At 44.5% G+C, this 115,343-nt stretch carries 90 protein-coding genes, 2 tRNA genes and 1 other RNA gene (2 of these 93 cut by a window edge); 33 read left to right on the top strand and 60 right to left on the bottom strand.

Translation table 11 applies throughout. The features are described from left to right. A protein-coding gene (gene secA, locus ACQEXU_RS04895) for a preprotein translocase subunit SecA (protein ID WP_427009903.1) crosses the window boundary here: on the bottom strand, positions 1–140 show its 5' portion. 2,587 nt of this gene lie to the left of the window's left edge; 140 of the gene's 2,727 nt are visible here — the first part of the coding sequence; the start codon lies at positions 138–140; its stop codon lies beyond the left edge, outside the window. Between the two features lie 317 nt (positions 141–457). Between secA and ACQEXU_RS04890 the strand changes: the two genes are divergently transcribed. Then, positions 458–922: a DUF721 domain-containing protein gene (locus ACQEXU_RS04890; protein WP_427009902.1), complete on the top strand. Its 465-nt coding sequence runs from the start codon at positions 458–460 to the stop codon at positions 920–922. 43 nt (positions 923–965) lie between these two features. Here the strand turns inward: ACQEXU_RS04890 and lpxC are convergent, their stop codons facing one another. The 16 genes from lpxC to rsmI all read right to left on the bottom strand — a co-directional run bounded on the left by lpxC (position 966) and on the right by rsmI (position 19,036). After that, positions 966–1,883, bottom strand: a complete 918-nt coding sequence (lpxC, locus tag ACQEXU_RS04885; protein WP_427009901.1) for a UDP-3-O-acyl-N-acetylglucosamine deacetylase — start codon at positions 1,881–1,883, stop codon at positions 966–968. Positions 1,884–1,982: 99 nt separating this feature from the next. Further along, positions 1,983–3,209, bottom strand: coding sequence for a cell division protein FtsZ (gene ftsZ, locus ACQEXU_RS04880; protein ID WP_367987222.1), 1,227 nt, complete (start codon positions 3,207–3,209; stop codon positions 1,983–1,985). 30 nt (positions 3,210–3,239) lie between these two features. After that, the gene (gene ftsA / locus ACQEXU_RS04875) at positions 3,240–4,502 is read right to left on the bottom strand and encodes a cell division protein FtsA (protein WP_367987223.1); all 1,263 of its coding nucleotides are present in this window, start codon (positions 4,500–4,502) and stop codon (positions 3,240–3,242) included. Further along, on the bottom strand, positions 4,495–5,277 hold the full coding sequence (locus ACQEXU_RS04870; protein WP_367987224.1) for a cell division protein FtsQ/DivIB: 783 nt from the start codon (positions 5,275–5,277) through the stop codon (positions 4,495–4,497). The genes ftsA and ACQEXU_RS04870 overlap by 8 nt, the downstream gene beginning before the upstream one ends. A 182-nt stretch (positions 5,278–5,459) precedes the next feature. Further along, positions 5,460–6,920, bottom strand: a complete 1,461-nt coding sequence (gene murC, locus ACQEXU_RS04865; RefSeq protein WP_367987225.1) for a UDP-N-acetylmuramate--L-alanine ligase — start codon at positions 6,918–6,920, stop codon at positions 5,460–5,462. Positions 6,921–6,931: 11 nt separating this feature from the next. Next, complete coding sequence (murG, locus tag ACQEXU_RS04860; protein ID WP_427010076.1) at positions 6,932–7,972, bottom strand: undecaprenyldiphospho-muramoylpentapeptide beta-N-acetylglucosaminyltransferase; 1,041 nt, start codon at positions 7,970–7,972, stop codon at positions 6,932–6,934. A 7-nt stretch (positions 7,973–7,979) separates the two neighbouring features. Next, positions 7,980–9,179 (bottom strand): cell division protein FtsW, encoded by a 1,200-nt coding sequence (gene ftsW, locus ACQEXU_RS04855; protein ID WP_367987226.1) that lies wholly within the window; start codon positions 9,177–9,179, stop codon positions 7,980–7,982. Positions 9,180–9,198: 19 nt separating this feature from the next. Then, positions 9,199–10,515: a UDP-N-acetylmuramoyl-L-alanine--D-glutamate ligase gene (gene murD / locus ACQEXU_RS04850; RefSeq protein ID WP_427009900.1), complete on the bottom strand. Its 1,317-nt coding sequence runs from the start codon at positions 10,513–10,515 to the stop codon at positions 9,199–9,201. Between the two features lie 18 nt (positions 10,516–10,533). Further along, on the bottom strand, positions 10,534–11,616 hold the full coding sequence (gene mraY, locus ACQEXU_RS04845; protein WP_367987228.1) for a phospho-N-acetylmuramoyl-pentapeptide-transferase: 1,083 nt from the start codon (positions 11,614–11,616) through the stop codon (positions 10,534–10,536). Next, positions 11,613–12,971 carry a UDP-N-acetylmuramoyl-tripeptide--D-alanyl-D-alanine ligase gene (locus ACQEXU_RS04840; RefSeq protein ID WP_427009899.1) on the bottom strand — a complete coding sequence of 453 codons (1,359 nt, stop codon included), beginning with the start codon at positions 12,969–12,971 and terminating at the stop codon, positions 11,613–11,615. Before ACQEXU_RS04840 ends, mraY begins: the two co-directional genes overlap by 4 nt. After that, positions 12,968–14,446 carry a UDP-N-acetylmuramoyl-L-alanyl-D-glutamate--2,6-diaminopimelate ligase gene (gene murE / locus ACQEXU_RS04835; protein WP_427009898.1) on the bottom strand — a complete coding sequence of 493 codons (1,479 nt, stop codon included), beginning with the start codon at positions 14,444–14,446 and terminating at the stop codon, positions 12,968–12,970. Before murE ends, ACQEXU_RS04840 begins: the two co-directional genes overlap by 4 nt. Positions 14,447–14,458: 12 nt before the next feature. Next, a complete protein-coding gene (locus ACQEXU_RS04830; RefSeq protein ID WP_427009897.1) occupies positions 14,459–16,192 on the bottom strand; it encodes a penicillin-binding transpeptidase domain-containing protein in 1,734 nt (577 codons plus the stop codon). Beyond that, the gene (gene ftsL / locus ACQEXU_RS04825) at positions 16,189–16,506 is read right to left on the bottom strand and encodes a cell division protein FtsL (protein WP_427009896.1); all 318 of its coding nucleotides are present in this window, start codon (positions 16,504–16,506) and stop codon (positions 16,189–16,191) included. The genes ACQEXU_RS04830 and ftsL overlap by 4 nt, the downstream gene beginning before the upstream one ends. A 5-nt stretch (positions 16,507–16,511) precedes the next feature. After that, the gene (gene rsmH / locus ACQEXU_RS04820) at positions 16,512–17,462 is read right to left on the bottom strand and encodes a 16S rRNA (cytosine(1402)-N(4))-methyltransferase RsmH (RefSeq protein ID WP_427009895.1); all 951 of its coding nucleotides are present in this window, start codon (positions 17,460–17,462) and stop codon (positions 16,512–16,514) included. Positions 17,463–17,645: 183 nt separating this feature from the next. Continuing rightward, positions 17,646–18,041, bottom strand: an RNA gene (gene rnpB / locus ACQEXU_RS04815) — RNase P RNA component class A. Between the two features lie 131 nt (positions 18,042–18,172). After that, positions 18,173–19,036, bottom strand: coding sequence for a 16S rRNA (cytidine(1402)-2'-O)-methyltransferase (gene rsmI / locus ACQEXU_RS04810; protein ID WP_427009894.1), 864 nt, complete (start codon positions 19,034–19,036; stop codon positions 18,173–18,175). Positions 19,037–19,099: 63 nt separating this feature from the next. Here rsmI and ACQEXU_RS04805 point away from each other — a divergent pair, with 63 nt between their 5' ends. The 4 genes from ACQEXU_RS04805 to ACQEXU_RS04790 are packed head-to-tail and all read left to right on the top strand — an operon-like array spanning position 19,100 to position 22,434. Beyond that, complete coding sequence (locus ACQEXU_RS04805; protein WP_427009893.1) at positions 19,100–20,911, top strand: penicillin-binding protein activator; 1,812 nt, start codon at positions 19,100–19,102, stop codon at positions 20,909–20,911. Continuing rightward, positions 20,856–21,266, top strand: coding sequence for a YraN family protein (locus ACQEXU_RS04800; protein WP_427009892.1), 411 nt, complete (start codon positions 20,856–20,858; stop codon positions 21,264–21,266). The genes ACQEXU_RS04805 and ACQEXU_RS04800 overlap by 56 nt, the downstream gene beginning before the upstream one ends. 3 nt (positions 21,267–21,269) lie before the next feature. Then, positions 21,270–21,860: a phosphoheptose isomerase gene (locus ACQEXU_RS04795; protein WP_367987237.1), complete on the top strand. Its 591-nt coding sequence runs from the start codon at positions 21,270–21,272 to the stop codon at positions 21,858–21,860. Between the two features lie 4 nt (positions 21,861–21,864). Next, on the top strand, positions 21,865–22,434 hold the full coding sequence (locus tag ACQEXU_RS04790) for a BON domain-containing protein (protein WP_367987238.1): 570 nt from the start codon (positions 21,865–21,867) through the stop codon (positions 22,432–22,434). 50 nt (positions 22,435–22,484) lie between these two features. On the opposite strand, the gene sspB is transcribed toward ACQEXU_RS04790, so the two are convergent. The 8 genes from sspB to zapE form a co-directional block, all read right to left on the bottom strand. Continuing rightward, positions 22,485–22,970 (bottom strand): ClpXP protease specificity-enhancing factor, encoded by a 486-nt coding sequence (gene sspB / locus ACQEXU_RS04785; RefSeq protein ID WP_367987239.1) that lies wholly within the window; start codon positions 22,968–22,970, stop codon positions 22,485–22,487. Continuing rightward, positions 22,970–23,605, bottom strand: a complete 636-nt coding sequence (gene sspA / locus ACQEXU_RS04780; RefSeq protein WP_367987240.1) for a stringent starvation protein SspA — start codon at positions 23,603–23,605, stop codon at positions 22,970–22,972. Before sspA ends, sspB begins: the two co-directional genes overlap by 1 nt. 99 nt (positions 23,606–23,704) lie before the next feature. Continuing rightward, positions 23,705–24,442, bottom strand: a complete 738-nt coding sequence (locus ACQEXU_RS04775) for a cytochrome c1 (RefSeq protein ID WP_427009891.1) — start codon at positions 24,440–24,442, stop codon at positions 23,705–23,707. Continuing rightward, a complete protein-coding gene (locus ACQEXU_RS04770) occupies positions 24,439–25,704 on the bottom strand; it encodes a cytochrome b (protein ID WP_427009890.1) in 1,266 nt (421 codons plus the stop codon). Before ACQEXU_RS04770 ends, ACQEXU_RS04775 begins: the two co-directional genes overlap by 4 nt. Beyond that, positions 25,704–26,297 (bottom strand): ubiquinol-cytochrome c reductase iron-sulfur subunit, encoded by a 594-nt coding sequence (gene petA, locus ACQEXU_RS04765; RefSeq protein ID WP_427009889.1) that lies wholly within the window; start codon positions 26,295–26,297, stop codon positions 25,704–25,706. The genes ACQEXU_RS04770 and petA overlap by 1 nt, the downstream gene beginning before the upstream one ends. 341 nt (positions 26,298–26,638) lie before the next feature. Continuing rightward, positions 26,639–27,031 carry a 30S ribosomal protein S9 gene (rpsI, locus tag ACQEXU_RS04760; protein ID WP_005436094.1) on the bottom strand — a complete coding sequence of 131 codons (393 nt, stop codon included), beginning with the start codon at positions 27,029–27,031 and terminating at the stop codon, positions 26,639–26,641. 15 nt (positions 27,032–27,046) lie between these two features. Then, positions 27,047–27,475 (bottom strand): 50S ribosomal protein L13, encoded by a 429-nt coding sequence (gene rplM / locus ACQEXU_RS04755; protein ID WP_005372872.1) that lies wholly within the window; start codon positions 27,473–27,475, stop codon positions 27,047–27,049. A 234-nt stretch (positions 27,476–27,709) separates the two neighbouring features. Next, positions 27,710–28,819, bottom strand: coding sequence for a cell division protein ZapE (gene zapE / locus ACQEXU_RS04750; protein ID WP_427009888.1), 1,110 nt, complete (start codon positions 28,817–28,819; stop codon positions 27,710–27,712). Positions 28,820–28,977: 158 nt separating this feature from the next. On the opposite strand from zapE, the gene zapG reads away from it, so the two are divergent. The 3 genes from zapG to degS all read left to right on the top strand — a co-directional run bounded on the left by zapG (position 28,978) and on the right by degS (position 32,104). Then, complete coding sequence (zapG, locus tag ACQEXU_RS04745) at positions 28,978–29,427, top strand: Z-ring associated protein ZapG (RefSeq protein WP_367987245.1); 450 nt, start codon at positions 28,978–28,980, stop codon at positions 29,425–29,427. A 128-nt stretch (positions 29,428–29,555) separates the two neighbouring features. Continuing rightward, positions 29,556–30,923 (top strand): Do family serine endopeptidase, encoded by a 1,368-nt coding sequence (locus tag ACQEXU_RS04740; protein WP_427009887.1) that lies wholly within the window; start codon positions 29,556–29,558, stop codon positions 30,921–30,923. Between the two features lie 116 nt (positions 30,924–31,039). After that, positions 31,040–32,104 (top strand): outer membrane-stress sensor serine endopeptidase DegS, encoded by a 1,065-nt coding sequence (degS, locus tag ACQEXU_RS04735; RefSeq protein WP_367987247.1) that lies wholly within the window; start codon positions 31,040–31,042, stop codon positions 32,102–32,104. 36 nt (positions 32,105–32,140) lie between these two features. Here the strand turns inward: degS and parC are convergent, their stop codons facing one another. The 6 genes from parC to nudF all read right to left on the bottom strand — a co-directional run bounded on the left by parC (position 32,141) and on the right by nudF (position 39,097). Continuing rightward, positions 32,141–34,414, bottom strand: coding sequence for a DNA topoisomerase IV subunit A (parC, locus tag ACQEXU_RS04730; RefSeq protein WP_427009886.1), 2,274 nt, complete (start codon positions 34,412–34,414; stop codon positions 32,141–32,143). A gap of 3 nt (positions 34,415–34,417) precedes the next feature. Further along, the gene (gene parE / locus ACQEXU_RS04725; RefSeq protein WP_427009885.1) at positions 34,418–36,298 is read right to left on the bottom strand and encodes a DNA topoisomerase IV subunit B; all 1,881 of its coding nucleotides are present in this window, start codon (positions 36,296–36,298) and stop codon (positions 34,418–34,420) included. A gap of 277 nt (positions 36,299–36,575) precedes the next feature. Next, entirely contained in the window at positions 36,576–37,157 is a 582-nt protein-coding gene (gene yqiA, locus ACQEXU_RS04720; protein ID WP_427009884.1) for an esterase YqiA, read from the bottom strand. A 46-nt stretch (positions 37,158–37,203) separates the two neighbouring features. After that, positions 37,204–38,025: a 3',5'-cyclic-AMP phosphodiesterase gene (cpdA, locus tag ACQEXU_RS04715; protein ID WP_427009883.1), complete on the bottom strand. Its 822-nt coding sequence runs from the start codon at positions 38,023–38,025 to the stop codon at positions 37,204–37,206. A gap of 14 nt (positions 38,026–38,039) precedes the next feature. After that, positions 38,040–38,480, bottom strand: coding sequence for a DUF1249 family protein (locus ACQEXU_RS04710; RefSeq protein WP_427009882.1), 441 nt, complete (start codon positions 38,478–38,480; stop codon positions 38,040–38,042). Continuing rightward, entirely contained in the window at positions 38,468–39,097 is a 630-nt protein-coding gene (nudF, locus tag ACQEXU_RS04705; protein ID WP_427009881.1) for an ADP-ribose diphosphatase, read from the bottom strand. The genes ACQEXU_RS04710 and nudF overlap by 13 nt, the downstream gene beginning before the upstream one ends. 237 nt (positions 39,098–39,334) lie before the next feature. Between nudF and tolC the strand changes: the two genes are divergently transcribed. After that, positions 39,335–40,678 carry an outer membrane channel protein TolC gene (gene tolC, locus ACQEXU_RS04700; protein ID WP_427009880.1) on the top strand — a complete coding sequence of 448 codons (1,344 nt, stop codon included), beginning with the start codon at positions 39,335–39,337 and terminating at the stop codon, positions 40,676–40,678. Positions 40,679–40,757: 79 nt separating this feature from the next. On the opposite strand, the gene ACQEXU_RS04695 is transcribed toward tolC, so the two are convergent. The 4 genes from ACQEXU_RS04695 to ACQEXU_RS04680 all read right to left on the bottom strand — a co-directional run bounded on the left by ACQEXU_RS04695 (position 40,758) and on the right by ACQEXU_RS04680 (position 46,389). Further along, positions 40,758–41,204, bottom strand: coding sequence for a hypothetical protein (locus ACQEXU_RS04695; RefSeq protein WP_427009879.1), 447 nt, complete (start codon positions 41,202–41,204; stop codon positions 40,758–40,760). Between the two features lie 5 nt (positions 41,205–41,209). After that, complete coding sequence (arcB, locus tag ACQEXU_RS04690; protein WP_427009878.1) at positions 41,210–43,549, bottom strand: aerobic respiration two-component sensor histidine kinase ArcB; 2,340 nt, start codon at positions 43,547–43,549, stop codon at positions 41,210–41,212. Positions 43,550–43,630: 81 nt separating this feature from the next. Next, positions 43,631–45,376, bottom strand: coding sequence for a diguanylate cyclase domain-containing protein (locus ACQEXU_RS04685; protein ID WP_427009877.1), 1,746 nt, complete (start codon positions 45,374–45,376; stop codon positions 43,631–43,633). Between the two features lie 68 nt (positions 45,377–45,444). After that, positions 45,445–46,389: a TIGR01212 family radical SAM protein gene (locus ACQEXU_RS04680; RefSeq protein WP_427009876.1), complete on the bottom strand. Its 945-nt coding sequence runs from the start codon at positions 46,387–46,389 to the stop codon at positions 45,445–45,447. A gap of 551 nt (positions 46,390–46,940) precedes the next feature. On the opposite strand from ACQEXU_RS04680, the gene gltB (ACQEXU_RS04675) reads away from it, so the two are divergent. The 5 genes from gltB (ACQEXU_RS04675) (at position 46,941) to ACQEXU_RS04655 (ending at position 59,809) form a co-directional block, all read left to right on the top strand. Continuing rightward, positions 46,941–51,491 carry a glutamate synthase large subunit gene (gene gltB, locus ACQEXU_RS04675; protein WP_427009875.1) on the top strand — a complete coding sequence of 1,517 codons (4,551 nt, stop codon included), beginning with the start codon at positions 46,941–46,943 and terminating at the stop codon, positions 51,489–51,491. Beyond that, positions 51,491–52,960 carry a glutamate synthase subunit beta gene (locus tag ACQEXU_RS04670; protein ID WP_427009874.1) on the top strand — a complete coding sequence of 490 codons (1,470 nt, stop codon included), beginning with the start codon at positions 51,491–51,493 and terminating at the stop codon, positions 52,958–52,960. Before gltB (ACQEXU_RS04675) ends, ACQEXU_RS04670 begins: the two co-directional genes overlap by 1 nt. A gap of 432 nt (positions 52,961–53,392) precedes the next feature. Continuing rightward, positions 53,393–57,856, top strand: coding sequence for a glutamate synthase large subunit (gene gltB / locus ACQEXU_RS04665; protein WP_427009873.1), 4,464 nt, complete (start codon positions 53,393–53,395; stop codon positions 57,854–57,856). A gap of 20 nt (positions 57,857–57,876) precedes the next feature. Next, positions 57,877–59,289: an FAD-dependent oxidoreductase gene (locus tag ACQEXU_RS04660; protein ID WP_009697616.1), complete on the top strand. Its 1,413-nt coding sequence runs from the start codon at positions 57,877–57,879 to the stop codon at positions 59,287–59,289. A gap of 91 nt (positions 59,290–59,380) precedes the next feature. After that, entirely contained in the window at positions 59,381–59,809 is a 429-nt protein-coding gene (locus tag ACQEXU_RS04655) for a DUF1499 domain-containing protein (protein WP_427009872.1), read from the top strand. A 60-nt stretch (positions 59,810–59,869) separates the two neighbouring features. Here the strand turns inward: ACQEXU_RS04655 and truB are convergent, their stop codons facing one another. The 12 genes from truB to rlmE all read right to left on the bottom strand — a co-directional run bounded on the left by truB (position 59,870) and on the right by rlmE (position 72,046). Beyond that, positions 59,870–60,817, bottom strand: a complete 948-nt coding sequence (gene truB / locus ACQEXU_RS04650; protein WP_427009871.1) for a tRNA pseudouridine(55) synthase TruB — start codon at positions 60,815–60,817, stop codon at positions 59,870–59,872. Then, positions 60,817–61,224, bottom strand: coding sequence for a 30S ribosome-binding factor RbfA (gene rbfA, locus ACQEXU_RS04645; protein WP_367987265.1), 408 nt, complete (start codon positions 61,222–61,224; stop codon positions 60,817–60,819). Before rbfA ends, truB begins: the two co-directional genes overlap by 1 nt. A gap of 114 nt (positions 61,225–61,338) precedes the next feature. Next, complete coding sequence (infB, locus tag ACQEXU_RS04640; RefSeq protein ID WP_367987266.1) at positions 61,339–64,059, bottom strand: translation initiation factor IF-2; 2,721 nt, start codon at positions 64,057–64,059, stop codon at positions 61,339–61,341. Positions 64,060–64,082: 23 nt separating this feature from the next. Beyond that, positions 64,083–65,570, bottom strand: a complete 1,488-nt coding sequence (gene nusA, locus ACQEXU_RS04635) for a transcription termination factor NusA (RefSeq protein ID WP_367987267.1) — start codon at positions 65,568–65,570, stop codon at positions 64,083–64,085. Positions 65,571–65,594: 24 nt separating this feature from the next. Next, positions 65,595–66,050 carry a ribosome maturation factor RimP gene (gene rimP / locus ACQEXU_RS04630; RefSeq protein WP_427009870.1) on the bottom strand — a complete coding sequence of 152 codons (456 nt, stop codon included), beginning with the start codon at positions 66,048–66,050 and terminating at the stop codon, positions 65,595–65,597. A 203-nt stretch (positions 66,051–66,253) separates the two neighbouring features. After that, positions 66,254–66,330: transfer RNA gene (locus tag ACQEXU_RS04625), tRNA-Met, on the bottom strand. 56 nt (positions 66,331–66,386) lie between these two features. Beyond that, a tRNA-Leu gene (locus tag ACQEXU_RS04620) sits at positions 66,387–66,470 on the bottom strand. Positions 66,471–66,488: 18 nt separating this feature from the next. Further along, a complete protein-coding gene (gene secG / locus ACQEXU_RS04615) occupies positions 66,489–66,824 on the bottom strand; it encodes a preprotein translocase subunit SecG (protein WP_367987269.1) in 336 nt (111 codons plus the stop codon). Between the two features lie 255 nt (positions 66,825–67,079). Next, positions 67,080–68,420, bottom strand: coding sequence for a phosphoglucosamine mutase (gene glmM, locus ACQEXU_RS04610; protein WP_427009869.1), 1,341 nt, complete (start codon positions 68,418–68,420; stop codon positions 67,080–67,082). 26 nt (positions 68,421–68,446) lie between these two features. Beyond that, complete coding sequence (gene folP, locus ACQEXU_RS04605) at positions 68,447–69,277, bottom strand: dihydropteroate synthase (RefSeq protein ID WP_427009868.1); 831 nt, start codon at positions 69,275–69,277, stop codon at positions 68,447–68,449. A 66-nt stretch (positions 69,278–69,343) separates the two neighbouring features. Further along, positions 69,344–71,308, bottom strand: coding sequence for an ATP-dependent zinc metalloprotease FtsH (gene ftsH / locus ACQEXU_RS04600; protein ID WP_427009867.1), 1,965 nt, complete (start codon positions 71,306–71,308; stop codon positions 69,344–69,346). 108 nt (positions 71,309–71,416) lie between these two features. Further along, positions 71,417–72,046: a 23S rRNA (uridine(2552)-2'-O)-methyltransferase RlmE gene (gene rlmE, locus ACQEXU_RS04595; RefSeq protein WP_367987273.1), complete on the bottom strand. Its 630-nt coding sequence runs from the start codon at positions 72,044–72,046 to the stop codon at positions 71,417–71,419. A 139-nt stretch (positions 72,047–72,185) separates the two neighbouring features. On the opposite strand from rlmE, the gene yhbY reads away from it, so the two are divergent. Beyond that, entirely contained in the window at positions 72,186–72,482 is a 297-nt protein-coding gene (gene yhbY, locus ACQEXU_RS04590; RefSeq protein ID WP_367987274.1) for a ribosome assembly RNA-binding protein YhbY, read from the top strand. 61 nt (positions 72,483–72,543) lie between these two features. Here yhbY and greA read toward each other — a convergent pair whose 3' ends face one another. Next, entirely contained in the window at positions 72,544–73,017 is a 474-nt protein-coding gene (greA, locus tag ACQEXU_RS04585) for a transcription elongation factor GreA (protein ID WP_367987275.1), read from the bottom strand. Between the two features lie 554 nt (positions 73,018–73,571). Here greA and ACQEXU_RS04580 point away from each other — a divergent pair. Continuing rightward, entirely contained in the window at positions 73,572–74,585 is a 1,014-nt protein-coding gene (locus tag ACQEXU_RS04580; RefSeq protein WP_427009866.1) for a porin, read from the top strand. A 104-nt stretch (positions 74,586–74,689) separates the two neighbouring features. Further along, a complete protein-coding gene (gene dacB, locus ACQEXU_RS04575; RefSeq protein ID WP_427009865.1) occupies positions 74,690–76,117 on the top strand; it encodes a serine-type D-Ala-D-Ala carboxypeptidase in 1,428 nt (475 codons plus the stop codon). Here the strand turns inward: dacB and ACQEXU_RS04570 are convergent. Continuing rightward, entirely contained in the window at positions 76,096–76,941 is an 846-nt protein-coding gene (locus ACQEXU_RS04570; protein WP_427009864.1) for a magnesium transporter, read from the bottom strand. The two genes, dacB and ACQEXU_RS04570, sit on opposite strands and share 22 nt — an antisense overlap. Before the next feature lie 383 nt (positions 76,942–77,324). On the opposite strand from ACQEXU_RS04570, the gene ACQEXU_RS04565 reads away from it, so the two are divergent. Then, the gene (locus tag ACQEXU_RS04565) at positions 77,325–77,726 is read left to right on the top strand and encodes a YbaN family protein (RefSeq protein ID WP_367987279.1); all 402 of its coding nucleotides are present in this window, start codon (positions 77,325–77,327) and stop codon (positions 77,724–77,726) included. Between the two features lie 26 nt (positions 77,727–77,752). Here the strand turns inward: ACQEXU_RS04565 and tyrS are convergent, their stop codons facing one another. Continuing rightward, positions 77,753–78,940: a tyrosine--tRNA ligase gene (tyrS, locus tag ACQEXU_RS04560; RefSeq protein ID WP_427009863.1), complete on the bottom strand. Its 1,188-nt coding sequence runs from the start codon at positions 78,938–78,940 to the stop codon at positions 77,753–77,755. A 129-nt stretch (positions 78,941–79,069) separates the two neighbouring features. On the opposite strand from tyrS, the gene ACQEXU_RS04555 reads away from it, so the two are divergent. The 11 genes from ACQEXU_RS04555 (at position 79,070) to ACQEXU_RS04505 (ending at position 95,752) form a co-directional block, all read left to right on the top strand. Further along, positions 79,070–80,362, top strand: coding sequence for a peptidoglycan DD-metalloendopeptidase family protein (locus ACQEXU_RS04555; RefSeq protein ID WP_427009862.1), 1,293 nt, complete (start codon positions 79,070–79,072; stop codon positions 80,360–80,362). Between the two features lie 937 nt (positions 80,363–81,299). Further along, positions 81,300–82,982, top strand: coding sequence for an ABC transporter substrate-binding protein (locus ACQEXU_RS04550; protein ID WP_367987282.1), 1,683 nt, complete (start codon positions 81,300–81,302; stop codon positions 82,980–82,982). Between the two features lie 172 nt (positions 82,983–83,154). Further along, on the top strand, positions 83,155–84,141 hold the full coding sequence (locus tag ACQEXU_RS04545) for an ABC transporter permease (RefSeq protein ID WP_367987283.1): 987 nt from the start codon (positions 83,155–83,157) through the stop codon (positions 84,139–84,141). A 2-nt stretch (positions 84,142–84,143) separates the two neighbouring features. Next, positions 84,144–85,169 (top strand): ABC transporter permease, encoded by a 1,026-nt coding sequence (locus ACQEXU_RS04540; protein ID WP_367987284.1) that lies wholly within the window; start codon positions 84,144–84,146, stop codon positions 85,167–85,169. A gap of 2 nt (positions 85,170–85,171) precedes the next feature. Continuing rightward, positions 85,172–86,155 (top strand): ABC transporter ATP-binding protein, encoded by a 984-nt coding sequence (locus ACQEXU_RS04535; protein WP_367987285.1) that lies wholly within the window; start codon positions 85,172–85,174, stop codon positions 86,153–86,155. 33 nt (positions 86,156–86,188) lie between these two features. Continuing rightward, positions 86,189–87,181: an ABC transporter ATP-binding protein gene (locus ACQEXU_RS04530; protein WP_367987286.1), complete on the top strand. Its 993-nt coding sequence runs from the start codon at positions 86,189–86,191 to the stop codon at positions 87,179–87,181. 77 nt (positions 87,182–87,258) lie between these two features. Next, complete coding sequence (locus ACQEXU_RS04525) at positions 87,259–88,983, top strand: glycoside hydrolase family 9 protein (RefSeq protein ID WP_427009861.1); 1,725 nt, start codon at positions 87,259–87,261, stop codon at positions 88,981–88,983. 2 nt (positions 88,984–88,985) lie between these two features. Continuing rightward, positions 88,986–89,861, top strand: a complete 876-nt coding sequence (locus tag ACQEXU_RS04520) for a BadF/BadG/BcrA/BcrD ATPase family protein (RefSeq protein ID WP_427009860.1) — start codon at positions 88,986–88,988, stop codon at positions 89,859–89,861. A gap of 9 nt (positions 89,862–89,870) precedes the next feature. Further along, entirely contained in the window at positions 89,871–91,784 is a 1,914-nt protein-coding gene (locus ACQEXU_RS04515; protein WP_427009859.1) for a beta-N-acetylhexosaminidase, read from the top strand. A gap of 94 nt (positions 91,785–91,878) precedes the next feature. Beyond that, positions 91,879–94,284, top strand: a complete 2,406-nt coding sequence (locus tag ACQEXU_RS04510; protein ID WP_427009858.1) for a GH36-type glycosyl hydrolase domain-containing protein — start codon at positions 91,879–91,881, stop codon at positions 94,282–94,284. Positions 94,285–94,339: 55 nt separating this feature from the next. Then, entirely contained in the window at positions 94,340–95,752 is a 1,413-nt protein-coding gene (locus ACQEXU_RS04505) for a phosphoglucomutase/phosphomannomutase family protein (RefSeq protein WP_427009857.1), read from the top strand. Positions 95,753–95,831: 79 nt separating this feature from the next. Here ACQEXU_RS04505 and ACQEXU_RS04500 read toward each other — a convergent pair whose 3' ends face one another. From ACQEXU_RS04500 to hrpB, 10 genes are all read right to left on the bottom strand, one after another. After that, a complete protein-coding gene (locus ACQEXU_RS04500) occupies positions 95,832–96,860 on the bottom strand; it encodes an ABC transporter ATP-binding protein (RefSeq protein WP_427009856.1) in 1,029 nt (342 codons plus the stop codon). Then, on the bottom strand, positions 96,860–98,485 hold the full coding sequence (locus tag ACQEXU_RS04495) for an ABC transporter permease (RefSeq protein ID WP_427009855.1): 1,626 nt from the start codon (positions 98,483–98,485) through the stop codon (positions 96,860–96,862). The genes ACQEXU_RS04500 and ACQEXU_RS04495 overlap by 1 nt, the downstream gene beginning before the upstream one ends. A 98-nt stretch (positions 98,486–98,583) precedes the next feature. Next, a complete protein-coding gene (locus ACQEXU_RS04490; protein ID WP_427009854.1) occupies positions 98,584–99,597 on the bottom strand; it encodes a Fe(3+) ABC transporter substrate-binding protein in 1,014 nt (337 codons plus the stop codon). Positions 99,598–99,909: 312 nt separating this feature from the next. After that, on the bottom strand, positions 99,910–101,139 hold the full coding sequence (locus tag ACQEXU_RS04485) for an ammonium transporter (protein WP_427009853.1): 1,230 nt from the start codon (positions 101,137–101,139) through the stop codon (positions 99,910–99,912). Positions 101,140–101,167: 28 nt separating this feature from the next. Beyond that, positions 101,168–101,506 carry a P-II family nitrogen regulator gene (locus ACQEXU_RS04480; protein ID WP_367987296.1) on the bottom strand — a complete coding sequence of 113 codons (339 nt, stop codon included), beginning with the start codon at positions 101,504–101,506 and terminating at the stop codon, positions 101,168–101,170. 187 nt (positions 101,507–101,693) lie between these two features. Continuing rightward, complete coding sequence (locus tag ACQEXU_RS04475) at positions 101,694–102,065, bottom strand: YacL family protein (protein ID WP_427009852.1); 372 nt, start codon at positions 102,063–102,065, stop codon at positions 101,694–101,696. Between the two features lie 107 nt (positions 102,066–102,172). Further along, positions 102,173–104,761: a bifunctional aconitate hydratase 2/2-methylisocitrate dehydratase gene (acnB, locus tag ACQEXU_RS04470; protein ID WP_427009851.1), complete on the bottom strand. Its 2,589-nt coding sequence runs from the start codon at positions 104,759–104,761 to the stop codon at positions 102,173–102,175. 255 nt (positions 104,762–105,016) lie between these two features. Next, positions 105,017–107,308, bottom strand: a complete 2,292-nt coding sequence (locus tag ACQEXU_RS04465; protein WP_367987299.1) for a patatin-like phospholipase family protein — start codon at positions 107,306–107,308, stop codon at positions 105,017–105,019. Positions 107,309–107,338: 30 nt separating this feature from the next. After that, a complete protein-coding gene (mrcB, locus tag ACQEXU_RS04460) occupies positions 107,339–109,696 on the bottom strand; it encodes a penicillin-binding protein 1B (RefSeq protein ID WP_427009850.1) in 2,358 nt (785 codons plus the stop codon). Then, entirely contained in the window at positions 109,693–112,152 is a 2,460-nt protein-coding gene (gene hrpB, locus ACQEXU_RS04455) for an ATP-dependent helicase HrpB (protein ID WP_427009849.1), read from the bottom strand. The genes mrcB and hrpB overlap by 4 nt, the downstream gene beginning before the upstream one ends. Before the next feature lie 56 nt (positions 112,153–112,208). Between hrpB and sfsA the strand changes: the two genes are divergently transcribed. The 4 genes from sfsA to pcnB all read left to right on the top strand — a co-directional run. After that, positions 112,209–112,922: a DNA/RNA nuclease SfsA gene (sfsA, locus tag ACQEXU_RS04450; RefSeq protein ID WP_427009848.1), complete on the top strand. Its 714-nt coding sequence runs from the start codon at positions 112,209–112,211 to the stop codon at positions 112,920–112,922. Between the two features lie 139 nt (positions 112,923–113,061). Further along, complete coding sequence (gene dksA, locus ACQEXU_RS04445; RefSeq protein WP_427009847.1) at positions 113,062–113,508, top strand: RNA polymerase-binding protein DksA; 447 nt, start codon at positions 113,062–113,064, stop codon at positions 113,506–113,508. A gap of 84 nt (positions 113,509–113,592) precedes the next feature. Further along, the gene (gene gluQRS, locus ACQEXU_RS04440; RefSeq protein ID WP_427009846.1) at positions 113,593–114,483 is read left to right on the top strand and encodes a tRNA glutamyl-Q(34) synthetase GluQRS; all 891 of its coding nucleotides are present in this window, start codon (positions 113,593–113,595) and stop codon (positions 114,481–114,483) included. Positions 114,484–114,610: 127 nt separating this feature from the next. Continuing rightward, a protein-coding gene (pcnB, locus tag ACQEXU_RS04435) for a polynucleotide adenylyltransferase PcnB (protein ID WP_427009845.1) crosses the window boundary here: on the top strand, positions 114,611–115,343 show its 5' portion. 635 nt of this gene lie beyond the right edge of the window; 733 of the gene's 1,368 nt are visible here — the first part of the coding sequence; it begins with the start codon at positions 114,611–114,613; its stop codon lies beyond the right edge, outside the window.

Raw genomic sequence — 115,343 nt, 5'->3', positions numbered from 1 at the left:
GTTTTCGCTTTTAACTCTTCATCGGACAACGCTTCAAACGTCGGCTCATAATTATTAATTTCTTTAACGATTTTTCTTAGACGGCGCAATGTTCGGTCGTTGCGACTGCCAATTACCTTTGTCAGTAGCTTAGTTATCATTTGCTATGAATCTCTCTTTACTCAGATCGCTTACGATCTACTTCTATGCCTTCAGTCTCTACCAGTTTTAAACTAAGAATACTGAGATAAATCACTTACCACAGATATTGTGATGAAAACTGTTATTTTCAAGGGCAAATGTTTAAAGGTGGCCGTTAGTTTAAGGAATTTTCTTTCAAACAACCAATAGCAAACGTATTTGTTTGAACCACTTTTACTTTTTTCTCGCTTCTAGCCTCAATTTTATACAAATACAACGCTATTACGAGCCTATAACTTGGACTACAATGTGGGTATGTTTCAAGATGGGTTTATATATGAGAGATCACCGCCCAACTTTAGGGAATGATATTGTTTCAGGCTCTCAATTTGCCAAGCTGCAACAGCATGCTGAAGAGATTCTAGCAATCAATCTACTGTTAAATGAATTATTGCCACGTGGGACGGAGAAACATTGCCGAGCGGCAAATATTCGTGATGGGCAACTCATTATTGAGGTTGCTAGTGCTGCACTAAAAATGAAACTTAATTATGAAAGAATGCAGTTATTAAATCAGCTAAGAATGAAGGGATTTTCTAAACTGATCGCAATCGATATCCGGATAAACCCTGAACTCTACAAACAAGAGCAATATCCAAACAAGAAAGAGAAAACAAAGTCTAGGGAACCTATTTCAGAAAATGCGGCGGGCTACTTACGCTTAATTGCTGATTCCGCTTCACCTCGGGTAAAAAAGCGACTTGAAAGATTGGCCGATTTAGCCAAGAAAAAAAATCAATAAAAAAACCAGGCGCTATGCCTGGTTTTCTTTATCAAACTTATCGTTATGACAACACCATACTAGGGTCAGCAAAAGCAACTGGTGAACCTGCTTCTTCTTCAAACGTCGTCCACTCCCAAGCTTCTTGGTCCGCTAATACCGCTCGAAGTAATTGGTTATTCAAGCCGTGACCCGATTTATACGCGCGGAATTCACCGATAATTGGGTGACCACACATGTATAAATCACCGATTGCATCAAGCACTTTATGAGTCACAAACTCATTCTCAAAGCGTAAGCCTTCTTCATTTAGAATTCGGTAGTCATCAAGAACAATTGCACAATCAAAGCTACCACCTAAACATAGGTTTTGTGATTGTAAATATTCAATATCGCGCATAAAGCCAAACGTTCTTGCTCGAGAGATATCTTTGATAAATCCTTGAGATGAGAAGTCAAATCGCAAATGTTGTTCGTCACAATCAATCGCTGGGTGATTAAACTCAATTTCGAAATCCATTCTAAAACCGTTGAATGGCACAAACTCAGCCCATTTATCACCATCTTCAAAACGAACTGGCTTTTTAATTCGAATAAAGCGCTTAGCTGCATTTTGCTCTTCAATACCTGCTTGTTGCAGTAAGAAAACAAACGGACTAGCACTGCCATCCATGATTGGGATTTCTGGAGCATCTACTTCAATCACGGCATTGTCGATACCCATACCAGCTAGAGCTGCATTTAAGTGCTCTACAGTAGAGATACGGATTCCTTCATCATTCACGAGTGCTGTACAAAGCATCGTATCACGCACAGATTGAGGGTCTGCCGGAAAATCGACTGGCGGATTTACGTCGGTACGACGATAAACGATACCGGTGTTTGCAGCAGCAGGGCGAAGAGTTAGTGTCACTTTACGCCCAGAGTGGAGTCCCACACCAGTCGTTTTCACTATTTCTTTCAGAGTACGTTGTCTGATCATCTACTTGCCTCTTTGTAAACGCTACAAATTACGGTCGGTAATACTTACCGACCGAGAATCGTATCATAATTTTGAACAGTGTCAAATTATGGCGAAATATCAGTCTGCTTGACGACGTAAAAATGCGGGAATATCCAAATAACCGCTCTCTTTTTCTTGCTTCGGTGCAGCATTTTGATTAGTCGCTGTACCTGTAGCCGGAGAAGAAGGTTGCGTCGTCACTTGTGGTTTTTCCTGCAAAGGTTGTGCCGGTTTCTCTTCCACTTTTACTTGTGCAGCTTGCGGAATCGGTGTTTGCGTTTGTGCAGGCTGAGCAGCTGGTGCTACTTTTGCTTTTCCGCCCGCCACCAAAGTAATATCTGGTTTACGCTCATTACCAATGCCTGTAGCAACAACTGTTACGCGGATTTCATCCGCCATATCAGGATCTAGAGAAGTACCGATAACCACTGTAGCATTGTCAGATGCGAATGCTTTCACCGTATTACCTACAGTTTCAAACTCATCTAAGCGCATATCTAGACCAGCTGTAATATTCACAAGAACACCACGAGCTCCTGCAAGATCGATATCTTCTAGAAGTGGGCTAGAAATTGCCATTTCAGCAGCTTCTTCCGCACGGTCTTCACCTTTAGCAACCCCACTTCCCATCATCGCATGGCCCATTTCTGACATCACTGTTCTTACGTCAGCAAAGTCGACGTTGATCATGCCAGGGCGTGTGATTAGCTCTGCAATACCTTGCACTGCATTTTTAAGTACGTCATTCGCGCTAGCAAAAGCTTCTAGTAAGGTAATTCCGCGACCTAGCACCTTCAAAAGCTTTTCGTTAGGAATAGTAATTAGAGAGTCTACATGTTTAGACAGCTCTTCAATTCCTTGTTCAGCAAAAGCTAAACGCTTTTTACCTTCAAAGCTAAATGGCTTAGTCACAACAGCCACCGTCAAAACACCAAGTTCCTTAGCAACTTCTGCAATGACAGGAGCAGCTCCAGTACCAGTACCACCGCCCATACCAGCTGCGATAAATACCATATCGGCACCAGTTAGAACTTCTTTAATTCTATCTCTATCTTCTAGAGCAGCATCACGGCCAACTTGTGGGTTTGCACCTGCACCCAAACCTTTGGTGATATCGCCACCAATTTGAATAACTGTGTTAACGCTAGTCTTACGAAGTGCTTGTGCATCAGTATTAATGCTGATGAACTCCACGCCTTCAATGGATTCACGTACCATGTGCTCAACGGCGTTACCACCACCGCCACCAACTCCAACGACTTTAATTACCGCATCGTCAGACATTTCCATCATCGGTTCAAACATGTGTTATCTCCGTTTTTCCTGCTGCTCAGGTTAAAACTCTTTTTGAATCCAGTTACGCAAACGACCAAAAAAACTCGACATAGACTGACGCTTTGGTTCGTTATATTCGGTATCGTCATTAACTTGACTGTCTTTTGCGTAATGAAGCAAACCAACTGCCGTAGAATGATACGGCTCTTTAACATAATCGGTTAAGCCGCTTACCTCTAAAGGTTTACCAACTCTAACCTGGTTGCGGAAAACACGTTCCGCACATTCTACCAATCCTTCAATTTGAGACGCACCACCTGTGAGTACAACCCCTGCTGCAAGGTGATGTTTGATTCCATCTTCCCGCAACTTTTCTTGAACAGAATCGATAGTTTGGTTAACAAGTCCCATAAGTTCAGTGTAACGTGGCTCGATCACTTCTGACAGTGTCTGACGTTGTAAACTTCGTGATGGTCTTCCACCAACACTAGGTACATTAACCGTATCATCCTTGCTCACCAATTCACTCAGTGCACATCCGTACTTCACTTTAATTTCTTCAGCATCACTTACTGGTGTACCAAAAGCGAAGGCAATGTCACTGGTAACGGCATTTCCGGCGTATGAAAAAACTTCTGTGTGACGTAGAGCTCCACCAGTCCAAATCGCTACATCCATGGTACCTGCACCGATATCTACAACACAAACGCCTAACTCACGTTCATCCTCTGTTATCACTGCATTACTTGCAGCTAACCCAGAATAAACAAGTTGTTCTACTTTAAGACCGCAACGCTCTACAGCCTTAATAATGTTTCTTGCCATATCATTATGACAAGAAATGAGGTGTACGCTGACTTCCATGCGTACTCCTGATAAACCTAGCGGATTTTTAATCCCTTCTTGGTAGTCAATGGTAAATTCCTGAGGAATTACGTGCAGAATGCGCTGTTCATCACCAATTTTGATAGACTTTGCGGTGTGAATTGCACGATCCATATCGTCCTGAGACACTTCTTCATCAGAGACAGTTCCCATACCTTTCTCTATGCGGCTCGCAATATGGCGACCGGATAATGAAAGAAATACGTTACTAATACGGCACTCAGCCATTAGCTCCGCTTGATCAACGGCACGTTGAACCGATTTTACAACCGATTCTAGGTCATTTACGCCACCTTTATCCATGCCTCGAGATGGGCTCGTACCAGCACCAATAATATTAATTTGACCATCTGGTAGGACTTCACCTACCAGAGCAGATACGGTGGCAGTGCCTATATCAAGACCAACAATAATGTTGTCATCTGCGGTCTTAGTCATCTGATTTCTCTTGTTCTAATTCTTCTTTAGGGAACCAGCCTACTGCCGCCCCTGTATCATATCTGAGGTCTATGTAGCTTATCTTTTCAGTATCACTACCTAGTTTTCTATATAGCTCGACAAATCGTTCGATTCTTTCATCTAGAGACTCTTTGCCTAATTCAAGACGAATACCGTTATCCAATATAATTTGCCAAGCTCGCCGCTCGTTTAAAACCAACGACGTAATTTTAAGATTCAGTGCGCCAAATTTAGGTATGAGTTCTCGCCATACCGTCATCACGTTATGACTTGTACCTTCAGGGCCATACAATTTAACCCTGTCTCCCTCTAGTTGGCCAATGTCACCATCAAATACAACGCCTTTCTCGTTTAACATCGAGTTACCGTTCCAAATTGCTTCGGCGTGGTACTCGGTAAGAAAGATTTTAATTGTATCTGGCCACTGTTTTCGAATAGAAGCATGGGCGACCCAAGGAATGGACTGAACCGTTGTTTGAAGCACATTAATATCTTGAGACATAAAGGTGCCAACGTGTTCTAACCGTGCAAATGCCCGCTGGACATCTAACGCAGTTACATATTCCAAATTCCCCTGAAGCACTATCTTAGATAAAGGGAGACGCTGATCATCCCACATCCACGATAGTGTTGAGTAAAGAATGGAGCCAACCAACAACAAAACCACCAATAAAAAGCTTCCGCCAACAGCATGTTGCTTTACTAGTGGTGTATTGCGTAAACGACGGCTTTCATTAAGTACAGATTGAATCAAAGTCCGTTGTCCTTGCTAATTGCTCGCAATTCTCATCCCTATTTCTTTTCTTAATAGAGGCAAATGCACTTATTTCAACCTTCGGATTATACTGGGGTCAAGGAAAGTATCAAACATTGAAAGTGAGAAATCATCATTTAAACACAATAAATTAGTCAAAAATCAGAGTTCTCACACTTGCGTTATGCATCTAGCATGGCATCGATGTTCAATTCGAATGCGGCAAGCTGCTTCGCTACTTTGCCAACATCCCCTGCTCCTTGGGTTAGCACTAAGTCACCATCTTGTAAAACATTTGCCAGAACTGCAGGAAGCGACTTGCTGTCTGGTACAAAAATTGGGTCTAGCTTTCCTCTACTGCGAATAGTCCGACATAACGCTCGACCATCAGCTCCGGCAATAGGTGCCTCACCAGCAGCGTAAACATCAAGCATGATAAGTACATCGACTTGCTCAAGTACATTGGCAAAATCATCGTACAAATCACGCGTTCGACTGTATCGATGAGGCTGGAAGATCATAACCAAGCGTTTATCTTCCCAACCACTTCTGGCTGCATGAATTGTCACATCCACCTCTGTAGGATGATGACCATAATCATCCACTAACATGGCTTGCCCACGACCTGTTTCAAATTCACCTAAATGATCAAATCGGCGTCCAGTTCCCTGAGTTCCTGCCATTGCTGCAAGGATAGCTTCATCACTAATATCATCCTCAGTCGCGACAGCAATTGCTGCAGAGGCATTCAATGCATTATGGCGACCAGGTATGTTAAGCGTAATATCTAAATTCGCTTTACCTTCACGGACAACTGTAAACTTACCTTGCTGACCCTCTTGACGATAATTCTCAATACGAACATCTGCATCATCGGAGAAACCGTAGGTAATGACTTGACGACTAATACGTGGGATTAGGTTACGAACAACCTCATCATCAATACAAACAATCGCCTGACCGTAGAAAGGCAAGTTATGTAGAAAATCAACAAACGTTTGTTTTAACGTTTCAAAATCACCGCCATAAGTATCCATATGATCGGCTTCGATATTCGTTACGATGCTGACCATAGGTTGTAAATGTAAGAATGACGCATCACTCTCATCGGCTTCCGCAATCAAAATGCGGCTAGAACCTAAACGAGCATTGGTACCCGCACTTTTAACTAAACCACCATTAACAAAGGTAGGATCTAATCCTGCTTCAGAGTAAATCTGAGTCACTAACGCTGTTGTCGTCGTTTTGCCATGTGTACCTGCAACGGCAATACCATGACGGAAACGCATCAACTCAGCTAACATCTCAGCTCGGCGCACAACGGGAATACGTGCTTCTCGCGCTGCCATAATTTCCGGGTTCTCTTCATTAATAGCAGTAGAAACAACAACAACGCTCGCACGTTCAACATTTTCAGCCTGATGACCAATGAAAACTTGTGCACCTTTGCTGACTAAACGCTCTGTGACGGCATTTTCCGCGATATCAGAACCTGTGATCTGATATCCTTCATTTAATAAAACCTCGGCAATACCACTCATACCAGCACCGCCGATGCCAATAAAGTGAATGCATTTAACACGACGCATTTCTGGCACCATCGCGCGAATTTGAGCAAGATTTTGAGTATGTTGAACAGTCATAAAATTTCTCGTTATTTGGTCAGCGCTACGATGGCGTCAGCCACGACGTCGTCAGCGTTCAGTTTTGCAGCAGCTCGAGCTTTAATTGCCATCTCTAGCAATTCGTCACGTGTAAGGTTCTTAATTTGATTGGCCAGTTTGTCGACCGTTAGCTCTGGTTGCTCTATCATTTTTGCGGCGCCACATTCTACTAGGTGATCAGCATTTAGTGCTTGCTGCCTATCTTTGTGCATGAATGGAATAAAAATGGAACCAACTCCAGCTGCCGACGTTTCCGATACAGTTAGCGCCCCCGAGCGACAAACCAATAGATCAGCCCAGTGATAGGCTTCTGCAACATCATTAATGAACTCTGTTACCTCTGCATGCTCAAACCCAGCATTATGGTAAGCCTGCTCGACTTCATTTTGGTTATTTTTTCCTGCTTGATGACGAATTTGATAGTTTTCACCAAGTAATGCAGCAACTTCTGGCAGCGTTCGGTTAAGGATTTGAGCGCCTTGGCTTCCCCCCATCACCAAAATGCGAATCGCCCCATTTCTGTCAGACATACGAACCGTTGGGTCAGATATAGCAACGACATCTTCTCTTACTGGGTTACCGACGACCTCTGCATCGGTAAACGCCCCAGGAAATGCTTGAAAAACACGCTTAGCAATTTTCGCTAACCACTGATTTGTAAGGCCAGCAACCGCGTTTTGTTCATGCAGTACAACCGGAATACCTAAGGTCCAAGCAGCAATTCCCCCGGGACCACTGACGTACCCCCCCATACCTAACACTGCATCGGGCTGATAGTTTTTAAGATGTTTACGGGCCTGCAATACCGCGTTGATGATCTGAAACGGTGCTTTTAAAAGTCTGATCATCCCCATTCCTCTTAGGCCTTTGACTTGGATGAAATCTATGTCAATACCATGTTGAGGGACGAGTTGAGCTTCCATACGATCCGCTGTACCCAGCCAGCGAATTTGCCACCCTTGTTTTTGTAACTTTTTGGCTACAGCTAAGCCAGGAAAAACATGTCCTCCCGTACCACCAGCCATTACCATTAATTTTTTACTGTTTGTCATCTGTATCTATAGTTTGTAATTCTTTCTTAGAGTCGGCTATACGACACTCATGATCGATTCTCAGTAATATCGAAACAGCAACCGACATAATAATTAAGCTCGAGCCACCATAACTGATCAAAGGCAATGTTAAGCCTTTTGTAGGTACGATACCGGCTGCTGCCCCCACATTTACTAAGGTTTGGAAGGCAAACCAAATACCAATACCAAACGCTAGGTAGCCACCAAAAAGCTGTTGATGCTCAAAAGCCTTTCGACCAATTGCAATCGCCTTTAGCACTAGGCTGAAAATTAAAATAAGGACCAGCACAACACCAATAAAGCCCAGCTCTTCAGCTAGTACAGCAAAGACGAAGTCGGTATGCGCTTCAGGCAGATATTCCAATTTTTGAACGGAGTTACCTAAACCTTGGCCTAACCATTCCCCACGACCAAAAGCCATTAATGATTGTGTTAACTGGTAGCCGCTGCCAAATGGATCTTCCCATGGGTCCAAAAATGAAGTGACTCGGCGCATCCGATAGGGCTCAATTAAGATAAGGCCAACAACGGCTGCGATACCGACCACCATTAAAGCAAGAAACTGAGTGAGCTTTGCCCCTGCAATGAACAGCATTCCAAACAGGGTAACAAGCATTACGATCACTGTACCTAAATCCGGCTGAAGCAAAAGTAAGCTGGCTAGTGTACCGAATACCATGATGGGTTTAATGAAACCACCAAAAAAGGTAGCACGAACTTCATCATTTTTACGTACTAAATAACCGGACATAAAAATAAATAATGAAAGCTTAGCGACCTCTGCTGGTTGCAGGTTGAATAAGCCAAGTGGGATCCAACGTGATGCACCGTTAACAGATTTACCCGCAACAAGTACGACAACCAAAAGCCCAACAGACACAACAAGCAGTGCTGAACTGTATTGCATCCAGCGTTTCATTGGCACCTGCATGATGATGGCTGACGTAGAAATTGCTAAAACTAAAAAGATAGCGTGGCGGAACATGAAGTGAAATGGTTGGTCCGTCAAACGTGAACTAATAGGAAATGAAGCAGATGTCACCATGACGAGACCAGTTAGCATCAAACCAAGTGATATCCAGACTAACTGGCGATCAAATAATGCTTGAGGAGCTGGGCGTGTAAACCATCCTTTTACACCAGAGATGGAATTGTGAATCTGCATATTTCTGTATTCTTATCGGTTACGCATAGTGTTGGGCCAGTTGGGTAAATGCATCCCCTCGAGCCATAAAGTTGGCAAACTGATCGAAGCTAGCGCATGCTGGTGAAAGCATCACAATATCACTAGGCTTTAGCTCCGATGAAATAGCTTTGATGACTTGTTCCATCGTTTTAAATTGCTTCGCAGATGAATGCAAAGGCATAAAACGCTCACCATCACGACCAAAACAGCAAAGCTCTACATCTAACTCAGCTAACACAGGAGCAAGCTCAGAAAAATCTGCACCTTTACCATCACCACCAACCAACAAATACAACTTGCCGGAACAACGCAAGCCAGAAAGTGCTGCCAATGTACTTGCTACATTCGTCGCTTTAGAATCATTTACCCATTTTATACCGCGATTATCCGCAACCACTTGGCAACGATGTGTCAAACCGTTGTAAGATTTCAATGCATCCAAACCTTTGCGATAATCCACACCAGCTTGGCGAAGTAGCGCTAACACAACCAAAGCATTAGCGACATTGTGGCGCCCAACAAGACTCAAAGCGTCCGAGGTAAGGACAGGCGAGTCATGATCGCAAAGATATTCCACACCTTCAATTTCCTTAACCCCAAAGTCAGCACTCGTGGTTAAACCAAACGAAATCACCGGTCTTTTATCATCAGGATAAGTTGCTTGATCAGCTTGGTTAACAATGCAGCACTCAGCATGTTCAAAAATTCTTAGTTTGGCTTGACGGTAGTCTTCCATGCCATCATATCGGTCCATATGATCTTCTGAAAGATTAAGAAAAGCGGCTGCTTTCAATTTCAGGCTCGACGTTGTTTCAAGCTGAAAACTAGATAACTCAAGCACATACAGATCGGCTGATTGCTCCAGTAAATCCAATGCAGGAACACCAATATTTCCACCAACACCAACGCTCAAACCAGCCGCTTTGGCCGCGACTCCGGTCAGGTCCGTCACCGTACTCTTTCCATTCGAACCGGTAATCGCAATAACAGGTTTATCAACAGCCCATGCAAAAAGCTCAATATCTCCAATCACTGGAATACCAGCTTGGATAGCACGTTGAATCTCAGGAGTAGCGAGAGCAATACCGGGGTTCGCAACAATTAGATCAGCTTGTTGCAACCATTCCTGCTTCCACCCACCGCTGTGCAGTTCTACCTCGGTCGGCAATTGTTCTGCGCCTGGCGGCTGCGGGCGAGTATCAATTACTTTAATTGATAAACTGTGCGGTAATTTTGTTAAATGCTTAACGACAGAGAGCCCGGTAATACCGAGCCCTACAACAACAACCTTATTTATATTACGCCAATGTTCCATGCCTGTTATCTCTTTACCTTAGCGAACTTTTAAGGTAGCTAAGCCAACCAATACCAAAACGATTGATATGATCCAGAATCGAACGATAACACGTGGTTCAGGCCAACCTTTTAATTCATAGTGGTGGTGGATAGGTGCCATACGGAAAATTCGTTGACCGCGCAGCTTATATGAGCCGACTTGTAAAATAACCGATAAGGTTTCCATTACAAATACACCGCCCATGATCACCAAAACAAACTCCTGACGAACAAGCACTGCAATGGTACCTAGTGCACCACCAAGGGCAAGTGAGCCGACATCCCCCATGAAAACTTGCGCTGGGTATGTATTAAACCAAAGGAAGCCAAGTCCTGCCCCCACAATAGCGGTACACACCACCACCAGCTCTGAAGCATAAGGCACATAAGGAATATGCAAATATTCCGCGAAGTTCACGTTACCCGTTGCCCATGCGATTCCTGCAAAACCTGCAGAAACCAGCACTGTTGGCATAATCGCCAGCCCATCAAGGCCATCCGTAAGGTTAACTGCGTTACTGGTACCGACGATCACAAAGTAAGTCAGAACGATATACATCAATCCAAGTTGAGGCATCACTTCTTTAAAGAATGGAACCACTAACTGCGTTGCAGATGTATCTTTACCATGCGCGTACAAAGCAAAGGCTACAACGAGCGCGATCGCTGACTGCCAAAAATATTTCCATCGAGCAATCAAGCCATCTGTGTTTTTACGCACGACTTTACGGTAGTCGTCCACAAAGCCAACGGCACCGTAACCAGTGAGGACAAACAGAACAGCCCACACATAAGGGTTGGATAAATCTGTCCAAAGCAATATGGTAATAATGATCGATGCGAGGATCATGATCCCTCCCATCGTCGGCGTGCCTCGTTTGCTAAAATGCGATTCAGGGCCTTCGTTACGTACAACCTGACCGATTTGTAGCATTTGCAGACGCTTTATTAGACGAGGCCCCATCCAAAGAGAAAGTCCCAAAGCCGTCAAGACACTGACTATCGCTCGAAAAGACAAGTATTCGAATAAGCGAAAAAAAGAAAAGTATGGCTGTAGCAGCTCTGCAAGCCAAATGATCATGAATACATCTCCTTCAAAGCAGCAGCAACTTTACTCATACCGGCACTATTTGCACCTTTCACTAATAAAGTATTGGGCTCAATCCCTGGTTTTAACTGCTGCTTTATATAATCAATCATGCTGTCGTGAGTAGAAAAATGCATGCCGTGACATTCCGTGCTAATTGCTTTCGCATCCTCGCCGAAGGTCAAGACATACTCAAAATTAAATGGGGCTGCATGTTCTCCGACTTGACGGTGAAGTGCAAGACTTTCCTCACCCAACTCTGCCATATTTCCGAGAATAAGCCAGCGAGAGCCTTTAAAACCCGCGAGTAGATCAACTGCGGCCTTCATAGCCGGAACGCTCGCGTTATAGCTATCATCAATCAGTTTAATATTCGACTTAAGCTGTTCAACTTCCACTCGACCTTTCACTTTCACAAGATTCGCAAGGCCATGTTGGATCATAGGAAGCGTCGCTCCCAACTCAAGAGCAAGAGCCGCTGCAGCTAAGGCATTAGCAACATTATGCTGACCAACAATACTGAGCTGAATATTGGTATCCCCCTCAGGAGTATGCATCGTGAAATTGGCCTCTCCAATCTCATTTAACACAATGTGGCTAGCGTAAAAATCCGCTGTATTATTGGTTGAGGAAAAGGTTTTAACTGTCTTATCCGCTAACACTGAACACCAGTGTTCGCCGCCTTGACTATCTAAATTGACGATCGCCACTGCGCCAGCTTTCAAACCTTGGTAGATTTCACCTTTTGCTTGCTTAACGCCATCGATTGACCCAAATCCTTCCAAATGTGCTGCCGCCACATTATTGACCAATGCGACATCCGGTTTAACTAATTGAGTGGTGTAAGCAATTTCTCCGATGTGGTTTGCCCCTAGTTCAATAACTGCATATTCATCTTCAGGAGCAGAACGTAAAAGCGTTAACGGCACACCAATATCATTATTGAAATTTCCAGCAGTAAAAAGAACTTGGCCTTTTGCCGCCATAATACTAGCAACCATTTCTTTTACGGTTGTTTTACCGCAACTACCTGTTATCGCAACGGTTGGCGTATTACATTGGCTATGTACGTATGCAGCTAACTGCCCTAATGCCAACTTGCTATCTGCCACGACAACCTGCGATGTTGTGAAGGGTAAAGCTCTTTCCACTAACAAGGCACTTGCATGTGCCTCAACGGCTTGAATGGCAAAATCGTGCGCGTCAAAGCGTTCACCTTTCAGAGCAACAAATAATGCGCCAGCGGCAATCGTGCGCGTGTCTGTTGAAACAGCAATGATCTTCTGGTCATCACCAACAAGCTCACCATCCACGACCTTTGCAATTTCGCTTAATTGAAGAGAAATCATTGACCTAACCCCAACAGTTGTTGTGCCGATTCACGATCTGAATAGTGGATCGTTTCATGCGCCATAACTTGATAATCCTCGTGCCCTTTTCCAGCTAACAAGATGATGTCTTCAGCACTCGCATGTGCTAGCGCGAAGCGTAATGCGTCATAGCGACCATGCTCAACGGTTGCTCGCTCTGGCTCACGCAACCCTGAAAGCATATCTTGAATAATGGCTTGTGGAGATTCACTGCGAGGGTTGTCATCCGTAAGAATAACTTCATCACCGAGACGTTCTGCAATTTCCGCCATCATAGGCCGCTTACCGGTATCACGATCACCACCACAACCAAAGATAGTCCAAAGCTTTCCTTGGCAATGCACGCGCAACGCCATCAACGCTTTTTCTAATGCGTCCGGGGTATGAGCATAATCAACAACGACTTTGGCTTTCTCTTTTGTTTGGAAAAGCTCCATGCGTCCTAAAACAGGTTTTAGATATGGGGCGCTCTCCGTCAGTGCTTGTTTGCTAAAACCAAGCTGAAGTAGTGTTGCGAAGGCAAGCAATACATTACAGGCATTAAACTCACCAATAAGCGGTACTTGCATTTGTCCTTGACCACAGAGGCCGTCAAAACAAAGATCAATCCCAGCATCACTATAATGCACTTGAGTTGCCCAAATTCCTGTTTCTTTAGGAGTGAGAGAAACGGCCGTCACGTTTGGCAGCTTTTCAGCCCAACTAGCACCAATCGAGTCATCAATGTTGATCACGGCATGCTGACAATGATGTTCACTAAATAGTAGAAACTTGGCATCAGCATAATCTTCCATGGTGCCATGGTAATCCAAATGATCTCGGCTTAAATTAGTAAAGACTCCGACTTTAAACGGCACGGCTTTTACACGACCTTGAACTAAGCCATGAGAAGAAACCTCTAATGCCGTGTACTGAGCCCCTTGCTTTTCAAGCTCGTGAAGTGTGCGCATAACTTCAACAGCATTACCTGTCGTATTGGCCGCAGGTTTTAGCTCGTTAAGAAAGCCATTTCCAGTTGTCCCCATTACTGCCGCACGGCGGTGAAGCAACTCAAGCCATTGAGCAATAAGTTGAGTGATGGTGGTTTTACCATTTGTCCCTGTCACACCGATAAGCTGGTTGGATATGAGCGGATAACGCTTAGCGGCAAGGGTTGAAAGAAGCGTGTTCAGTTCTTGAATATAGATAACTGGGGTGCCATGTAACTCCGTAATATGACCGTGCGGCTGTAACTCGCAGGCTTCAGCAATCACGGCATTTGCCCCAGCAGAGATAGCAGCATCGATATAATTTCGACCATCAACAACGTGGCCTTTGACGGCTACAAATGTATCCCCTTGCGTGACCTTTCGGCTATCTAATTCAAGATGGGTAATGATTAAATCAGCGTATGGCTGTTTACTGACATCAACCCATGTTGAAAGCAGTGAAGCCAGTGTCAATTCCTTGAACATCAATGTTCTCGCTTATTCTTCTTTAAATCGATTTTCATCCGGGGCAATATTTAAAATTTGCAATGTCCCCTTCATTATCTCAGCAAATACCGGTCCCGCTACCGAACCACCGTAATAGAGATCACCCTGTGGCTCATTCACAATCACAACCAGTGCAACTCGTGGATCGCTAACCGGTGCCAAGCCAGCTGTAACCGCCACATATTCATCACTATAACCACCTGCACTCGCCTTTCTCGACGTACCTGTTTTGGCGGCAATACGATAACCCGGTACTGCGGCTTTGGTGGCTGTACCACCAGGCTGAGTTACCGTTTCAAGCATGTTTAAGACTTTGCGGGCATTATCTTTATCAATAACCTGTCGAGATAAATCTTGCTGATTGTTATCTATGATGTGGATTGGCTGATATTTACCATAATTGCCCAAAGTTGCATATGCATGAGCAAGTTGAAGAGGTGTTATAGAAATGCCGTAGCCAAAGGCTAAGGTAGCAATTTCAAATTTAGACCAACGGCGGCGGTTCGGGAAAATACCTGCAGTTTCACCAATCAGGTTCAAGCCAGAGATCTCCCCAAGACCAACAGAGCTATACATCCCAAGCAACGCTTCTAATGGCATGCTGAGTGCTAGTTTCGCCACACCAATATTACTGGATTTTTGTAGGATTTTAGCAAGGCTTGCTTTGCCCGCTCTTGAGGTATCTCGAACGCGGCTACCACCAATTTGCATGATGCCATTGCCAGTATCAATAATGGTATTTTCATCAGCTACACCATTTTCAAGTGCTGCTAATACAACAAACGGTTTGACGGTAGAACCCGGCTCTAAGGCATCAGTAATAACACGGTTGCGCATTTTTGCCGATTGTAGATCAGAGCGATTATTAGGGTTGTAAGATGGCGCATTGACCATCGCAAGAACGGCTCCAGTTTTTACATCCAGAATAACAGCTGAGCCCGATGTTGCACGGTAATCGGCAACAGCTTGCTTAATAGCTCTAAAAGCAATGGCTTGTAAGCGCTGATCGATCGTCAGTTGCAGTGGTTTTCCTTCTTCTCGCTCTTCAAGCGAAATATTCTCAACCACTCGGCCGTAACGGTCTTTTCGGATGATCCGCTTACCCGCCTCACCAGTTAGCCATTTATCATAACTACGCTCAACCCCTTCAAGGCCATGTCCATCAATACCTGTCACCCCTACTAAGTGGGCACTAACTTCACCGGCTGGATAGTAACGACGAGATTCCGCTTTGAGGCCTATGCCCGCGAGTTTTAACTCTCGAATATAATTTGCCATCGCTGGACTGACTTGACGCTGTAAGTAGATAAATCGACGTGTTTTATTTCTTTCAATTTTAGTGATCAAGCTTTGGCGTTTAAGACCTAAAACATCAGCGAGTGCATACCAACGATCTCGATCATCTAAACCACCTTGCTTAAAAATGGTTGCAGGGTCTGCCCATACCGCTTGAACTGGAACACTAACCGCTAAAGGCTCATCATTTCGATCAGAGATAATACCGCGAGCTGAATGTAATGTTTTGGCACGGACCGAACGCATATCGCCTTGTTTAATAAGGTTATCTGGTTCGATGATTTGTATGTAGGCAATGCGCCCAACTAACAATGCAAAGGCGCAGAAAACAAAAGACAGGACGACATAAATACGCCAGTTTATAACAACAGGAGACGTTGCTTCTGGCTTAGGTGTTGTTTTTTTCGGAGTAACTTTTTTTGAGCTCATTGCAGGTTTATAACAACTTCTTTATCTGAGTCAGGACGCTTCATTTCAAGATCTTGCTTGGCGACGGCTTGTACACGGCTATGTTCCGCAAGGGCCGTCTCTTCTAACAATAGATTTCGCCACTCATTATCTAAACGCTCGCGCTCTATCAAAGCCTGATCTTTTTCAGAGATCGCTTGTCTAGAATGGTGAGTTGTAAATACAACCCCCATTGCGGTAGCAAAAATTAATACCAATAAAATAAGGGGGACGCGACCTGTCGATATCAGATCCCGTGCCACTAACTTAGCTAAATTAGGCGTCTGCTCACTCATATAAGTTAAAGTTTTTCAGCGATGCGAAGAACCGAACTACGAGAGCGCGTGTTCATCTCAATCTCTTGTTTTGAAGGTTTAATAGCTTTACTCACTGCTTTTAGGTTTGCACTACCTAACGCTTTGATCTGCGCTTCAGTCATCGGAATGCCATGAGGAACTTCTGGTCCTTTGCTTTCCTTTCTAATGAATCGCTTCACCATACGATCTTCTAGTGAGTGGAAACTGATCACGGACAAACGTCCTTGCGGAGCAAGAATACTAGCCGCTCCTTTTAATGCAGTATCAATTTCTTCGAGTTCACTGTTGATGTAAATACGAAAAGCCTGAAAAGCACGAGTGGCGGGGTGTTTCTTTTCTTTGAAACTCTTAGGCGCAGCATCTGAGATCAGCTTCGCCAATTGGCCTGTACGAGTTAATGGCTCATTTTCTTCATTTTCACGATAAGCCACAATTGCCTTTGCTATTCGACGGGCATGTTTGTCTTCACCAAACTCACGAATAACCCATGTAATGTCATCAAGGTCGGCTTCAGCTAACCATTGAGAAACCGATATCCCCGACGTTGGATCCATACGCATATCAAGAGGGCCGTCTTTCATGAAGCTAAAGCCTCGCTCCGCATCATCTAGTTGAGGAGAGGAAACACCTAGGTCTAGCAATACCCCATCAACTTTACCAGCAATACCATGCTGCGTCGCATACTCAGCCATTCCTGAAAATGGACCGTGTATAATGGTGAAACGTGGATCTTCAATCTTTTTGGCTTCAGCGATCGCTTGTGGATCACGATCGATACTAAATAAGCGCCCCTCTTCGCCTAATTGAGAAAGAATTGTTCGGCTGTGCCCTCCGCGTCCAAAGGTGCCATCAATATAGATGCCGTCTGGTTTAATCGCTAAACCTTCAATAGATTCGTGAAGTAAAACAGAAATGTGTTTGAATGCGTCGGTCATGGTCTTCTCATTTACTATCGCAGTGTTGCGTCTGATGTCCAGTGTACTCATTTGGCAACTTATCGTCACCTTGTCCCATCAGGAACACGTGATATTGCGCTAAGTTTATTGCTTGTAAAATAATTTACGTCAACTAAAAGCAAAAAACCCATCATAACGATGTTGTTACGATGGGTTTTAAATAGGGGGAGTTGACCTGTAAGCCGGGTTCTGTACCGTTTGCACGGTGGTAGCCATTCGTCTAGGCCAGCAATCGCTCACTGGCTCAAGCAACCTACCCGCTTCTCCAACGCGAGCCACGCTATGCGGAAGCCTATTTGGTCTTGCTCCGGGTGGAGTTTACCTTGCTACGAACTGTTGCCAGTCGCACGGTGCGCTCTTACCGCACCCTTTCACCCTTACCTGTTCCCTTACGGGCCATCGGCGGTCTTCTCTCTGCTGCACTTGTCGTAGGCTTTCGCCCCCCAGGCGTTACCTGGCACCCTGCTCTATGGAGCCCGGACTTTCCTCCCCTCCATCAGTCTCCCCTAACACAAGGTTAAAGGACATCAATGAAGCAGCGACTACCCAGTCAACTCCGGAGGCGGATTGTATAGAGTTATCCCATTAGAGTCCAGAGAGATCACATAGATAATGAAACGAATGCACTAATTGATGTTTTTTTATTCACAATTGCCACAAAACTCAATCTTATCTATCTATAAAGCGATTCAATCTAGATGCTCTAGTCCCCATTTGTACAAGGCATTTTTCTTCAGGTTATAGATCTCTGCGGCCAAGGCTGCAGCCTTTTTCAGAGGCAGTTCTTTGGTCAATATCGCTAAAGTACGGGTTGCCTCATCAGGCAAGGTGTCCTCAACAGATTCACGGAAACCATGAACCAAAAGAACCATCTCACCTTTTTGTTGGTTATCATCCGACTTGACCCACTCAATAAGTTCACCAAGTGGTAGACCTTGTATGGTTTCAAATGTTTTGGTCAGCTCTCTCGCTAATACAACTTCCCGCTCTGGGCCAAGAATATCCAGCATGTCTTCGAGTGAATCAATAATGCGATGCGGTGATTCGTAAAAAATACACGTCCGTGCTGCTTTTGAGATTTCTAGAAACTTGTCTTTGCGCCCTTTGCTTTTCGGTGGTAAGAATCCCTCAAAGCTAAAGCGATCTGATGGTAACCCAGATGCACTTAAAGCCGTAACGACAGCGCAAGCCCCAGGAAGTGGCACAACTTTGACGCCTGCCTGACGACATTTTGTGACCAAATGGTAACCTGGATCGCTAATAAGAGGAGTGCCAGCATCAGAAACAAGCGCGATGGATTGGCCTTCCAGCAATTTATCCACCAATACTTGCGCCTTTTGTTGTTCATTATGATCATGTAAGGCATAAGTTTTGGTTTGAATACTGAAGTGAGACAATAACTTACCAGTGTGGCGCGTATCCTCAGCAGCAATGAGATCGACTCCAGACAGTACCTCTATCGCACGTTGGGTAATATCACCCAAATTGCCGATTGGGGTCGGCACAATGTAGAGAGTTGGGATCTCTGCTGGCAATGTTTTGTTATCTGTCATTTGTTTACCATCACTTCAACGATTAATATAGACACAATCTTACACGGAATTACTAAAATACTCATGGCTAACAAAAACCATAAGCGGCTCAGTGTAACACGCATTCTGACGCCTGTTGCACTTGCGGTGACTTTAGCGGCGTGTTCGTCTAAACCTTCAGCACCGACATCAGTGGACATTACCCTTGATCCATCTCAATCAACCCAAAGCTATCTCATGCGAGCGGATGCTTCTCAAGGCAGCTTACAAAATGATTGGTTGATCATGGCATTAAAATCAGCCATTGCGGAGAATGATGACGTACAAGCTCAGTTATTGTTGAAACGTCTTGCCCGTCAACCTCTGTCTGAACCACAGCAAGCGGAATGGCAGCTGGCGCGAGCACAGCTTTTGGTAAATCAATCAGACTATTCAGACGCCTTGTCAGGGCTAAACTTCAACTCTGGATGGATGCTGGAAGACGAACAGTGGCGTGATTACCACAATCTACGAGCCAAGCTGTTTGCAAAAAAAGGGGATTACTTTGAAGCCAGCCGTGAACTGATCGCTCTATCTTCATATTTAGCCTCTTCACAGCAAAATTATGTAGCTCAAGATGTTTGGGCAAATTTAAACCGTTACTCCGCTAATGAAATTACACACTTCTCAGCACAACCAGAAGAAGCAGTTCTAGACGGTTGGTTACAGCTTACAACTTACGTTAAGACGATGTCGAACAACATCCCTCAACTTAAGAATACGCTGGAAAAATGGTTAGCCGAAAATCCAAATCATCCTGCAGCACTATACACACCAAAATCACTGCAAAACATTCTTTCACTAGAAATAACAAAACCAGTGAACACAGCGTTGCTGTTACCGCTCACAGGTAAGTTTGCTAAGCAAGCTCAGCTTATTCGTGATGGTTTTATTCTTGAAATGATGAACGATGAGCAACGTGACCCAAGTGCAACACTTACGGTTGTCGATACCAATACGATCACAGTGGAAGAGTTAGAGCGTACACTGCTTGAAAAAAATATCGATTTCATCGTTGGACCACTTATCAAAGATGATGTTGAGAAGCTTCAAGCAGCACAAGATAAGTTCGCTCAACCAGTACCAATGCTGGCGTTAAACATCCCTGACGAAATCGAAAACGGCACCAGCACTTGTTATTTAGCGCTATCACCAGAACAAGAAGTTGAACAAGCAGCCAAACATTTGTATGAACAAGGCTACAAATATCCTCTGATCCTCGCACCGAAAGGACACCTAGGTGAACGTGTCGTTTCTGCTTTTAATCGAGAGTGGCAACAACATAGCGAGAATAAAGTTGCAGTGACTCTATTTAGTGATAAACGCCAACTACAACGTAATATTAACTCCGCATTTGGCCTACAAGGCAGTCAGCAACACATTGCGCAAATGGAATCTTTATTAGGTATTTCGTTGGAAACACAGCCACGTAGCCGCCGTGATGTAGATGCCGTTTATATTGTTGCAAGCAGCGCAGAATTGACCTTAATTAAGCCGTTTATCGAAGTGGCTATTAATCCAGATACAGCACCACCTAAGCTGTTTTCTAACTCACGTAGTAACAATGGTCGTCATCAGTACGAAGATTTATCCGGTGTTGTTTACAGCGATATCCCTCTGCTTATCCATCCTGAAGAGCAACTGAAAAAACAGATGGATGAAATGTGGCCAAATGAATCCAATTCACAAAAACGCTTACAAGCGTTAGGTATGGATGCGTATCTAATGATGGAACAATTACCTCAAATGAAAGTCGTGGATGGTTACACTGTCAAAGGCCGAACCGGGGTATTGAGCATCAATGAACAATGTGTTGTTGAACGTGAAATCGATTGGGCGGAGCACAGTGCTCAATAACCGCCGCAAGGTAGGCCAACATTATGAAACCGCAGCAGAGAAGTACTTACTCAGTTGCGGTCTCGCGTTAATTGAGAGAAACTTCAATACCAAAGGTGGTGAGTTGGATCTGATAATGAAACAAGGTTCAACTATCATCTTTGTTGAAGTACGATACCGAAAAAATCAATCATATGGGCACGCGGCTGAAACAGTGACCGCGAGTAAAGCAAAAAAACTAATCCATGCGGCCAACATATGGTTAATGAAAAATAACCTCTCAGTCTATTCAACCGACTTTCGGTTTGATCTTGTCGCCATTCACTCACAGGGGCAACAAATTGACTGGATTAAGAACGCGATCACTCAAGGATAACCGATGCTAGATAGCATTAAAGACAGTTTTACCGAAAGTATTCAAATCCAAATTGCCGCTGCTGAAGCATTACCAGATGCAATCACACACGCCGCTCAAGCTATGGTTGCTAGCTTGCTTAACGGTAATAAAATTCTGTGTTGTGGTAATGGTGGCTCATCATCTAATGCTCAACTTTTCGTTTCTTGTTTACTAAACCGATTTGAAACCGAAAGACCAAGCTTGCCTGCTATGGCACTAACTTCTGACAACACCACTTTGACCGCTGTAGCAAATGACTATCACTATCAGGAAATTTTTTCCAAACAAGTACGTGCATTTGGCCAGCCAGGCGACATTCTTTTAGCCATCTCAACCAGTGGTAACAGCAAAAACATCATTAAGGCGATGGAAGCAGCAGTTACCCGCGATATGACAATCATTGCATTTACAGGTAAAGATGGCGGCGAAATGGCTGGATTACTTGGTGAAAATGACGTTGAAATTCGTATTCCGTCTCACAGAACGGCGAGAATTCACGAAGTTCATATGGTGACACTGCATTGCTTATGCGATCTTATTGACCAAGTATTATTCCCTGCTCACGAAGAGTAATTCAATGAATTCCATAAAAGCCTTATTCTTAACTCTCACACTACTTGCGACTTCTGGATGCGCAGGCTTATTTGTCGCAGGAGCCGCGACAACTGCAGCGATCGTAATTGATACTCGTAGCACTCAAGAAATATGGCAAGATAACAATATTGAATTTGAAGTCGCAGGCATTACAAATAAAGCACCTTATCGTGGAAAGGTTCGTGTCATTGCCAGTTCATACAAAGGAACAGTTGTGCTAATGGGACAAGCACAAACACAGGAGTTATTGGAACAATTTGAACATCAAGCCAGTAAAGTCAAAGGCGTGCATGAAATCTTTAATCAAGTAAAAATCAAAGCTCCACTATCGGTTGGTGAGATCAGCCACGACAGTTGGATCACGACAAAAGTGAAATCAGCCTTACTTACCGATTCAGCATTAACTGGCGTTAAAATAAAGGTGATCACTGAAGATAATGAGGTATTCCTCTTAGGCTATGTCTCACATGCTCACGCAGATAAAGCCGCAGAAATCGCACGTAATATTTCTGGTGTAAAACGGGTGATTAAAGCTTTCCAGTACGGAGACTAAATACCTTTTCAATACAGATATAAAAAAGCAGCGCCTAGACGCTGCTTTTTTTATTTAACAACCCTTAAACTTGGGCGACCTTTGGGTCTTGGTGGTTCATCATCAGGGAATACACCCTCTTCCACTTCGCTATCTTCTTCTGATGCCAAAGACAGAGATGACGAGTCAGTCTCATCAAGAAACTCTTCCGCTTGCTCATCCACCATGTATGCATCTTCTGCTTCAAACATAGTTCCTGCACCGTTTTCACGAGCATAAATAGCCTGAACAGCATAGAGAGGAACAATCACAGAATGAGGCTTACCACTGAAACGAGCATTAAATGTAATCGCTTCATTACCTAACTCCAAATTACCCACAGCACGAGGAGCAATATTTAGAATGATCTGACCATCCTGCACAAATTCCATTGGTACTCTGACACCAGGTAATGTGGCAGCGACAACCAAGTGAGGTGTCAGATCATTATCCACGAGCCAATCATAAAATGCGCGAAGCATATATGGGCGTCGTGGTGTCATCTCAGTAATATCCATTAACGAACCAGACGCATTTCACGCTCGGCTTCAGTCAATGAAGCTAAGAAAGAATCACGTTCAAATACACGATTCATGTATATCTTCAGCTCTTTAGAGCCTGGGCCAACCAAATCGATACCTAACACAGGTAAACGCCACAATAGTGGAGCTAGGTAACAATCGATCAAGCTAAACTCTTCACTCATGAAGTATTCGTACTCAGCAAATACAGGAGCAAGTGTTAATAAGTCATTACGTAACTTATTACGTGCATTTTCTGCTTCTTCAGCAGTACCACTGATCACTTTTGCAGCCAGTGAATACCAGTTACGTTCGATGCGATAAATCATCAAGCGGCTGTTACCACGAGCAACTGGGTATACAGGCATCAACGGTGGATGCGGAAAACGCTCATCCAAATATTCCATGATGATCTTTGAATCGTAAAGCGCTAACTCACGGTCAACTAGAGTCGGTACTGATTTGTATGGGTTCAATTCTACAAGCTCAGTTGGAAGATTAGCTTCGTCAACTAACTCAACCTCAACACTTACACCCTTCTCAGCCAGAACAATACGTACCTGATGGCTATACATATCAGACGCACTAGAAAATAGAGTCATCACAGAACGTTTATTGGCAGCTACAGCCATGGAGCCCTCCAGCACACTTACAGATATAAAAAAACAATGGAGGCTAAGCCTCCATTGTAAACAATAAAATTTGGAAATTAGCACAGCATGATAGCACAATTAGTGCACATCACGCCAATACTCTTTCTTAAGAAGCACAACTACAATGGTGAAGATAATAAGGAAGCCCATTACCCACCATCCAAGAGCATGTCGTTCCAACTTCACGGGGTCACCAGAATACTCAAGGAAGTTAACGAGATCTCGCACTGCATCATCGTATTCCTCGTTATTTAGCTCACCTGTACCATCAGACTCAACACCAACCACTTTTTGCACTTCCTTACCATCTACGACTTCTGATGCGTAAATTGGTTTAGGTATACCTTGTAGCTCTTCTAATACATGGGGCATACCAACACTTGGGAATACGATGTTATTTACGCCAAATGGACGGCTTGGATCCTCATAAAAAGAACGCAAATATGTGTATAGCCAGTCAGTACCACGAACTCGAGCAACCAAAGTCAAATCAGGTGGTGGAGCACCAAACCACTTCGCTGCAGAATCCTCAGGAATTGAATTTTCCATTAAGTCACCGACTTTTGCTTCAGGATCAAAGATTAAATTATCCTTCAACAACTCCACCGGAATACCAATATCACGAGCAACACGCTCATAGCGTTGATACTGAGCCGAATGGCAACCGAAGCAGTAGTTCATAAACAGTTTCGCACCGTTTTGCAGTGACGCTTGATCACTCAAGTCGTTGTTTGCTTTATCAAGTGGTACGTTCGCACCCGCTGCCATTGCCAATGAAGGCAGCATTGCAAATAAAATTACAATCCATTTTTTCATTTGAATGTCACCCTTTCTGGTAGAGGCTTAGTCGCTTCGTTCTTACTGTAGAAATACAGCAGCACGAAGAACATGAAGTAAGCTAAGCTGAAGATCTGAGCTAGCAGCGTGTATGTTGGTGTTGCTGGAAGCGCACCAAGGATACCCAATGCAATAAAGCTGATCGTGAATTGGATGATATTGAATAAATGGAACTTACTGCGGTAGCGATAAGAACGTACGCGGCAACGATCTAACCAAGGAAGCACAAACAGAACCGCAATCGATGCCCCCATCGCAATAACACCGAGTAGCTTGTCTGGAACCGCACGAAGGATCGCGTAGAACGGAGTGAAGTACCAAACAGGAGCAATGTGCTCAGGTGTTTTTAGAGGGTTTGCCGCTTCAAAGTTAGGTGGCTCAAGGAAGTAACCGCCCATCTCTGGGTTGAAGAACAACACGTAGCAGAAGAAGAATAAGAAACCCGCTATACCAACCATATCTTTCACCGTACCGTAAGGATGGAAAGGAATCGAGTCGATAATATCGTACTTCTTCGTGTAGTAGTCGTGGAACTTAAACTGTGTCTTGTGATCGTTGCCCATCGTGCCTTTTGGCAGTTTAGTTTCGATACCGTCAGGGTTGTTTGAACCTACTTCGTGCAGCGCTAGTACGTGCAAAACGATAAGCAGCAGAAGTACGATTGGTAGTGCGATAACGTGTAGAGCAAAGAAACGGTTAAGCGTCGCACCAGAGATAACGTAGTCACCACGAATCCATAATGTTAGATCATCACCAATAACAGGGATAGCACCGAAGAGAGAGATGATTACCTGAGCCCCCCAGTAAGACATTTGCCCCCATGGAAGTAGGTAACCCATGAATGCTTCTGCCATCAGCACCAAGAAGATCAACATACCGAAGATCCATAGTAACTCACGAGGCTTCTGGTACGAGCCATAGATAAGACCACGGAACATGTGCAGATAAACAACAACAAAGAAAGCTGAAGCACCAGTAGAATGCATGTAACGCAGTAACCAACCGTATTCAACATCACGCATGATGTATTCGATTGAAGCGAATGCACCATCACCCGATGGTACGTAGTTCATTGTTAACCAAATACCCGTTAGGATCTGGTTCACCAACACAAGCATCGCTAGCGAGCCAAATAAATACCAAAAGTTAAAGTTCTTTGGCATCGGATACTCAGAGAGGTGCTTCTTATACGCGTTCATTGCGGGTATGCGTTTTTCTACCCAATCCAGTAGAGCTTGCATTATGCTTCCCCTCCTTCATCAACACCGATAAGGATTTTGGTATCGCTTAGGTACATGTGCTTAGGTACCACAAGGTTTAATGGCGCTGGAACACCTTGAAATACACGACCAGCCATATCAAACTTCGAACCATGACATGGACAGAAGAAACCTGATTTAACACCTTGAACTTGCTCGCTAAAACTGTCTGGCAAATAAGTTGGTGAACAACCAAGGTGAGTACAAATACCTACTGCTACAAAATATTCAGGTTTAATAGAACGGTAAGCATTCTGAGCGTAATCTGGTTGTTGGGCTTCACCAGATTCAGGATCACGAAGCTGTCCGTCGATCGCTGTTAAGCCATCAACCACAGATTGAGCGCGACGAACCACCCATACAGGTTTACCACGCCACTCAACACGTACCATTTGCCCCTCTTCAAGTTTACCTACTTCAACTTCAACAGGAGCACCTGCAGCTTTCGCTTTTTCACTTGGGTTCCAAGATTTAATAAAAGGAACGGCAACCGCAGCTGCTCCCAAACCACCAACAACAGCTGTTGTAGCAGTTAAGAAACGTCTGCGACCGTTATTTAAAGGCGCATTGCTCATCCAAACATTCTCCCACTTGCTCCTTGGGGATATCAGGCTCTTTGACCCGGTTATTTCCCTTTAAGAGCATGGCTAACAAAATACGAATTTAGTTGTATTTATTTGATTGGAAATGATAAATAAAACCCTACTTTTTGACAAGATAAAGCTACCTTTTTGTAACATTTGTGAATGCAATTCGCTTGTGAAGTCACAAAAGGAACAAATCTGATATTAATATGCTGAGATTCTCAGGAATGAAGGGATTTGATTTGGAGCAAAAAACAAAAAGCCTGGCAAGAAGCCAGGCTTTGATAGCGTAATCCAGTACATCTGGAACGTATAATTCTTCCGAAGAAAAATTAACGTTTAGAGAACTGTGGACGACGACGTGCTTTACGTAGACCAACTTTCTTACGTTCAACGCAACGAGCGTCACGAGTAACGTAACCAGCTGCACGTAGAGTAGGACGTAGAGACTCATCGTATTCCATTAGAGCACGAGTGATACCGTGACGGATAGCACCTGCTTGACCTGAAATACCGCCACCTTTAACAGTAACGTATAGGTCTAGTTTTTCAGTTAGTTCAACTAGCTCAAGAGGCTGTTTAACAACCATGCGAGAAGTTGGACGACCGAAGTACTCATCAAGGCTACGCTTGTTGATTACGATGTTGCCGCTGCCTGGTTTAATGAAAACACGTGCAGCTGAGCTTTTGCGACGGCCAGTGCCGTAGTATTGATTCTCTGCCATTTTCGAAATCCCCGATTAGATGTCTAGTACTTGTGGTTGTTGAGCAACATGGTTGTGCTCAGCGCCAGCGTAAACTTTCAGCTTACGGTACATAGCACGGCCTAGAGGACCACGTGGTAGCATACCTTTAACCGCTAGTTCAAGAGCCATTTCAGGCTTACGATCGATCAGCTTTTCAAAAGTGATTGATTTTAGGCCGCCTGGGAACTCAGAGTGACGGTAGTACACTTTGTTCTTAGCTTTGTTGCCAGTTACAGCAACTTTCTCAGCATTGATAACGATGATGTAATCACCAGTGTCAACGTGAGGAGTGTATTCAGCTTTGTGTTTGCCACGTAGGCGAGATGCAATTTCACTTGCTAGACGGCCAAGAGTTTTACCTTCAGCGTCTACAACGTACCAGTCGCGTTTTACAGTTTCTGGTTTAGCAACGAAAGTTTTCATGCTAATAATAACCCGTTAATTTAAATTTACACTTAAGGAGCATAGCTCCCACTGACTAAGAGCCCAGTCATCACCCCTTCGAGTGGTTGGCACTCTCGACCCTAAATTCCTGTAGAATTCGGTCTGCAGTAACGGTGGGTCGCAGGATTATAGAGAAGTCAGCTGAAAAAATCACCTCTTTTTCCGCGAAAATATCATTTTTTTTCTTTGTACCGTTTTAGCTTAAATTTCGTACTAACTTAAATGCTCTTTTGCCAAATAATCATGACTTTGCATTTCTATTAAACGCGACTGACAACGCTTAAATTCAAATTCTAATTGACCAGAGCTGTATAACGCTTCTAATGCAACTTCTGCCGAAATGATTAACTTTACGTTTCGCTCATAAAATTCATCAACCAGTGCTATAAAGCGGCGCGCAGCATCGTCAATGCTATGATTCATATGCAAAACATCCGCTAATAGCACCGTATGATAGAGGCGAGAAATTTCAATATAATCATTTTGACTCCTCGCACTTTGGCACAGCTGAGCAAAGCTGGCATGTAACACACCATTAGATGCCGCTATCACAGGAACAGTTCGATGATTGATTTCGATTTCACACTGAATGTCTTTGTGTTCACCGACTAACTGCTCATAGTATCGAGTTAGGTTTTCACTTGCGGCGCGATCGAGAGGGAAATGATAGATCTCTGCTTGCTCTAACGTTCGTAATCGATAGTCAACCCCACTATCTACATTCAAAATCTCACAGTTTTCTTCAATTAACTGAATAGCGGGTAAAAAGCGCGCGCGCTGTAAGCCATTGCGATAAAGATCTTGTGGAGGAATATTCGAGGTTGCCACCAAAATAACATCTCGAGCAAAGAGCTCTTGGAATAAATTCCCTAAAATCATTGCATCGGTGATATCCGATACGAAAAACTCGTCAAAGCAGATAATGTCTGTTTCAGTTTTAAATTTATCTGCCACTGACTTTAAGGGATCACTGATTTCGCCTAAAGCACCTAATTCGTCATGCACGCGGTGCATGAAGCGGTGGAAATGAACTCGCATTTTGCGATTTCCTGGTAGCGTTTCGTAAAACGTGTCCATTAAATATGTTTTTCCACGCCCCACGCCCCCCCAAAAATAGAGCCCTTTAGGTGGAGGCGGGAGTTCTTGAGGCTTGCTCCATAAACGAGACCAAAACCCGGTATTAACCTCTGATTTAGGTGTATTTTGAAAATCTATCAGATTCAAATAAAGTTGATTTAACGCCTTAATCGCTTGTAGTTGCGCGTCGTCTTTTTGAAAACCGTGTTCTTTCAAGTCAAAATGATATTTTTCTATCGGCGTCATTGGTATACAACCTATTAGGAATATAAGAGGAGTAAAGAGCAGCAAATAAAGCGCATTCATTTCCCTTTATTGACTCAGTTTGTCATAGTACCATGTCCATCGAACATGTGTAACCACTCGGTAAAAAACATGTTAAATAACAATGATAAGGAGCAAATATGCCTTGGATTTACGCCGTAATAGGTTTGTTAGTTGGCGCAGTTTTAGGAATTATCATCGCGCGAATCACGACCCCAGGATACAAGAAGCAAAAAAGCGTCCAAAAAGAACTGGACAAAGCAAAATTTGAATTGGAACAGCAAAAACAAGATCTTGCGGATCACTTTGCGCAAACCGCAGAAATGCTGGACTCTCTAGGTAAAGAATACACAAAAATTTACCAACATATGGCAAAAACATCTGCAGAATTGCTGCCTAATGTTCCAGATCAAGACAATCCATTTAACAAAAAAATTGCGGAACATAGCGAAGAAAAAGTTGAACACGAAGTTAATTCGAAAATAGAAGAAGCGCCAAAAGACTACGCTTCTGGTGCGACAGGCTTACTTAAAGAGCCAGAAAAAGAAACATTGAGCTCGGAAGACGCCGTCACCGCCAAAGCATCATAAAGCAATTTTGTATAATAGATGAACTTTGCAAAGGTTTTTAAGTCATAACTCTCAGCAGTACCTTGTGAATTCTTATTTCTCAAACAAATACAGAATCAGAAGGTCTTGAATAACATAGGAGTTATCAGATGAAAAAACCTTTGCTTGCTTTAACCGTCTTATCATTAAGCTTAAGTTCAATCATCACCCCCATACCAGCCTCAGCCGCATTACCGCTAGCCGTTAACGGTGAACAGCTTCCTAGCTTAGCGCCAATGCTAGAACGGGTAACACCCGCCGTTGTCAGTATTGCTGTTGAAGGTACTCAAGTTTCCAAGCAACGCATTCCTGAGCAATTCCGCTTTTTCTTTGGTCCCGAGTTTCCAGCCGAACAAATCCAAGAGCGCCCTTTCCGTGGTCTCGGCTCTGGCGTCATTATTAATGCAAACAAAGGCCATGTCGTCACCAACTACCATGTAATAAATGGTGCAGAGAAAATCCGAGTGAAGCTGCATGACGGACGGGAATATGATGCAGAGCTTATCGGTGGCGATCAGCAATCTGATATCGCCTTACTTAAGTTAGAAAAAGCAAAAAATCTGACTGAAATAAAGATTTCCGATTCAGATAAACTGCGCGTCGGTGATTTTAGTGTTGCCATCGGTAATCCATTTGGTCTTGGGCAAACCGTTACCTCTGGTATTGTTTCAGCATTAGGTCGTAGCGGACTTAACGTAGAAAACCTTGAAAACTTCATCCAAACAGATGCCGCGATTAACAGTGGTAACTCTGGAGGAGCTTTAGTGAACCTAAATGGTGAGCTTATCGGTATAAACACGGCGATTCTTGGCCCAAATGGCGGAAACGTTGGTATTGGTTTTGCTATCCCATCAAATATGATGAAGAACTTAACGGAGCAAATTCTCGAGTTTGGCGAAGTGAAACGCGGCATGCTAGGGGTTCAAGGCGGAGAAATCACCTCTGAATTGGCCGAAGCGCTCGGTTATGAATCGAGTAAAGGCGCTTTTGTCAGCCAAGTGGTGCCAGAAAGTGCAGCCGATAAAGCAGGTCTAAAAGCTGGTGACATTATTGTATCAATCAATAACAAGAGTATTGATACTTTTGGTGAACTGCGAGCAAAAGTTGCCACCTTAGGCGCCGGTAAGAAAATCACTTTAGGGGTGGTTCGGGATGGCAAGAAACAAACCTTCAATGTCACCTTAGGCGAACAATCTGATGTGAAAACAACAGCAGATAAACTGCATGACGGATTGGCAGGCGCGGAGCTAACCAATACGATTGCTAATGACCCGATCTCTGGCGTGAAAGTAACGTCTGTTACCAAAGGTTCTCCTGCAGAAGCATACCAACTACAAGCCGATGACATTATTATTGGTGTTAACCGTCACCGAGTGAAAAACCTTGCGGAATTCAGAAAGATTCTAGATAAAAAACCGGGGGTGCTTGCATTGAATATTCAACGCGGCGATCGCACTATTTATCTAGTTGTTCGATAAAATAACGTGATATTGACTTTAAAGGACAGTGCTCCACCGCACTGTCCTTTTATTATTTTTTCATCTAATGCTATTCTTCATCATTCACGAGTTTTCTATCCGGAGTTGAAGAAGGTATGATCCCATTTTTGCTAAGATCTGTCGGTTTAGGTTTAGCAACGGCTGCACTTCTTTTGTTGTTAGTGCCCTCTTTACGCTCAAATGTACTACCAGATCAAGCTCAAAGCACCGGAATCGATATCAACTCCCAACAAATTTCGTTTAATCAAGCAGTGCGTAGAGCTGCGCCCGCAGTAGTCAACATCTATAGCCGGAAATACACCGAAAACAATAGAACACAACTTTCAACTCAAGGATTGGGGTCGGGCGTCATTGTCAGTGAAAAAGGCTATATCATCACCAATTACCATGTTGTAGCCAAAGCCGACCAAATCATTGTATTGCTTCAAGACGGCCGTGTTGCTGCCGCTCAATTAGTCGGTAAAGATCGACGAACAGATATCGCAATCCTTCGTATCGAAGGAACAAACCTACCAGTCATTCCACTCAATTCAGAATATTCACCAACCGTTGGTGACGTCGTACTTGCTATCGGTAACCCTTATAACCTAGGCCAAACTACAACGTTTGGTATCATCTCAGCGACTGGTCGCTCATCGATTAGTGCGGACGGACGCCAAGCCTTTATTCAAACCGATGCTGCAATTAATGAAGGCAACTCAGGTGGCGCTTTGGTCAATACTCGTGGTGAGCTGGTTGGTATTAACACCGCCTCTTTCCAGCAAGCGACTGAACTTGAGACGTATGGAATTTCTTTTGCAATCCCATATGCACTAGCAAACAAAATAATGCAGAAGATCATTGCTGACGGCCGTGTGATTCGTGGTTATATTGGAATTGATGGCCAAGATATTAACCAATTGACTGCTCGTCTCTTAGGCAATGACCATTTAGGCGGTATTATTGTGTTGGGAATTGATCCAAATGGACCTGCCGCAAAAGCAGGGTTTAAAGCACAAGACATCATTCTAAAAATTGGTGGTCAAAAGATAAATGGCAAACAAAGTGTGATGGATATCGTGACCGAATTGCGCCCTGGAACTCAGACCGATATTTTAATACTTCGGCAGGGAGAAGAGATGACGTTACAAGTCACCATCGCAGAAGACCCCAGAGATTAGTAAAAAAATCCCCTGCTTAGCAGGGGATTTTTTTACTTAGTCATTCAACGATTCTTGCTCTGAAGACTGTTCAAGCTCTATACGTGTCACCCTCTGTAAACCTCTTGGTAATAATCCACCTCTGCGTCCACGTTCACCACGGAAGTTTTCAAGATCAGACGGCTTAAGACCAAGCTTACGTTTACCCGCATACAAAGTTACCGAAGCACCTTGTGGTAAAGCTAACAAGTGAGAGACAAACTCTTCACGTTCTTTAGCTTTCGCTGCAGGGATATTGATGATCTTATTCCCTTTACCTTTGCCTAACTGTGGGAGGTCTTTGATTGGGAACAGCAACATACGGCCTTGATTAGTAATAGCTAAGATCTCATCGCTATCTAAATCACGAATCGCATAAGGCGTCATCACTTCAGAGTTTGCAGGCAGAGTCACCAATGCTTTACCGCTGCGGTTCTTCGATAACAAATCAGAACCTTTACATACAAAGCCGTAACCTGCATCAGAACCCACCAGCCACAGCTGCTCTTCTTCACCCATGATCACTTGGCGAATACTGCTGCCAGCAGTGATATTCAAGCGACCAGTAATTGGCTCCCCTTGGCTTCGCGCCGACGGCAATGAATGCGACTCAAGTGAGTAGCTGCGACCATCACTGCCAAAGAACACCGCTTGCTGATTACTCTTACCGCGAGCGTGCGCTAGGTATTTATCACCAGACTTGTAGCTTAAGCCTTCTGCATCTACATCGTGGCCTTTCGCGTGACGAATCCAGCCTTTCTCAGAAAGCACAACCGTAATTGGCTCACTTGGTATTAAGTCTCGTTCAGTCAGCGCTTTTGCTTCTGCACGTTCAACCATTGGAGAACGGCGGTCATCACCGTATTTTTCTGCGTCTGCTTTGATTTCTTTCTTCAGTAGTGTGTTCAGACGACGCTCAGAGCCTAGTAGCTGTTCTAGCTTCTCACGTTCTTTCTCTAGCTCATCTTGCTCACCACGGATCTTCATCTCTTCTAGTTTGGCTAGGTGACGAAGTTTGGTATCTAGAATTGCATCCGCTTGGATATCGGTAATACCAAAGCGTTCCATCAGCACAGCTTTTGGATCGTCTTCAGTACGAATGATCTCAATCACTTCATCTAGGTTTAGGTAAGCAACCAACAAACCTTCCAAGATGTGTAGACGAGCCATGACTTTGTCTAGGCGGTGTTGTAGACGGCGACGTACAGTCGTGCGACGGAACTCGATCCACTCAGACAGAATTTGAACCAGACCTTTAACTTGAGGACGGTTATCCAAACCAATCATGTTCAAGTTAACGCGGTAGCTGCGCTCAAGATCGGTTGAAGCGAACAAGTGGTTCATCAACAGATCGCAATCTACGCGATTTGACTTTGGAACCACAACGATACGCGTTGGGTTCTCGTGATCCGATTCATCGCGAAGGTCATCAACCATTGGCAGCTTCTTAGCGCGCATTTGGTTTGCGATTTGCTCAAGCAGTTTCGCACCTGATACTTGATGTGGCAAAGAAGTGATAACGATATCTGAGCCTTCTTTGTGCCATACCGCGCGCATCTTGATGCTGCCGCGACCGTTACGGTAAATCTTCTCGATATCCGCTTGCGGCGAAATGATTTCTGCTTCTGTCGGGTAGTCTGGGCCTTTAACGAACTGCATCACATCTGGCAGTTCCGCTTTCGGGTTGTCGATCAAATGGATGGTTGCATCCGCCACTTCACGAACGTTGTGAGGCGGGATATCTGTCGCCATACCAACCGCGATACCAGTAACACCGTTTAGCAGGATATGAGGCAGACGTGCTGGCAACATTTGTGGCTCTTTCATCGTGCCATCAAAGTTAGGTTGCCATTCAACCGTACCCTGACCTAATTCACCCAGCAGTACTTCGGCAAATTTAGACAGTTTTGCTTCGGTATAACGCATTGCCGCGAATGATTTAGGGTCATCTGGCGCACCCCAGTTACCCTGACCGTCAACCAATGGGTAACGGTAAGAGAATGGCTGCGCCATCAATACCATCGCTTCATAACACGCAGAATCACCGTGCGGGTGGTATTTACCCAACACGTCACCAACGGTACGTGCGGATTTTTTGTATTTTGCTGATGCCGAAAGACCAAGCTCCGACATTGCGTAAATGATGCGTCGTTGAACCGGTTTCAAACCATCGCCAATGTATGGCAATGCGCGGTCCATGATTACGTACATCGAGTAGTTCAGATAAGCGTCTTCGGTGAACTTGCGCATTGGCAACTGTTCAACGCCATCGTAAGTAATTTCTGTAGACATCCGTTAAACCTCTGCCATATCGCCGTTGTTTTGTAGCCAAGAACGACGATCATCTGCTCGTTTTTTGCCAAGCAGCATGTCCATCATTTCCATGGTCGCCGTTGAGTCATCGATGGTTAGCTGAACCAGACGACGCGTGTTTGGATCCATGGTCGTTTCGCGCAACTGAAGTGGGTTCATCTCACCCAGCCCTTTGAATCGTTGCACGTTGATTTTGGCTTTCTTCTTCGACAAGCGTTCTAGTACGCCATCTTTTTCGTCATCGTCTAGGGCATAGAATACTTCTTTGCCACAGTCGATACGGTACAGAGGCGGCATCGCGACGTAGATATGACCAGCTTCAACCAGCGCACGGAAGTGACGCGTGAATAGTGCACACAATAGCGTTGCGATGTGCAAACCGTCCGAGTCCGCATCGGCAAGGATACAGATCTTACCGTAACGAAGGCTGTCTAGGTTGTCGCTGTCTGGGTCGATACCCAAAGCAACTGAGATATCGTGCACTTCTTGAGATGCAAGCACTTGGTCTGCAGAGACTTCCCACGTGTTTAGGATCTTACCGCGCAGTGGCATCACCGCTTGGAATTCACGATCACGTGCTTGTTTAGCTGAACCGCCCGCCGAGTCACCCTCCACGAAGAAGATTTCGGTGCGGTTAAGGTCTTGTACAGAACAGTCTGTCAGTTTGCCTGGCAATGCAGGACCTGATGCGACCTTCTTACGCACAACCTTTTTGCTCGCGCGCATACGACGGTGGGCATTCGCGATACATACTTCAGCTAACTGCTCAGCCAGTTGTGGCTTTTCGTTCAACCATAGGCTGAATGCATCTTTTACTACACCAGAGACAAAGGCAGCCGTTTGACGAGAAGACAAACGCTCTTTGGTTTGACCAGCAAATTGTGGGTCTTGAATCTTAACTGACAGAACGTAAGAACAACGGTCGAAAACGTCATCACCCGTTAGCTTCACGCCACGAGGCAACAAGTTACGGAATTCACAGAACTCACGCATTGCATCGAGCAAGCCTTGGCGTAGACCGTTTACGTGCGTACCACCTTGTGCGGTTGGGATAAGGTTCACGTAACTTTCCGTGATCATCTCGCCGCCTTCTGGCTGCCAAATTACCGCCCAGTTTGCCGCTTCGGTTTCAGCTGAGAATTCACCAGTAAATGGTTCTTCAGGTAGAACTGGGTAACCTTTTACACCTTCCGCTAGATAGTCTTTAAGACCATCTTCGTAGTGCCATTTGTAGTCTTTATTGTTTACTTTATCGGTAAACGTAATCTCTAGACCCGGGCAAAGTACTGCTTTCGCACGTAGGTTATTCACCAAACGTGTTACCGAGAAGTTTGCAGAATCAAAGTACTTTGCATCTGGCCAGAAGTGTACGCTGGTACCACGGTTGCGACGGCCACATGTGCCCGTAACCGTTAGGTCAGAAACCTTATCACCGTGCTCAAAAGCAATCTCATACACTTGACCGTCACGACGAACGGTTACTTCAACACGCTTAGACAGCGCATTTACTACCGAAATACCTACACCGTGTAGACCACCAGAAAACTGGTAGTTTTTATTAGAAAATTTACCACCCGCATGAAGTTTACATAAAATCAGCTCAACGCCTGATACCTTCTCTTCAGGGTGAATATCGACAGGCATGCCACGGCCATCATCAATCACTTCTAATGATTGGTCTGCATGAAGAATTACTTGAACCTTTGTTGCATGTCCGGCTAGCGCTTCATCGACACTGTTATCGATAACCTCTTGGCCCAAGTGATTTGGGCGCGCTGTATCCGTATACATCCCTGGTCGGCGACGTACTGGCTCTAAACCATTAAGAACCTCAATGGCTCCAGCATTATATTGTTCAGTCATAATACGGAATATCGTTCTAGAAATTGAAACGGTTACTTTGCAGATGAATTATGAAGCTTATTATTATTTCGGCTAAAAATTTAACAAAAACGCTGCTTTTATCAGCGTTCTTGACTGCAATAGTCTAGGGGAAACATAGTCTGGAAGAGACATGTTCATGTCAAGTGGGATAAGTAAGTAACTAGCAAAATTATGACTCCTCCCTCAATGACAAGCCTAATAAAAAAGCATTATGAGAGATTGGTGTCGCTTAATTAAGCACCACTATGTTGCAAGCTTATAGTTGTAAAAACTCGATAATTTGCTGGCGATAACGTTCAAACCCAACAAAGCTATGATCACCACCAGCCTCAACGGTCTGCTTTGAAGCTGAGAACTTTTCAACCGCCTGACGGTAATCAAGAACCTCATCTTCTTCTTGTTGTAGCAACCAAAAATGTTCAGGGGTCTGAATTCGACCCACATCGAGAGCTTTCAATTCATCAATGTGCTTTGGTTGCAATTCATAAGTTTCGTGCGTGTATGGGTTTTGTTGTTCACCAAGGTAGTCAATCAACAACTCGTATGGCTTAACCGCCGGGTTCACTACCACCGCTCGAAAGCCAAATTTATCATTGAGCCAAGTTGAAAGGTATCCTCCCAACGAGCTACCAACTAAACCAATATTAAAGTCATCTTTATATTTCGAGACAATATTCAGTAAACATTGTGCCGCTTCAGCCGGAAAACATTGTAATTGCGGTACAACCACCTTGATATCAGGTCGATGCAGCTCACAATACTCTTTCATTTGATTTGCTTTCACAGACAGAGGAGAGCTGTTAAATCCATGAATATACAAAAGCAGAGAAGGTTTCATAGCGTCATAAGTTTAAGTAAGTGAATATTTTGAAAAGTTAACAAGCTTAGTAACCTGTTGAGTTAAAATCCGGTAAGAACAAGCCATTTGCTAAGCGTTTAACCTCAGTAACAATTGTTCCATCTTCATATAGCTCGATCTCTCGCCAACCCGGCGATTGACGATCCAAAGCAAAGTTTTGAGAGTTAGGCTTAAACTGCACGCAAGTTGATGGCGTAGCCATCACTCTCACGTTGTTGTGCAACTTATCCATATCTTGATGAATATGGCCACATAAAACCGCACGCACATTATTGTACTTTTCAATGATCTGCCAGAAGTTGTCTGCATCTTTTAAGCTGTGCTGATCAAGCCACGCACTACCAACTAATAAAGGATGATGATGTAACAAGACCAAGGTATAACGCTCAGAATATTGCTCTAGTTTCTCATCAAGTAGTTGCAACTGCTGATCGCTTAAACGCCCATGAGGAACACCAGAGACTTGAGAGTCCAACAAAACTACCTGCCAGTGTTCTCCGAGTAACACATGTTCAGATTGCTTAATTTGTGTAGACGGCAGAATCGCTCCCATATTGGGCTTGTAGTCATGGTTTCCCGGTAACCACAAACATGGCTTTTCAAGTGGTTCAATTCCCTTCTCAAAACGTTGATACGATTCCTCACTGTGATCTTGGGATATATCTCCGGTTGCCAACACAACATCAAAAATAGAACCACTTTCCACAATAGCATCAACAACCGCATGAAAACTGTCTTGAGTATTCACACTCAATAAACTCCCGTCATCCGGAGCAAACAGATGGGTATCTGTGATTTGCAACAGCTTAATACTGCTTTTGTCTGTTAAGCTTGACGATAACTTCAAAATATAAAACCTGACTAGATATTTAATGGCGTTCGACTAATTCCGTTTCTTAGGCAAAATGACAACCAATCCCCTAAGAAGCGATTTAGTTGTGCCTTTTCATCTCTTTGGACCATTTGGGTATTTGGGTAGTCATAACGCGCTTTAACTCTTTTCAAATGCTCACTGCTACATACTTCAGCCACTCTCGCATCGTGGTAAAGCCTGACAGACATCTTTGGCAATGGAAACACTGGCACGTCATCGCTTTGACAAATATCGACCAAAGTTGTGTACTTTGTGACTTCGCCCACTTCTATTTGATAAGACATGCTTGCGGCTTGATAACAACGTACATCACCAACACTTGGGCTCGATGGGAGCAAAGCGTTTAATTTTGCATAATTTGTTTCGTACACACGCATCAATTCCGCTAAATCGACGTGATACGTTTTTTTTACTGCTATTTCTGCCATTGTGATTGTAATCGTTGGTAATTTAACTCAAGCCATTGCAAAGCTATTATTGAGGCCCCATTCTCAAATTTCCCTTCAACAACCCATTGATAAGCTTGTTGTCTCGAAATCACTTGAACGCGAATGTCCTCCCCTTCATAGTCTAAACCATGAACGCCATGCGCTTTAGACGCATCCACTTCGCCAATGTAAACCTCTAACTTTTCAGAACACCCACCCGAAGACGGATAATAAGAGGTAATTTTTTCCACCAGCCCTGTACAGATCCCCGCTTCTTCGATGGCCTCACGCCGAACAACATCTTCAGCACTCTCTCCATCATCAATAATGCCTGCAATGATCTCGAGCTGCCATGGGTGTTCATGCTCTAATGCTCCTACCCGAATTTGCTCAATGATCACAACTTGGTCAGTATTAGGATCATAAGGTAGCATTGCTGCAGCATGACCACGCTCAAACATCTCTCTTTCAATCGATGGACTCCATCCCCCTTTAAACAATCGATGCTTAAAACGGTACTTCACCATCTTGAAAAAACCTTTAAACAGTGTCTCTTTTGAGATTATCTCTAAATCTTTACTCGTAAAGCTTGCTTGTGGCTGGTCAGACTGTTGCATTGGGCACCTCTCTGAGTGAATCATATAGTTTACTCAGAGATCACAAAAACCACCAAGGACGTGGCTCAACTTTTTATGTAATTATTATATATTTTGTTAAACGGCGACTCATTTGTAAGGCTTGGCTGAGCCGCTCACTGTAAAATTTTGCAAAGTTCTGAGTGAATTAACACCAAATTGAGTTAAACTCTTTCGAAGTCAATCCTTATCATCTTATTCTGGCAGGAACTTGAATCCATGAAAAAACTGCTTCCTCTATTTATTAGTGCCGCTCTTGGTAGCTTAAGTACATCAGCTTTAGCTGACACACTGGGTGAAGTTTATACTCAGGCGAAAGACAATGATCCGACGCTTCTTAGCGCAGCGGCGCAGCGTGATGCAGCCTTTGAAGCGGTAACTTCTACACGCAGTACCCTTCTTCCTCAAATTAACCTGTCAGCAAGTTACGACTTGAATCGTGGTGAAAGAGAAAGTGTTCCAATGTTTAGCTCTCACAAGCAAAAAACAGATGTCGATACAAACGATATGGAACTTGGGTTAACTTTCTCTCAAGAAATCTATAAGCGTTCTAGTTGGATAGCTCTAGACACTGCGGAAAAACGCGCCCGCCAAGCTGACGCAGCTTATGCTGCCGTGCAACAGTCTTTGATCTTACGTACTGCTCAGGCATATTTTGAAGTACTTAGAGCACAAGATAACCTAGTTTTTGTTCGCGCAGAAAAAGCAGCTGTGGCCCGCCAACTAGAGCAAACTAAGCAACGCTTTGAAGTAGGTCTATCCGCTATCACTGATGTTCATGACGCTCAAGCCCAGTACGATATCGTATTAGCCGATGAAGTCATTGCCAAAAACAAGCTCACTAATAGTTACGAGAGCTTACGTGAAATTACAGGACAAGAGCACTCGGAGCTAAACGCTCTGGATACTAAGCGTTTTTCTGCAAGCAAAACCAAAGAAGCCATTGAAGCATTGGTTGAAGATGCTCAACAGAAAAACCTAACACTCCTAAGTGCTCGCATCAGCCAAGATATTGCTCGTGATAATATCTCACTAGCCAGCTCTGGCCACCTACCATACCTTACTTTAGATGGTGGTTACGGCTACCAAGACACCGATGATCAAAATAGCTCATCAGGTGATATGAATATGACTAAATTCAACGTTGGCTTAAACTTAGTCGTCCCTATTTATAGCGGTGGTAAAACGACTTCATTAACGAAACAGGCAGAATACGAATACGTTGCAGCAAGCCAAGATCTCGAAAAGACATACCGTAGCGTCGTCAAAGACGTTCGTGCGTACAACAATAACATTAGTGCCTCTATCGGTGCACTTCGTGCTTACGAACAAACTGTTGTATCTGCAAGATCTGCGCTCGAAGCAACAGAAGCCGGTTTTGATGTAGGTACACGTACTATCGTTGATGTATTGGACTCAACTCGTCGCCTTTACGATGCAAACAAAAGCCTATCCAATGCCCGTTACGACTATATTTTAAGTGTTCTTCAGCTACGTCAGGCTGTGGGTAGCCTTAACGAGCAAGATATCCTCGATATCGATACTGGTTTAAAAGCGGGTTAAGCCTTCTAATTTCATATCAAACAAAAAAGCTTGCTCCTTATGAGCAAGCTTTTTTATCTCTGCTAGAAACAATATCGATTTAGTGTACTTGTTCAATCGTTATATTTTTCTCAATAAGCCACTGCTCTGCTACAGAGCCATCAAATGAGACCGCAATATCAAGTGGTTGAGCTTCATCGACACTTAACTGCCATGTAAACGCAATCTCCCAACGGTTTTCATTGTGGTTTCTTAGTTCGAGAAGTTCATTATCGACAATCCAAACATCTTCCCCTTGCCGAATGACGACACTTTTAACATCCAACTCTGCAGGTAATAATTGAGGTGATTCTATATATAGCGCGCCATGCAAGACTCTTTTCTGCTCTTCACCAATTATCGGCATATTATCGACCCAAAGGTGGCTATTTAACGTCATGGTCACCCCAGAAACGCTAATTTGATTTTCTTGTTCCCACATGGGTACTGAACTTGTGCACCCCATTAACAAAGCACTGCCGAGAGCAATAGACATCATATTTTTCATTCAATTCACCTTTGAGCTAGCCACTCTTTCAATATTATTATGTCGTTTTGATATTCATTTTTGATTTCTTCAACCCAATCGTTGATATTCTTCCACCATGCCGGGCGATCCGGTGATTGTGCTTTCTGTGCGACACTCTGAATTCGCTTTAAACCAATGGAACCCGCAGCCCCTTTAATTTTGTGGGCTTCGGATACAATCCCTTCTTGGTGTTTAGCCGTCATATTTGAGTCCAATACTTCAATATACTCAGGCATCATATCTTCAAACATCGTGATGCTCTCCAGAACGGGCTTAGCACCAACAATCCCCACATACGACTCCAGCATGTCGATATCCAGCAAACGAGCATACACATCTGAGCGGTCTTCACTTTCTTCAACAAACTCTTGTGTGAGTAATTTGCTTTGATCTTTGGTAGAAAACTTAGTAATAACTTCCTGAATAGCCATAACAGACAAAGGCTTACTGATCGCATCATCCATTCCTTTTTCTAGGTATTCAGTTTTGTTCTTAAGGACATTTGCGGTCAAGGCCACAAGAGGAGGCAATTGTTCATATTGAGCGCGATAATACGCTGCAACATCAAACCCAGTCATATCTGGAAGCTGGATGTCTAAAAGCACTAAATCATACAATTTAGGATCAAACTGAGCTTTCGCTTCCTCGCCTGTCATTGCAACAGACACCGAATGGCCCAAACTTTCAAGCAGTGAACGAGCGACGGTAATGTTTAACTCAATATCTTCTACCATAAAAATATTTAAGCTTGGTTGCTCGGTTACTAAGGTTTGATTAAGCTGAGTAGCTTGAGCTGTTGGAACGCTGATGGTCACAGTAAATGTACTACCAAAGCCTTCTTCACTGCTGACCGTGATATCGCCCTTCATCATTTTTATTAGTTGTTTTGAGACAGCAAGACCAATCCCAGTCCCCACTGCATGTAAGTTATCTTTGCCAGATTTCACTTGATAATACATGGCAAAAATCTTATCTAATTCCGACTCAGGAATGCCAATACCCGTATCTTCCACTTCCATTGTGATATGGGCCATTTCACCTTCGACTTCGGCACTCACAGTCATTACAACGCCCCCATCCTTAGTAAACTTCATAGCATTACTAATTAGGTTCCATAGCACCTGACGCAGGCGAGTTGCATCCACTTCAATTGCACTTGGCAGCGCACTTAACCTTTCAAGATCGAAACGAAGCCCTTTTTGTTCCGCCATTAATGCAGAGATACTCTCCATCTCTGCTACAAACTCCTCAAAGTTCAACGGTTCAGGTAAAAGCTCTAGTTTGCGACGATCAAATTTATCCATATCAATGATATCGTTGAAAATATTACCCAACGTAATTGCACTGACATTAATGGTTTGCATATGCTTGCGCTGTTCAGCGGTCATTTGCGTATCGAGTAACATCCGACTCAAACCTACAATGCCATTGAGTGGCGTACGAAGCTCGTGACTAATCGTAGAAATAAACGTCGTCTTATCTCTACTGGCTTTTTCGAGTGATTCTTCATGGCGTTTGCGTTCTGTAATATCACGACCGAAACCAACCAACCCGAGATGGCGGCCTTCTTTGCTATAGAACGGCACTTTTCGCAGTTCAAAGTAACTTTTACGGCTATCAGGGTACTCAAGCCACTGTTCGTAAGTCAGTGCTTTGTTGTCAGAAAATACGCGTTGATCGGTATCGACGATCTGCTGCGCGACTTCTTTGCTGTAGACATCCCAAGGTGTTAACCCAACTAATTGGCTCTCTTTTTTACCAGTCAATTCTTCCATTGCACGGTTACAACCGGAGAAAACACCATCCGCATTACGGTAGTAAATCAGATCGGGAGAAGCATCGATGAATGATCGTAATAACGCAGTACGTTCAGCGAGCTCCAATTGGGTCCGTTCGCGCTGATAAACCTCATTTTCAAGGTCTTTCATTGCTTCTTCACGTGCTTCTTCTGCTTTTATACGCTCTTCAATTTCTTGATTCAGTTTAGAAATGTTTTGTTGAAGTTTATGGTTTAGTTCTTGATCCCGAGAGCGCATATCTTTGAGCTTTGAGACCAGTTTGGAAAGGCGTTGTCGTGATTCCTCTAATTGATCAACAACAACCGAGAGAAAATAAACAGCCCAGGGAGTAATGATCAAACCAAAAAATACCGAGCGAACAATGTCAATATCGTCAACGTGGCCACTTAGCACCAACGTAATACCGACCTGCACAACAACCGCTAAAGCCACTAGAGCTAAAGCTAATAAAATAGAAAAACGCAGAATACCCAGCTTTACGAGTAAATCTACATAATACTGTGCGAGATTTTTTATCGGTTTCATCAAAAACTCCGTGCGATAACCTAGTAGAAATTCTACCTGTTTTGATCACCACACGTAACCATCCACACTGTCAAGACGCGGCTAATTATCTGATGTGTGATGCACGCAAGTTTGATTTCGCCCATTTGCTTTAGCTTGATAAAGGGCGCTATCAGCAAGGGCAACGATAGATTCCATATTGTCGATAGGCTTAGGTGCATAGCTTACGATACCAATGCTAACCGTCAGTAGGCTCGAAACATCGGAAGCCAAATGCTCTATTGCTAGGTTCTCTATTTCCAAGTGGATTCGCTTAGCCACCAATAATGCACCTTCTGATGTTGTATTGGGCAGCAAAAAGGCGAACTCCTCTCCCCCATAACGAGCAACGCAGTCTGTCGACCGAGACAATACTTTCTTAAAGACATTTGCGACTTTGATAAGCGCATCATCACCTTTCTGGTGTCCGTACCGATCGTTGTATCCTTTGAAGAAGTCGATATCACATAGCATAACCGTCAATGGTGTTTTTTCTCGTACATGCAAATGCCATAGCATCGCCAGTTGCTCATCAAATTTACGTCGATTGGCAATTTGAGTCAGACCGTCGATAAAGCTTAACCTTGCCAGCTCTTGGTTCGCTTCCTCAAGCTTTTGCTCTGCTAGATAGCGCTCTGTTACATCACGAGCCATGATCAATACACCATTAGTGCCCGATGCTGGGTCACGGAAAGGCGACTTCACGACGTCATACCAAACAAAGCCGCCATCACTCGCTTTCACGCGGTCGATATAACGTAACGACTTACCTTCATGCAGCACCTTGCTATCCGTTTCAGACAGACGTTGATACATTTCTCCTGAGACAACATCCCGAAGACGCTTACCAATAAGCTCATTCACATCAGCAATTCCAAGCGCTTTGACAAATGGCTCATTACACGCTTGATAAACTAAGTTCTCATTAAAGATGCCGATAGAATCAGGGCTAGATTCTAGAATATTTTGAAGAATAGTGTCCCTCTGCGCCAAGGCTACTTCGGTATCTTTGCGCTTTTCCATCTCATCACGCAGGTTTTGTTGCATTTGATGCCAGTCAGTCACATCATGACTGATGCCAAGCGTCCCTAGTTTCTCGCCCTCGGCAGACATAAGTATACTTTGATAGGTTTCGAGTAAGCAGCTACGCCCATCCGGAGTTGTTGTCCAGCGCCGATTACTAACACGACCTTTCATGACACCTTTGATTTCAGCGCTCCCTTCTTCTTCTCGTTCACGCCAAAAACGATCAAATGCTCGGTTAGTTGAAATCAACTCACCTTGGTTATTTTTGATATAAATCAGCTCAGAAAGGTTATCGAAAGCACTTTGAGCAATAGATAAAGTCTGTAATTCTTGCTTATTAAATTCTGATGTTTGGCAGGTTTTAATATAGATAAGCCATGCTGGCTTTCCTCTATGCAGTGTCTTTCGGCCAGAAAGCTCAATTCCCAAACTGCTGTTTTCTGTCACCATCCAGTTCTGCATATAACCTGAAAATGACTGACCAGAGAAATTAGCTAATATCGAAGAAAAAAAGCCTTCAGGCACTGAAGCAGGAAGTAGATAAGCCTTACCGACTTGCCTTATTCCCAGTAGCTGCATTGCGTAGCCACTTACCAGAAAAACCTTCCCTGACTCACTATCTACAAGCATCAATGCGGTCGGTGAATCCAGAATAAAACGATTTAATTGTTGTTGATAACGGGCATAAACCCAGATGACAATGAGAGAACATAAGACAAAAAAAGCCACATCAAAACTGTGTGCAACAAAAGATTCCCACACTTTGAATACGAACGACTCCATCAGCTATCTCTTATTGCTCGTTTGACTTGCCTATAAACAGATTACAAAAGATATCAGTTTCTTGCAGTTTAATCTGCTTTTAACTCAGGTTTCTGGTAGACAAATACTTGCTCAGTTAATGAGCCTTGAGCTCCGTCACGATCTAATGCTCGACCAATTTCTGTCATTGCAAGCCAACGATTTTCACACCAAATAGGTGATAGTAGCGTTGGACGACGTGCGGAAGAAGAAACCCTATGAAACACAATATCCGCCGGAGTCATGCGGATCATCTCGCTTGCAATCACAACATACTCTTCAAGTTCAGGCGCATCTAACTTCCCTGCACGCCACGCTTTAGCCATCGTACTGCCTTCAACAATATGTAAACCATGCAGCTTGATACCATCCGTGCCAACCGCTAAGACTTTGCGCAGTGTTTCGATATTGTCATCATGAGTTTCTTTCGGTAAGCCCACGATTAAATGAGTACATACTTTGATTCCTAGAGCACGAGCACGCTTGGTGATCTCGGCGTAGCACTCAAAATCATGACCACGATTGATACGTTTTAATGTTCCGTTATTGGCAGTTTGAAGACCCAGTTCTAACCAGATCTCATAACCTTGCTTCACGTAATCCGATAACAAGTCTAATACGGCATCAGGTACACAATCAGGACGAGTGCCCACACAAAGGCCCACAATATCCGCAGCCTTAAGTGCTTCTTCATACATGTTCTTAAGTACCTGAACTTCTGCGTAGGTACTGGTGTAAGCTTGAAAGTAGGCAAGATATTTCTTCGCTCGATGGATCTCGCCTGCACGATCTTTCAATTGCTCGTTAATACTCTTAACTTGAGCCTCTTCGTCCGCAAAAGAAGCCACATTACAAAAAGTGCATCCGCCACGCCCAATGGTGCCATCTCGGTTTGGGCAACTAAAACCACCATGAAGTGTTAACTTATGGACTTTCTCTCCATAGCGACGTTGTAGATCTTGTCCAAGGGTATTAACTAGCTCATGAAGTTGCATAAAAGCTCACCACGTCAAATAAAAACAAATCTCACTACGATTAATGTAACAAAATTACCAATCTGCAAGAGAAAACCAGTCAATCTACTCCTTTCGCTTGTTCCATGACCTAACAAATATCAATAAACATTCAGAAACCATAAAGAAAAACCATCAATGTTGCGTAATTGTTAATTGCAAATGCATTTTTAGGCGGAAAAAATGGGCAACAAGCACCAGTTTTTGATTGCATTTTGAGCCAACAAAATTGTAGGATACTTACAGATTTTGTTTAAATTTGTGATTTTAATTACACATTTAGCGTATAAAAGTCGGCGATATCCACCCTTCATCAATACAAACCACTAAATAGTGGCACTAATAAAATGGATATCACTAAGGATTGTTTTTCTCACAAAACTTTTCCTGTGAGAGACGGAAAGGACTCAAAGCTGATCAATCCCTGATCAGTTGCGATTCATAACTATAAAGGACAAGACGCGTAACGAACTTCCCGAGCGGCATAGATCTGTCTGGAAAATTGCGTCTACTTGAACTGGAAGGATGTATCTATGGTAGATAGAGAGCAAAGTTCACAAGGTTTATACACTCCTGAATTGGAGCATGACGCTTGTGGTATCGGTTTTGTTGCTCACCTAAAAAACCGTAAATCTCATGAAGTAGTGACTCAAGCATTGGATATGCTTGCCCGTATGGAACACCGAGGTGGTCAAGGTTGTGACCCATGCAGTGGTGATGGTGCGGGTATCTTGCTTCAAAAGCCCCATGAATTTCTGCTAGAAGAAGCCGTAAAACTAGGTATTAAACTGCCTTCGTTTGAAAAGTACGGTGTGGGTGTCGTTCTTTTCCCGAAAGACGAATATAAACGCGAGCAATGCCGTGACATTCTTGAGCGTAATGCACAACGTTTAGATCTTGAGATCATCGGCTACCGCGTTTTGCCAACCGACAACTCAATGATTGGTGCAGACCCACTAAGCACAGAGCCTCAGTTTGAGCATGTGTTTATCTCTGGTGGCCCTGGCATCACACCTGAAGAGCTAGAGCGAAAACTGTACGTACTTCGTAACTACACAGTGCGAGTTTGCCTAGAAAGCGTTTCGAACATTGGTGACGACTTCTACATTAACTCAATGTCTTACAAGACATTGGTGTACAAAGGTCAGTTAACGACCGAGCAAGTACCTCAGTACTTCCTTGATCTGCAAAACCCGACCATGGTGACCGCACTGGCACTGGTACACTCTCGCTTCTCTACCAATACCTTCCCGAAATGGCGTCTTGCACAGCCTTTCCGTTACATTGCCCACAACGGTGAAATCAACACAGTTCGCGGTAACTTGAACTGGATGAAAGCCCGTGAGGCAATCATAGAATCAGACCTGTTTACTCAAGCTGAAATCGACATGCTTCTTCCAATCTGTCAGGAAGGCAGCTCGGATTCATCTAACTTTGACATGGCACTTGAGCTCCTAGTTCTTTCTGGTCGCAGCCTGCCACACGCATTGATGATGATGATCCCGGAAGCATGGCAAGAAAACAAAAACATGGCTCCTAAGCGTCGCGCGTTCTACCAGTACCACGCGAACATCATGGAACCATGGGATGGTCCAGCTTCAGTATGTTTTACTGACGGTGTTCAAGTTGGTGCAACGCTAGACCGTAACGGTCTGCGCCCTTCTCGCTACACAGTGACCAAAGACAACTTCCTAGTGATGGCATCTGAATCTGGTGTTGTGGATATTGAACCAGAGAACGTAGAGTTCCGTGGTCGTCTACAACCAGGCCGTATCTTCGTTGCAGACCTAGAGCAAGGTCGCATCATCTCTGATGAAGAAGTGAAAGACACCATCGCAACAGCGCAGCCTTACGAGAAGTGGGTAGAAGAAAACCTACTGAGCTTGAAGAAGCTACCAGATGCGAGCAACCAGTTCAGCCAACCTTCTCCAGAGCGTTTGCTACATCGTCAACAAGCTTTCGGAGTGAGTACTGAAGAAGTGAACGAAATCATCGTTCCAATGGCGAATGATGCGAAAGAGCCATTATCAGCAATGGGTGCCGACTGGCCTCTTGCGGTTCTATCTCATCAGTCTCAGCATCTTTCAAACTACTTCAAGCAGCTGTTTGCACAGGTAACTAACCCACCGATCGACCCGATCCGTGAGCGTATGGTTATGTCGCTGAACACTTACTTGGGTAAAGACCAAAACCTTCTAACTGAAACACCACTTCACTGTCAGAAAGTAGAATTGGAATCGCCTGTTCTGGCGAACTCAGAGCTTGAAAAACTGCGTGCGATCGATAACGAGCACCTACAAGCGAAGACGCTGGATATCGTATTCCAAGCCAATGAAGATCAAGGCAAGCTTGAGCGTGCACTAAAACGTATCTGCCAATACGCAGAAGACGCAGTTATCGATGGTTACTCAATCATCCTACTAACTGACCGTGCAGTGAACTCAAACCACGCGGCGATCCCAGCAATGCTGGCAGTTGGTGCAGTGCACCACCACTTGATCCGCAAAGGTCTACGTGCGAAGTGTGACATCGTGGTTGAAACTGGTGATGCGCGTGAAACGCACCACTTTGCAACGCTACTTGGTTACGGTGCAAACGCAGTTAACCCATACCTAGTAATTGAAACCATCATTGAGCTTCAACGTACGAAGAAGTTGGATCCAGAAGCGAACCCTCGCGATCTGTTCAACAACTACCGTAAAGCGATCAATGGCGGTCTTCTGAAGATCTTCTCGAAGATGGGTATTTCAACGCTACAGTCATACCACGGCGCGCAAATCTTCGAAGCCTTGGGCATCCACAAATCAGTGGTCGACAAATACTTCACAGGTACAGTTTCTCGTATCCAAGGTCTCACCCTTGATGATATCGCCAAAGAAGTGCTGATCCGTCACCGCATCGGTTACCCACAACGCGAAATCCCAATTCAAATGTTGGATGTTGGCGGTGTTTACCAGTGGAAACAGCGTGGTGAGAAACACCTCTTCAACCCAGAAACCATTTCTCTACTGCAAGAGTCTACGCGCAACAAGAACTACGATCAGTTCAAGCAATACGCGACTGCAGTAGATAAGCAAGGTGACAACGCGGTAACTCTGCGTAGCCAACTTGAGTTCATTAAAAACCCAGCAGGTTCTATCTCTATCGACGAAGTCGAGCCAATTGAAAGCATCGTGAAACGCTTCGCGACCGGTGCAATGTCATTCGGTTCTATTTCTTACGAAGCACACTCCACACTGGCTGTTGCGATGAACCGCCTTGGCGCGAAATCGAACTCTGGTGAAGGTGGTGAAGACCCAATGCGTTTCGAGCGCAAAGACAACGGCGATTGGGAACGCTCTGCGATCAAGCAGGTGGCTTCAGGTCGTTTCGGCGTTACCTCTTACTACCTAACCAACGCTGATGAGCTGCAAATCAAGATGGCTCAAGGTGCGAAACCAGGTGAAGGTGGTCAGCTACCAGGTGATAAAGTAGATGACTGGATCGGTGCAACACGTCACTCAACTCCGGGCGTCGGTCTTATCTCGCCACCGCCACACCACGATATCTACTCAATCGAGGATTTGGCTCAGCTGATCTACGACTTGAAGAACGCGAACCGCGCGGGTCGTGTGAACGTGAAGCTAGTATCGGAAGCAGGCGTAGGTACGATCGCTTCTGGTGTTGCTAAAGCGAAAGCGGACGTTGTACTTATCGCAGGTTTTGACGGCGGTACAGGCGCATCACCAATGTCTTCAATCCGCCATACCGGTCTTCCTTGGGAACTTGGCTTGGCAGAAACGCACCAAACGCTACTGAAGAACGGTCTACGTAACCGTATCGTGGTTCAAGCGGATGGTCAGATGAAGACACCTCGCGACCTTGCAGTGGCAACACTACTTGGTGCAGAAGAATGGGGCGTGGCAACCGCAGCCTTGGTGGTTGAAGGTTGTATCATGATGCGTAAGTGCCATAAGAACACCTGTCCTGTTGGTATCGCAACTCAGAACAAGACGCTTCGTGAGCGCTTTGATGGTCGCGTAGAAGACGTCGTAACCTTCTTCCAATACATGGCACAAGGCCTGCGTGAAATCATGGCTGAACTTGGCTTCCGCACTATCGATGAGATGGTCGGTCAAGGTCAGAAGCTGAAGATTCGCCAAGACGTTTCTCACTGGAAATACAAGAACCTAGATCTGTCTCCTGTTCTACACGTTGAACAGCCACGCGAAGCCGACGGCGTATTCAACCAAGCAGAGCAGAACCACAACCTAGAAGAAGTACTAGACCGTAAGCTGATTCAAGCAGCAATTCCTGCTCTAGAGAAAGGCGAAGCGGTGAATGCCGAATTCCCTATCGTCAACACGGACCGCTCTGCAGGTACCATGTTGTCGAACGAAATATCGAAAGTGTACAAAGATGCAGGTCTACCTCAACCAATGAACGTGAAGTTCAAAGGTTCTGCGGGTCAGTCATTCGGTGCATTCCTAGCTAAGGGCGTGAAGTTCGAAGTGGAAGGCGACGCGAACGACTACTGGGGTAAAGGCTTATCTGGCGGTACGTTGGTACTTTACCCAGACGCAAAATCAAGTATTGTCGCGGAAGACAACATCGTGGTGGGTAACGTGTGTTTCTACGGTGCAACTTCGGGTGAGTCTTTCATTCGCGGTATGGCTGGCGAACGTTTCTGTGTTCGTAACTCAGGCGCGAAAGTCGTAGTAGAAGGCGTCGGTGACCACGGTTGTGAATACATGACTGGCGGTGCTGCCATCATCCTTGGTTCAACAGGTCGTAACTTTGCCGCAGGTATGAGTGGCGGTGTTGCTTACGTATGGGATAAATCAGGCGACTTTGAGTCGAAACTGAACCCAGAGCTAGTAGACCTAGATCCAATCGAGCAAGAAGACAGAGATCTATTACTCGACATGCTAACTAAGCATGTTCAATTCACAGGAAGTGAAGTCGCTCAGTCTTTCCTAGACAACTTTGAAGCTAGCCTAGCCTCTATGGTTAAGGTAATGCCGCGTGACTACAAAGCGGTTCTTCAAAAACGCAAAGCTGAAGCACAGTCTCAAGGAAACGAAACTCAAGCGGAGGCCGTATAATGGGTAAGCCTACTGGATTTTTAGAGCATGGTCGTGAACTACCACAGAAGATCGACCCAGCTGAACGCATCAAGAACAACAAAGAGTTCGTTCTGAACGAGGAGTTTGGTGACAAGATCAATACTCAAGCTTCTCGTTGTATGGATTGTGGTGTGCCGTTTTGTCATAACGGCTGCCCTATCGGTAACATCATCCCAGAGTTTAACGACGCAGTTTATCGTGATAGCTGGGAAGAAGCATGGAACATTCTAAGCTCAACCAATAACTTCCCAGAGTTCACTGGTCGTGTTTGCCCAGCTCCATGTGAAAGTGCTTGTGTCCTTGGTATCAATCAAGATCCAATCACTATCTGTAATATCGAGAAAACCATCGTGGAAACGGCATATCGTGAAGGATACGCCAAACCAAAAACACCACGCTCTCGCACAGGCAAAACCGTTGCGATCATCGGTTCGGGCCCTGCTGGCCTTGCGGCTGCTGAGCAACTAAACAGCGCTGGTCATACTGTGACGGTATTCGAGCGAGACGAGAAAGTAGGCGGTCTGCTACGTTTTGGTATCCCAGATTTCAAACTGGGTATGGACGTGATTGATCGTAAGATCAACCTGATGGCAGAAGCGGGTATTGAATTCAAAGTTAACCAACATGTTGGTGTTGATGTGAATGCTCAGCAGCTGCGTCAAGAATTCGATGTGGTTCTGCTGACTGGTGGTTCAACTGTTCCTCGTGATTTGCCAGTTCCGGGTCGTGAACTAAAAGGCGTTCACTTCGCAATGGAATTCCTAGGTCAAAACAACCGCCGTGCCAACGACATGGATCTTAAGGGTGAAGAACTTCACGCCGCGGGTAAACATGTTGTCGTTATCGGTGGTGGTGATACTGGTTCTGACTGTGTAGGTACATCAAACCGCCACGGTGCAGCAAGCATCACTCAGGTTGAAATTATGCCGATTCCACCAGAGAAACGCCCAGCTAATATGCCATGGCCACAGTACCCGATGATCCTACGTACTTCGACGTCTCATGAAGAAGGCGTTGATCGTCACTGGAACATCCTAACCAAAGAGTTCATTGGCAATGACAAAGGTGAAGTCACGGGCCTTCGTCTAGCTGATATCGTTTGGCAAGATGCAAAACCTGGCGAGCGTCCAAGCTTCAAAGAAGTAGAAGGCAGCGAGCGAGTGATCCCATGTGATATGGCATTTCTAGCGATGGGCTTCCTGCATCCTGAGCCAACAGGCGTACTTGCTCAACTGGATATCGCACTAGACGATCGCGGTAACGTAGCAACTCAAGATTTTGCTACAAACCAAGAAGGTGTATTTGCTGCTGGTGATATGCGAACAGGTCAGTCCCTAGTCGTTCGTTGTATCAATGAAGGCCGTGAATGTGCCCGTGCTATCGATGATTACCTAATGGGTGGCACAAACCTAGAAGCAAAAGCAAATTCATTGATGCTTTCTGCTTAATTGAATATCGCTGAAGGCTGACGAGCCAAGCTCTTTAACCCTCAGTGATAAAATACATAAACATTCCTTCCGAATTTTATCTCTTGGCCAGCACATTGTGCTGGCCTTTTTTTATTTCTCAACCAACTCATGTTACATAAATGTAATCACACAAAAGCTAACCAACTGAATTTAAAATGTAATTACAGCTCATTAAGTGGTAAATCGCATATTGACGTGATTTTCCACCACAAACTTGACGTAATTCATAATAAGCTATACGTTGTGAAGTCGATGAAAAATAAAACGACTAAAATTGTTAATATTTTAAGAAAGCTTTATTGCATAAAAAACCAAGATAAAGCAATTATGACGCATAGTTAGTCATCATTATCAACTTGAGCAGTGTTGGTATATCTGTCGGGATGACAGATAAGCAAAGGGAGAATTGCAATGGCTCTTTATGATCCAAGTCTTGAGAAAGACAACTGTGGATTTGGCTTAATCGCGCACATGGAAGGCGAGCAAAGTCACAAGCTGGTACGTACAGCAATTTCCGCACTTGATCGCATGACCCACCGTGGTGGCATCGCCGCCGATGGTAAAACTGGTGATGGTTGCGGTCTTCTTCTACAAAAGCCCGATTCCTATTTACGCCTTATCGCCGAAGAAAATGGCTTCAACCTTGGCAAGCAATACGCCGTTGGGATGATTTTCTTCAACCAAGCCCCGGTGAAAGCTCAACTCGCCAAGGACATCGTCAACAAAGAACTCGCACAAGAGACGTTAACTGTTGCGGGTTGGCGTGAAGTGCCAACCAATTCAGAAGTACTCGGTCCGATCGCTGCTGATTCACTTCCAGACATTCAGCAAGTCTTTATCTCTGCTCCGGCAGGTTGGCGCGAGCGTGACATTGAGCGTCGCCTCTATATTGCACGCCGTCGCATCGAGAAACAAATTACAGAAGATCCTGACTTCTACATCTGTAGCTTGTCGACACAAGTTTTGGTGTACAAAGGCTTGTGCATGCCTGCGGACTTACCGCGCTTCTATCTTGATCTTGCTGATCTACGCATGGAATCTGCTATCTGCCTGTTCCACCAGCGTTTTTCTACCAATACTCAACCGCGTTGGCCTCTGGCTCAACCGTTCCGTTACCTTGCACATAATGGTGAGATCAACACTATCGAAGGTAACCGACAGTGGGCGCGTGCGCGTGCTTACAAGTTCTCGTCACCACTGCTGCCGGACCTACAAACCGCAGCACCATTTGTGAACGAAACAGGTTCAGATTCTTCCAGCTTGGATAATATGTTGGATCTATTCCTTTCTGGCGGTATGGATATCTTCCGTGCCATGCGCATGCTTGTGCCACCAGCATGGCAGAATCACCCAGACATGGATCCAGATCTGCGAGCGTTTTACGACTTCAACTCCAAGCACATGGAACCATGGGATGGTCCGGCAGGTATCGTATTGTCCGACGGCCGTTACGCTGCCTGTAACCTAGACCGTAATGGTCTACGCCCTGCACGTTATGTGATTACTAAAGACAAATTTATCACCCTGGCATCAGAGGTAGGGATTTGGGATTACGCTCCCGATGAAGTTGCTGAGAAAGGCCGTGTTGGTCCGGGTGAACTGCTGGTTGTCGATACTCGTAAGGGTAAGCTTTGGCAGTCTAGCGAAATCGATAACGATCTGAAATCGCGCCACCCTTACCGCGAATGGATGGAAAACAACGTTCGCAAACTCACCCCTTTTGCTCAGCTACCTGAAGATCAAGTGGGTGAGCGCAGCTTTGATGAAGACTTACTCAAGACTTATCAAAAGCAATTTGCCATGAGCAATGAAGAAGTCGATCAAGTACTGCGTGTTCTTGGTGATATGGGCCAAGAGGCGGTCGGCTCCATGGGTGATGACACCCCAATGGCCGTTCTCTCCTCGAAAGAGCGCTTGGTAACGGATTACTTCCGCCAAAAGTTTGCTCAGGTAACTAACCCGCCAATCGATCCATTGCGTGAAAAACACGTTATGTCACTGGCGACCAGTATTGGTCAGGAGATGAACGTCTTCTGTGAAACCGATGGCCACGCCTACCGAGTGACCTTCGATTCGCCAGTATTACTTTACTCAGACATGCAGCAATTGCTTGAGCTTGGTGACGATCACTACCGTAATACCATTCTCGATATCAACTACGATCCACAACAGAAAGATCTCAAACAAGCCATTGATGACCTGTGTGAACAAGCAGAACAGGTTGTACGTGAAGGCACAGTTCTGGTTGTGCTTTCAGATCGCGCTTTGGTCAAAGGCAAACTACCAATTCCTGCAGCTATGGCAGTAGGTGCGGTTCAAACTCGCTTGATCGATGCGAACTTACGTTGTGATGCCAACATTGTGGTTGAGACCGCAACAGCTCGTGACCCACACCAATTTGCTGTGTTGCTTGGCTTTGGTGCTACAGCGGTTTATCCATACCTTGCTTATGAAGCACTAGGTAAGCTGATTGATGATAAAGCGCTAGAAAAAGACTATCGCGATGTGATGCAAAATTACCAATACGGCATCAATAAAGGTCTATACAAGATCATGTCGAAAATGGGTATTTCTACCATCGCCTCTTACCGTTGCTCACAATTGTTTGAAGCGGTTGGCTTGAGCCAAGAAGTCGTCGACTTATGCTTTAAAGGCGTGACGACTCGTATTGAAGGCGCGAACTTCGACGACTTCCAACAAGATTTGTACAACCTTTCTCGTAAAGCTTGGGCGAAACGTAAAGCTATCGAGCATGGCGGCTTATTGAAATACGTCCACGGTGGTGAATATCACGCCTACAACCCAGACGTGGTTGGCACACTGCAAACTGCGGTTAAATCAGGTGAGAGCAACGATTATCAGAGCTTTGCTAAGCAGGTAAACCTACGCCCTGTTGCGATGCTACGAGACTTAATGTCGCTGAAAAAATCAGACGCACCGCTACCTTTAGAGCAAATTGAGCCTAGCACTGAGCTCTTCAAACGCTTTGATTCTGCGGCAATGTCCATTGGCGCACTTAGCCCAGAAGCACACGAAGCACTTGCAACAGCGATGAACCGCCTTGGTGGTTACTCTAACTCAGGTGAAGGTGGTGAAGATCCACGTCGCTTCGGTACAGAGCGTAACTCGCGTATCAAGCAGATTGCTTCAGGTCGATTTGGTGTTACACCTCACTACCTAACCAATGCTGACGTACTGCAGATCAAGGTGGCACAGGGTGCGAAGCCGGGCGAAGGTGGTCAGTTACCGGGACACAAAGTCACAGCAGAAATCGCAAAACTGCGTTATTCGGTACAGGGGGTGACTCTGATCTCTCCTCCTCCACACCACGATATTTATTCGATTGAAGATTTAGCCCAGCTGATCTTCGACCTAAAACAAGTCAATCCAAATGCACTAGTTTCGGTGAAATTAGTATCTGAACCAGGCGTCGGCACCATCGCAACAGGTGTCGCGAAAGCTTACGCAGATCTCATTACCATTTCGGGTTACGACGGCGGTACCGCAGCAAGCCCTTTAACTTCAGTGAAATACGCAGGTAGCCCTTGGGAGTTGGGATTGGCAGAGACACAACAAGCACTGGTTGCTAATGGTCTGCGCCACAAGATCCGACTACAAGTAGATGGTGGTCTAAAAACTGGTCTAGACGTGGTGAAAGCGGCGATTCTCGGTGCAGAAAGCTTCGGTTTTGGTACTGCGCCAATGGTGGCAATGGGTTGTAAGTTCCTACGTATTTGTCACCTCAACAACTGTGCTACTGGAGTCGCGACTCAAGACGAAACGCTGCGTAAAGAGTACTTCAAAGGTCTACCGGAAATGGTGATGAACTACTTCATCGGTCTGGCGGACGAAGTGCGCGGATTGCTCGCTGAACTTGGTGTTGAAAAACTGACTGACTTGATTGGTCGCACGGATTTGTTGGAAACCGTTGAAGGCCTGACAGCAAAACAAACCAAGCTGGATTTGTCGAATATCCTCGAGGCACCAGTCTCTCCAGAAGGACACCCTCTTTACTGGACACAACCAAATACACCATTTGATAAAGCAGAGCTAAACAACAAGATCATCGAAGACGCACTACAAGCGGTTGAAAAACGTCAATCTGCTAGCTTCTTCTACAACGTGATCAACACCGACCGTTCTGTGGGTGCTCGCCTATCAGGTGAAATCGCTCAGCGTTACGGCAACCAAGGCATGGCAGCGACGCCAATCAAACTGCATTTAGATGGTACTGCTGGTCAGTCATTTGGCGTTTGGAACGCGGGTGGCGTAGAGCTTTACCTCACTGGTGATGCCAACGACTACGTAGGTAAAGGCATGGCTGGCGGTAAGGTGGTTATCAAACCTCACCTTGGCACTGCATTTAAGTGTAATGAAGCGACCATCATTGGTAACACCTGTCTGTACGGCGCGACCGGCGGAAAACTGTTTGCGGCAGGTAAAGCAGGTGAGCGTTTCGGCGTACGTAACTCAGGTACGATTGCCGTTATTGAAGGCGCTGGCGATAACGCTTGTGAGTACATGACCGGCGGTATTGTTGCCATTCTTGGCGCAACAGGCGTGAACTTTGGCGCAGGCATGACTGGCGGTTTTGCTTATGTATTGGATGAGAACCAAGACTTCCAAGGTCGCGTGAACAACGAGTCTGTTGAAGCGATTTCTCTATCGGATCTCTACATCCACCAAGAGCACTTACGTGGTCTGATTGCCGAACACCTTGAAGAAACCGGCTCTAGCCACGCAGAAGATATCTTGGCGAACTTTGATGAATGGATTCCAAAGTTCTACTTGGTGAAACCACAAGCGGCGGACTTACGCACGCTACTTGGTCACCAGAGTCGCAGTGCCGCAGAACTGCGCGTTCAAGCCCAGTAATCATGGAGGATGTTTGAATCATGAGTCAGAACGTTTATCAATTTATCGATGTTCAACGCGTAGATCCTGCGAAGAAGCCTATCAAAGTTCGTAAGATCGAATTCGTTGAAATCTATGAACCATTTACCAAGCAACAAGCGACTGCGCAGGCGGATCGCTGCTTGGATTGTGGTAACCCATATTGTGAATGGAAGTGCCCAGTACACAACTACATCCCACAATGGCTAAAGCTTGCCAATGAAGGTCGTATCCTCGAAGCCGTAGAGCTATCGCACCAAACTAACAGCTTGCCTGAAGTTTGTGGCCGAGTGTGTCCGCAAGATCGTCTATGTGAGGGCTCTTGTACTCTCAATGAGGACTTTGGCGCCGTCACTATAGGTAACGTTGAAAAATACATTACCGACAAAGCCTTCGAAATGGGCTGGAAGCCTGACATGTCTAAGGTGGAGTGGACCGATAAAAAGGTTGCCATCATTGGTGCAGGTCCAGCAGGCTTGGCTGCTGCCGATATCCTAGTGCGCAATGGCGTGAAACCTGTCGTATTTGACCGCTACCCTGAAATTGGAGGCTTACTGACCTTCGGTATCCCTTCGTTCAAGCTTGAAAAAGGCGTGATGGAAAACCGCCGCCGCGTCTTCACCGAAATGGGCGTAGAGTTTCAGATGAATGTCGAAGTAGGTAAAGATGTGCAGATGCAAGAGCTGCTTGATGAGTACGATGCCGTCTTTTTGGGGGTTGGTACTTACAAGTACATGCGTGCGGGACTAGAAAATGAAGGTGCGCCGGGTGTTTACGACGCTCTGCCATTCTTGATTTCAAATACTTACAAGGTCATGGGCTTGGAACACGACCAACCTTTTATCGACATGGCAAAGCAGCGCGTAGTTGTACTCGGCGGTGGTGATACCGCGATGGACTGTGTTCGTACCTCTATTCGCCAAGGCGCGTCAAACGTGGTATGTGCTTACCGTCGTGATGAAGCTAATATGCCCGGCTCTCGCCGCGAGGTGAAAAACGCCAAAGAAGAAGGCGTGAAGTTTATGTTCAACCTTCAGCCTTTAGGAATTGAAGTCGATGCGTCAGGTAAGGTCTCGGGTGTCAAAGTGGTGAAAACCGCTCTTGGTGAGCCTGATGAAGCGGGTCGTCGCCGTCCAGAGCCCGTCGAAGGCAGCGAACACGTTCTACCGGCAGACGTCGTGATCATGGCGTTTGGTTTCCAGCCACACAAAATGGACTGGTTAGCTCCGTTTGATGTCGATTTAGATCAATGGGGTCGTATCAAAGCCCCTGCGAAACAAGAGTTCCAATTCCAGACCAGCAATGAAAAGATCTTCGCGGGTGGCGATGCGGTGCGAGGCTCTGATCTAGTCGTCACTGCAATTGATGAAGGACGAAAAGCGGCAGAAGGCATTCTCGATTACCTCGAAGTTTAATCACAGCTAACATCACAAAAAGGATCCTATTATTGGATCCTTTTTCTTTTGTATCCATATAATTAGAAGCAAAATTATAAGAGTAAATACAATGAAAAAAGCCGCTCTCCTTTCCATCACTTTGCTCGGCTTAACCGCTTGTAGCCAAGGAGTCACAAGCATGGTGGATCGCTCCCAATCACCTTGTGGTGACAAACCTAACTGCGTTTCCACACAAGACACGCGTGAAGAATACAACCTAACGCCATTCACCCTGACTGATTCAGCGAACATCGATGCTATTGAGCAAATTGCGCTTGAACTGCCAGGTGCGAAAACAGCGGTGAAAGAAGGCAACTACATACGCGTAGAGTGCACATCTAAAATCATGCGCTTTGTGGACGATTTAGAACTTAAGGTAGAAGGCGATAAGCTCATTGTTCGCTCAGAATCTCGCGTTGGCTATTCAGATCTTGGTGTTAATCGAAAGCGAGCGGTTGAGCTTCGAGAGCTATTGAAAATAAACAACCTTATAGAGTGATAACGGATAGACATAAAAAAACCGAAGCTAAGACTTCGGTTTTTATTTATGAATGGCAAATCACTCAGCTTCATTACGAAACACAACCAAGCGTTTCGGAGCAACTTTCCCGTCATCATTCACTTCTGCGACCCCAATGAAAAGCTTCTCTTCACCAGATGTCATACGCAGTGGCGTGCCTTCAGGGACTCCAAATACTTGTACCGGCATTCCGTGCTGAACTAAATTGGTCAGCTCTGCATTGAGATTAACTTCCGGTAAATCTTCAACGGCTGTGTCCATTGGCAGCAATAGAGGGTCAAGCAATTCTCGCGGAGGAATCTCTTCGCGCTGCGCTTGTTCAAGTAAGTCGTTAAGCTGCTCAAGCGTGACCATTTTTTCATACGGGTAGTTTGCAACCGCAGTACGACGCAGCATAGTGACATGAGCACCACAACCAAGCATCTCACCAAGATCGTCGACGATCGTTCTAATATAAGTACCTTTCGAGCAATGGACTTCCATCTCAACTTCATCGCTTTCAAAACGATGTAGAATAATTTCGTATACCGTGATCTTGCGAGATTCACGCGGAACATCGATACCTTGCCGCGCATATTCATACAAAGGCTTTCCTTGGTATTTTAACGCAGAGAACATTGATGGTATTTGATCAGATTCTCCACGAAACTTATCAATACACGCTTCTAGCTGCTCAAGAACCACGTTAACTGGGCGAGTTTCAACGACTTCACCATCGGAATCTGATGTATTGGTACGTTCACCCAATTTAGCGATAACACGGTAGCGCTTATCTGAATCTAATAGAAATTGAGAAAATTTAGTTGCTTCACCAAGACAAATTGGCAGCATACCTGTCGCTAGGGGATCCAGTGCACCGGTATGACCTGCTTTTTCTGCAAAATAAATACGTTTTACTTTTTGCAGCGCATCATTAGATGAAATGCCTGTAGGCTTATCCAAAAGGACAACACCATTAATTGGACGACCTTTACGACGACGAGCCATTACTCGTCCCCTGCCTGATCATCTTCGCGGCCAGAGTTTTTCTGCTTGCGCTTATCTTCATTTACCACTTCAGAAACCAGATTCGACATACGCATACCTTCAACTAATGTATTGTCGTAGTAGAAGCGTACTTCTGGTGTAAGGCGCAAACGAATACGCTTACCTAGCATCATGCGAATATGCGCTTCATGCTCGCGCAGTGCTGCTAAACAAGATTCTGGAGTTTGCTCACCCACGCATAAAAATGTCACAAAAACTTTTGCATAAGCAAGGTCACGAGACACTTCTACATCCGAAATAGTCACCATCCCTAAACGAGAATCTCGAACTTCACGCTGTAGGATCATCGCAAGTTCTTTTTGCAGCTGTTGGGCAACACGCTGCGTGCGGCTAAATTCTTTTGACATATCTTTTCTCACAAATAGAAAGAATGGGGGGATGGTTTAAACCAGCCCCCCATGGTGTATTCAACAACCAATTACCACTTATCTGTATCAGATTTCGTAAGTAATTTTAGTCAATTAATCAAGAGTACGTTTGATTTCAACGATTTCGAATACTTCAATTTGGTCACCAACGCGAACATCATTGTAGTTCTTAACGCCGATACCACATTCGTAGCCACTCTTAACTTCTTGAACGTCATCTTTAAAGCGACGTAGTGATTCTAGCTCACCTTCGTAAATAACAACGTTATCACGTAGTACACGGATTGGGTTGTTACGCTTAATCAGACCTTCAGTAACCATACAACCAGCGATAGCACCAAGTTTAGGCGACTTAAATACATCACGAACTTCAGCAAGACCAATGATTTCTTGCTTGAATTCAGGTGCAAGCATACCGCCCATCGCTTGTTTCACTTCATCTATCAATTGGTAGATGATTGAGTAGTAACGTAGATCAACGCTTGCAGCTTCAACAGCACGACGAGCTGAGGCATCAGCACGTACGTTAAAGCCAAGGATGATTGCGTTTGAAGCTTCTGCAAGTACTGCATCAGTTTCTGTAATACCACCAACACCAGAACCAACGATGTTAACTTTCACTTCGTCAGTAGACAGTTTCAGTAGTGAGTCTGCAATCGCTTCCACAGAACCTTGTACGTCAGCTTTCAGAACAACGTTTAGTTCAGCAACTTCACCAGCTGTCATGTTCGAGAACATGTTTTCTAGCTTAGATTTCTGCTGACGAGCAAGTTTCACTTCACGGAACTTACCAGCACGGTAGTTTGCTACTTCACGCGCTTTACGCTCATCACGTACTACTGTTGCTTCATCACCTGAAGATGGTACACCTGAAAGACCTAGGATCTCTACAGGGATAGATGGACCAGCTTCTGTAATTTCTTGACCTAGTTCGTCACGCATTGCACGAACACGACCGTATTCTTGACCACAAAGAACGATGTCACCTTTGTTTAGCGTACCTGATTGAACAAGTACTGTTGCAACAGGACCACGACCTTTATCTAGGCGAGATTCAACTACAACACCAGATGCCATACCTTCTTTAACCGCTGTAAGTTCAAGAACTTCAGACTGAAGAAGAATCGCTTCTAGAAGACCATCGATATTTGTACCCTGTTTTGCAGAGATGTGAACGAACATGTTCTCACCGCCCCATTCTTCAGGGATAACGTCGTATTGAGCTAGCTCATTCTTAACGTTGTCTGGGTTAGCATCTTCTTTATCGATTTTGTTTACCGCAACGATCAAAGGAACTTCTGCCGCTTTCGCGTGCTGAATCGCTTCGACTGTCTGTGGCATTACACCATCATCAGCAGCAACAACAAGAACAACGATATCCGTCGCTTGAGCACCACGAGCACGCATTGCAGTAAATGCTGCGTGTCCAGGAGTATCAAGGAAAGTAATCATACCATTATCAGTTTCTACGTGATAAGCACCGATATGTTGCGTAATACCGCCAGCTTCACCCGAAGCAACGTGAGTACGACGAATGTAGTCAAGTGTTGACGTTTTACCGTGGTCAACGTGACCCATGATAGTTACAACAGGAGCACGTGGTGCTGCTTCTTCGTTGCTATCACGATCGTTAAGTACTGCTTCTTCAAGTTCATTTTCTTTACGAAGAATAACCTTGTGGCCCATTTCTTCAGCGATTAGCTGAGCTGTTTCTTGATCGATAACTTGGTTGATAGTCGCCATTGCGCCCATCTTCATCATCGCTTTGATAACTTCCGTTGCTTTAACCGACATTTTGTTTGCCAGCTCAGAAACAACGATTGTTTCACCAATCACAACATCAGATTTTGCTACGGTTGCCGTTTTATCAAAACCATGTTGCATTGAAGCAGGTTTTGCTGGCTTAGCCAGTTTACCTTTACGACCACCTTTACCACGCTGGTTACGACCACCGCGAGCTTGCTCATCTGTTTTTGAAGCAGCTTTCTTCTTCTTGCGACGACCACCGCCTTCTTCACGACGGTCTGCTTCATCTTCGGCTTCACGCGCGTAACGTGAAGTCGTTACATGGTAATCTGTATCTTCCATATCACCCTTTTTCTCTTCTGCAGCAGACCAACGCTCTTTATTCTTCTCAGCCATTTCGCGAGCTTCTTCAAGCTTGCGCTGACTTTCCTCTTCAGCCTTACGCTTAGCTTCTTCTTCCTGACGACGTTTAAGCTCGTCGGCCTCTTTTCGCGCTGCTTCTTGCTTTAACTTCTCTTCAGCATCACGTTCTGTATTTTTACTAACATCACGTTTTGCTTTCTCTTGTGCTTCACGCTTCGCTTTTTCTTCAGCTTCACGTTTCGCTTTTTCTTCAGCTTCACGCTTCACTTTTTCTTCAGCTTCACGCTTTGCTGCTTCTTCAGCTTCACGCTTTGCTGCTTCTTCAGCTTCGCGTTTTGCCGCTTCTTCAGCTTCGCGTTTTGCTGCTTCTTCAGCTTCACGTTTTGCTTCATCTTCAATTGTGCTGCGCTTTACGTAAGTACGTTTTTTGCGCACCTCAACCTGAACATTCTTACTTTTACCGCCACCAGCATTTACGCTTAGTGTGCTGCGGGTTTTACGCTGTAATGTCAATCGAGTAGGAGCAGCGTCACCTGTAGTGTCACCATGCTCTTTTTTCAAATGAGTCAGCAATTTTTGCTTCTCTTCATCTGATACAACGTCTGATCCCGACTTCTTCATTCCAGCATCAGCAAGTTGCTCTAATAAGCGGTCTACTGGTGTACCGATTTCTTCACTCAGTGCTTTAACAGTAATTTGTGTCATGCCGCTTTCTCCCTTGCTGAAATTTATGCTTCTTCGCCGAACCAACAAATATTACGAGCAGCCATGATAAGCTCACCTGCACGCTCGTCTGTTAGTCCTTCAATACCTTCTAGATCATCAATACCTTGGTCAGCAAGATCTTCTAGTGTTGCAACACCTTTTGCTGCCAATTTAAATGCCATTTCGCGCTCAAGACCTTCAAGACCTAATAGGTCTTCAGCTGGCTCAAGACCTTCAAAAGATTCTTCTTGTGCTAGAGCTAATGTTGTTAGTGCATCTTTTGCACGATTACGTAACTCTTCAACCAAGTCTTCATCAAGGCCTTCTACTTCGAGAAGCTCATTAACTGGTACATAAGCAACTTCTTCTAGCGTAGAGAAACCTTCTTCAACAAGAAGCTGAGCGAAGTCTTCTTCAATATCTAGATATTTCATGAAGTTTTCAATTGAAGCCAGAGATTCTTCAGCATGCTTCTTCTGAAGATCTGCAACTGTCATTACGTTTAGCTCCCAGCCAGTTAACTGAGATGCTAAACGTACGTTTTGGCCATTACGACCAATTGCTTGTGCCAAGTTATCTGCTTCAACAGCAATATCCATAGCATGAGCATCTTCATCAACAATGATAGAGGCAACATCTGCTGGCGCCATCGCGTTGATAACAAATTGTGCTGGATTATCATCCCAAAGAACAATATCGATACGCTCGCCACCTAGCTCACCAGAAACAGCTTGAACACGTGCACCACGCATACCAACACATGCACCTACTGGGTCGATACGTTTGTCATTCGTTTTAACAGCAATTTTTGCACGAGAACCTGGGTCACGAGCTGCACCTTTAAGCTCGATAATTTCTTCCGCAATTTCAGGCACTTCAACACGGAAAAGCTCAGCAAGCATTTCTGGTTTTGAACGAGTAATAAATAGCTGGAAGCCACGAGCTTCTGGAGCTACGCGGTATAATAGACCACGAACACGGTCACCTGGACGGAAGTTTTCACGTGGTAGTTGGTCATCACGAAGGATCACAGCTTCAGCGTTGTTACCAAGATCAAGCACAACAGTATCGCGGTTCACTTTTTTGACAACACCAGTAACCAGTTCACCTTCGTTATCAATAAATTGTTCTACGATTTGCGCACGTTCCGCTTCACGTACTTTTTGAACAATCACTTGTTTCGCTGTTTGTGTCGTAATACGGTCAAACGTTACTGAATCAATTTCGTCTTCGATGTAATCACCAAGCTCAATTGACTCATCATCGTAGCGAGCAGCTTCGAATGAGATTTCTTTTGTTGGGTTTTCAACTTCTTCAACAACCAACCAACGACGAAAAGTTTCAAATTCACCTGTTTTACGATCGATTGCTACACGTACATCAATTTCGATTTCGTGTTTTTTCTTTGTAGAAGTAGCAAGAGCAATTTCCAGGGCTTCAAAGATGCGCTCACGAGGTACCGCTTTTTCGTTCGATACCGCCTCTGCTACCGCTAAAATTTCTTTACTCATTTTAAATAGCCTCTAAGACTCAAATTAAAATTTAGGGATCAGGTTAGCTTTTGAAATGTTGCTAAGTGCGAACTCTTCGTTATTACCTTCAACGGTAATTGAGATCGTTTCGCCATCAATAGAATGGATAACACCTTTCCATTTTCGACGGTTACCAACAGCCATTTTCAAAACGATGCTTACCTCGTGACCAATAAATTGTTCGTAGTGTGCTGCTTTGAAAAGTGGTCTTTCTAAACCAGGTGAAGACACTTCTAGGTTGTAAGCCACTGTGATTGGATCTTCAACATCCATAACTGCACTAACTTGATGGCTCACTTCAGCGCAGTCGTCTACCGTAATACCATTTTCATGGTCAATATAGATACGTAATGTTGAGTGTTCGCCTGCGCGAATAAATTCTAATCCAACTAACTCATAACCTGATGCTGCTACAGGAGCTTCAAGCAATTCAGTAAGTTGTCTTTCTAAACCAGTCATTTAAACCACTCCAGAAACAAAAAAAGGGCTCAGAGCCCAATTTAAATACCAAGCAAAATCTGAATCTCTATACAAAAATTCAGATAATAAAAAACCCCGAAAGTCGGGGTTTTTTATTGCTGGACCCTGATATGTTAGATGATATCAATGCCATCTAACCCGCAGTGTCAACACTGCGCAAACTTGTCCGAATCCTAAAGGATTGGTTGCGGGGGCCGGATTTGAACCGACGACCTTCGGGTTATGAGCCCGACGAGCTACCAAGCTGCTCCACCCCGCGTCCGACTTGTCGAGCATTATACGCTCTCCAAGGTGTTTTACAAGTTTGTAAATCAATGGTGCCGAGAGAGGGACTCGAACCCTCACACCAAAGGCACTAGCACCTCATGCTAGCGTGTCTACCAATTTCACCATCTCGGCAAGCTAAATCTCTTCAGCTTATTGAGGAATTTCATCACCCGTAGGGGCTGGAACTTCACTCGCTGCTTCATCAGCTTGTTGGATAACCTGACCTTGAGTAGGATCAACCCACTGAGATTCAGTTTTATGTGTAGACATATTGCCTAGCACCAAGCTGACGACAAAAAATACTGTTGCAAAAATTGCAGTCATTCGGGTTAGGAAGTTACCTGAGCCGCTCGCACCAAACACTGTGTTTGAAGCACCAGCACCGAATGAGGCTCCCATATCTGCGCCTTTACCTTGTTGAATCAACACCAGGCCGATTACACCAAGCGCTGCCAACAGGTAAATCACAAGTAGAACTGTAAACATTTTTCCACCTATGTTCCAAATTGTTGAGCCAGCGCCATTCTAATAATCTATTAAGATTTTAAAACAAGGCTAGCGACCTCCTTACTGAAGGCCGAGCAATACTAGCGAAAGCAGTACTCTCTGACAAGTGGAATTTAGAAAAAAAGCACAAGTTACGCTTTAAATGGTCAAAAAAAGGGCAAAGCGTACTTTTTTATCTTAATCCCTCCACAAACACACACTGAAGAGGGATTAAAAACAAGCTATCAGAGAAGACTAACAGCTTGATTTAACAGCATCAGCAATTTTTAACGCTGAATTTTGTACTAGTTGCGCATCTTCACCTTCAACCATTACTCGGATCAATGGCTCAGTTCCTGATTTGCGCAACAATACACGTCCTTTATCGCCTAATTCCGCTTCAACCTGTGCAACAGCTACTGTTACCGCTTCAGCTTCCATTGGATTACTTCCACCAGAAAAGCGCACATTTTCTAAAACTTGCGGGTATAGCGTCATGCCTTTCGATAGCTCATGCAATGATGTTTTACTACCGACAACAGAAGCAAGGACTTGAAGTGCTGCGACAATTGCATCACCTGTGGTTACCTTATCCAATAAAATAACGTGGCCAGAGTTTTCAGCACCGATCGTCCAGTTATTCTCTAATAACTTTTCCATCACATAGCGGTCACCAACAGCGGCGCGTACAAACGGGATACCTAATTCTTTTAGACCATTTTCCATACCTAGGTTGGTCATCAATGTACCAACAACACCACCTTTCAACTCACCACGACGTTGGGCATCACGTGCAATGATATACGCAATTTGGTCGCCATCGACTTTATTTCCCAGATGATCAACCATAATAATACGGTCACCATCACCATCAAAAGCTAAGCCAAGATGTGCTTTTTCTTCAACCACACGTTTTTGTAAAGTACGGACATCTGTAGCGCCAACTTCATCATTGATATTTAAACCATTTGGTTCAATACCCATAGGGATAACTTCTGCACCTAGCTCTTTGAAAACACTTGGTGCGATGTGATAAGTCGCACCATTGGCACAGTCAACCACGACTTTCATCCCCGCAAGACTCAATGCTGATGGGAAGGTACTTTTACAAAATTCAATATAACGGCCAGCAGCATCATTTAAGCGAGATGCCTTACCTAACATTGCAGACTCGACACATTCAATCTCTTTATCCAGCTCAGCTTCTATTGCTAGCTCAATGTCATCGGGTAACTTAGTGCCTTCCGAGGAGAAAAATTTGATGCCGTTGTCGTAATAAGGATTGTGAGATGCAGATATAACAATTCCGGCTTCAGCACGAAATGTTTGCGTTAGGTACGCAACAGCTGGTGTTGGCATTGGGCCAGTAAAAGTTGCTTTTAGTCCTGCAGCAGCCAAACCCGCCTCAAGAGCAGACTCCAACATATAACCGGATATGCGAGTATCCTTACCAATAATAACCTTCTTTGTGCCCTGTTTCGCCAGCACACGTCCAGCAGCCCAACCAAGCTTAAGTACAAAGTCAGGAGTAATTGGATATTGGCCTACTTTGCCACGAACTCCATCTGTACCAAAATAACGTCTTTTATTAGACATAGTATTTCCTTTAGTTATTGTTTTGACTAACTATTCATTTTCATCTTAGCAACAACTTTTAGTGCGTCGATGGTTTCTTCAAAATCATGTACTCGGATTATTTGAGCACCTTTTTGCGCCGCGATCGTTGCTGTAGCAACACTAGCAGCAATACAGTCCGAAGGGGCCTTATTAAGCAATTTAAAGAGCATCGATTTACGAGACATGCCCGCTAAAATCGGCATATTAAATTGATGAAACTGCTCAAGATGTGCAAGCATCTGATAATTGTGTTCTAAGGTTTTACCAAAGCCAAAGCCCGGATCAAGAATGAGCTGCTCACGTTTGATCCCTACAGCTTCACACGCAGCAACCCGTTCAGACAAAAACTCTTCAACTTCAGCTAACAAGTCTATGTACTGCGGATTTGCTTGCATCGTACGAGGCTGTCCTTTCATATGCATTAAACAGACAGGTAATCCAGACTGAGCTGCAACCTCCAAAGCACCAGGCTCTCTTAACGCTCTGACATCATTAATAATATCAGCGCCGGCTTCAATTGCCTGACGCATTACTTCAGCTTTACTTGTGTCTACTGAAATCCAAACATCATATTGGCTTCGTATGGCTTTGATGACTGGAATAACCCGCGTAAGCTCTTCTTCAAGCGTAACCTCTGGCGCGCCAGGGCGGGTTGATTCACCACCAATGTCAATAATAGTCACACCTGCATCTATCATTGCCTTCACACGATGCAAAGCACTATCTAAGGCGTTAAATTTACCACCATCAGAAAAAGAGTCTGGCGTAATATTGAGAATTCCCATGACTTGAGGGCTACTCAAGTCAAGTTGCTTACCATTTGCATAGATCAACATATCGATTTTCTTTTAACTAGAAAGACAAAAACCCCGAGCGAGCTCGGGGTTTTCTCTCAGTGAGAGTTATTCTGCGTCTTTTTTATCAGCAGACTCATTTGATGTGGCTTCTTGAGGCGCTGGAGTTTCGCTATTGGCGGGCTCAACTTTATCCTCTTCAACTTTAACGTCTTCCTTCACTTCTGATTTAGGAGTTCCATTTTGATTGTCTCCCCATCCTGCCGGTTCACGAATATCCGTTTTTCGTTCCATCAAATCATCAATCTGACCTGCATCGATAGTCTCGTATTTCACTAGCGCATCTTTCATCGCGTGCATGATATCCATGTTTTCTTCTAAGATTTTCTTCGCGCGGTCATAGTTGCGATCGATAATCTTACGGACTTCGTCATCGATTAGCTTCGCAGTATCGTCAGAGACATGCTTAGTCTGGGTTACGCTACGACCAAGGAATACTTCACCTTCATCTTCAGCGTAAAGTAGCGGACCTAGTTTTTCAGAGAAGCCCCATTGAGTCACCATCTTACGTGCTATATCTGTTGCACGTTCGATATCGTTTGACGCACCAGTGGATACTTTATCTGCACCGTAGATAAGTTCTTCTGCTAGACGACCACCATATAGGCTCGAAATCATCGATTCTAGATGTTGACGAGACATACTGACACGGTCTTGTTCTGGTAGGTACATAGTCACACCCAACGCGCGGCCACGTGGAATGATCGAGACTTTGTACACAGGATCATGTTCAGGTACTAAGCGACCAACAATCGCGTGACCTGCTTCATGGTATGCTGTTGATTCTTTGGTTTCTTCAGAAAGCACCATAGAACGACGCTCTGCACCCATCATGATCTTATCTTTTGCCAGTTCAAACTCAACCATCGAAACATTACGCTTGTTACCGCGTGCAGCAAATAGTGCAGCTTCGTTAACTAGGTTGGCAAGATCCGCACCAGAGAAACCAGGTGTACCACGTGCGATTAGAGAAGGTTCTACATCACCCGCTAGCGGTACTTTACGCATATGAACTTTCAAGATCTGCTCACGACCACGTACATCTGGTAGGCCTACGACGACTTGGCGGTCAAAACGACCAGGACGTAAAAGTGCAGGGTCAAGTACATCAGGGCGGTTAGTCGCAGCGATGACAATAATGCCTTCATTGCCTTCAAAACCATCCATTTCTACTAGCATTTGGTTTAGTGTTTGTTCACGCTCATCATGACCACCACCAACACCTGCACCACGTTGGCGACCTACGGCGTCAATCTCATCAATAAAGATGATACATGGAGAGGCTTTCTTCGCTTGCTCAAACATATCACGTACGCGAGAAGCACCAACACCCACAAACATTTCAACAAAGTCTGAACCAGAAATTGTAAAGAATGGAACTTTTGCTTCACCCGCAATAGCTTTTGCAAGCAGCGTTTTACCAGTACCAGGAGGACCAACCATCAACACACCAGTCGGAATTTTACCGCCTAGCTTTTGGAAACGGCTTGGATCGCGTAGGTAATCCACTAGCTCTTTCACATCTTCTTTAGCTTCATCACAACCTGCTACGTCAGCAAAGGTTGTTTTGATTTGTTCTTCGCTCATCATACGAGCTTTGCTCTTACCAAAAGACATGGCACCTTTACCGCCACCGCCTTGCATTTGGCGCATAAAGAATATCCAAACACCAATTAGTAAGATCATTGGGAACCAAGAAATGAAAATACTGCCAAGTAAACTTTGCTCTTCAGGAGGCGTTCCTTGAACTTTTACATTCTGATTAATTAAATCGTCTAGAAGCTTCTGGTCACGCACTGGCATGTAAGTAACATAACGGCCACCACCACCACGTCGAGTGAATGTAATTTCACCTTCTTTGAACGTTGCTTCCTGAATCTGGCCTTGGCCAACTTCCTGTACAAAGGTTGTATAATCAACCGCTCTGCCGTTGCTATCTCCAGGTCCAAAACTCTGGAAAACCGACATCAAAACGACGGCAATCACAAGCCACAGAATTAAATTTTTTGCCATGTCACTCAAGGTGTAAGCCTCTCGATAACTAATTGTAATTAAAGGTAGGGTACTACAGTTTAACACCTGTAGCTATACTGTTAACCCACGCCCCATCAAGGGAAATGGTTAACCTTTGTAACCAGTGGCTACAATGTAAACTTCTCGAGAACGTGCTCTTGAAGAATCTGGTTTTCGAATTTTCACAACTTTAAACATGTCGCGAACATCTTTTACGTATTGATCAAAGCCTTCGCCCTGAAATACTTTGACAACAAAGCTACCATCAGGAGCCAGAACTTGTCGACACATATCTAATGCTAGTTCAACAAGATACATAGCACGAGGTTGATCGACCGATAAATTTCCTGCCATATTTGGTGCCATATCAGACATCACAATATCAACCATATCTGGTTGAATGCGATCTAATAACGCATCAAGTACTGCTTCTTCACGGAAATCACCTTGGAGAAACGCTACGCCAGCAATTGAATCCATAGGCAAGATGTCGCATGCAATAACCTGCCCTTCATCGCCTACAATTTTTGCTGCGTATTGTGACCAGCCACCAGGTGCCGCACCTAGATCGACAACGGTCATTCCAGGTTGTAGCAACTTGTCTTTGTTCTGAATCTCTTCGATTTTAAATATTGCTCGAGAACGATAGCCTTTTTTCTTCGCTTCGTTTACGTATTTATCATCAAAATGCTCTTTGAGCCAACGGCCAGAACTGGCTGAATGTTTCTGTTTACTCATTCTAATCCTAATAAGGATGAAAAAGGATCTATCGTTGTAATAGTCTTTTTCAATCACTCAATAAATTATAGTCTTCAACGTTAGATGGCGTTAAAATGGTGGTTTTCAACCCTAAATAGTAAATAAATTTGGCCGCGTAATGAACCTAAGCACAAAACAAAAGCAGCACTTGAAAGGCCTAGCACACAATTTAAAACCTGTCGTGCTACTCGGCGCTAATGGACTAACCGAGGCCGTTCTTGCAGAAATCGAAATAGCACTCAACCACCATGAGCTAATCAAAGTCAAAGTTGCAGCAGAAGATCGCGAAACAAAAAACCTGATTATCGAAGCCATTGTGCGCGAAACTGAAGCAGAAAAAGTGCAAGTTATCGGTAAAGTATTGGTGTTATATCGCCCTTCCGAAGAACGTAAAATTGAGCTACCTCGCAAATAATTTTTAGCTCATTATAAAAAAGGTCGCTCACTTGCGACCTTTTTTGTGCCCATATGCCAGATTATAGATATTCTACTTTATCAATATCGTAGTCTTTAGCACCGCCTGGTGTGACGATAGAGACTTCATCACCTTCCATTTTGCCAATCAACCCACGAGCCATTGGGGAACTAACAGAAATGCGTCCCTGTTTAATATCGGCTTCATGATCACCCACGATTTGATACGTTTTTTCTTCATCTGTATCAACATCAATGAGAGTAACCGTTGTACCAAAAATCACTTTGCCTGTATTGTCCATTTTAGTGACATCGATAACTTGGGCTACTGAAAGCTTGTACTCAATATCACGAATCTGGGCTTCACAAATTCCCTGCTCTTCGCGCGCAGCATGGTACTCTGCATTTTCTTTCAGATCACCAAGTTCACGAGCTTCAGCAATCGCTTCAGAAATCTTTGGACGAAGCTTTAGCAGTCTGTCTAACTCTTCACGCAGCTGCTGTTCGCCACGTACAGTCATTGGAACTTTTTCCATTTTATACCTCTAGGCCAAAGTTATCTTTGGACAAAACAAAACTACCCAACCCAGTAGGATTAGGTAGTCGTTTAACGAATCAATTTCACCTAGTGTAAACAAACTCCTCAACTAAATCATCCAAATTTGTTCACCCGCGTCTTATCTCTGTGACTCAGATTGTAGATAGTCAAATTATGCTTTTGAAATTGCGGTCTACTAAACATTTATTCACGTATTTTAGGTAAAAAAAAATAAAATTCACATCTTGATAGAAATTTAACAATAGCAACAAATACCCTTTATAATCATTAACTTGATAAAAATTTACCCACAATAAAACAGTGTTCATCAGTCTGATTTATATCATTTTACTAACCCATAGTGGAACTTTAGCGTTAAAACATTGCTCACGGATTGCTCGAACTGCAATTTAAGCATTTCATATTACTGACTTAAATCTTACATATGAAACTTGATTGACTTGAGCGATGTGTGGAGTATACCCCCTACGTTGTGAGGTATGACTCGCAAAATAAATGACTATTTATGGACAGTAAATTAGGACTAATAAGATGAACAAGACTCTGATTGCTCTAGCAGTTTCAGCTGCAGCAGTGGCTACTGGCGTTAACGCAGCAGAAATCTACAACCAAGATGGCAACTCTATCGAAATGGGCGGCCGTGCTGAAGCACGTATGTCTCTAAAAGACGGTAAAGCAGAAGACAAATCTCGCGTACGTCTTAACTTCCTAGGTAAAGCTGCAATCAACGATAGCCTATACGGTGTTGGTTTCTACGAAGGTGAGTTCACAACTAGCGAAAATGGCGCAGTAGACAGCAACAACGATCTAAACACTCGTTACGCTTACGCTGGTCTAGGCGGTAACTTTGGTGAAGTTACTTACGGTAAAACAGCTGGTGCTCTAGGTGTAATCACAGACTTCACTGATATCATGGCTTACCACGGTAACTCTGCAGCAGACAAACTAGCTGTAGCTGACCGTACAGACAACATGGTTGCATACGCTGGTCAATTCGAAAACCTAGGCGTTAAAGCAAGCTACCGTTTTGCTGATCAAGAAACTGATGCAAATGGTTTCACTGATAACAAACAAGACGGTTACTCACTATCTGCTATCTATGCAATCGGTGATACTGGTCTTCAGCTAGGTGCTGGCTACGCAGACCAAAACAAGAGCAACGAGTACATGGCTGCGGCATCTTACTCAATTGCAGATTTCTACATCGCTGGTCTATTCACTGATGGTGAAAAGAACTTTGATGATGCTAACCTAGCAAGCTCAAACTTCGCTGGTGTTCAAGATTACACTGGTTATGAAGTTGCAGCAGCTTACACACTAGGCCAAACAGTGTTCACAACTACGTACAATAGTGCAGAAACTGCAAATGACACTTCTGCAAACAACGTAGCGCTTGATGCAACTTACTACTTCAAGCCTAACTTCCGCACTTACATCTCATACAACTTCAACCTACTTGACGAAAGCGACAAGCTAGGTACTGGTACTGTAGGTAAAGTAGCTGCTGAAGACGAACTAGCTCTAGGTCTACGTTACGACTTCTAATACATTCTGTATTAGTCAAAAAGATAAGACGCCTGCTTACTAGCAGGCGTTTTTTTTCCCCGTTATACTTGCATAATTACCACTAAAATTGTGACTTCTAACTTATGAGATACCAGCTACGTTCCACATTACTTGTGACTCTCTCTGCTCTTTCACTACAGGTAAGTGCGACCAGCCCTATTGATAAACTTCCTCAAGGTTCTCGAGTTAACTTGCTGATTCAAGACTTAAATAATCGTAATTTGTCACACAGCACAGGTAATACTGATCAATTTTTCCCACCAGCAAGTACTTTAAAGGTGGTTACTGCTTTAGCTGCAAAACTTGAATTAGGTGATGAATTTCATTACCAAACAGAGCTATCCAAAGTCGGTAATGATTTAGTGATAAAATTCAGTGGTGATCCAACACTAACCACTGAGGATTTGGCCAATATGTTAAAAATGGCCAAAGAGAATGGATTAAAAAGTATCTCGGGCGATATTTGGTTAGATAATTCGGCCTTTACTGGGTACGACCGCGCCGTTGGGTGGCCTTGGGATATTCTAGGCGTATGCTACAGTGCACCAGCCAGTGCAATTACATTAGACAAAAATTGCGCTCAAGCCTCGATTTATACCAAGGACAATGGTCAGACTCGCGTCTTTGTTCCGCAGCATTACCCTATTCATGTCACAACATCAGCTCAAACAGTCACTAAAGCTGGTCAAGAAAGTACACAATGTGACCTTGAACTGGTAACCACGCCAGATAATCACTATGAGTTGCAAGGCTGCCTTGTTTCACGCAGCAAACCTTTGCCGTTGAAATTCGCGATTCAAAACCCAGCTTTGTATGCACAACGTATGATCTATACCCAATTGAATCGACTCGATATCGTTCTCAACGGAGAGGTTAAAATTGGCACCCCAGAAGGTCGACGTTATAAAACTTTAGCCATTCACCGTTCTGCCGCTCTACCTCAACTGCTAGATACCATGTTGAAAAAATCAGATAACCTCATCGCTGATAGCCTAACTCGAACAATTGGTGCACAGTTTTATATTCAACCGGGTAGCTTCAAAAATGGCACACAAGCGATCAAACAGGTCATTTTTGCCAATACCGGGATTGATTTAGAGCAAGCGCAAATGGCGGATGGCTCTGGTTTGTCACGTAATAACCGTTTCAATAGCAAAGACATGGCGGCCATTTTGCAGTATATCTGGCAAAACGATAACCGACTTCACCTTATTGAGCACCTCCCCACTTCCGGGCAAAATGGTACGCTTCAGTATCGCAGTAGCATGAGAAAATCCCCCATCAAAGGACAACTCATCGCGAAAAGTGGGTCTTTGTACGGCAGTTACAACATGGCCGGTTACGGCTTAGATCAAACGGGCAAGCCAAGCTCGTTATTTGTCCAATTTGTCACTGATTATCATCCCAAAAAACAGAGCAACGCCAAACCTGTCGCTGCTCCTATTGTCCAATTCGAGACGTTGTTTTATCAAGATGTCATTAAATTCAGTCAAACTATCTCTAAGAAATAGTTAACGACCGAAAAGTAGACCCACATACCCGAAATATCGACAATCGACGCAAGAACTGGGCTCACCAATACGGCTGGGTCCAACTTCATTACACGTGCCAGTATTGGCAAGAGTCCACCGAGTACCGTTGACATCGTAACCTGAATAAATAATGCAACAGCAACTGCTAATGCAACCGTTTCAATATCAAACCCTCCCGCAGAATCAGGGGTGCTAAATAGTAAAATCCGGCCGATGATGACCACGGAAATAGCAAGAGCTAGGCACAAAGCTACACGACTTTCTTTCCAAAATACCCTCAACCATTGGCGTTTTTTAAGCTCCCCCGTTGCTAATGCTCGTATAACTAGCGTGGCAGCTTGGCTTCCCGTATTACCTCCGGCAGCAGCAATCACTGGCATATAAATCGCGAGTAAAACCAATTGGCTTAACGTATTTTCATAATGAGAAATAATTAAACCGGATACTATGCCAAGCAAAGCAAGTGCAATGATCCAACCGATACGCTGCCTAACATGTTCGAATACTGACGTTGATAAATATCCTTGCGGAGTCTCTACTTCTGAATAAATGAACCCCAACTGATGGGCATAGTGCCTTGCCAAACTATCATGGCCTAACGCTTCCAACTGATAAATCAACTCTTGGACAAACCCAACTGAGCAGTGATTGAGTATTGCAACTGCCTCTTCAATCGGCATCACTGTCAGCAAATGTAACTGTTGTTCTTGTGCATACTGTAAAAATGCATTTCTCGCAGCACTAATTTCTTCATGAGAAAAGTGTGCGCAGTTTTCAATATATGTATTGCTCATTACCGTCATGGCGAATCTCCCGATTGGCAATAGGTAACGACCATCAACAACGATCTAGCACACCGTGCAGCGGCATGATGTCCAAACAGTTGTTTAACTAGATAAAGGAAAAAAATAAGAAGGGAGAAAGCAGGAAAGCGTTTACCCTACCGCAAAGGTAGGATAGAGATTATCAATACCAAAGCGGGTTATTTTTCTCCCTTGCAACTAGGAGGATGGTCGGTATTGTTCATAAAAATCTCCAAAGACACTGCCGATACGACAGTCGAGGTATCTTATCAAAACTGATACAAAGTGGCAGTTGAAATTTATTTATCAATAAGAATTAGTTTGCCTATTCTTTAAAGCACTGCTCATACTTATCACTATCAAAACTAAAATGGCTGGGCGACATGAAAAATATCGAGCGACGTGCTTACATCAAGCGTAAAGGCTATATCTGTATTGGTTGGACATGCGTTATTCTTGGTTTGATTGGAATAACTGTTCCCTTACTTCCAACCGTTCCTTTTATCTTACTGGCACTTTACTGCTTTGGATCTGCATCTCCTAAATTCCAAAACTGGCTACTTAACCATGCAACACTCGGCCCTATAGCTCAACGTCTAAAAAATAAAGAAGGGTTAACGATCAAGGAGAAAACCCACTCCCTAATTATGATATGGCTCTCCATGGGCAGTGTATTTTACTTCATTGCGTTAGGGACACATTGGCAATACGCCATTGCCGCACTATTACTGTTCGAAACTTGGTTTATCTTACGCTTTAAAACATGCACAAAAAAAGCGCCATAACGGCGCTTTTATCAACAAAAAACGATTTATTGAATCGTGATCCGAGCAAACTTACGTTTACCGACTTGGAACACGTAGGTACCTGACTCCGGCGCAAACTTCGCATCAGAAACCTTTTCACCTTCAATTTTTGCAGCGCCTTGCTTCACCATACGCATCGCTTCAGATGTTGATGCACATAATCCAGCTTCTTTAAGCAAGTTACTTACTGGTAGACCAGCATCAAAAGTGAACTCTGGCATTTCATCTGGGATTTGATTTTTAGCGAAACGGTTAACAAATTCCTGCTCAGCCATGTCAGCATCCGCAGCAGAGTGAAAACGCGCAATGATCTCTTTTGCTAAAAGGACTTTGATATCACGAGGGTTTTTGCCAGACTCAACGTCAGCTTTAAATTGAGCAATTTCTTCCAAAGGACGGAAAGACAACAGCTCATAGTAGCTCCACATTAAGTCATCTGAAATTGACATGATCTTACCAAACATTTCGCTTGGTGCTTCGCTAATGCCAATATAGTTGTTCGCTGACTTTGACATTTTCTTCTCGCCGTCAAGGCCAACAAGAAGTGGCATCGTCAATACAACCTGAGGTTTCTGGCCATTGGCTTTTTGTAGCTCACGTCCCATCAACAGGTTGAATTTCTGGTCAGTACCACCAAGCTCAACGTCAGTTTCCATAGCAACTGAGTCATAACCTTGCAGGAGTGGGTACATAAACTCATGAATTGCAATTGGCTGACCATTGCTGTAACGCTTTTTAAAGTCGTCACGCTCAAGCATACGTGCAACCGTCTGGTTAGCCGCCAGACGAATCATACCCTCGGCACCAAGTTCTGATAGCCATTCTGAGTTAAATTGGATCTTTGTTCTTGCAGGATCAAGGATTTTAAACACTTGCTCTTTGTAGGTTTCTGCATTACGCAGTACATCTTCACGAGTCAATGGTGGACGAGTGGTATTCTTACCAGTTGGGTCACCAACCATGCCCGTAAAGTCACCGATCAGAAATGTCACATCATGGCCAAGTTCTTGGAAAGCACGAAGCTTATTTAGAATAACTGTGTGACCTAAGTGGATATCAGGAGCCGTTGGGTCAGCGCCCAACTTGATACGAAGAGGGCGATCCTCTTTTAATTTAGCAATCAACTCTTCTTCTGGAATTAATTCATCAACACCGCGCTTAATCTCGGCCAGTGCAGCTTCAATACTCGCCATTCTTGTTCACTCCCACAGATTTGGCAAAAATTTGATAATTTGCCATCTTACTTGAATAGCGATGCTTTTTGAAACCAGTTAGACTAACTATATACGTAATTTTATTTAAATTTGCAGAACGAACTTAAAATGTTGTCTATTTGGGCTCGACTACCATGGATGCACCGAGCATTAATTGTCTTTTTTAGTGCCATCATCGTCTTCGCACTGTTTTTTCTTCCTGATCCGAAGGATCTCAGTCCTAATGTAAAACGCTTGGAAATCGGGCGCCATTATCCATTAACAATCAACTCTGAAGCGCTTTCTCCAGAAACGACTGTTTCCCCTATCGCACTCTTACGCTGGGAAAAACACACTGTCGCGTCTGGTGAGAGTGCTGCAAAACTCTTTCAACGCTTAGGACTATCTTCTCGTCTTCTCTATAGCCTTACATCGTCGCATGCAGATATTAAGCGTCAGCTTACTCACCTAAAGCCAGGAGACAAACTTGAGTTTGGGTTTGATGAAAACAACAAGTTAGTTCAACTAAAACGACGAATGAGCCCTTACGAAACGTTTATCATTACTAAAGCCGATAAAAACTTTCGCTCTAAAGTCGATAGCAAAGAAGTACATTATCAATACAACTACGCTGAAGCGGATATCAGCTCGAATTTTTGGAACGCAGCCAAGAGTGCAGGGCTATCTGCTAACCAAATTATGGAGTTAGCAGGCATTTTTGGTTGGGATATCGACTTTGCATTGGACATCCGAAAAGGCGATGAATTTAAGTTGTTGTATCAGGAGAAAGTTGTGGAAGGTGAAGTGGTAGGTCGAGGAAAGATCATTGCTGCTATATTCACAAACCAAGGCACTACTTTTAAAGCATTCTTCGATGACAACAGCGGTAACTATTACGATGAAAATGGCAGAGCAATGAAAAAAGCATTCTTGCGCTCTCCGCTCGATTTCCGTCGCGTCAGTTCGAATTTCAACCCACGCCGTCTCCATCCAGTCACAGGACGAGTTCGTCCTCACCGCGGTACTGATTATGCGGCACCTGTGGGTACGCCTATTTGGGCTGCTGGTGACGGCATTGTACAAAAATCAAGCTATAACAAATTTAACGGCAATTACGTCTTTATACGTCACAGTAATACTTATGTGACTAAATACCTGCATTTAACTCGTCGGTTAGTCAAAACAGGGCAACGAGTAAAGCAAGGCCAGACTATTGGTACGTTAGGTGGAACAGGCCGGGTTACGGGTCCCCACCTCCATTATGAATTCTTAGTTAATGGTGTACATAAAAATGCTCGAACAGTGAAGCTCCCTCAATCAAAATCATTAACAGGGAAAGCTAAAAGCACATTCTTGGCTAACGCGAAAAAACGCGAAGCTAAGCTAGAGCGATACAGTGAACTGTTATACGCGCGAAACTAGATTTAGTTTTTCAGAAAGCCTAGCCACATAGTGACTAGGCTTTTTTTACGTGCTCGCTTAACAGAACTCTCTTTTGGGGAATAACAAGGCAATATGACAGAGACTCCTAAGTTGCCGGCACATTTAAAACGCAAGCCTTACTAACGCACCTTCACCAAATCGTTTATCCCCTCTATCACTGCTTTGCAATACACCCTTATTGTGTCTCGTTACGGTCAGTTTGGATATCAAATTACTTTTACGCCATGTCCAAGCAATGAAGCTGAACTTGAACTAACTCTCCCATAAAAAGAGATGGAACAGAATCAATACTTGCACCAATAGAACCGCCTTTCTTAAGCACAACCTAACTTACCTAATTTAACCTTGTTACGCGCATTAAAATAAGCACATTTGAACAATAAACGGATGGGTTAAAAAAGCCGTTTTTGTACTAATTGATGAAGATAAAAATATAAATCGCACAAAAACACTTCATATTGCGATAACAATCACAACAAGACGGCAGATTCAATTTATCTACGTAAATTAACGTTAACTAACGAGAGTGATGGATATCTCAGTAACCAGAAGAAGAAAACAAGGCAATACAGAAAAACACCCACAAAGTAAGTAATTACTAACAAGAGAACTTCAACACCACTCTTAATGCGACCCAGTTCAAACTGGAAAAAACACACAATTTTTAATGACAAACAAAAAAAATGACGTTATTAACGTCACTACAAGACCTTTTAACGTTTTTAACGGAATGTGGAATTGCCTATTTATCAGTAAAGGTGTTTTCTTACTCTGCCTAAGGCCTACAGGCCACTCAAAATTGGATGAGCACCTCCGCTCTGATGATAAGACATTGAGGTAGGCCTTAGTGAGTGTTTATCAATTGATGACATTCGTTATCCATTAGTGAAATGAAAGCAAATAGTAAGGAACAGCTATGCTTGCCAACATTAAAAAAACAGCACTAGCAACAGCAATCATTGCTACAGCAACAACTGGTTTTTCATCAGTAGCTACAGCAGCTGAGCGCAGTGAACTAACGATCCACCCTAAGGAATTTACTACTTTTGTTCGTAACTTTAACCCGTACCTAGGTGCAACAAACTTGCACACTACAACGGATTTTATCTACGAGCCTCTAGTAGTTTTCAACGAAATGCACGGTAATACACCTGTATTCCGTTTAGCAGAAAACTTCAAAATGTCTGACGACCTAATGAGTGTTACTTTCGACATTCGTAAAGGTGTTAAATGGTCAGACGGCCAAGCATTTACTGCTGATGACGTTGTATTCTCTTTCAACCTAGTAAAAGAAAAACCAGAGCTTGACCAAAGTGGTATCAACTCTTGGGTTACTGGCGTTGAAAAACTAAACGATTACCAAGTTAAATTCCGTCTAAGCGAAGCGAACTCAAACGTTCCTTACGAAATTGCTAAAGTACCTGTAGTACCTGAGCACGTATGGAAAGATGTGAAAGATCCAGCAACGTTTACTAACGAAAACCCAGTAGGTACTGGTCCATTCACTGAAATCGACACTTTCACTGCACAGCTATACGTTCAGTGTGCTAACCCTAACTACTGGGATGCAGACAACCTAGACGTTGACTGTCTACGTGTACCTCAAATCGCAAACAATGACCAATTCCTAGGTAAAGTTGTAAATGGTGAAATGGACTGGACTTCTTCGTTCATTCCTGACATTGACCGTACTTACGCAGCAGCAAGCCCTAACCACCAATACTGGTACCCGCCAGCAGGTACTCAAGCATTTGTAGTTAACTTCAAGAGCCCAGATGCAGCTAAGAAAGAAGCCCTAACAAACGTAGACTTCCGTCGTGCATTCTCTATGGCACTTGACCGTCAGACTATCATCGACATCGCATTTTACGGTGGTGGTACGGTGAATGACTTCGCATCTGGCCTAGGTTACGCATTCGAAGCTTGGTCTGATGAAAAGACTCACAACAAGTACAAGTCTTTCAACACGTACAACGTTGAAGGTGCTAAAGAGCTACTTAAGAAAGCTGGTTTTAAAGACGTAAACAAAGATGGATTCGTTGACACTCCATCAGGCAAGTCTTTCGAGCTTCTAATCCAATCGCCAAATGGTTGGACTGACTTCAACAACACTGTTCAGCTAGCTGTTGAGCAACTTGCAGAAGTTGGTATTAAAGCAAAAGCTCGTACTCCAGACTTCTCTGTGTACAACCAAGCAATGCTTGAGGGTACATACGATGTTGCATACACCAACTACTTCCACGGTGCAGACCCATACACATACTGGAACAGTGCTTACAACTCAGCACTTCAATCTGGTGATGGTATGCCTCGCTTCGCGATGCACTTCTACAAAAACTCTAAGCTAGACGGCCTTCTAAACAGCTTCTACAAAACAGCTGATAAGAACGAACAGCTTGAGATTGCTCATGGCATTCAGCAGATCATCGCTGCGGATCAGGTAACTATCCCAGTAATGTCTGGTGCATACATGTACCAATACAACACAACTCGCTTCACTGGTTGGTGGAACGAAGAAAATCCTAAGGGCCGTCCAAACATTTGGGCTGGTATCCCTGAGCGTCTACTTCACGTACTGGACCTAAAACCAGTTAAATAAGTAGAAGTTCATTCCTCGCGGCGTACTTCCGTGCGCCGCTATAAATCTCCTCTTGATACTGTTTACAGTGTGGCGCAAGTCGTCAGGGGATTGTTCGCTCTAAATTTGTAATTTCGCTAGGAGCGACCTGAAACCAGAAACAGGGAAAATCTGGGTGAGTAAGGTGTGAGTTATGGGTTATTTTTTAAGACGTTTGTCGTTCTATTTGGTCGCGTTATTAGTTGCGGCGACATTAAACTTTATTATTCCAAGAGCAATGCCGGGTGATCCGGTTACCATGATGTTTGCAAACGCTTCCGTTCAGGTTACCCCTGAGCGTATTGAAGCGATGAAGCAACTATTGGGTTTCGTTGATGGCCCGATTTGGATGCAATATTTTGCTTACATGAAAAACATTCTTAGCTGGGAACTTGGTACTTCTATCCAGTTCTATCCGCTATCTGTAAACTCTCTACTTGGTGGCGCATTTGGTTGGTCATTATTCTTAGCGGGTTCTGCTGTTATTCTTTCGTTCTCTATCGGCTCAATACTCGGTATTTTTGCTGCATGGAAACGAGGCAGCCGTTATGACGCATTCGTAACGCCAGGTATGCTTATCATGCAAGCAGTCCCTCAAGTTGTTATTGCAATGCTTACCCTATTTATCTTTGCAATCGGTCTTAAATGGTTCCCAACGGGCTACGCTTACACGGCAGGTACTACACCAGACTGGACTAGCTGGGCTTTCTATAAAGACGTCGCTTATCACGCAATACTGCCCCTATTCTGTGCTGCTGCTGTTCAAATTGGTGGCTTCCTAGTAAACATGCGTAACAACATGATTAACTTGCTAGCAGAAGATTACATCACCATGGCTAAAGGTAAGGGCCTGAGTGAAAACCGCGTTGTATTTAACTATGCGGCACGTAACGCACTACTTCCTAGTGTCACTGCACTTTCTATGTCTTTAGGTATGGCGATCGGTGGTCAGCTTATCGTTGAAATCATCTTCAACTACCCAGGTCTCGGTACCGTTCTTCTTAACGCAATCAATGCACGTGATTACCAAGTACTTCAAGGTCAACTATTGATCATGACGCTATTCATGCTGTCATTTAACCTGATTGCTGACATGCTTTATGTTGTCCTAGACCCTCGCCTACGTAAGGGAGGCAAATAATCATGAAAGAACTATTTAAACTTATTCTACGTAACTCTATTGCACGCGTTGGTCTAGTTATTGTTAGCTTGTTCTTGTTCATGGCAGTGGCGGCTCCACTTGTCACTAAGCATGCACCAGACAAGCGTACAGGTAACCCACACGAATACCCTTCTTTCGTAGTGAAATCAGCACAATCAAACCCAGATGGCTGGGTAGCGAAGAACCTAGCTGATGATCGCCGCACACTCATCATGTCGAAAAAAGCGGATCACGTCCTTGGTACAACTCGTATGGGACGCGACGTATGGTCTCAGCTAGCTTATGGTGCTCGCGTTTCACTAGCCGTCGGCTTCGGTGCTGGTATCACTGTATGTTTCCTAGCTACCGTTATCGGTATTTCTGCTGGTTACTTTGGTGGTCGTGTTGATGACGTGTTAACAGCCGCAATGAACATCATGCTGGTTATTCCACAATATCCATTATTGTTTGTTTTAGCCGCTTTCATTGGTGAGGCAGGGCCACTAACCATAGCCATCATCATTGGCTGTACCTCCTGGGCGTGGGGCGCGCGGGTTATCCGTTCACAAACCCTTGCGCTGAGAGAGAAAGAGTTTGTGAAAGCCGCAGAAGTTCTTGGTGAGTCTTCTTTCCGTATTATTTTTGTTGAGATTCTTCCAAACCTAATCCCAATTGTTGGTGCGAGTTTTATCGGTTCGGTTATGTACGCCATCACTATGGAATCCATTATTTCGTTCCTAGGTCTGGGCGATCCGAACACCATCAGTTGGGGCATCATGCTTTACAACGTTCAAACCTCTTCTTCTATGTTGATCGGCGCTTGGTGGGAATTGATTGCTCCATGTTTAGCACTAACATTCCTTGTTACTGGCCTTGCTCTACTGAACTTTGCAGTAGATGAAATTGCGAACCCACAGCTTCGTTCTCACAAAGGTATGAAGCGCTGGAAAAAGCTTGCACAGCAAGACAAAAATGAACGTGAGCCAGAACTACCACCTCAAAATGCACTTTGGAGCGGAGATAAATAATTATGACTGCACCACTAATTTCTATCCGCAACCTTTGCGTTGACTACATTACAGATGCGGGCGATGTCCGTGCCTGTAATAACGTAAGTTTTGACCTAGCCCCAGGAGAAGTCTTCGGCTTAGCTGGCGAATCTGGCTGTGGCAAATCGACCGTTGCTTTCTCATTGATGCGCCTACATAAGCCACCTGCATTTATTACCGGAGGTGAGGTGATCTTCAATGGTGAAGACATCTTGAAATACAGTGACGAGCGCATGCAATCGTTCCGATGGAGCGAAATGTCAATGGTATTCCAAAGTGCAATGAACGCACTCAACCCTGTTCTAACCATGGAAGAGCAGTTCTGCGATGTTATTATGCGCCATACCAACATGACGCGTGAACAAGCAAAACGTCGTGCTGAAGGCTTGTTAGAGATAGTCGATATCCACCCTAGCCGATTGAACGACTACCCTCACCAATTCTCTGGGGGTATGCGTCAGCGCCTAGTGATCGCAATTGCACTCGCACTTAACCCTAAAATGATCATTATGGACGAACCAACTACAGCACTTGATGTTGTGGTCCAACGTGAAATCCTACAAAAGATTTATGCGTTAAAAGAAGAGTTTGGCTTCTCGATTCTTTTCATCACTCATGACTTATCGCTTATGGTCGAATTCTCAGACCGTATCGGCATCATGTACTCTGGTGAGCTTATCGAGGTCGCCCCATCGAAAGAAATTTTAACTAGCCCATATCACCCTTACACAAAAGGGTTGGGTAGCTCATTCCCTCCATTGACTGGCCCTAAAACCAAATTGACAGGGATCCCTGGTAATCCACTTAACCTTCTGGAAATTCCTCAAGGTTGTCGCTTCCAAGCTCGTTGTGACCGTGTTCATGAAGCTTGTACCAGAGTCCCAACAAAGCTTCGTGAAATCGAGCCAGGTCGTTTATCTAACTGCCATCTATATGGCGAACCTATTGCCCAAGCAAAAGTGTAAAAGCAATAACGTATAAAATTACTGGAGGCAATTATGAGCAAAGAATATGGAGAACTACTCATCGAGGGTAAAAATGTCGTCAAAGACTTCCCGTTGAATAGTAACTCGTTAAAGCAATCAAGAATGCGTGCAATTAATGACGTATCTTTCAAAATGTACAAAGCTCGCGGGCTTTCTGTGGTAGGTGAATCCGGTTCTGGTAAATCTACAACAGCAAAAATGATTGCAAAAATGTATGCACCAACAGCAGGCACAATTGAATACAAAGGTCGTGATATTTTAGACATCACTTCGAAAAAAGATCTGATGCATTACCGCGAAGGTATTCAAATGGTTTGGCAAGATCCGTTTGGCTCACTAAACCCAACACACAATATTTTCCATCATATTGCTCGTCCACTGATCATTCATAGAAAAGTGGATCCTAGCAATAAGAAGGAGTTGGAAGAACGAGTTTATGATCTGCTAGAACAAGTAGGCCTGATCCCGCCAAAAGAAACCGCTGCGAAGTTCCCCCACCAACTTTCTGGTGGTCAGCGCCAACGTGTAAACCTTGCCCGAAATATTGCCGTTGGCGCTGAAGTGGTACTTGCAGATGAACCAACCTCGATGTTAGACGTCTCTATCCGTGCTGGTGTTCTAAACCTAATGGAAGAGATGAAGTTCGAGAAAAAGATGTCGTTACTTTATATCACTCACGACATCGCAACGGCTCGTTATATCGCGGAAGATCTTGCGGTTATGTATGTCGGCCATATGGTTGAATGGGGTGATACTGAAGAAATCATTCATCACCCACAACACCCGTATACTCAGCTACTTGTTTCAGCCGTACCGGATCCGAGCAAATCCATCCATGAGAAACTGAAAGGAAATAAAGGCGAAATTCCACTGTGGACACCTGAATCCGTTGGCTGTCCTTTTGCAGGTCGCTGTCAGCACGCGACGGAGAAATGTCGTGAACGTTTACCAGGCGTGACTCAGCTTTCAGATAATCACTTCGTACGCTGTTACTTGTACGAATAATCACAAACTAAAGCCAGAAGCCCTGCTTCTGGCTCTCTACCCCTAAAAAGAACAATTAGATTATTTCGGAGTTTTGCATGCTGTTACTCATTAACCATATTGGTTATGACCTTTTTGGCCCCAAACAAGCAGTATTAATGGTACAAGAAAGCCAACCCTCTTGTGACGTAGCTTTATTAGTCTGTGCAAATAGCCATCAAACAGTTGCAACGTTGAAAATGAGTAAAGGGGAGCGTGTTGCAAATTGGCATCAAGGCTATTTTTGTCACATCGACTTTTCTGACATTCAGCAAAGTGGACGCTTCTACCTCAGAGTCAATGAAACTCGTTCAGAAACCTTCGAAATCGCTGAAAACCTATTGATAGACGCCACTCTCTCTGACGTACTGCATTATTTCAAATCACAACGTTGTGGTGGCACTTTCGACAAACAAGACCATCAAGTACCTTTGCTCGGAACACAACAGCTAATTGATGTACATGGTGGTTGGTACGACGCATCTGGCGACGTCAGTAAGTATCTAAGCCATTTATCCTATTCGAACTATCTGAATCCTCAGCAAACACCAATGGTCGTTTGGAATATGCTCAAAGCGTTTGAGCTCACTCAGAAAGAGGCTAGTTTTGCCCGTTTTACCCAGACTCGCTTAATTGAAGAAGCTTTATTTGGTGCTGATTTCCTTGTCCGGATGCAAAACGAACAAGGCTTCTTCTACATGACGGTATTTGATAAATGGTCAAAGGACATCACACAACGTGAAATTTGTGCGTACGCGACACAAGATGGCCATAAATCTGATGATTACCAAGCCGGGTTTCGCCAAGGTGGAGGTATCAGCATTGCCGCACTTGCTGCTGCAGCGAGATTAGATATCGAAGGAGAATTCAGTCGTGCTCAATATCTTGAATGTGCCGAAAAAGGATACTGGCACCTAAAAGAATTTAATACCCAATACCTTAATAATGGCGAAGAGAACATCATTGACGAATACTGCGCACTACTAGCCGTAGTGGAGCTATATCGAACCACTTCTCAAGAGCGATATTTGCATGAAAGCCGCATTTGGGCGCAACGACTAGCACAGCGCCAATGCAGTGATAGTGATATCAAACATTTTTGGAGTGCAAACCAGGATGGATCTCGCCCTTACTATCACGCAGCCGAAGCCGGATTACCAGTTATTGCCCTTGCGGAATACATCACAATAGAGCCCGAAGCTAAACGACAAGCTGACTGTTTGGTTGTTATCGAAAAAGCATGTCAATTCGAACTAGATATATCCCAACAAGTGGCAAACCCATTTGGTTACCCGCGTCAGTATGTTAAGCCCATCGACAACGAGAAAAGAACCGCTTTCTTTGTCGCGCATAACAATGAGACAGGATATTGGTGGCAAGGGGAAAACGCACGCTTAGGCTCTCTAGCGACTATGGCGTATCTCATTCAACCTTTGCTAAGCGATCCGAAGCTCAAACATGAATTAGCACGTTACGCCCAGAACGCTCTCAACTGGATCTTAGGTCTTAATCCATACGATATGTGTATGCTCGATGGACACGGCCACAACAATCCAGATTACCTTCCCCATCTTGGTTTTTTCAACGCTAAAGGCGGCGTTTGTAACGGCATTACTGCTGGCTTTGAAGATGAAGAAGATATCGCCTTTAACCCTCCAGGGCAAAAAGATGACATGTTGCAAAACTGGCGTTGGGGCGAACAATGGATTCCTCACGGAGCCTGGTATCTACTGGCGATTACTAGCCAGTATTCTCACTACTCTTCTCTACAGGCGGAGGCATAATCATGACAAAATTCTATGTAGGTATTGACGGTGGCGGCACCTCTTGCCGCGCGCGCATACGTGACGAACACGGCACTTTCATCGGAGAAGCCAAAAGTGGCAGTGCAAACATTCTTCTAGGCGTTGACGTAGCTATGCGTTCCATTACCAGCGCCATTAAAGATGCGGCGCAACAAGGTGGCTTGAGTGACGCGGACTTCAATCGAATGCACGTCGGCTTAGCTCTTGCGGGTGCAGAACAAAAATCCGCCTGGCAAGCATTTATGGCGCAGGCGCACCCTTTTGCCTCTATCACATTAAATACGGATGCTTACGGCGCTTGTATTGGCGCTCATAACGGCGACGATGGAGCGATCATGATCGCTGGCACCGGCTCTTGTGGTATCTACCTTGCGAGTGGCCAGCAACATGTAGTTGGCGGACGTGAATTCCCAATTTCCGATCAAGGTGGCGGCGCGGTGATGGGGCTTCACCTGATCCAGCAAGTTTTACTTGCGCAAGATGAAATCGTTGAAAACACCCCACTTGCTCAACATGTCATGGCACATTTCAATAATGACGTTGATTCAGTTGTTGAATGGTCAAAATCAGCATTGCCCCGTGACTACGGTCAGTTTTCTCCAGCTATTTTCCAGTTTGCTCAACAAGGTGATGCTCTCGCAATACAAATGCTCAAACAAACCGCAGCCGACATTGAAATGTTTCTTATCGCATTAAACCGCAAAGGCGCAACTCGCATTTGCTTAATGGGAAGCATTGCAGAGCGGATTTCTGCGTGGCTATCACCACCTGTTCAAAGTTGGATAGTGAGCCCTCAATTTGACGCAATTGAAGGAGCTTTAATGTTTGCTGGCAAGCCAGAGCATAACCTGTATTAGAGGTGCATTATGAGCTATCGTGTTGATCTCGCTGTTTTATCTGAACAAAAGCAATTTTGTCGCTTTGGATTAACGATCCATAATCTCAGCGATCGAGATTTATTCGACTGGAAACTACAGTTCATTATTGATCGCTTTATTTTGCCAGACAGCTTCACCCATGGTGAGATTACCCAAATCGGTAGCTTTTGTACCGTAGTTCCAGAGACAAATTGCTTACCCGCCAACCAGCACTATTACTGTGAATTTAGTATCGGTACTGCACCACTACGTTTTTATACGGATGGCTTGAAGGATGCACTACTGCTGTCTAATCACGGTAAAGAGCAACATCCAATATCGGTCACCCCTATAGCCTTGGCTTCCCCATTTCGAGAGCGCGAAACCATTCCTTGCGTAGAAAGCAATGCATTGGCGCTTATTCCAAAGCCAAACCATATGGAACAGTTCAATGGTCAATTTGAGCTTTCTAGCGATAGCCAAATAACATTGCAGGCAAAACTTGCTGAAAAAGCAGCGACTTGGCTACAGAAAGAGTTGGAACGACTTTTTGCATTTGAGACACCATCTATTGGCCAAAGCCATATTCTCTATCGTACCAACCCAACATTGGACGAAGGTGCTTACCAACTTACCGTTGGTGCATCAGGTATCCGATTAGAGGCCGCTTCAAGTGTTGGCTTTGTGCATGCAAGTGCGACGCTACTCCAACTCATTTCATTTAATGAAGATCGCCATACCCTTAGCATTCCCTATATTAAGATCAGTGATACTCCTCGTTTTCGCTATCGTGGAATGATGCTTGATTGCGCACGCCACTTCCATCCAGTCGAGCGTGTCAAACGCCTAATCAATCAACTGGCGCACTACAAATTCAATCACTTTCACTGGCACCTCACTGACGATGAAGCTTGGCGTCTTGAAATCAAATCACTTCCTCAGTTAACAGAAATCGGTGCAAAACGCGGACAAAATTGCGCGATCGAACCTCAGTTTAGCCATCTTGGCTCAACATTAAGCGGTTTCTACAGCCAAAATGAAGTGCGTGAAGTAATTGCATACGCCGCAGAGCGAGGAATCAGTGTTATCCCTGAAATCGATATCCCGGGCCACTGCCGAGCTGCCATAAAGTCATTGCCAGAGATGCTAGTCGACCCTAATGACAAGTCACAATATCGCAGTATTCAACATTACTCAGACAATGTACTTTCTCCTGCACTTTCTGGGACATACGAATTTCTCGATAAAGTACTGGAAGAAGTTGCACAACTATTTCCTGCCCCTTGGGTACACATCGGCGCGGATGAAGTTCCTGATGGTGTATGGATTCATAGTCCACAGTGTCAAGCGCTCATGGAAAAACATGGTTATCACAGCGCAAAAGAACTCCAAGGGCATTTGCTGCGCTATGCAGAAAGGAAATTGAAATCGCTTGGCAAACGAATGGTCGGTTGGGAAGAAGCACAACACGGAGATAAGGTCAGCAAAGACACCGTCATTTATTCGTGGTTGAGTGAAGATGCCGCCTTGAACTGCGCCAAGCAAGGTTTCGATGTGATTTTACAACCAGCACAAACAACTTATCTCGATATGGCTCAAGATTACGCTCCTGAAGAACCCGGTGTCGACTGGGCAGCCGTCATCCCATTAGAGAGTGCATATTGCTATGAGCCACTGGCACAAGTACCAGATAGCGATGCACTACGAAAAAGAATTTTAGGAATTCAGTGTGCGCTGTGGTGTGAAATCGTCACCAATCAACAGCGTATGGACTATATGGTATTCCCTCGGTTAACAGCAATGGCAGAAGCATGCTGGAGCCATAAACCACAACGAAACTGGCAAGATTATCTGACTCGGTTAAAAGGACATTTAGATTTACTTGATCGACAAGGTATTGGATACCGAAATCCGTGGAAATAACAAAAGGAGCTGACAGCACTTGCTGTTAGTAGTTTTCTCTAGCTTTGAAAATTTAGCTGCGAATTTAAGCAGCTTGGTAAAAAGGAAATTAACAATGAAATACGGCTATTTCGATAATGAGAATCGTGAATACGTCATCACTCGCCCGGATGTACCGGCTCCTTGGACTAACTATTTAGGTACAGAAAAGTTCTGTACGGTTATCTCACACAATGCAGGTGGTTACTCGTTTTACAACTCTCCTGAATATAACCGTGTGACCAAATTCCGTCCTAACGCGACATTCGATCGCCCAGGACACTATGTATACCTTCGTGACGATGAGACGGGTGATTACTGGTCAATCTCATGGCAACCAGTAGCGAAAAGCCTAGACGAAGCAAACTACGAAGTTCGTCACGGCTTGTCTTACTCTAAGTTCAAATGTGACTACAATGGTATTACCGCAACTAAAACCTTGTTCGTACCAAAAGGCGAAGATGCGGAAGTATGGGACGTTGTGATTAAAAACACGTCTGATAAGCCTCGTACAATCAGCGCATTCTCTTTTGTAGAGTTCTCTTTCAGCCATATTCAATCTGACAACCAGAACCACCAGATGTCTCTGTACTCTGCGGGTACTGAGTATCGTGAAGGCGTGATCGAATACGATCTTTACTACAACACCAACGATTTTGAAGGTTTCTACTACCTAGCGTCAACGTTTAACCCTGATTCATACGATGGCCAACGCGATAGCTTCCTAGGTCTATACCGCGACGAAGCAAATCCAATTGCAGTAGAGCAAGGTAAGTGTTCAAACACAGCGCAAACTTGTTACAACCACTGTGGTTCTCTGCACAAGCAATTTACTATCCAGCCAGGCGAAGAAGTGCGTTTCGCTTACATCCTAGGTATCGGTAAAGGCAACGGTGAGCGCCTACGTGAGAAATACCAAGATCTTGCGAACGTAGATGCAGCATTCGATGGCATTAAGCAGCACTGGAACGAGCGTTGTGACAAATTCCAAGTGAAATCACCAAACGAAGGTCTAGACACTATGATCAACGCTTGGACACTTTACCAAGCAGAAACTTGTGTGGTTTGGTCTCGCTTTGCTTCATTCATTGAAGTTGGTGGTCGTACTGGTTTGGGTTACCGCGATACCGCACAAGATGCAATTTCAGTCCCTCATGCTAACCCTGCAATGACTCGCAAGCGTATCGTGGATCTACTGCGTGGTCAGGTTAAAGCAGGCTACGGTCTGCACCTATTCGATCCAGACTGGTTCGATCCAGAAAAAGCAGACGTCGCACCTTCTAAGTCTCCAACCGTCGTTCCAACACCGTCAGATGACGATAAGATCCATGGCATTGAAGACACTTGTTCTGATGACCACCTATGGCTAGTTCCGACTATCTGTAAGTACGTTATGGAAACAGGTGAGCACAGCTTCTTCGACGAAGTGATCCCTTACGCAGATGGCGGTGACGCATCGGTTTACGATCACATGAAAGCTGCACTAGACTTCTCGGCAGAATACGTTGGTCAAACAGGTATCTGTAAAGGTCTACGCGCTGACTGGAATGACTGTCTAAACCTTGGTGGCGGTGAGTCTTCAATGGTGTCATTCCTGCACTTCTGGGCTCTACAAGAGTTCATCGACCTAGCGAAATTCCTAGGCAAAGAAGAAGATATGGCGAAATACACTGAAATGGCAGCAAACGTTCGCGAAGCATGTGAAATGCACCTCTGGGACGACGAAGGTGGTTGGTATATCCGTGGTCTAACTAAAGATGGCGACAAGATCGGTACTGCGCAACAAGCAGAAGGCCGTATACATCTAGAGTCAAACACACTCGCTGTACTGTCTGGCGCAGTATCACAAGAGCGCGGTGAAAAGGCGATGGATGCGGTAGACGAGAACCTATTCTCTGAATACGGTCTGCACCTAAATTCACCATCATTTGCAACACCAAACGATGATATCGGCTTCGTTACTCGCGTATACCAAGGTGTGAAGGAAAACGGCGCGATCTTCTCACATCCAAACCCATGGGCTTGGGTAGCTGAAGCTAAACTCGGTCGCGGTGACCGTGCGATGAAATTCTACGACGCACTGAACCCATACAACCAAAATGACATCATCGAAAAACGTATTGCAGAACCATATTCATACGTTCAGTTCATTATGGGTCGCGATCACCAAGATCATGGTCGTGCAAACCACCCGTGGTTAACAGGTACCTCTGGTTGGGCATATTTCGCAGTTACTAACTTTATCCTAGGTGTACGTACTGGTTTCGATGGCCTAACTATCGATCCATGTATCCCAACAAACTGGCCTGGGTTTGAAGTCACTCGTCAGTGGCTAGGCGCAACATACAACATCAAGGTCGAAAACCCTAGCTCAGTCAGCAAAGGCGTCAAATCAATTACGGTTAACGGCAAAGAAGTGGACAGTATTGTTCCTGTTCAAGCTGAAGGCAGTGTTAATGACGTGATCGTTGTTCTTGGTTAATCGCTAGCAATGAGCCTCTACGGAGGCTCATTCCATTGAATGAAGGATTATCAATATGATCAAATTTGGTACAGGTGGTTGGCGAGCGTTTATCGGCGAAGAGTTCACCAAAGACAACGTCTGTTTAGTTGCCCAAGCTGTGGCAAACATCATCAACAATGAAAAGGTTGCCGACAAAGGTTTCATCATCGGTTATGACCGACGCTTTTTATCAGATAAAGCGGGTCGTTGGTTTGCGGAAGTATTAGCCGCTAACAATGTACCGGTGAGCTTTATCGACAAATTTGTCCCAACGCCGATTGTCATGTTTAAAGCAAAGGAAATGGGCTGTGCTTATTCAGCATGCATTACCGCATCACACAACCCTGCTGATTACAATGGCATTAAAGTCTTCATTGAAGGTGGTCGTGATGCAGATGAAATCATCACACAGAAAATTGAACAGCAAATTACGACACTAACTGCCCAACAAGTGAAAAGTGTCGACTTTGAGCAAGCCATCGAGGATAAACTGATTCAGGTCATCAACCCGATGAACGAGTTTGTCGATTCCATTATCGATTTCATCGATATCGACGCGATCAAGAAAGCAAATCTTCGTGTGTTAATCGATCCAATGTTTGGTGTGGCTAAAAACGCACTACAAACCGTATTAATCAATGGCCGCTGTGAAGTTGATGTGATCAACGATGGCAAAAACCCTGACTTTGGCGGCTTGATGCCTTCACCAAGTGCTGCAACACTCTACCGCTTAATGCACTTAGTGGAACAAGAAGGTTACGACATTGGTATCGGTACTGATGGTGATGCAGACCGTTTGGGGATCATAGATGAAAAAGGCAACTTTATTCATCCAAATGAAGTGCTGATCCTATTGTATTACTACTTGCTTGAATATAAAGGTTGGAAAGGCTCTGTTGTACGTAACATTGCCACAACACATATCCTCGACAAGATCGCAGAAGATCATGGTGAGAAATGCTTTGAAGTGCCTGTTGGCTTCAAACATATCAGTTCACAAATGGAAGCGGATGATTCACTCATCGGTGGTGAAAGCTCTGGTGGCTTAACCATACGCGGTCATATCAAAGGTAAGGATGGCGTCTTCGCTTCCAGCTTGTTGGTCGAGATGATTTCAGTCACAGGCAAAAAACTCTCTGAGCTACTTGATGAAATCTATAGCAAATATGGCTATGCCTACACTGCTGAAGGAGATTGTAAGTTTAAAGCCGCTCAAAAAGAGGCGTTATACAACAAGATCTATGTCGAGAAACAACTGCCCAACTTTGAGTATGAAATCGACAAGGTGAGCTATGAAGATGGCGCAAAAGTCTACTTCAAAAATGGCGGATGGGTGATTGCTCGATTCTCAGGAACTGAGCCATTACTGCGTATCTTCGCAGAAATGGCGGACAAAGACACTGCTGAACGTGTTCTTCTACAGGTAAAAGACTTCTTGCAGTTATAGCTTTTACCGCTATCTCAATATGTGACCTATAGGTGAAGAACACTTGCCCGGCTTAATGACCGCCGGGCTTTTTTCATGCTTAAAATGCAAGCACACCCTGCGTTTCTACTTTAACTGCTACAGGTTGACCGATGTTCAGTGGCTCTGAAGAACTTGCGAGTAACTTGTTCCCTGCCGCTTCAATAACATAACGGCAGTGATCCCCCATAAACTGTTGTTCTAATACTTGAACACCACTATCTTCCACAGCACTAAGTTGAACATGTTGAGGCCTTAACAAAAGCTCACAGTGTGCTTCTATATCTATTAGTTTTTGCGCTTTCGCTTCAATTAAGCCAAAGATCGTTTCAAAACTCGATTCAGAAACACGCTTCGCTGCAAGATAGCTTCCTCCACCAAGAAAATCGGCAACAAACTTACTCGATGGTTGATAATAAAGCTGAGTTGCTGTGCCATATTGCTCAATGACCCCGTTATTCATTACAGCCATTTTATCGGCAAACGCAAATGCTTCTTCACGTGAATGGGTAACAAAGATGGCTGTTACACCCTGCTTTTTGAAGATCTTACGAATCTCAGCGATCAGTTCATGACGAACTTGAGTATCGATGTTTGAAAATGGTTCATCCAGTAGCAGCAAGTCTGGCTTGTACGCCAACGAGCGTGCAATCGCGACACGTTGTTGTTGTCCACCAGACAATTGGTGCGGATACCGCTCACCAAACTCGTTTAAGTGAACAAGTTCCAGCATTTCTTTAACTTTTTCTGCTTTCTGCTGTTCCGAGCAATCTTTGAGCCCAAATGCAATATTTTGCGCCACCGTCAAATGAGGAAATAGCGCATAATCTTGAAAAATCATGCCTATGTTACGTTTCTCTGGAGGCAACCAATTAGCGCCGTCATCAATGGTCATACAATTTAAAGTCATCGTGCCTGAAGCAAGCGGCAGTAGACCAGCAATTGCCTTTAACAACGTTGTTTTACCACAACCACTGGCACCAAGTAGACAAACGATCTCACCATGTTCGACTTCAAGAGATAACGATTCTAATACCGTTTGGGTGTCATACTGGCAAGAGAGGTTATTGATTGATAATGCACAGCTCATCAGTGAGTTTGCTCCAGTGAACGGTTTACAACAATTAGTGGAATAAGGCCAACCAGCACAAGCAGTACCGCAGGCAAAGCGGCTAGCTCTAAATGCTCATCAGAGGCAAAGTTATATACATAGGTAGCTAGGGTTTCAAAGTTAAATGGTCGCAGAAGTAACGCAGCATTAAGCTCTTTCATTGACTCAATAAACACCAATAGACCCGCAATCAGCGCCCCACGACGAATCAAAGGTAGGTGAACTTTCATCAGCATTTGGTTTGATGTGCAACCCATGGTTCGTGATGCCATATCTAATGATGGGGAAACCTTATTCAAGCTGCTTTCAACGCTACCAATCGCAACAGCAGAAAAACGCACGACCATTGCAAAAATAATAGCAAACATGGAGCCAGAGAAAATAAGCCCTGGTCTTTGCCATTCCATATAAACGGCAAAATCATTCACTGCATGATCCATAAATAACACAGGGACCATCACGCCAATCGCCAATACAGTGCCCGGCACAGCATATCCCATGGAAGAAAGACGCATAAACGCTAAATTACGGCGGCTGGCTTTCAAACGATAACTGAAGTTCACAACCAAAGCGACCACCACACCAATAACAGCGGCAGACAAAGACACATGCAAACTATTAATTGCGTATTGTTGAAACTCTGCCGTCCAACTTTGTGCAAAGTATTTATAAGCGTAGATACAGAGTTGGGCCAGAGGAAAGATAAATGCAATAGCAACTAACCCCCAGCACCAAAGTAATGCGCCCCACTTCTTCCATCCCGATAGCTCGTAACGGAAATCCTCTCGGCTACTGTATTGGCTTTGAAATAGCTTTTGCTTACGACGGCTATAACGCTCTGCACTGAGCAACAAAATTACAATAACCAGCATAATGGCTGAAATCTTTGCTGCGGCAGTCAGGCTAGAGTAACCAAGCCAAGTATCATAAACAGCCGTGGTTAACGTGTTCACAGCAAAGTAACTTACCGTACCAAAATCACCTACGGTCTCCATTGCAACCAGCGATAAGCCAACCGCAATCGATGGTCTAACAAGAGGTAGGGAAATGCGCCAAAAACTTTGCCAAGGTGAACACTTAAGCAATCGAGCCGATTGCAGCAGAGAGACATTCTGTTCCATAAATGCCGCTCGACATAGCAAGTAAACATACGGATAGAGCACCAAGGCTAAAACAATGGTGGCCCCCGTTAAGGTACGAATATCAGGGAACCAATACTCACCAGGCCCCCAGCCAGTGATGTTGCGTAATGTCACTTGAATCGGGCCAGCGAAATCGAACCAGTCGGTAAAAATGTACCCAACAATGTAGCCCGGCATGGCGAGAGGAAGGACAAGCGCCCACTGCAAGATACGTTCACTGGGTAGGCGGCACATTGCCATCAACCAAGCGGTGGGAATACCAAAAATCAAAGAGAGCACCATCACACCAGAAACAAGCATGACAGTGTTGTATGCGTAAGTTGGCATGACGGTCGACATCAAATGTGAAAAGAGTTCGTCCGTTTCGCCAATCGCTGTAAAAAAGATCGCTAAGATCGGCAAAACCAGCAGCAAAGCAAGGCTTCCACTACTGGTTTTCCATACGTAATTATTTTCTTTCATTGCCTAATTACAACAAGGCGCTATGAGAACGTAATATCATCATTAACGCATCTCATATCCTTTAAAAAATGGGGATACATTTATACCCCCATAATCAATTAAAGGTCAAATTTCACTTCATCCAGAAGTTTAACCGCAGCTTCGTGGTGTGAAGCAATTTCATCTAATGAAATGGTATCTGCTTTGAAGTCACCCCAAGAAGCCACTAGCTCAGAACGCTTAACGCCTTCTTTAACTGGGTACTCGAAGTTTACTTCTGCGTACATTTGCTGTGCTTTGTCGCCTGTTAAAAACTCCATTAGTTTCAACGCATTTTCTTTGTTTGGAGCGTACTTCGCCATCGCCATACCAGAGATGTTCACGTGAGTACCTTCCGTTTTTTGGTTCGGGAAGTTGATGTAAACAGCATCAGCCCAAGCTTTTTGCTCTTTATCATTAACCATCTTACCTAGGTAGTAGCTGTTCCCTAGTGAAGCGTCACACAAGCCTTCTTTAATCGCTTTCACTTGTGCACGGTCGTTACCTTGAGGTTTACGTGCTAGGTTTGCTTTTACCCCTTCCAACCAAGCTTTAGTTTCAGCTTCACCGTGATGTGCAATCATTGAAGACACTAGAGAAACATTGTAAGGGTGCTTACCTGCACGAGTACAAATCTTACCTTTGAACTCAGGCTTTGCTAGATCGGCATAATTGAAATCTTCACCCAACTTACCAACACGGTCACGTGAAGAGTAAACACTGCGCGTACGAGTTGTTAGAGCAAACCACTCATTCTGGTTGTCTTGGTACTGAGCTGGTACATTTTCTTCGATGATTTTACTGTCAACCGCTTGAACTAAGCCTTTTTCAGAAAGCTCAGCTAGGCGACTAATATCAACCGTTAAAACCACGTCAGCTGGGCTGTATTCACCCTCTTGAGCCAATTTCTCTGCTAAACCTTTCTTTGCAAATTTAACATTTACTTTGATACCGGTTTCTTTTGTAAACTCGTTAAACATTGGCTCAACCAAGAATGGTTGGCGGTAAGAGTATACGTTCACTTCTTCAGCGGCCATGGCTGTCGGTGCTAGAGTTGCACATGCTAATGCTGAAAGAGTTAGCAGTTTTTTCATGGTTCAATCCTTTAAAAATGTGGGAATGATAACGTTTATCAGTTTCGTTATTATATGTATCATAGATTAGATTACAACGTTTACCAGATCAAAAAATTGTTTAAAAGGCACTTTTTTGTTCTATCTAAGTGTTACAAGCCATTGCCAATACACCTATTTTCCAGAAATTGCACTCACACATTTCATCCATAAGCCTATAGTTGCCTACCTCTGTAAACATAGCGCTCATTCCAGTTTCTCCCACTTTTTACACCGCTCAAATACCAAAAAGCCCGCGAATTTTCGCGGGCTTTTGTCCACATTATTTAATGGCTATTTGATTGTCACGAACTCAGGGTAAGCACCAACACCACAATCGTGCATATCCATACCTTCGAGTTCTTCATCTTCAGAAACGCGAATACCTATCGTCGCTTTTAAAATCGCCCAAACAACCAAGCTGGCACCAAATACCCAAGCAAAGATAACGGCTGCACCAAGAAGCTGAGCCCCGAATGACGCATCGCCATTGCTTAGCGGCACGACCATTAGTCCGAAGAAACCACATACACCGTGTACTGAGATTGCTCCCACAGGATCATCAATCTTAAGCTTATCTAAAGCAATAATGCTAAACACGACTAGCGCACCTGATACTGCACCAATGGCAACAGCATATAATGGTGACGGCGATAGCGGATCAGCAGTGATCGCCACCAAGCCAGCTAATGCACCATTGAGGATCATAGTTAGGTCTGCTTTACCCCAAGTCGTCTTACATACTAGTAATGCAGCAATTGCGCCTGCTGCTGCTGCTGCATTTGTGTTTAAAAAGATTTGACCAACTGCTGTTGCGTTCTCAAAATCAGAAACCATTAACTGAGAGCCACCATTAAAACCAAACCAGCCGAACCACAAAATAAAGGTACCAAGCGTTGCAAGTGGCATGTTTGAACCAGGGATAGGGTAAATTTCACCATTCTTGCCGTATTTTCCTTTACGGGCACCTAGAAGTAATACACCAGCGAGCGCTGCTGCTGCACCAGCCATATGAACAATACCAGAACCTGCAAAGTCACTGAAACCCGCTTCAGATAAGAAACCACCGCCCCACGTCCAGTACCCTTCCATTGGGTAAATAAATGCTGTTAGCACGGCAGAGAAAATAAGGAATGACCAAAGCTTCATGCGCTCTGCAACGGCTCCTGAAACCACAGACATCGCTGTTGCCACAAATACTACTTGGAAGAAGAAATCTGACTCTAGTGAGTGATCTGCGCCTTCACCTTGAGTACCGATTAACGCACCAAATGACGGTAGCCAGCTGCCTTCACCGTTATCGACATACATAATGTTGTAGCCCACTATCAAGTACATAGTACAAGCAATGGCATACAGACAAATGTTTTTGGTTAAAATTTCAGTGGTATTTTTTGAGCGCACTAACCCTGCTTCTAACATGGCAAAACCCGCGGCCATCCACATGACTAACGCACCTGAAATAAGGAAGAAAAAAGTGTCTAGTGCGTAGCGTAATTCGGTTACTGTCGTCGTTATTTCCATAATCAATACTCCAATCCTTTGCAATTTGTTACAGAGCTTCTGCGTCCATTTCACCAGTACGAATACGCACAGCTTGGCCTAAGTCATAAACGAAAATTTTTCCATCACCGATTTTTCCGGTATGCGCTGCTTTGGTAATGGCTTCGATCACTCGCTCTACATTCTCTCCCTGAGTGGCAATTTCCAGTTTTACTTTCGGTAAAAAATCAACTTGATACTCCGCACCACGATACAATTCTGTATGACCTTTCTGACGCCCAAAACCTTTCACTTCTGATACCGTCATCCCTTCAATTCCGACATCAGCCAATGCTTCACGCACATCGTCTAATTTAAATGGTTTTATAATTGCGTTAATCAGTTTCATCGCTTCCTCTCTTAACTATCATCCTTGTTATCAACAGTAATCCAAGGTGCATGCCAACTATTTAACCCATTGTTTTAAAACAATATAAATATCATCATCAAGTTAAAAACAAAAAAGGCGCACCATCTTGGTGCGCCTTTTTCACAATCTTAAAGCAAAGCCGTTACACTTCACCAATACCGTGCATTTATTTGGTGGTTAAAAACTCTTTCCACTGTTCAATTAATAATTCAAAATCTTCCAGCCCACAACTCGCGGTACTTTCGCTGTCATAAAAGTCAAATTCACTATCTGCTTCTATCTCACTACCATGCGCCAACACATTTTCTTGCACAGTAACCTCATCACCCTGAATGCTTAAGCTGATCTCAGTGCCTAATAGTTGATGCTCTTGGTGAGGAGCTAGCCTTGCTTGGTCAGTCAGTTGCTCAACTTGGCCGATCTTATCCCAATCTTTACCGATCTCTTCTTGTAGCCATCGACCAACGATCTCATGACCCATGCTCGATTTAACATAGTATTCGCCCATCAACGTATTGCGGATAAATTCAAATTCCATCAGACACCTCAAAATTTGGAGGCACGAGTATAGCGATCTACGTGCAAAAAAAAAGCACCTACTTTTAAGTAGGTGCTTATCTCTTCGTTTGTCAAACACAAAGAAATTTATGCAGGCTCTTGGAAGATAACCTCATCCGCTTTCTTAGTGTACTGATCCATTTTATGGAAGTTCAAGTAACGGTATGTATCTGCAGCTGTCGCATCAATTTGCTTGGCATACTCCAGATACTCAGCCTTGGTTGGGATCTTACCAAGAATGGCGCCTACTGCAGCCAATTCTGCCGAAGACAGGTAAACATTTGCACCAGTACCTAAACGGTTCGGGAAGTTACGTGTCGAAGTCGAGATTACTGTTGCTTTATCTGCAACACGTGCTTGGTTACCCATACAGAGTGAACACCCCGGAGTTTCGATACGAACACCAGCACGACCGTAAATACCGTAGTAACCTTCTTCCGTTAACTGATCACGGTCCATCTTAGTTGGTGGCGCGACCCATAGACGAGTATCTAATTGACCACCAAATTGCTCCAACAGCTTACCTGCTGCACGGAAGTGACCGATATTGGTCATACAAGAGCCGATGAACACTTCATCAATGTTGGTACCTTGAACTTCAGATAGAAGACGCGCGTCATCTGGATCGTTTGGTGCACATAGAATTGGTTGATCAATCTCAGCCAAGTCAATCTCAATCACGTGTGCGTATTCTGCATCTGCATCCGCTTCCATCAATTCAGGATTCGCCAACCACTCTTCCATTGCGGTAATGCGACGCTCAATCGTACGACGGTCACCGTAACCTTCCGAGATCATCCATTTCAGCATGGTGATATTCGAGTTGAGGTACTCCTCGATAGAGGCTTGGGACAACTTAACCGTACAACCTGCCGCTGAACGCTCGGCTGAAGCATCTGATAGTTCGAATGCCTGCTCAACTGTTAGGTGCTCAACGCCTTCGATTTCTAGTACGCGACCAGAGAATTCGTTGATCTTACCGGCTTTCTCAACCGTTAACAGACCTTGTTGGATTGCGTAGTAAGGAATTGCATGCACAAGGTCACGAAGCGTAATACCCGGCTGCATTTCACCTTTAAAGCGCACCAAGATTGACTCTGGCATATCAAGCGGCATAACACCTGTCGCTGCAGCAAATGCAACAAGACCAGAACCCGCAGGGAACGAAATACCTAGAGGGAAACGAGTATGCGAGTCACCACCTGTACCTACAGTATCAGGTAGAAGCATACGGTTTAGCCATGAGTGGATAACACCATCACCCGGACGAAGCGAAACACCGCCGCGGTTCATGATGAAATCAGGTAGTGTGTGGTGCGTGTTTACATCGACTGGTTTTGGATAAGCTGAAGTGTGACAGAATGACTGCATCACGAGATCCGCAGAGAAGCCAAGACACGCAAGGTCTTTTAGCTCATCACGCGTCATTGGACCGGTAGTATCCTGAGAGCCAACAGTTGTCATTTTAGGCTCACAGTATTGACCAGCGCGAACACCTTCTACGCCACATGCTTTACCCACCATCTTCTGAGCAAGAGTATAACCTTTATCAGAAGCTGAAGGATCGACTGGTTTCGCGAACAAATCGGTTTCTTCTAGGCCTAGAGATGTGCGAGCACGACTGGTTAAGCCGCGACCGATGATCAGTGGAATACGGCCACCAGCACGGACTTCATCAAGCAATACTTTGCTCAGTTCAAAGCTTGAGATTTCTGCACCATCTTTGCGAACCACACCTTCATATGGGTAGATATCAATCACATCACCCATGTTCATCTCTTGGACGTTTAGTTCGATTGGCAAAGCACCTGAGTCTTCCATCGTGTTGTAGAAGATTGGCGCAATTTTACCACCTAAACAAATACCACCAGTACGCTTGTTTGGTACGTATGGGATGTCATCACCCATAAACCAAAGCACTGAGTTAGTCGCAGATTTACGTGAAGAACCGGTCCCAACAACATCACCCACGTACGCGAGTGGAATGCCGTCTTTTTGTAGCTCTTCAATTTGCTTGATAGGACCAACACTACCCTGCTCATCAGGGTTGATACCGTCACGCTCCATTTTCAACATGGCTTTTGCGTGTACTGGGATATCAGGACGAGACCAAGCATCCGGTGCAGGAGATAAGTCATCGGTATTGGTTTCACCAGTGACTTTGAATACTTTAACGGTGATTTTTTCCGCTACTTTTTCTTTAGAGGTAAACCACTCCGCATTTGCCCAAGATTGCAGGACTTGCTGAGCAAACTCATTACCCGCTTTGGCTTTCTCTTCAACGTCGTAGAAAGCATCAAACATCAGTAGCGTGTGAGATAGCGCTTTAACCGCAATTGGAGCGAGAGCTGCATCATCGAGTAGTGAAATCAGTGGCTCAATGTTGTAACCACCCTGCATAGTACCAAGCAGTTCTGCCGCTTTTTCCTTGCTAACTAACGGTGATTCAACTTCACCTTTGGTGATTGCGGTTAGGAAACCCGCTTTTACATATGCGGCTTCATCGACACCTGGTGGAATGCGATTTTCGAGTAGGTCAAGAATGAACGCTTCTTCACCTTGTGGGGGATTTTTAAGAAGTTCCACAAGGCCTGCAACTTGCTCGGCATCTAGTGGTTTAGGTACAACTCCTTCAGCAGCACGCTCTTCGACGTGTTTACGATAGGCTTCAAGCACGACTTATTCCTCTCATTGCGGTTCCTCCCTCTTATTGCTATTGATTCAAAAAATAAGGGAGTGAACATCCTTGGAAACTTGGCTCTCCATGCCATATTTTTCATTCAGTTCTGAGTGAGAAACAGCGCCAGAGAGGCCAAACTGTGGGCGGTAGAATAGCAAATTTAACGTAAAATTAAAATCTCATCATTTTGACCAACATAGCAAGTTAAGACTAAAGTCCTATGATTTTTACCCTTTTATTGCCATGTTTGGCTATTTGAACGTTGTACCTATGATCAAATAAACCGAGTCAAAATTCTGTTCTGTTCTTCCGTATCCAAACATAATTGGACCAACTGGTGAATCAACACCAGCGAAGACTGAACCCGCGACATATAAAGGCGCATCGTGCAGTTTCAAGTCCGGATCAGACCACACACCACCATACTCTATCGAGCCTCCAAGATAAAAAGGTGATGTGAAAAGTCCAAAATCATTGTCAAACCAGCGATATCGATACACTAAGCTACCAAATACCTTGTTTTGACCAATTAAGCTATTGCGTGGAATGCCCGATAAATTCAGGAATCCACCGATCTCCTTCGGTTCAATTGGAATCGAGGAGTTTTTACTTTTTACCATACCTATGTCGATATTTGCGACCAAAGTATGGCGCTCAAAGGTATGTGCACCGATAAATTTGCCATCAAACTCATACGCGGTGTCCTTGATTCGCTGATCAGACACTAACTCCGACTCACCAAGGCTTCTGTCGTGTGAAATTAAATATTCAAGGTCAAAATAGACACCACTACGCGGTAGGCTGTAGTTATCAAGCGTGTCGATTCGATAATTGGCAAACACACCCGTGCGGCTAAAACTGACATCCCCCAAAGAAGGTAAGCTGGATAATTCTGCTTCTCCATCCGTGTATCTCGCCCCGACCTTAAACTCGCGCCACAAGGTATCTTGATAGCCAATCGCTAGCTCTGTTTTCCATTCCGTGTAGGAAACTGGCAAATAATCCGTTGTGGATTCTAATGTCGTATCTGCAAAGCCACTAAGTGGCCCATTTCGCTTTTCGTTGCTATAGCTAACGCCAAATGTCGTGAACGCTTTTTGACTAGAGAAAAAAGGACTATAAAGCTCAGCTTCGATTAACTTATCCGTCCCCATTTCAATATTTGTCGTCAATTCTGCACCATGGGAATTCAAATCAGTAAAGTTAGTCGAAACACCGATGGAGTACTGACTGTCTGTATCAAAGTCATCTTCCAAGAAGAATCGGAAGTTAACGTAATTCGGCCCCCACGATTTTTCTTTTACATCGATGATAAGAAGATCTTCACCATTTTGCTGATCATAACGATAGGTGATCAGTTCAAAACGATCCAACGCGTACAAACTTTGAATGCTCGCTTCAACCTCTTTTGTGGTGTAAGTATTGCCACTTTGAAGATTCAAACGATTCTGTATTAGGGTGTCGGTATAGTGGGTCCGATTATTGATCACCACCTGATCAACCTTGATTTCATCACCGTAGCGCAGGTTACGGCGCGCATTCTGTTTTTGGTCGATATAACGCTGATAATTTGCAGTCGAAAGAGATAAGGTTTTCAACGCCTCTTTCTGCGTCATCACAGTTTCATACCCGCGGCTGTATGCATCAGGCATTTTATTAAACTCAGTGGTTTCCATGTCCCCCACATCGGGACGAAGGAAATAATCGCGCTCAGTCAGTGTTTCGGCTTGTCGATTGGTTGTGCTGCGAACCAGATAGTTGGAGAGTTGATCAGCAACGGTCAGGAAGGTGGTAAAGTCTTCTTCTTGTTTATAGTCAGTGCTGATGTCCACCGCAATAATGATGTCAGCCCCCATATCGCGAGCTACATCAATCGGCATATTGTTTGTTACACCGCCATCCACCAGCAGGCGACCATCAAGCTCATAAGGAGGCAGCGCTCCCGGCACCGACATGCTTGCCATCATTGCGTCAACCAGATAGCCACTATCAATGATCACAGGCTCCAGTTTTACGATATCCGTTGCGACAGAACGGTAAGGAACGGCAAGTTGATCAAAAGATTGGAATGGTGGCAAATTTCCAGCAGTTTCACGCAATATTTTCAGCATCCCCTGACCTTGCACAAAACCGCGTGCAGCGCGCACGGAACCCCAACGCAACCCGAGGTCCGTCGTCAATTGGTATCTATCTTCGTATTCTTTATCACGTACTCGGCGTTGGCTACGATCAACTCGATCACGATACCCACTGTTCCAATCCACACTGTAGATAAAACTTTCGATTTCATCAGCACTCATGCCTGATGCATACAAGCCACCAACGTATGCTCCCATGCTGGTCCCGGTAACAATATCGACTGGAATTTTCATCTCTTCGAGCGCTTTCAGCACTCCAATATGAGCGGCCCCTTTGGCACCGCCCCCCGCGAGGACAACCGCTACTTTAGGACGTGCTTTCGTCGTATCGGCACTAAACAGTTCTTGTGATGATGCCGTGCTGGCGAACATAATCAACAACAAAAAAGACACTAACTGACGCACGTCCTGCTTCCTTACTTCTAAAGCTTTAGATTACCAACTGAATATATTTTTTAACCATTGAGCAGGCTTGTTTTCACACTGCTTTTTAAACTGTTGGTTTGGGTCCCACACGGGAAGTTTGAAATTATTATCACAATCTAAGCGTAATTGCCCCTGCCCACTTCTCTGAAAACCAAGCGTAGTCACACCTTTTGGCCATGGTAATGTCAGTTTCTCGGGAATTCGGTGTTGCAAGTATTCAGCATAAACACGCAGCGCACCACTGGCACCCGTTAATTTTGTTGGCTTGTTGTCATCACGACCAAGCCAAATCGTTGTCACTTCGCGCCCATCGACGCCGACAAACCAGCTGTCTCGCGTATCATTACTGGTACCCGTTTTTCCAGCTAAAGCCGCCCACGAAAATTTACTATTAAGGAAACGACCAGTTCCTTCTAAAACGCCGCGCTTCATAGCATAAGTGGTTAACCAAGCCGCTTGTTGGTCAACCGTCTGAGACACTCTTGGAATCGATTCGTATAACACATTACCGTCTAAGTCGATCACCGACCTTAGTGTTGACAGTTGCGCTTTTTTCCCCGAGTTAGTCAACGTCTGATACATCTGTGCAACCTGAAATGGCGTTAAAGTAAATGATCCTAAGAACATCGAAGGCACTGGACGAATTTCATTGCGATCAACCCCCAAACGCTCAAATGTATCCATGACTTGAGGAATCCCCATTTTCATGCCGAGCTGCACTGTGGGTACGTTTAATGATTTCGCTAATGCAATATATAACGGCACATTGCCACGAAACTTGCGATCATAATTACGTGGTTTCCATACATTGCCATGGCTACCTTTCAACGTTATCGGCTTATCTTGTAGTGTCGTCGCTAAGTTGTAATGCGCAGGATCTTGCAGAGCCGTTAAGTACACTGCGGGTTTCGCCAGCGAACCAATTTGGCGACTGGCATTCAATGCACGGTTAAATCCGTCATAACCCGTTCGTTTTCCACCTACCATCGCGCGGATTTCACCGGTATGACGATCCACGGCTATCGCAGCACCCTCTAACGATTTTCCTGCTACACTGGCTAGCTGTGGGATCTTACGAGCAATCGCCTGTTCAAGTTGATGCTGAGAAACTGGGTCAAGCGAAGTAAACACACGTAATCCAGTATCAGAGTGAAACGCATCACCCACTTTTTCATTCAACTCAATTTTTAACTGTTGGAAATAGGCTGGCTGACGGCTGGCAATACGTGGATTATCTTGAATATCCAGAGGTCGATTCGCCGCTTCTTCATACTCACTCGCCGTTAACGTATTTTGCTGCATCATTAGTCGCAGCACTAGGTCACGTCGCACTTTCGCACGCTCAGGATAACGCACTGGGTTGTAATACGAAGGTCCTTTCACCATACCGACCAAAAGCGCTAGCTGATCGATTCTCAGCTCTTGGATCGGCTGACCAAAATACAGTCGTGAAGCCAGACCAAAACCATGAATTGCTTCACCGCGACTTTGACCGAGGTACACTTCATTCAGGTACCCTTCCAAAATGCGATCTTTGCTGTATCGGTAGTCAATGATCAAAGCAATATAGGCTTCCCGCAGCTTACGCCACAACGTTCTATCACTGGAAAGGAAGATGTTTTTGGCTAACTGCTGGGTCAGCGTACTGCCCCCTTGGACCGTTCGACCCGCTTTAATATTCGCAACAAGTGCACGAGCGATCGCTAACGGCGACACGCCATCATGCTGATAGAAGTTGCGATCTTCGGTCACCAGCAATGCATCAACCATCACCTCAGGGAACTGATCTCGCCTTAAGAATAAACGCTGCTCATCATTCTTTTTCTCAAGCATTCCGAGCATTTTGGGCTCAACTCGCAGATAGCCCAAATCGCCACGTTGCTCTAAAGATTGGATGCGCTGAAGTCCAGAAGCATCAAAATGCAACATCACATGTCGATCTGGCTCAGGGCCATCAGAGAATTCAAATGGGCGACGGATCAGTTCAATACGGCTGGAAGAAGAAGAATACTCACCGGGATAACGCGGCTGACCGACCTTGCGGTAGTTCAAAACGTCCAGTTCATTACGCACTTCTTTGAGACTGATGTTGTCTCCCGGTGCGAGATTTAAGATTCGGGCATAGACCACCGTTGGCAAATCAAATAACTGGCCATCAAATCGTTGCTTCACCACACTATCGAGGTAAATCCCAACGAAAATGAGAATGGCAACAACCGCCAAACCAAGCTTCCAGCAAATTCCCCATAAGATTTTGAGCCAGGATTTTTTACCTTTTTGCGGCTGTTTGCTGCTTTTTCTACGTGGTTTAGTCGTCGTTTTCTTCGACGCCGATTTTGGCGTACTCGATGCTTTTTTCTTGGTCATTGATTTAATTGTCGTTTGGTTTTGGTGGTCGCGACATGGTTGGCTGGATCGTCAGGCCAGACATGTTTGGGATAGCGTCCTTTCATTTCTTTCTGAACTTCTTTATAGGCACCCTGCCAGAAACTGGCGAGATCACGAGTAACCTGCAAAGGGCGTTGCGCTGGAGACAGAAGCTCCAGCACTACTTTTTGCCGTCCTTTTGCGATAACTGGCGACGATCGTTCGCCAAAAATCTCCTGCATTCGAACGGATAGCACGGGAGACTCGCCTTGTTGATAGCGGATCTGTTTTTTTGAACCCGTGGGTAACGTGTAATAACTCGGTAACCATTCATCCAATTGCTGATTTAATGGCCACCCGAGACGTGCTAACAATGCTTCGCAAAGATCCAACTGCTGCATTGCTTTCACAGAACTCACACCGACCATGTATGGCAATAGCCATTCATCGATCGTATCGAGTAAGCTTTGCTCGTCCATCGCGGGCCAAGCTTCTTCATTTAACCAATCACTGCCACAACGAATGCGCTCCAATAAGCTAAGCGCAGCTGTATTCCAATGTAATACAGCGAGTCCTTTGCGACGAACATAGTTAAGTAAAGCTTCGGTCATTTTTTCCCCGCTTGGCGCAGGTAGTGCCGTTCGCTGAATCAGTAAGTGCGCTATCTGAACACGCTTTTCTGCAATTAATCGGCCTTTTTTATCATCCCAGTCAACCGTTTCCATTTCTGAGAATAATTCTGGAAGTCTTTGTTCTAGTTCAACAATGTCGAGTCTTGCAGCAAGATAAATTGTACTGGCATCCGTTTGGCTACGCATAAGCTCAGCACATACTAAATAAGGCTCATCCACCAAAACATCATCATGTTTTAACATCGCACCATGACCATTGGCCAATAAGTACCGTCCGGGTTGATGATGCCTTTGCCCGGCAATGCGGTCCGGGAAAGCCAAACACAGAATAGGCCCCAGCAAGGTTTCTTCGATACTTTCAAGCGAAAAATGACTCTGAAACTTAGCGGCTAATGCTTGAATTCGTTGCAAAACAAGCTTGTTGCGACTGTGGTTGCCTTGTTTTAAGCGATGCAACGCAACTGAAAAATCCGTCTGATTTTTCTCCGGCTCTTCAAGCAATGCAGCCACAGCAATCGCAGTGTTCAACCAAGAATGATGCTGAGATTTTACTAGCATTGCAGCCAACCTTGGCTCGATCCCCAACGCATGTGCTTGCTGACCTAACGATGTGAGCTGATATTGCTCATCCATTAAACCAAGCGTTCGAAGTAAGTCACGAGCCTGATTTAATGCAGCGTAAGGCGGCAAATCTAACCATTGTAACTCTGCGGCATCTTTGCATCCCCATTGTGCTAACTCCAGCGCAAGGTTAGATAGATCGGAGCGAATGACTTCCGGTTGAGGAACCAAAGGCTGTTGATTCAACTGGCTCTCACTATAGATGCGAACACATATGCCCGCTTCCAGTCGCCCAGCACGCCCCGCTCGTTGCACCGCAGAAGATTGCGCAATTCGCGTTTCTTCTAAGCGAGTGATGCCACTTTTCAAATCGAATTTAGCCATTCGTTCAAGCCCTGAATCGACCACAATACGAATGCCTTCAATGGTTAGGGATGTTTCCGCAATATTGGTTGCCAAAACCACTTTGCGCCTACCAGGCATCGCCGGCGCTATCGCTTTTTGTTGATCCTTGATGCTAAGTTGCCCATACAACGGGCAGATATCGACAGTCTCATCCACCGCTTGTAATTGCTCGGCTAGCCGTTTAATCGCACCAACGCCGGGCAAAAATACCAGCATAGATCCCGTTTCAGAGTGGAGCAGATTAACAACTTGTTTCGCCAAAGCTGGGAGCAAGTTTTCATTCGGCCGTAATGGACAATAACGCTGCTCAACCGGAAATGAGCGGCCTTGAGATTCAATATAAATAGCGTCTGGCAACAATCCGATGAGCGCACTGTGATCCAGCGTGGCTGACATCACCACCAGTTTAAGATCTTCTCGCAATGCTTGTTGTACTTCCAGCACGAAAGCCAAAGCGGTATCGGCATGTAAACTGCGCTCATGAAATTCATCAAAAATCACCAAACCCACACCATGAAGTTCGGGATCCGTTTGCAACATGCGGGTCATGATCCCTTCGGTCACTATTTCCAATTTCGTCTGTGATGAAACTCGATTGTCACCTCTAACTCGGTAACCGACCGTCTCGCCGACGGACTCACCAAGTTGCTCAGCTAAATAACGAGCAATATTGCGAGCAGCGAGTCGACGCGGCTCCAACATTAAAATCTTTCCGGTGATACGATTTTGGCGCAACAGTTGCAGCGGGAAGAAAGTCGACTTACCCGCTCCGGGAGCGGCTTTTAAAATAAGTTGATCATGACTGGCTAAGCCTGCCAGCAGATCTGGCATCACGGCTTCAATAGGCAACTGTGACAAGAGAGTGACCTTATGGTGTAATGGAAGCCACCATTGTACATAAAAACAGTAGATAAATGCACTTTGATCCACCACTCGACCAAGCCACACTAATCCAACGTTATAAACGTTTTCTTGCAGATATTACTTTGCCAGACGGCAGTGAACGCACCATTCATTGTGCAAATACTGGGGCGATGACCGGATGCGCTCAACCAGGCAGCACTGTATGGTATTCCACCTCAGATAACCTCAAACGCAAATACCTAAACAGTTGGGAGCTAACAGAAACGCCATCAGGGCATCGAATTTGCGTTAATACGGCAAGAGCCAATCAATTGGCTGTCGAAGCGATTCGAGATGGCCTAATAGATGAACTTCAAGGTTATGATGAACTTCAAACTGAAGTGAAATATGGCAATGAAAATAGTCGGATTGATATCTTGCTCAAATCAGAATCTAAACCAAAATGCTATATAGAGGTAAAAAGCGTCACCTTATTCGATGAAAATCATCAAGGACAGGGCTACTTTCCAGATGCAGTTACGACACGAGGCCAAAAGCACCTGAGAGAGCTCACAGAAATGGCGAGAAATGGAAGCAGAGCAGTACTTTTGTTCGCTGTTTTACATTCAGGTATTGAAAAAGTTTCTCCTGCACACCATATAGACGCCAAATATTCACAATTACTGAAAGAAGCGCAACAAGAAGGGGTGGAAGTCCTGTGCTACAAAGCAGAACTTTCCAATACCGAGATGAAACTGGTTAATGCTGTCTCATTTTGCAATTAGTACTAAAAAATGATGCCGCCTTCACATTGACAATAAGTTTACTCTTGAGTATTTGCCTCAATAACTTCTTTTTGCTATAGATACCCGCCTTAAAATTAACTGCTCTAGCAGTTGACTAGGTGTTAGTAGGAGATGCTGCATGCCAGAATCAAAGAAAAAAGCGCTAGGCATCCTAGCCATTGCAGGTGTAGAGCCATATCAAGAAAAAACAGGTGAAGAATACATGTCACCTGAGCAAATGGCTCATTTTTCAAAAATTTTGACAGCTTGGCGTGACCAGCTTAGGGAAGAGGTGGAACGTACTGTTCACCATATGCAAGATGAAGCAGCTAACTTCCCTGATCCAGTTGACCGAGCTTCACAAGAAGAAGAGTTCAGCTTAGAACTGCGCAACCGCGATCGTGAACGTCGTCTAATCAAGAAAATCGAAAAGACACTAAACAAAATTGAAGAAGACGATTTCGGCTTTTGTGAATCTTGTGGTATCGAAATTGGTATTCGTCGTCTTGAAGCACGTCCAACAGCCGATCTTTGTATCGACTGTAAAACACTTGCAGAGATGAAAGAAAAACAGATGCAAGGCTAAGCCTTAAAGCGTTATATAATGAAGGGAGCCTAGGCTCCCTTTTTAATTTCTCTTTTGCTTTATTCAGGTCCATTCTATTCGCTTATGAGTTACATCGGTCGTTTTGCACCTTCTCCTTCAGGCCCTCTCCACTTTGGCTCACTGATCGCAGCTCTAGGTAGCTACTTTCAAGCAAAGTCACAACAAGGAAAGTGGTTAGTTCGCATTGAAGATCTTGATCCACCGAGGGAAATGCCAGGGGCCGCCGATTTGATCCTAAAAACCCTAGAAGCGTATCAACTCTTTTGGGATGGTGAAGTGGTATACCAAAGCCAGCGCCATCACCTATATCAGCAGCAAATTGAGACGTGGTTAGAGACTGGCGTTGCCTATTATTGTCAGTGCACCCGAAAACAAATCAAACAATCCGGTGGCTTTTATCAAGGGACATGCCGTGATTTGAAACTGAACAATCCAAAAGATTGTGCCGTGCGCCTCACCATGCAGCATCCAGTATATCAGTTTGCAGATCTGCGCCATGGCAATATCACAATCCCTAATGCATTGGCAGATGAAGATTTTATTATTAAGCGTCGTGATGGCTTGTATGCGTATAATCTAGCTGTTGTACTGGATGACATTGACCAAGGGGTCACTGAGGTTGTCCGTGGCGCAGATTTAATTGAACCTACGGGGCGACAAATCAGCTTGTATCAAACACTTGAGCAAGCACAGGTTCGATACCTGCATTTACCCTTGGCTTTAGATGAACATGGGCATAAATTGTCCAAACAGAATCACGCTAAAGCGATTGATAACCAAAATCCTAAACCTGCACTGCTTGATGCGATGCACTTTTTAGGATTTCAATGTGATGCCCACTTAGAACAAGCCACAGAGGCTGAAATCATCGCTTGGGGTGTCGAAAATTGGCATTTATCTCAGCTACCTGACTCGATCGAGATCACACCAAGATTCTCAAACCGCGCTGTGTAAGCTATTATTAGCCGCAAATTCGCCCTTAGGGTGACAAATTTAAACTGAAGCAAAATTGGAATTAACAGTTATACACCAATAAATTGGAGTGGTTTATCCGCCTCTCAATCAACGGGTATATTGCCAGATGCACATGAATAAAAACGACTATACACCAAGCGAATCCGCTGGATATGCAGATCTTGCCCTCAATATTATTACTCGCGAAGAGCATAATATTTCCCGTAAGCAGATCAGTGACAATGCACTCAAGGTGCTATACCGACTTCATAGTGCCGGCTTCGATGCATTTCTAGTTGGTGGTGGCGTTCGAGATCTCCTCCTTGAGCACCATCCAAAAGATTTTGATATCGCAACCAACGCAACACCTGAGCAGATTCGACATTTATTTAAGAACTGTCGTCTTATCGGCCGCCGATTCCGCCTCGCACATATTATGTTTGGCCGTGACATCATCGAAGTTGCGACTTTCCGAGGTCATCACCAAGAGCCAAGTAAGAACGTGTCACAGCAATCGAAAGAAGGCATGTTGCTGCGTGATAACGTGTACGGAAGTATTGATGAAGATGCAGAGCGTCGAGACTTTACCGTCAACGCGATGTACTACAACATTGCCAACTACGCGATTCATGATTACGCGGGAGGTATCGAAGATCTCGAAGATAAACTGATCCGTTTAATCGGCGATCCTGAAACGCGCTACCGTGAAGACCCTGTTCGCATGCTTCGTGCTGTACGATTTGCTGTAAAATTAGATTTCGATATCGAAGAGGAAACCGCTGCTCCGATTGAAGAGTTGGCCGGGTTACTTAGAGATATTCCAGCAGCTCGCTTATACGAAGAATCACTCAAGATGCTGC

Source organism: Vibrio sp. TRT 21S02 (assembly GCF_050113675.1).
Taxonomy (GTDB): domain Bacteria; phylum Pseudomonadota; class Gammaproteobacteria; order Enterobacterales; family Vibrionaceae; genus Vibrio.
Note: the sequence above shows the minus strand (reverse complement) of the source record. Positions and strands in the feature narration are given on the sequence as shown.

Coding starts and splice junctions, on each gene's coding strand:
- ACQEXU_RS04565 (WP_367987279.1), top strand. CDS start 77,325: ATGAAAAATATCGAGCGACGTGCTTACATCAAGCGTAAAGGCTATATC.
- ACQEXU_RS04550 (WP_367987282.1), top strand. CDS start 81,300: ATGCTTGCCAACATTAAAAAAACAGCACTAGCAACAGCAATCATTGCT.
- parC (WP_427009886.1), bottom strand. CDS start 34,414: ATGTCTACAGAAATTACTTACGATGGCGTTGAACAGTTGCCAATGCGC.
- ACQEXU_RS04830 (WP_427009897.1), bottom strand. CDS start 16,192: ATGAGCTCAAAAAAAGTTACTCCGAAAAAAACAACACCTAAGCCAGAA.
- rimP (WP_427009870.1), bottom strand. CDS start 66,050: ATGACTGGTTTAGAAAGACAACTTACTGAATTGCTTGAAGCTCCTGTA.
- mrcB (WP_427009850.1), bottom strand. CDS start 109,696: ATGACCAAGAAAAAAGCATCGAGTACGCCAAAATCGGCGTCGAAGAAA.
- nusA (WP_367987267.1), bottom strand. CDS start 65,570: ATGAGTAAAGAAATTTTAGCGGTAGCAGAGGCGGTATCGAACGAAAAA.
- ACQEXU_RS04670 (WP_427009874.1), top strand. CDS start 51,491: ATGGGTAAGCCTACTGGATTTTTAGAGCATGGTCGTGAACTACCACAG.
- ACQEXU_RS04525 (WP_427009861.1), top strand. CDS start 87,259: ATGCTGTTACTCATTAACCATATTGGTTATGACCTTTTTGGCCCCAAA.
- gltB (WP_427009873.1), top strand. CDS start 53,393: ATGGCTCTTTATGATCCAAGTCTTGAGAAAGACAACTGTGGATTTGGC.
- secG (WP_367987269.1), bottom strand. CDS start 66,824: ATGTTTACAGTTCTACTTGTGATTTACCTGTTGGCAGCGCTTGGTGTA.
- ACQEXU_RS04515 (WP_427009859.1), top strand. CDS start 89,871: ATGAGCTATCGTGTTGATCTCGCTGTTTTATCTGAACAAAAGCAATTT.
- sspB (WP_367987239.1), bottom strand. CDS start 22,970: ATGGATATTACTGAGATGACACCACGACGCCCATATATGCTTCGCGCA.
- rsmH (WP_427009895.1), bottom strand. CDS start 17,462: ATGACCGACGCATTCAAACACATTTCTGTTTTACTTCACGAATCTATT.
- ACQEXU_RS04770 (WP_427009890.1), bottom strand. CDS start 25,704: ATGCAAGCTCTACTGGATTGGGTAGAAAAACGCATACCCGCAATGAAC.
- ftsA (WP_367987223.1), bottom strand. CDS start 4,502: ATGACTAAGACCGCAGATGACAACATTATTGTTGGTCTTGATATAGGC.
- ACQEXU_RS04775 (WP_427009891.1), bottom strand. CDS start 24,442: ATGAAAAAATGGATTGTAATTTTATTTGCAATGCTGCCTTCATTGGCA.
- rsmI (WP_427009894.1), bottom strand. CDS start 19,036: ATGACAGATAACAAAACATTGCCAGCAGAGATCCCAACTCTCTACATT.
- arcB (WP_427009878.1), bottom strand. CDS start 43,549: ATGAAACCGATAAAAAATCTCGCACAGTATTATGTAGATTTACTCGTA.
- folP (WP_427009868.1), bottom strand. CDS start 69,277: ATGTTGATCTATGCAAATGGTAAGCAACTTGACTTGAGTAGCCCTCAA.
- ACQEXU_RS04795 (WP_367987237.1), top strand. CDS start 21,270: ATGCTAGATAGCATTAAAGACAGTTTTACCGAAAGTATTCAAATCCAA.
- rplM (WP_005372872.1), bottom strand. CDS start 27,475: ATGAAAACTTTCGTTGCTAAACCAGAAACTGTAAAACGCGACTGGTAC.
- rpsI (WP_005436094.1), bottom strand. CDS start 27,031: ATGGCAGAGAATCAATACTACGGCACTGGCCGTCGCAAAAGCTCAGCT.
- ACQEXU_RS04505 (WP_427009857.1), top strand. CDS start 94,340: ATGATCAAATTTGGTACAGGTGGTTGGCGAGCGTTTATCGGCGAAGAG.
- ACQEXU_RS04685 (WP_427009877.1), bottom strand. CDS start 45,376: ATGGAGTCGTTCGTATTCAAAGTGTGGGAATCTTTTGTTGCACACAGT.
- ACQEXU_RS04840 (WP_427009899.1), bottom strand. CDS start 12,971: ATGATTTCTCTTCAATTAAGCGAAATTGCAAAGGTCGTGGATGGTGAG.
- greA (WP_367987275.1), bottom strand. CDS start 73,017: ATGGAAAAAGTTCCAATGACTGTACGTGGCGAACAGCAGCTGCGTGAA.
- ftsL (WP_427009896.1), bottom strand. CDS start 16,506: ATGAGTGAGCAGACGCCTAATTTAGCTAAGTTAGTGGCACGGGATCTG.
- ACQEXU_RS04655 (WP_427009872.1), top strand. CDS start 59,381: ATGAAAAAAGCCGCTCTCCTTTCCATCACTTTGCTCGGCTTAACCGCT.
- ACQEXU_RS04485 (WP_427009853.1), bottom strand. CDS start 101,139: ATGGAAATAACGACGACAGTAACCGAATTACGCTACGCACTAGACACT.
- murE (WP_427009898.1), bottom strand. CDS start 14,446: ATGTTCAAGGAATTGACACTGGCTTCACTGCTTTCAACATGGGTTGAT.
- murD (WP_427009900.1), bottom strand. CDS start 10,515: ATGGAACATTGGCGTAATATAAATAAGGTTGTTGTTGTAGGGCTCGGT.
- ACQEXU_RS04530 (WP_367987286.1), top strand. CDS start 86,189: ATGAGCAAAGAATATGGAGAACTACTCATCGAGGGTAAAAATGTCGTC.
- ACQEXU_RS04480 (WP_367987296.1), bottom strand. CDS start 101,506: ATGAAACTGATTAACGCAATTATAAAACCATTTAAATTAGACGATGTG.
- lpxC (WP_427009901.1), bottom strand. CDS start 1,883: ATGATCAGACAACGTACTCTGAAAGAAATAGTGAAAACGACTGGTGTG.
- truB (WP_427009871.1), bottom strand. CDS start 60,817: ATGGCTCGTCGTCGTAAAGGTCGTCCAATTAATGGTGTTGTCCTTTTG.
- yqiA (WP_427009884.1), bottom strand. CDS start 37,157: ATGAAACCTTCTCTGCTTTTGTATATTCATGGATTTAACAGCTCTCCT.
- mraY (WP_367987228.1), bottom strand. CDS start 11,616: ATGATCATTTGGCTTGCAGAGCTGCTACAGCCATACTTTTCTTTTTTT.
- tyrS (WP_427009863.1), bottom strand. CDS start 78,940: ATGGCGAGTATTGAAGCTGCACTGGCCGAGATTAAGCGCGGTGTTGAT.
- ACQEXU_RS04890 (WP_427009902.1), top strand. CDS start 458: ATGAGAGATCACCGCCCAACTTTAGGGAATGATATTGTTTCAGGCTCT.
- ACQEXU_RS04535 (WP_367987285.1), top strand. CDS start 85,172: ATGACTGCACCACTAATTTCTATCCGCAACCTTTGCGTTGACTACATT.
- ACQEXU_RS04545 (WP_367987283.1), top strand. CDS start 83,155: ATGGGTTATTTTTTAAGACGTTTGTCGTTCTATTTGGTCGCGTTATTA.
- ACQEXU_RS04695 (WP_427009879.1), bottom strand. CDS start 41,204: ATGAAAAATATGATGTCTATTGCTCTCGGCAGTGCTTTGTTAATGGGG.
- dksA (WP_427009847.1), top strand. CDS start 113,062: ATGCCAGAATCAAAGAAAAAAGCGCTAGGCATCCTAGCCATTGCAGGT.
- petA (WP_427009889.1), bottom strand. CDS start 26,297: ATGAGCAATGCGCCTTTAAATAACGGTCGCAGACGTTTCTTAACTGCT.
- murG (WP_427010076.1), bottom strand. CDS start 7,972: ATGGTAATGGCTGGTGGTACGGGAGGACATGTTTTTCCTGGCTTAGCT.
- sspA (WP_367987240.1), bottom strand. CDS start 23,605: ATGGCTGTAGCTGCCAATAAACGTTCTGTGATGACTCTATTTTCTAGT.
- ACQEXU_RS04570 (WP_427009864.1), bottom strand. CDS start 76,941: ATGACGGTAATGAGCAATACATATATTGAAAACTGCGCACACTTTTCT.
- ACQEXU_RS04555 (WP_427009862.1), top strand. CDS start 79,070: ATGTTGTCTATTTGGGCTCGACTACCATGGATGCACCGAGCATTAATT.
- yhbY (WP_367987274.1), top strand. CDS start 72,186: ATGAACCTAAGCACAAAACAAAAGCAGCACTTGAAAGGCCTAGCACAC.
- ACQEXU_RS04580 (WP_427009866.1), top strand. CDS start 73,572: ATGAACAAGACTCTGATTGCTCTAGCAGTTTCAGCTGCAGCAGTGGCT.
- parE (WP_427009885.1), bottom strand. CDS start 36,298: ATGACTGAACAATATAATGCTGGAGCCATTGAGGTTCTTAATGGTTTA.
- ACQEXU_RS04805 (WP_427009893.1), top strand. CDS start 19,100: ATGGCTAACAAAAACCATAAGCGGCTCAGTGTAACACGCATTCTGACG.
- ftsW (WP_367987226.1), bottom strand. CDS start 9,179: ATGCAGATTCACAATTCCATCTCTGGTGTAAAAGGATGGTTTACACGC.
- infB (WP_367987266.1), bottom strand. CDS start 64,059: ATGACACAAATTACTGTTAAAGCACTGAGTGAAGAAATCGGTACACCA.
- murC (WP_367987225.1), bottom strand. CDS start 6,920: ATGACTGTTCAACATACTCAAAATCTTGCTCAAATTCGCGCGATGGTG.
- dacB (WP_427009865.1), top strand. CDS start 74,690: ATGAGATACCAGCTACGTTCCACATTACTTGTGACTCTCTCTGCTCTT.
- gluQRS (WP_427009846.1), top strand. CDS start 113,593: ATGAGTTACATCGGTCGTTTTGCACCTTCTCCTTCAGGCCCTCTCCAC.
- ACQEXU_RS04510 (WP_427009858.1), top strand. CDS start 91,879: ATGAAATACGGCTATTTCGATAATGAGAATCGTGAATACGTCATCACT.
- glmM (WP_427009869.1), bottom strand. CDS start 68,420: ATGTCTAATAAAAGACGTTATTTTGGTACAGATGGAGTTCGTGGCAAA.
- ftsZ (WP_367987222.1), bottom strand. CDS start 3,209: ATGTTTGAACCGATGATGGAAATGTCTGACGATGCGGTAATTAAAGTC.
- sfsA (WP_427009848.1), top strand. CDS start 112,209: ATGCACTTTGATCCACCACTCGACCAAGCCACACTAATCCAACGTTAT.
- degS (WP_367987247.1), top strand. CDS start 31,040: ATGATCCCATTTTTGCTAAGATCTGTCGGTTTAGGTTTAGCAACGGCT.
- ACQEXU_RS04495 (WP_427009855.1), bottom strand. CDS start 98,485: ATGAAAGAAAATAATTACGTATGGAAAACCAGTAGTGGAAGCCTTGCT.
- rlmE (WP_367987273.1), bottom strand. CDS start 72,046: ATGAGTAAACAGAAACATTCAGCCAGTTCTGGCCGTTGGCTCAAAGAG.
- ACQEXU_RS04740 (WP_427009887.1), top strand. CDS start 29,556: ATGAAAAAACCTTTGCTTGCTTTAACCGTCTTATCATTAAGCTTAAGT.
- tolC (WP_427009880.1), top strand. CDS start 39,335: ATGAAAAAACTGCTTCCTCTATTTATTAGTGCCGCTCTTGGTAGCTTA.
- ACQEXU_RS04490 (WP_427009854.1), bottom strand. CDS start 99,597: ATGAAAAAACTGCTAACTCTTTCAGCATTAGCATGTGCAACTCTAGCA.
- nudF (WP_427009881.1), bottom strand. CDS start 39,097: ATGCAACAGTCTGACCAGCCACAAGCAAGCTTTACGAGTAAAGATTTA.
- ACQEXU_RS04475 (WP_427009852.1), bottom strand. CDS start 102,065: ATGGAATTTGAATTTATCCGCAATACGTTGATGGGCGAATACTATGTT.
- ftsH (WP_427009867.1), bottom strand. CDS start 71,308: ATGGCAAAAAATTTAATTCTGTGGCTTGTGATTGCCGTCGTTTTGATG.
- gltB (WP_427009875.1), top strand. CDS start 46,941: ATGGTAGATAGAGAGCAAAGTTCACAAGGTTTATACACTCCTGAATTG.
- rbfA (WP_367987265.1), bottom strand. CDS start 61,224: ATGTCAAAAGAATTTAGCCGCACGCAGCGTGTTGCCCAACAGCTGCAA.
- ACQEXU_RS04540 (WP_367987284.1), top strand. CDS start 84,144: ATGAAAGAACTATTTAAACTTATTCTACGTAACTCTATTGCACGCGTT.
- ACQEXU_RS04800 (WP_427009892.1), top strand. CDS start 20,856: ATGAACAATGTGTTGTTGAACGTGAAATCGATTGGGCGGAGCACAGTG.
- ACQEXU_RS04680 (WP_427009876.1), bottom strand. CDS start 46,389: ATGCAACTTCATGAGCTAGTTAATACCCTTGGACAAGATCTACAACGT.
- ACQEXU_RS04790 (WP_367987238.1), top strand. CDS start 21,865: ATGAATTCCATAAAAGCCTTATTCTTAACTCTCACACTACTTGCGACT.
- zapE (WP_427009888.1), bottom strand. CDS start 28,819: ATGACGCCGATAGAAAAATATCATTTTGACTTGAAAGAACACGGTTTT.
- ACQEXU_RS04500 (WP_427009856.1), bottom strand. CDS start 96,860: ATGAGCTGTGCATTATCAATCAATAACCTCTCTTGCCAGTATGACACC.
- zapG (WP_367987245.1), top strand. CDS start 28,978: ATGCCTTGGATTTACGCCGTAATAGGTTTGTTAGTTGGCGCAGTTTTA.
- ACQEXU_RS04710 (WP_427009882.1), bottom strand. CDS start 38,480: ATGGCAGAAATAGCAGTAAAAAAAACGTATCACGTCGATTTAGCGGAA.
- ACQEXU_RS04520 (WP_427009860.1), top strand. CDS start 88,986: ATGACAAAATTCTATGTAGGTATTGACGGTGGCGGCACCTCTTGCCGC.
- ACQEXU_RS04660 (WP_009697616.1), top strand. CDS start 57,877: ATGAGTCAGAACGTTTATCAATTTATCGATGTTCAACGCGTAGATCCT.